At 41.7% G+C, this 91420-nt stretch carries 88 protein-coding genes; 45 read left to right on the top strand and 43 right to left on the bottom strand.

Features of this window, described 5'->3' with window-relative positions; translation table 11 throughout:
• Together H6G05_RS13625 and H6G05_RS26020 are read right to left on the bottom strand one after the other, a co-directional pair.
• Nucleotides 1-207, bottom strand: a 207-nt coding sequence (locus H6G05_RS13625; protein WP_190578217.1) for an IS1 family transposase, incomplete at its 3' end; no start/stop codon positions are given.
• Nucleotides 208-241: 34 nt separating this feature from the next.
• A complete protein-coding gene (locus H6G05_RS26020) occupies nt 242-394 on the bottom strand; it encodes an AAA family ATPase (RefSeq protein ID WP_339383070.1) in 153 nt (50 codons plus the stop codon).
• A gap of 280 nt (nt 395-674) precedes the next feature.
• Between H6G05_RS26020 and H6G05_RS13615 the strand changes: the two genes are divergently transcribed.
• Together H6G05_RS13615 and H6G05_RS13610 are read left to right on the top strand one after the other, a co-directional pair.
• Nucleotides 675-923, top strand: a complete 249-nt coding sequence (locus H6G05_RS13615) for a FitA-like ribbon-helix-helix domain-containing protein (RefSeq protein WP_190578686.1) — start codon at nt 675-677, stop codon at nt 921-923.
• A complete protein-coding gene (locus tag H6G05_RS13610) occupies nt 920-1339 on the top strand; it encodes a type II toxin-antitoxin system VapC family toxin (protein ID WP_190578685.1) in 420 nt (139 codons plus the stop codon). Before H6G05_RS13615 ends, H6G05_RS13610 begins: the two co-directional genes overlap by 4 nt.
• 517 nt (nt 1340-1856) lie before the next feature.
• Here the strand turns inward: H6G05_RS13610 and H6G05_RS13605 are convergent.
• On the bottom strand, nt 1857-3590 hold the full coding sequence (locus tag H6G05_RS13605; protein WP_190578684.1) for a zinc metalloprotease HtpX: 1734 nt from the start codon (nt 3588-3590) through the stop codon (nt 1857-1859).
• A 594-nt stretch (nt 3591-4184) separates the two neighbouring features.
• On the opposite strand from H6G05_RS13605, the gene H6G05_RS13600 reads away from it, so the two are divergent.
• A complete protein-coding gene (locus tag H6G05_RS13600) occupies nt 4185-4745 on the top strand; it encodes a hypothetical protein (protein WP_190578683.1) in 561 nt (186 codons plus the stop codon).
• A gap of 322 nt (nt 4746-5067) precedes the next feature.
• Here the strand turns inward: H6G05_RS13600 and H6G05_RS13595 are convergent, their stop codons facing one another.
• From H6G05_RS13595 to rpsT, 4 genes are all read right to left on the bottom strand, one after another.
• Nucleotides 5068-6369, bottom strand: a complete 1302-nt coding sequence (locus H6G05_RS13595) for an MFS transporter (protein ID WP_322096365.1) — start codon at nt 6367-6369, stop codon at nt 5068-5070.
• Nucleotides 6370-6525: 156 nt separating this feature from the next.
• Nucleotides 6526-8058, bottom strand: coding sequence for a DEAD/DEAH box helicase (locus H6G05_RS13590; protein WP_190578682.1), 1533 nt, complete (start codon nt 8056-8058; stop codon nt 6526-6528).
• Nucleotides 8059-8388: 330 nt separating this feature from the next.
• Nucleotides 8389-8622 carry a DUF7219 family protein gene (locus H6G05_RS13585; RefSeq protein ID WP_190578681.1) on the bottom strand — a complete coding sequence of 78 codons (234 nt, stop codon included), beginning with the start codon at nt 8620-8622 and terminating at the stop codon, nt 8389-8391.
• Between the two features lie 279 nt (nt 8623-8901).
• Nucleotides 8902-9195, bottom strand: a complete 294-nt coding sequence (gene rpsT, locus H6G05_RS13580) for a 30S ribosomal protein S20 (RefSeq protein WP_190578680.1) — start codon at nt 9193-9195, stop codon at nt 8902-8904.
• 182 nt (nt 9196-9377) lie between these two features.
• Here rpsT and H6G05_RS13575 point away from each other — a divergent pair, with 182 nt between their 5' ends.
• Nucleotides 9378-10982 carry a NupC/NupG family nucleoside CNT transporter gene (locus H6G05_RS13575; RefSeq protein ID WP_190578679.1) on the top strand — a complete coding sequence of 535 codons (1605 nt, stop codon included), beginning with the start codon at nt 9378-9380 and terminating at the stop codon, nt 10980-10982.
• A gap of 64 nt (nt 10983-11046) precedes the next feature.
• On the opposite strand, the gene H6G05_RS13570 is transcribed toward H6G05_RS13575, so the two are convergent.
• Nucleotides 11047-11346 carry a DUF6825 family protein gene (locus H6G05_RS13570; RefSeq protein WP_190578678.1) on the bottom strand — a complete coding sequence of 100 codons (300 nt, stop codon included), beginning with the start codon at nt 11344-11346 and terminating at the stop codon, nt 11047-11049.
• A 105-nt stretch (nt 11347-11451) separates the two neighbouring features.
• Entirely contained in the window at nt 11452-12405 is a 954-nt protein-coding gene (locus tag H6G05_RS13565) for an NmrA family NAD(P)-binding protein (protein ID WP_190578677.1), read from the bottom strand.
• 343 nt (nt 12406-12748) lie between these two features.
• Here H6G05_RS13565 and H6G05_RS13560 point away from each other — a divergent pair, with 343 nt between their 5' ends.
• Both H6G05_RS13560 and H6G05_RS13555 read left to right on the top strand, forming a co-directional pair.
• The gene (locus tag H6G05_RS13560; RefSeq protein ID WP_190578676.1) at nt 12749-12922 is read left to right on the top strand and encodes a hypothetical protein; all 174 of its coding nucleotides are present in this window, start codon (nt 12749-12751) and stop codon (nt 12920-12922) included.
• A gap of 94 nt (nt 12923-13016) precedes the next feature.
• On the top strand, nt 13017-13298 hold the full coding sequence (locus H6G05_RS13555) for a YciI family protein (RefSeq protein ID WP_408962476.1): 282 nt from the start codon (nt 13017-13019) through the stop codon (nt 13296-13298).
• A 26-nt stretch (nt 13299-13324) separates the two neighbouring features.
• Here the strand turns inward: H6G05_RS13555 and H6G05_RS13550 are convergent, their stop codons facing one another.
• Nucleotides 13325-14392, bottom strand: coding sequence for an AI-2E family transporter (locus tag H6G05_RS13550; RefSeq protein ID WP_190578675.1), 1068 nt, complete (start codon nt 14390-14392; stop codon nt 13325-13327).
• A 180-nt stretch (nt 14393-14572) separates the two neighbouring features.
• On the opposite strand from H6G05_RS13550, the gene H6G05_RS13545 reads away from it, so the two are divergent.
• From H6G05_RS13545 to H6G05_RS13535, 3 genes are all read left to right on the top strand, one after another.
• Nucleotides 14573-15352, top strand: a complete 780-nt coding sequence (locus tag H6G05_RS13545) for an ABC transporter permease (protein ID WP_190578674.1) — start codon at nt 14573-14575, stop codon at nt 15350-15352.
• A gap of 109 nt (nt 15353-15461) precedes the next feature.
• On the top strand, nt 15462-16406 hold the full coding sequence (gene pip / locus H6G05_RS13540) for a prolyl aminopeptidase (RefSeq protein WP_190578673.1): 945 nt from the start codon (nt 15462-15464) through the stop codon (nt 16404-16406).
• A gap of 71 nt (nt 16407-16477) precedes the next feature.
• Entirely contained in the window at nt 16478-17776 is a 1299-nt protein-coding gene (locus tag H6G05_RS13535) for a glycosyltransferase family 4 protein (RefSeq protein ID WP_190578672.1), read from the top strand.
• A gap of 197 nt (nt 17777-17973) precedes the next feature.
• On the opposite strand, the gene H6G05_RS13530 is transcribed toward H6G05_RS13535, so the two are convergent.
• The gene (locus H6G05_RS13530) at nt 17974-18339 is read right to left on the bottom strand and encodes a YraN family protein (protein ID WP_190578671.1); all 366 of its coding nucleotides are present in this window, start codon (nt 18337-18339) and stop codon (nt 17974-17976) included.
• Between the two features lie 104 nt (nt 18340-18443).
• Between H6G05_RS13530 and H6G05_RS13525 the strand changes: the two genes are divergently transcribed.
• Both H6G05_RS13525 and H6G05_RS13520 read left to right on the top strand, forming a co-directional pair.
• Complete coding sequence (locus H6G05_RS13525; RefSeq protein ID WP_190578670.1) at nt 18444-18962, top strand: pentapeptide repeat-containing protein; 519 nt, start codon at nt 18444-18446, stop codon at nt 18960-18962.
• A 203-nt stretch (nt 18963-19165) separates the two neighbouring features.
• Nucleotides 19166-22333, top strand: a complete 3168-nt coding sequence (locus tag H6G05_RS13520) for a WD40 domain-containing protein (protein WP_190578669.1) — start codon at nt 19166-19168, stop codon at nt 22331-22333.
• Nucleotides 22334-22392: 59 nt separating this feature from the next.
• Here the strand turns inward: H6G05_RS13520 and tuf are convergent, their stop codons facing one another.
• The 5 genes from tuf to tpiA form a co-directional block, all read right to left on the bottom strand.
• Nucleotides 22393-23625, bottom strand: coding sequence for an elongation factor Tu (gene tuf / locus H6G05_RS13515; RefSeq protein WP_190578668.1), 1233 nt, complete (start codon nt 23623-23625; stop codon nt 22393-22395).
• Nucleotides 23626-23731: 106 nt separating this feature from the next.
• Complete coding sequence (gene fusA / locus H6G05_RS13510; RefSeq protein WP_190578667.1) at nt 23732-25810, bottom strand: elongation factor G; 2079 nt, start codon at nt 25808-25810, stop codon at nt 23732-23734.
• Between the two features lie 79 nt (nt 25811-25889).
• Entirely contained in the window at nt 25890-26360 is a 471-nt protein-coding gene (gene rpsG / locus H6G05_RS13505; RefSeq protein WP_094536346.1) for a 30S ribosomal protein S7, read from the bottom strand.
• Nucleotides 26361-26439: 79 nt separating this feature from the next.
• Complete coding sequence (rpsL, locus tag H6G05_RS13500; protein WP_009627792.1) at nt 26440-26853, bottom strand: 30S ribosomal protein S12; 414 nt, start codon at nt 26851-26853, stop codon at nt 26440-26442.
• Between the two features lie 202 nt (nt 26854-27055).
• A complete protein-coding gene (gene tpiA, locus H6G05_RS13495) occupies nt 27056-27805 on the bottom strand; it encodes a triose-phosphate isomerase (RefSeq protein ID WP_190578666.1) in 750 nt (249 codons plus the stop codon).
• Between the two features lie 724 nt (nt 27806-28529).
• On the opposite strand from tpiA, the gene H6G05_RS13490 reads away from it, so the two are divergent.
• The 3 genes from H6G05_RS13490 to H6G05_RS13480 are packed head-to-tail and all read left to right on the top strand — an operon-like array spanning nt 28530 to nt 30280.
• Nucleotides 28530-29729, top strand: coding sequence for a GNAT family N-acetyltransferase (locus H6G05_RS13490; RefSeq protein WP_190578665.1), 1200 nt, complete (start codon nt 28530-28532; stop codon nt 29727-29729).
• Between the two features lie 34 nt (nt 29730-29763).
• Complete coding sequence (locus H6G05_RS13485; RefSeq protein WP_190578664.1) at nt 29764-30009, top strand: type II toxin-antitoxin system RelE/ParE family toxin; 246 nt, start codon at nt 29764-29766, stop codon at nt 30007-30009.
• Nucleotides 30002-30280: a helix-turn-helix domain-containing protein gene (locus tag H6G05_RS13480; protein WP_190578663.1), complete on the top strand. Its 279-nt coding sequence runs from the start codon at nt 30002-30004 to the stop codon at nt 30278-30280. Before H6G05_RS13485 ends, H6G05_RS13480 begins: the two co-directional genes overlap by 8 nt.
• Nucleotides 30281-30471: 191 nt before the next feature.
• Here the strand turns inward: H6G05_RS13480 and H6G05_RS13475 are convergent, their stop codons facing one another.
• The 4 genes from H6G05_RS13475 to ylqF form a co-directional block, all read right to left on the bottom strand.
• Nucleotides 30472-30816, bottom strand: a complete 345-nt coding sequence (locus H6G05_RS13475; RefSeq protein ID WP_190578662.1) for a XisI protein — start codon at nt 30814-30816, stop codon at nt 30472-30474.
• A gap of 80 nt (nt 30817-30896) precedes the next feature.
• The gene (locus H6G05_RS13470; RefSeq protein ID WP_190578661.1) at nt 30897-31619 is read right to left on the bottom strand and encodes a hypothetical protein; all 723 of its coding nucleotides are present in this window, start codon (nt 31617-31619) and stop codon (nt 30897-30899) included.
• Between the two features lie 204 nt (nt 31620-31823).
• Nucleotides 31824-32747, bottom strand: coding sequence for a ribonuclease HI (gene rnhA, locus H6G05_RS13465; protein WP_190578660.1), 924 nt, complete (start codon nt 32745-32747; stop codon nt 31824-31826).
• Nucleotides 32748-33277: 530 nt separating this feature from the next.
• Entirely contained in the window at nt 33278-34117 is an 840-nt protein-coding gene (gene ylqF, locus H6G05_RS13460) for a ribosome biogenesis GTPase YlqF (protein ID WP_190578659.1), read from the bottom strand.
• 88 nt (nt 34118-34205) lie between these two features.
• Between ylqF and H6G05_RS13455 the strand changes: the two genes are divergently transcribed.
• Nucleotides 34206-35042 (top strand): TPM domain-containing protein, encoded by an 837-nt coding sequence (locus tag H6G05_RS13455; RefSeq protein ID WP_199310525.1) that lies wholly within the window; start codon nt 34206-34208, stop codon nt 35040-35042.
• 63 nt (nt 35043-35105) lie between these two features.
• Here H6G05_RS13455 and H6G05_RS13450 read toward each other — a convergent pair whose 3' ends face one another.
• A complete protein-coding gene (locus H6G05_RS13450) occupies nt 35106-37964 on the bottom strand; it encodes a zinc-dependent metalloprotease (RefSeq protein ID WP_190578658.1) in 2859 nt (952 codons plus the stop codon).
• A 259-nt stretch (nt 37965-38223) separates the two neighbouring features.
• On the bottom strand, nt 38224-39024 hold the full coding sequence (locus tag H6G05_RS13445) for an E3 ubiquitin ligase family protein (RefSeq protein WP_190578657.1): 801 nt from the start codon (nt 39022-39024) through the stop codon (nt 38224-38226).
• Nucleotides 39025-39135: 111 nt separating this feature from the next.
• On the opposite strand from H6G05_RS13445, the gene H6G05_RS13440 reads away from it, so the two are divergent.
• Nucleotides 39136-40527, top strand: a complete 1392-nt coding sequence (locus H6G05_RS13440; RefSeq protein ID WP_190578656.1) for an aldehyde dehydrogenase — start codon at nt 39136-39138, stop codon at nt 40525-40527.
• 210 nt (nt 40528-40737) lie between these two features.
• Nucleotides 40738-42399 (top strand): GMC family oxidoreductase, encoded by a 1662-nt coding sequence (locus tag H6G05_RS13435; RefSeq protein ID WP_190578655.1) that lies wholly within the window; start codon nt 40738-40740, stop codon nt 42397-42399.
• A gap of 183 nt (nt 42400-42582) precedes the next feature.
• On the opposite strand, the gene H6G05_RS13430 is transcribed toward H6G05_RS13435, so the two are convergent.
• Complete coding sequence (locus H6G05_RS13430) at nt 42583-43890, bottom strand: hypothetical protein (protein WP_190578654.1); 1308 nt, start codon at nt 43888-43890, stop codon at nt 42583-42585.
• Nucleotides 43891-44676: 786 nt separating this feature from the next.
• Between H6G05_RS13430 and H6G05_RS13425 the strand changes: the two genes are divergently transcribed.
• Nucleotides 44677-44985: a DUF3082 domain-containing protein gene (locus H6G05_RS13425; RefSeq protein ID WP_190578653.1), complete on the top strand. Its 309-nt coding sequence runs from the start codon at nt 44677-44679 to the stop codon at nt 44983-44985.
• Between the two features lie 301 nt (nt 44986-45286).
• On the opposite strand, the gene H6G05_RS13420 is transcribed toward H6G05_RS13425, so the two are convergent.
• A complete protein-coding gene (locus H6G05_RS13420) occupies nt 45287-47281 on the bottom strand; it encodes an FAD-dependent oxidoreductase (protein ID WP_190578652.1) in 1995 nt (664 codons plus the stop codon).
• 349 nt (nt 47282-47630) lie between these two features.
• Here H6G05_RS13420 and H6G05_RS13415 point away from each other — a divergent pair, with 349 nt between their 5' ends.
• Nucleotides 47631-47915: a hypothetical protein gene (locus H6G05_RS13415; protein ID WP_190578651.1), complete on the top strand. Its 285-nt coding sequence runs from the start codon at nt 47631-47633 to the stop codon at nt 47913-47915.
• Here H6G05_RS13415 and H6G05_RS13410 read toward each other — a convergent pair.
• The 4 genes from H6G05_RS13410 to H6G05_RS13395 all read right to left on the bottom strand — a co-directional run bounded on the left by H6G05_RS13410 (nt 47896) and on the right by H6G05_RS13395 (nt 55657).
• On the bottom strand, nt 47896-48765 hold the full coding sequence (locus H6G05_RS13410; protein WP_190578650.1) for an aldose epimerase family protein: 870 nt from the start codon (nt 48763-48765) through the stop codon (nt 47896-47898). The genes H6G05_RS13415 and H6G05_RS13410 overlap by 20 nt on opposite strands.
• Nucleotides 48766-48948: 183 nt before the next feature.
• Nucleotides 48949-49353, bottom strand: coding sequence for a thiol-disulfide oxidoreductase DCC family protein (locus H6G05_RS13405; RefSeq protein WP_190578649.1), 405 nt, complete (start codon nt 49351-49353; stop codon nt 48949-48951).
• A gap of 90 nt (nt 49354-49443) precedes the next feature.
• Nucleotides 49444-54138: a pentapeptide repeat-containing protein gene (locus H6G05_RS13400; protein WP_190578648.1), complete on the bottom strand. Its 4695-nt coding sequence runs from the start codon at nt 54136-54138 to the stop codon at nt 49444-49446.
• Between the two features lie 343 nt (nt 54139-54481).
• Nucleotides 54482-55657, bottom strand: coding sequence for an LL-diaminopimelate aminotransferase (locus tag H6G05_RS13395; protein WP_190578690.1), 1176 nt, complete (start codon nt 55655-55657; stop codon nt 54482-54484).
• A 440-nt stretch (nt 55658-56097) separates the two neighbouring features.
• Between H6G05_RS13395 and H6G05_RS13390 the strand changes: the two genes are divergently transcribed.
• The gene (locus H6G05_RS13390; RefSeq protein ID WP_190578647.1) at nt 56098-56451 is read left to right on the top strand and encodes a HesB/IscA family protein; all 354 of its coding nucleotides are present in this window, start codon (nt 56098-56100) and stop codon (nt 56449-56451) included.
• Nucleotides 56452-56488: 37 nt separating this feature from the next.
• On the opposite strand, the gene H6G05_RS13385 is transcribed toward H6G05_RS13390, so the two are convergent.
• Entirely contained in the window at nt 56489-56884 is a 396-nt protein-coding gene (locus H6G05_RS13385) for a GFA family protein (RefSeq protein ID WP_190578646.1), read from the bottom strand.
• Between the two features lie 210 nt (nt 56885-57094).
• On the opposite strand from H6G05_RS13385, the gene H6G05_RS13380 reads away from it, so the two are divergent.
• Nucleotides 57095-59830, top strand: a complete 2736-nt coding sequence (locus H6G05_RS13380; protein WP_190578645.1) for a hybrid sensor histidine kinase/response regulator — start codon at nt 57095-57097, stop codon at nt 59828-59830.
• Nucleotides 59814-60860, top strand: coding sequence for a diguanylate cyclase domain-containing protein (locus H6G05_RS13375; protein WP_190578644.1), 1047 nt, complete (start codon nt 59814-59816; stop codon nt 60858-60860). Before H6G05_RS13380 ends, H6G05_RS13375 begins: the two co-directional genes overlap by 17 nt.
• A 100-nt stretch (nt 60861-60960) precedes the next feature.
• On the opposite strand, the gene H6G05_RS13370 is transcribed toward H6G05_RS13375, so the two are convergent.
• Nucleotides 60961-61434 (bottom strand): hypothetical protein, encoded by a 474-nt coding sequence (locus H6G05_RS13370; RefSeq protein ID WP_190578643.1) that lies wholly within the window; start codon nt 61432-61434, stop codon nt 60961-60963.
• A 347-nt stretch (nt 61435-61781) separates the two neighbouring features.
• On the opposite strand from H6G05_RS13370, the gene H6G05_RS13360 reads away from it, so the two are divergent.
• The gene (locus tag H6G05_RS13360; RefSeq protein WP_190578642.1) at nt 61782-63434 is read left to right on the top strand and encodes an ABC transporter substrate-binding protein; all 1653 of its coding nucleotides are present in this window, start codon (nt 61782-61784) and stop codon (nt 63432-63434) included.
• Between the two features lie 171 nt (nt 63435-63605).
• On the opposite strand, the gene H6G05_RS13355 is transcribed toward H6G05_RS13360, so the two are convergent.
• A complete protein-coding gene (locus tag H6G05_RS13355) occupies nt 63606-64058 on the bottom strand; it encodes a hypothetical protein (RefSeq protein ID WP_190578641.1) in 453 nt (150 codons plus the stop codon).
• Nucleotides 64055-64585, bottom strand: a complete 531-nt coding sequence (locus H6G05_RS13350; protein ID WP_190578640.1) for a hypothetical protein — start codon at nt 64583-64585, stop codon at nt 64055-64057. Before H6G05_RS13350 ends, H6G05_RS13355 begins: the two co-directional genes overlap by 4 nt.
• Before the next feature lie 420 nt (nt 64586-65005).
• On the opposite strand from H6G05_RS13350, the gene H6G05_RS13345 reads away from it, so the two are divergent.
• The 5 genes from H6G05_RS13345 (at nt 65006) to H6G05_RS13325 (ending at nt 69288) form a co-directional block, all read left to right on the top strand.
• Nucleotides 65006-65323 (top strand): hypothetical protein, encoded by a 318-nt coding sequence (locus H6G05_RS13345; protein WP_094535621.1) that lies wholly within the window; start codon nt 65006-65008, stop codon nt 65321-65323.
• Between the two features lie 75 nt (nt 65324-65398).
• Nucleotides 65399-66922: a stress-responsive protein Ycf46 gene (gene ycf46, locus H6G05_RS13340; RefSeq protein WP_190578639.1), complete on the top strand. Its 1524-nt coding sequence runs from the start codon at nt 65399-65401 to the stop codon at nt 66920-66922.
• Between the two features lie 174 nt (nt 66923-67096).
• The gene (locus H6G05_RS13335; protein WP_094535623.1) at nt 67097-67447 is read left to right on the top strand and encodes a DUF1257 domain-containing protein; all 351 of its coding nucleotides are present in this window, start codon (nt 67097-67099) and stop codon (nt 67445-67447) included.
• A 188-nt stretch (nt 67448-67635) separates the two neighbouring features.
• Nucleotides 67636-68274, top strand: a complete 639-nt coding sequence (locus tag H6G05_RS13330; protein ID WP_190578638.1) for a Uma2 family endonuclease — start codon at nt 67636-67638, stop codon at nt 68272-68274.
• Between the two features lie 336 nt (nt 68275-68610).
• Complete coding sequence (locus H6G05_RS13325; protein ID WP_190578637.1) at nt 68611-69288, top strand: hypothetical protein; 678 nt, start codon at nt 68611-68613, stop codon at nt 69286-69288.
• Between the two features lie 186 nt (nt 69289-69474).
• Here the strand turns inward: H6G05_RS13325 and H6G05_RS13320 are convergent, their stop codons facing one another.
• Nucleotides 69475-70119 carry a 4'-phosphopantetheinyl transferase family protein gene (locus H6G05_RS13320; RefSeq protein WP_190578636.1) on the bottom strand — a complete coding sequence of 215 codons (645 nt, stop codon included), beginning with the start codon at nt 70117-70119 and terminating at the stop codon, nt 69475-69477.
• A 184-nt stretch (nt 70120-70303) separates the two neighbouring features.
• Here H6G05_RS13320 and H6G05_RS13315 point away from each other — a divergent pair, with 184 nt between their 5' ends.
• Entirely contained in the window at nt 70304-70612 is a 309-nt protein-coding gene (locus H6G05_RS13315; protein ID WP_190578635.1) for a hypothetical protein, read from the top strand.
• Between the two features lie 37 nt (nt 70613-70649).
• Here the strand turns inward: H6G05_RS13315 and H6G05_RS13310 are convergent, their stop codons facing one another.
• Both H6G05_RS13310 and H6G05_RS13305 read right to left on the bottom strand, forming a co-directional pair.
• Nucleotides 70650-70925: a MoaD/ThiS family protein gene (locus tag H6G05_RS13310; protein ID WP_190578634.1), complete on the bottom strand. Its 276-nt coding sequence runs from the start codon at nt 70923-70925 to the stop codon at nt 70650-70652.
• 120 nt (nt 70926-71045) lie between these two features.
• Nucleotides 71046-71507, bottom strand: a complete 462-nt coding sequence (locus tag H6G05_RS13305; protein ID WP_190578633.1) for a hypothetical protein — start codon at nt 71505-71507, stop codon at nt 71046-71048.
• Between the two features lie 106 nt (nt 71508-71613).
• On the opposite strand from H6G05_RS13305, the gene H6G05_RS13300 reads away from it, so the two are divergent.
• Both H6G05_RS13300 and H6G05_RS13295 read left to right on the top strand, forming a co-directional pair.
• Complete coding sequence (locus H6G05_RS13300; RefSeq protein WP_009627037.1) at nt 71614-71751, top strand: photosystem II reaction center protein K; 138 nt, start codon at nt 71614-71616, stop codon at nt 71749-71751.
• A gap of 221 nt (nt 71752-71972) precedes the next feature.
• Nucleotides 71973-72212 (top strand): hypothetical protein, encoded by a 240-nt coding sequence (locus H6G05_RS13295; RefSeq protein ID WP_190578632.1) that lies wholly within the window; start codon nt 71973-71975, stop codon nt 72210-72212.
• Between the two features lie 30 nt (nt 72213-72242).
• Here the strand turns inward: H6G05_RS13295 and sppA are convergent, their stop codons facing one another.
• Complete coding sequence (gene sppA / locus H6G05_RS13290) at nt 72243-73253, bottom strand: signal peptide peptidase SppA (protein ID WP_190578631.1); 1011 nt, start codon at nt 73251-73253, stop codon at nt 72243-72245.
• Between the two features lie 119 nt (nt 73254-73372).
• Between sppA and bchM the strand changes: the two genes are divergently transcribed.
• The 5 genes from bchM to ispD all read left to right on the top strand — a co-directional run bounded on the left by bchM (nt 73373) and on the right by ispD (nt 78412).
• Nucleotides 73373-74080: a magnesium protoporphyrin IX methyltransferase gene (gene bchM, locus H6G05_RS13285; RefSeq protein ID WP_190578630.1), complete on the top strand. Its 708-nt coding sequence runs from the start codon at nt 73373-73375 to the stop codon at nt 74078-74080.
• 312 nt (nt 74081-74392) lie between these two features.
• Nucleotides 74393-75343 carry a hydroxymethylbilane synthase gene (hemC, locus tag H6G05_RS13280; protein ID WP_190578629.1) on the top strand — a complete coding sequence of 317 codons (951 nt, stop codon included), beginning with the start codon at nt 74393-74395 and terminating at the stop codon, nt 75341-75343.
• Nucleotides 75344-75758: 415 nt separating this feature from the next.
• Nucleotides 75759-77270: a threonine ammonia-lyase, biosynthetic gene (gene ilvA, locus H6G05_RS13275; protein WP_190578628.1), complete on the top strand. Its 1512-nt coding sequence runs from the start codon at nt 75759-75761 to the stop codon at nt 77268-77270.
• Between the two features lie 236 nt (nt 77271-77506).
• Nucleotides 77507-77725 carry a DUF2839 domain-containing protein gene (locus tag H6G05_RS13270; protein WP_094535634.1) on the top strand — a complete coding sequence of 73 codons (219 nt, stop codon included), beginning with the start codon at nt 77507-77509 and terminating at the stop codon, nt 77723-77725.
• A gap of 3 nt (nt 77726-77728) precedes the next feature.
• The gene (gene ispD / locus H6G05_RS13265) at nt 77729-78412 is read left to right on the top strand and encodes a 2-C-methyl-D-erythritol 4-phosphate cytidylyltransferase (RefSeq protein ID WP_190578627.1); all 684 of its coding nucleotides are present in this window, start codon (nt 77729-77731) and stop codon (nt 78410-78412) included.
• A 144-nt stretch (nt 78413-78556) separates the two neighbouring features.
• Here ispD and H6G05_RS13260 read toward each other — a convergent pair whose 3' ends face one another.
• Nucleotides 78557-78934 carry an SH3 domain-containing protein gene (locus H6G05_RS13260; RefSeq protein ID WP_190578626.1) on the bottom strand — a complete coding sequence of 126 codons (378 nt, stop codon included), beginning with the start codon at nt 78932-78934 and terminating at the stop codon, nt 78557-78559.
• Between the two features lie 140 nt (nt 78935-79074).
• A complete protein-coding gene (locus H6G05_RS13255) occupies nt 79075-79527 on the bottom strand; it encodes a peroxiredoxin (RefSeq protein ID WP_094535637.1) in 453 nt (150 codons plus the stop codon).
• A gap of 92 nt (nt 79528-79619) precedes the next feature.
• On the opposite strand from H6G05_RS13255, the gene H6G05_RS13250 reads away from it, so the two are divergent.
• Nucleotides 79620-80147, top strand: coding sequence for a hypothetical protein (locus tag H6G05_RS13250; protein WP_190578625.1), 528 nt, complete (start codon nt 79620-79622; stop codon nt 80145-80147).
• A gap of 136 nt (nt 80148-80283) precedes the next feature.
• Here H6G05_RS13250 and H6G05_RS13245 read toward each other — a convergent pair whose 3' ends face one another.
• Nucleotides 80284-80859 (bottom strand): hypothetical protein, encoded by a 576-nt coding sequence (locus H6G05_RS13245; protein WP_190578624.1) that lies wholly within the window; start codon nt 80857-80859, stop codon nt 80284-80286.
• A 38-nt stretch (nt 80860-80897) separates the two neighbouring features.
• On the opposite strand from H6G05_RS13245, the gene H6G05_RS13240 reads away from it, so the two are divergent.
• From H6G05_RS13240 to H6G05_RS13225, 4 genes are all read left to right on the top strand, one after another.
• The gene (locus H6G05_RS13240) at nt 80898-81629 is read left to right on the top strand and encodes an SDR family oxidoreductase (RefSeq protein ID WP_190578623.1); all 732 of its coding nucleotides are present in this window, start codon (nt 80898-80900) and stop codon (nt 81627-81629) included.
• Nucleotides 81630-82092: 463 nt separating this feature from the next.
• On the top strand, nt 82093-82860 hold the full coding sequence (gene folE, locus H6G05_RS13235; protein WP_190578622.1) for a GTP cyclohydrolase I: 768 nt from the start codon (nt 82093-82095) through the stop codon (nt 82858-82860).
• Nucleotides 82861-82986: 126 nt separating this feature from the next.
• Nucleotides 82987-83568 carry a thylakoid membrane photosystem I accumulation factor gene (locus H6G05_RS13230; RefSeq protein WP_190578621.1) on the top strand — a complete coding sequence of 194 codons (582 nt, stop codon included), beginning with the start codon at nt 82987-82989 and terminating at the stop codon, nt 83566-83568.
• A gap of 78 nt (nt 83569-83646) precedes the next feature.
• On the top strand, nt 83647-84063 hold the full coding sequence (locus H6G05_RS13225; protein WP_190578620.1) for a (2Fe-2S) ferredoxin domain-containing protein: 417 nt from the start codon (nt 83647-83649) through the stop codon (nt 84061-84063).
• A 54-nt stretch (nt 84064-84117) separates the two neighbouring features.
• Here H6G05_RS13225 and H6G05_RS13220 read toward each other — a convergent pair whose 3' ends face one another.
• The gene (locus H6G05_RS13220; RefSeq protein WP_190578619.1) at nt 84118-85476 is read right to left on the bottom strand and encodes a hypothetical protein; all 1359 of its coding nucleotides are present in this window, start codon (nt 85474-85476) and stop codon (nt 84118-84120) included.
• Nucleotides 85477-86604: 1128 nt separating this feature from the next.
• Here H6G05_RS13220 and H6G05_RS13215 point away from each other — a divergent pair.
• The 3 genes from H6G05_RS13215 to H6G05_RS13205 all read left to right on the top strand — a co-directional run bounded on the left by H6G05_RS13215 (nt 86605) and on the right by H6G05_RS13205 (nt 89778).
• Nucleotides 86605-87858 carry a M16 family metallopeptidase gene (locus H6G05_RS13215; RefSeq protein ID WP_190578618.1) on the top strand — a complete coding sequence of 418 codons (1254 nt, stop codon included), beginning with the start codon at nt 86605-86607 and terminating at the stop codon, nt 87856-87858.
• 165 nt (nt 87859-88023) lie between these two features.
• A complete protein-coding gene (gene psbQ / locus H6G05_RS13210) occupies nt 88024-88482 on the top strand; it encodes a photosystem II protein PsbQ (RefSeq protein WP_190578617.1) in 459 nt (152 codons plus the stop codon).
• 144 nt (nt 88483-88626) lie between these two features.
• On the top strand, nt 88627-89778 hold the full coding sequence (locus H6G05_RS13205) for an IscS subfamily cysteine desulfurase (RefSeq protein WP_190578616.1): 1152 nt from the start codon (nt 88627-88629) through the stop codon (nt 89776-89778).
• A gap of 41 nt (nt 89779-89819) precedes the next feature.
• On the opposite strand, the gene H6G05_RS13200 is transcribed toward H6G05_RS13205, so the two are convergent.
• Nucleotides 89820-89975 (bottom strand): hypothetical protein, encoded by a 156-nt coding sequence (locus H6G05_RS13200; protein WP_190578615.1) that lies wholly within the window; start codon nt 89973-89975, stop codon nt 89820-89822.
• A gap of 54 nt (nt 89976-90029) precedes the next feature.
• On the opposite strand from H6G05_RS13200, the gene H6G05_RS13195 reads away from it, so the two are divergent.
• Complete coding sequence (locus H6G05_RS13195) at nt 90030-90605, top strand: Uma2 family endonuclease (protein ID WP_190578614.1); 576 nt, start codon at nt 90030-90032, stop codon at nt 90603-90605.
• Between the two features lie 61 nt (nt 90606-90666).
• Here H6G05_RS13195 and H6G05_RS13190 read toward each other — a convergent pair whose 3' ends face one another.
• Together H6G05_RS13190 and H6G05_RS13185 are read right to left on the bottom strand one after the other, a co-directional pair.
• A complete protein-coding gene (locus tag H6G05_RS13190; protein WP_199310521.1) occupies nt 90667-90930 on the bottom strand; it encodes a DUF5615 family PIN-like protein in 264 nt (87 codons plus the stop codon).
• Nucleotides 90909-91100 carry a DUF433 domain-containing protein gene (locus H6G05_RS13185; RefSeq protein ID WP_190578687.1) on the bottom strand — a complete coding sequence of 64 codons (192 nt, stop codon included), beginning with the start codon at nt 91098-91100 and terminating at the stop codon, nt 90909-90911. Before H6G05_RS13185 ends, H6G05_RS13190 begins: the two co-directional genes overlap by 22 nt.
• Nucleotides 91101-91420: the final 320 nt, after the last annotated feature.

The following is a 91420-nucleotide window of genomic DNA, read 5'->3' as shown; positions in this document are numbered from 1 at the left end:
GTCTGTCCCTGTAAAAATATGGAACACTTTCCCACATTCCCGACACTTGTATTTGACGATTGGTGTACGTTGGCGATCGTGTGGCGCTTGTCCCACTGGTATTGCGTGTCCATTGGGACAATACAATCCTTTCGGATGTAGAATTTCTAATAACCATTCATAGCAGGCTTGCTCATCTAACAATTCCGTCAGGGGAAATTTGATCATGGCATCTCTATCGATTCATGAAAATGACTCCCTCCTATTTTGCCATTTCACCTGCTTCCCCATATGAGCGAAGATTTATCTTACCTGCATTGTTATGACCGATGATAACATTGACCCCATCATTAAAAAGAATCTCTTTGTTTTGGAAGTTTCTAAATCCTTGGATATGAATCTTAGATATATACACAGTTTTACTATCACTTAATTAATGATTTAATTATAATACTTTTGCGACAATTTAGTAATTTAAATCAGATTCTTATCTTAAAGAACATCTTATATTTGAAGTATCCTTTTACAAACGTATGTTGTCATGCAAAGCTGTGTTCAGAGTACAAAAAATTTAGTCTATCTCAGTGTTAGGCTGATCGCTCATGACATATTCTTAGAGCGATCGCCTTGCACTGCTTGCCCCACTAATCCAACCTAACTCATGCTATCATTGACATCACTAATTGATTGCAAAGATGGCTAACATTACGATTCGGAACTTAGATGATGCTCTCAAGGCTAAACTGCGAATTAGGGCAGCGCGGTTAGGGCGTTCTATGGAAGAAGAGGTACGGGTAATCCTCAAAGATGTTCTTGCACAAGAAGATACTCCAAAGAGTCTTGGTGAATCTATCCATCAGCGCTTCGCAAATTTAGGTGGACTTGATTTGCCATCAATTGAGAGAGAACCGATTCGCGATCGCCCATTATTCGAGGATGTATGATTATCCTCGATACAAATGTGCTTTCAGAATTTATGAGAGCAGTTCCTAATCATACAGTTATGGATTGGATTGCACGGCAAGTTTCATCAGAAGTCTTTGTCACCACAATTACACAGGCGGAAATGTATTACGGACTTGCTCTACTGCCTGTAGGAAAACGCCGTAGTGATATGGAGAGAGCAGTGCGGCAGATGTTTCAGCAAGATTTTTTAGAGCGGATTTTGACTTTTGATAGTGCGGCGGCTCTGGAATATGCAAAGTTAGCCTCATTGCGGCGACAAATTGGTAAACCGATCGCCCAAGCTGATGCTCAAATTGCAGCGATCGCTCTTTCTAAAAATGCTGTACTAGCAACTCGTAATATTACAGATTTTTGTGACTGTCAAATAACTCTGGTCAATCCTTGGGAATGTTAAAGATAAAAATACGCAGTTGATTGGTATAGGGGCGATCGCCATCAAGACTTATTTTTAGCGCGATCTCGACATTTCACCGCGCAGGTCTGTGGGGATAATGCGATCTTCTAAGATTTCAGTCATACGCTAATCAAATTCTCCTTGCATGGCTTGGCATTGCTTTCCCCGCGTGCGATCGGCAATTCTTACTAAGTGTCTTACTATTATAAGGCTTTGCGGGGTTGCTTTGCGTCTATACAACCTTTGAGCAAGGAGCTTAACACTTACGAATACAGCAGATGATTTAGGTCTAGCAAAACAATGTAAAGTTCGATTGTTCCATCTCATTGGCATCACAGGCAAAGTATTCTTCAACTTCATGTAAAAATTCTTGTGTTGTTTCGGGCAGATTGACCTTTGCATCTTTAGCGATCGCTTACCAGTCAAATTGAAAGCTTAAGTAAAACTTACATTGCTATACGAAGCAAAAAAGAGAGGGCGATCGCCCTCTCTTTTTTGCTTTTGTATAAGCTAAAAACTATTTAGAAAGAAATAGTAACGCGCCTACAACCAAAAAGATGATTGACCATAACAGTCCCCAAAAAGCAGGATGACTGGAAACTTTGTTGCCATTGGTAGTAGATAGAAGTTCTAAATCCATCCAAGAGGCAATACCACGACGGAACCAACCTTTTGCAGTGGTTTCCATTCCAATCAAGCCCTGTACGCGCTTCATGCCAAAGAAGAAATTCCCTAGAGGACCCCAACGTGAAGCATAGAGCAGATACATCATGCCAGTTTTGTCCTGTAACTTCAGATCAGAACCAAAAACATAACCAGCATCCCCACGCCCGATAAGAGTTCCTTCCAATTGCACAGGTTGACCACGCAGAGGACTAGCATAGGCATCAGACATGAGCGTAATCACATCATTCGCAGGAGCGTTCTTAGAACTGGGGTACATGACCGATCGCTTAAAGATCATCACAGCACCTAGTAATAGAAGTGGAATGGCAATAAATGCTTTTAAACCACCGATGCTTTTAACCAGAACCGCTCCGATCGCTAAACCAATCACAATGGCGATAAATTCTGCACCATAGAGCAGGACATCTTGATAGAAAGTGCCATAGAGACGCTTCTTATCAAGTTGCTTACCTTCGGCAACCACCCGACCCATATCAAACTCCATATCCAGCCCTAACTGCTCAGCATAGTTACTGAGAGCGCGAACTCGCTTACCTGTAAGGGGATGGGTAGAGTTTAACTCCATCCACCAGCCCCAAGGATTGAATAAATCCCAAAGGAATAGGCGACCAACTTTTTCGGGAGAAGAAGAAATTTGGTAAGCAGTACCAGTAGAAGCGGCTGCGGTTGCATCATAAATACCAAGGGCGCGAGTGCCTTGCAGCAATCGACTTGGCTCCTTTGATGTTTCAGTCTCTTGGACAATGCCATAGGCGATTTTGACTAAAGCACGGGATAGAGCATTAGGATTACCCGTTTGTTCCGCCGCAAAATGATCAGCGAAATATTCTCTAGTGCGCGATAGATATAGCAGCAAATATGTACCGACGATATAAAACCCATAGGCAATAAAAGCCGTGATCATGGCTGCATTTTCAGCACGTTCATCATTAACTTTTCTGCCGATTTCGCGGATAGTGACATACAGCAAATAGGTAATTTGCACTAATGTCGAAGCAACGGTCATCACTGCAAAATCCCAATGAACTATATGACCAAGTTCATGGGCATAAACTGTAGCAGCTTCATCATCATCAAGATATTTGAACAACCCTGCACTAACCACCAAACGGGCGCTATCTGGCAAAGCACCATAGGTAAAAGCAGTGGGGTTATTGTCGTCAATAAGACCAAGACGCGGTTGCTTTAGATTTTTGAGACTGCAAATGCGCTGAATTGCTTGGGCTGATTCAGGGCTGAGGCGTTCGATTTCTTCAATCTGCACCCAGCGTGTGTGGTAGAGCCAACCTTGGGTTAAGTCCATGATCCAAGGTGACACAAAGAAAATAATCGCATTTACCACAATTGTGACAATTACGGCAACGCCAAAACCAAGAACTGGATCGGGGCTATTGACGATAAAGATTGTGGCGGTAACTAATGAAAATACAATCCCTACCAGTAGGGCGATCGTAATACTAGAGGCAAGGGCAAGATTTCCTACGATTTTGGCTGTGGCTAGACTTGCGCCAGCTTGAGCGGCTCGCCCTGCTTTTTGGGGTAATTCGGAGTCTGGTGCGGACATAAAATCCTCTCTAAGTTATTGAGTATTAGTCCCGTATCGTGATGTTTTCGTAACGACATGCTCTAAAAACATACCCATAATTCAATATAAATATGATATAGCGATCGCCCTATAGCAGCACACAGAATGGCTACGCCATTTTATGTGCTTACAACCTTTACGGGGTTTATAGCAATGTAAGTTTTGCTTACCAAAGAGTGGCAGCGCTTCGCGCCGCCACTCATCTTTTGAGTTTTGATTTTTGTCCGAGCTATCTCTTACGTTGCTATAGTTTTTAAATCCCCAAAATATAACGATACTTTTGTGAATTAGTCTTATAGCAATGTAAGTTTTGCTTAGGACATAAAACCAAAAAGATGAGTGGCGGCGCTTCGCGCCGCCACTCATCTTTTTGGTTTTGATTTGTCCTATCTATCTCTTGCGTTGCTATAGTGCCGAATAATTAAGGGACAGCGTGAAACACTGCTCCTTAATTTAAGAGGATAAGTTTTGTGCAGTAGTCAATCAATTCATGCAGGAGTTTAAACCGAGTCTTGCCATCGTTAAAGGAGTAGACACCAAAAAACAAAACAGTATCTTTAGAGATTCAAAACTATGCAGAAAATTATTCTCAGTTGCTTTTTCAGTGCGATTTCGATCGCGATCGCTTCCACAACATCAGTCACAGCAGTCAAGGCGCAACCTATGGGTGAGTACCTCGACAGCACTACTTCTCAAGTCATCGAAAAGATTTCTGGTAATATTGTTACCTTCAAAAACAGTGCGGGCGAATCTAACAATTACTTCGTTCCTAACTGGATGATTGACAAATACGCGCTCAAAGTCGGTACTTCAGCCAGTCTCTACAATCGCAATATTGTTCAAGGAATCTATCGCGATCGCTATATTGATGTGGTCAGTCAAGGCTTACTCTCAAACATGGGTGCATTTTCAATTCATGAAACAGAAAGAAATTGCACTACGCTACAAAGTCCTGCTAGTGAGGGTTTAACTTCAGGTAAGCGCGTTTGGTATAAGACCGATAGTTGTCCCTCTGCGATTCCGATTGTAGGCTCTATGTCACTTTATCAACCGAGAGCGGTTACTTCCTCAACCGAAAGCAAAATTGATACGGCTACAACTCCTGAGCCTAGCTCTCCATCAATGTCTAACTAGAGTTATCTATATAGCTGTCGCCAAGTGTATGAGGACATAAAACCCAAGAAGAGAATGGCGGCGCGAAGCGCCGCCATTCTCTTCTTGGGTTTTGATTTTGTCCTAACACAATCGACGGTATCTATACATAAGATGTAGCGTGTTTCGCAGTATCTTAAAACCAAAAAGAATGATTGCGACGCTTTGCGTCGCAATCATTCTTTTTGGTTTTGCTGTAATTATCCCAATTCACAAAAGTGTGACAACACTTTTGTGAATCAAAAACCAAGCCCAGTAAGGTTTTTTAAATTAAGATATGGCGGAGCCATTTCTTAATTTGGTATTAAACATGAATGGCTATGGATTTGACCGCATAACGATCGCTCGTTTTACCGATCGCAAATTTAAAGGACTCAGACACCGTTTTATTAGACTGCGTAGCAAAAACAACCATTCCTATCACACACAAACCTGTCGCGATCGCAAAGATATTGGTGAGGCCCACTAACCCAATCATCTTGCCCATAATTGGACCCGCCAAGGCGATCCCCACATCAAAACCGATCCATGTCATTCCAAATACATAGCCGCGCTCCTGTGGAACCGTGCGATCGGCGAGCAAAGCTACCACCGAAGGAATCACAATGCCAGAGCCAAGCCCTTCGGCAATTCCCGACAATAAAAATGCATAGTCATGATCGGCGAAATAGATAATAGCCATCGACAAGCCATAAAAGAAGATACCAATCGAAATGAAAATGCCACGCCCCCATTCATCACTAAGTCTCGCCACAGGGAAACGAATAATAAAACCAGATAATGCTGCCGCCATGTAGAACAAGCCCGCATTCAACGCGATATGTTTTTGCTGCATCAAAATTGGCATAAAAGAACTAAGCGTTCCAAAGGCGAGTCCCACTAGCAATAAAACCGTAGAAGGAACTCTGACTCGAGGATTAAGGAATGTCTTCCAAAATCCTACTTTTGCACTAGTTGTTGAGGAAACTTGGCGATCGCCAATATTTCCTTCCGTTTCAATTTGAGTTGTCAGCAACAGCCCAGCCAATGCTAACAAAGAGGCTGAGACAAACAGAGGTTGGTATCCCCAAGCTTCATACATCAATCCTCCAATCGCAGGGCCCAAAGCCAATCCTAAAGGATTGACTAAGCTCATGTAGCCAATCACTTCACCCCGTTTCTCAATGGGCGCAAGGTCAGAAACTAAAGCACTATAGCTAGCGGCAAAAGCGGCAATGCTGATCCCATGCACTGCGCGAAAGAACATTAATAAAGGGATAGATGGTAATAATGCATAACATAAGGGAACTATAGCCGCTACAATCAACCCAATTCTCATGGTGTAGCGTCTACCTTTACGATCAGCAAGTCTCCCCAGATAGGAACGACAAACGAGCAATCCGATCGCAAAGGAACCCATAATGATCCCAATTTCGTCAAAGGACTGCGTTAAGGTGCGAATGTAGAGCGGCAAGGTAGGCAACTGGGAAGCCATGCTCGACCAGAAAAATAGACCAGCCAAAAAAATCGCAGTCAGATTTTTGCGAAGGTTCGTATCAAGATTAGAAAAAGTAGTTAAAGACTGCATGATCTGAATATGACCATTAAAATATGGAGCCCAAGTCACTTAAGAGAATTCCACTTTATGGATATCCCTATCAATGACTTGGGCTGCGATTACTTATTTAAGATTATCTCTTAATCTCTAGAGTAGAGATATCAAGCGATCGGGTGAATTAGTTCCCAATCAGAGGAGTTGAGAAGCAACTCCTCTGACTTAGTTCTAGTACTTAACTGGAGCCGAAGAACGATCGCGATCACCAGAACGGGTAGGACGACGAGAGTCATATCCACCTTCACGACCACCGCCACCTGAACGACCACCGCCGCCATCGCCACGATAACCACTTTGACCACGCTTGATTGGTCTACCACTGTTGTAACCACCGCCATCGCGATCGCGTCCACCAGAAGGACTGTGAGGTTGCTTAGCCAAAACTTGCAATGCAGCTTGTTCTGCTTTATCCGATTGCAGTTGAGTATAGGCAAGTTGTAAAGCTGCGGCAGCGATCGCTTGAGGATCATAATCCTCAACCAATTGCGATACTAAAGGTAAAAACGAAGCCAAACGCTCGCCAGACAGAGCCTCTAGAATTTGCTCAGTGAAGCGACCGATGCGACGCTCTTGAATTTGAGCAACATTAGGCAATGGCTGAGGAGGCAAAGGCATTCCCACTTGCTGTTCCAATTGACGCAACTTGTAGCGCTCTTTTCCAGAAATCAGAGTAATCGCAGTTCCCTTTTTGCCAGCGCGTCCAGTGCGTCCAATACGGTGAACATAGCGCTCAGGATCGTCAGGAATATCAAGGTTAAACACATGGGTCAAACCATCAATATCCAAACCACGCGCTGCAATGTCAGTTGCGACAACCCAACGTACTTGTTGGTTACGGAAGCGACGCAATAGATTTTCGCGCTGAGACTGAGAGAGGTTACCGTGATACTCATCAACACTGTGACCAGAAGATTGCAGAATCTCAGTCAGGCGGCTTGCCGAATCCTTAGTCCGTACAAAGATAATGGCTGAAGTTGGAGCTTCGTATTCTAGAACAGGCAGCAAAGCCTCTTCCTTAGTCAAATGATAAGGAACCAGATAAATCTGTTGATCAATACGAGTAGGTGTAGAATCTTGAGTCTCCACCTTGACAGTTACAGGAGACTTCAAGAAGTTCTTTACCAAGCGCTTTACCGCAGGAGGCATAGTTGCCGAGAAGAAAGTACTTTGTTTAGTAGAAGGAGTGGTTACCAAAATCCTTTCAACATCTTGAATGAAGCCCATGTTGAGCATTTCGTCTGCTTCATCCAAAACAAACCAAGCAAGGTGCTCTAATTTTAGCTTCCCACGTTCCATCAAATCGATGACACGACCAGGAGTACCAACGACTACATGGACACCACGTTCCAATTGAACCATTTGGCGACTGATGTCAGATCCACCATATACGGTGAGAATCTTTGCACCAGGTTTGGTATTAAAGCTACGTAGCGCTTGTCCAACTTGAATAGCCAATTCACGAGTTGGAGTTAAAATCAACGCCTGTAATGAGTCGTTGGTCAAGTCTAAGCGCTCTAAAATTGGCAGAGCAAAGGCTGCTGTTTTACCAGTACCAGTTTGAGCTTGACCAAGTACATCTGCTCCTGCGAGCAGTTGAGGAATTGCTTGTTCTTGAATAGCTGTAGGCTCTGTAAAGCCAATCGCTTCAAGCTTAGCAACTCGTGCTTCAGAAATACCGAGAGAAAGAAAAGATGAGGGCATGGATGATCCTAAGATTTGCAGCAAATTTGTTCTACGAACAGTTCGCCTATTCTGCCAATCGCACGGGATAAACAATCACTAACAAAGCCGAAGGACATCTCTGCCCTAAATTTTAAGCGGTTTAAAAAGAGCTTTTCTATGAAAACCTCAGCTTCCAAAGATTAGATTGCTTTGGATAGTCATGCAATGGGAGAAATCAGCAAAATGAAGTTAATTGTTTCTAGTATAAACCTATGTTAAAGATTGTAAACAATCTTTTAGTGGATTTATGTCTATGGTATGGGTGTAAAAGAGTTGATGATCTACTCTGATATAGCATTTCAAGATAAATTAGTCGTCGCCTAAAAGATTTTGTCTGGATGCATCTAACTTTTTCCAAAGTTCTTTGATCTGTAGATAAGCTTCATTAGGCGAAATCTTACCCCCAGTTTCTAAAGCACAAATAATCGAAATACGATTAGTAAACTCTTGCAGATTAGCATCAAAGGCTAAATTTTGCGGAGTGAACTCACCTCTAAAATTAGAGATAGGGTTCAAGAAGCTCTCTTTATCAAGGTTAGACATCTAGATTTAGCCAAAGGGTATAGGCTGGACAGGTTGAGAAGACCTCATGATCGCAGACGTAGAAAACTGTAGGGAAAAGCGATTATTCTGCAACCTGCCCGATTATTTCGGGTCGCCAACAAAACGTTATAAGACCGCAAGCCCAAAGTGACTAATCCTGAATCGTTATCCGAATTAAATTATAGCAAAGATGATTTAAGCCCCCAGTGCCATGAGCTACTTAAACACTTTTAGTTGCTAATGCTCGGAAAACGCTAATTTATCATTGGTTAATTACTATTAGTTTGTAGCAGTAACTTTTTTGAGGGCGACAGCGAGCTTTGATTTGCGACGCGCACCTGTGTTGCCGTGGAGAACTCCACGCTTGACAGCGCGATCAATCTTGCTATAAGCCAAAGACTGTTTAGCATTAACTGCTTCTAGGGCTTCAGGCGTTGGATTTGCCTTATAGGCATCAACTGCTTCTAAATAGCTTTTCATTAAAGTCTTGACGGCTGACTTATATGATTTATTATGCAGACGGTTACGCTCAGCGATCTGAATGCGCTTCTTGGCGGACTTGATGTTTGCCACAGTTTATTCCTTTAGCGAAATGACATGGTTTAAAGCATTTATCATCGTAACATTTTGATTAGATTTTGCAACTATAAAACCAATTTACTTTTTAATTGATTTTTGAATTTGCTTTGGGATTGCTGTTCTGGATTTGGACTTTCTTGGATCTCTATGTTGACTAATCTCACCCTCAAACGCCCATGACCTACCTGAATTTTGTTTCTTTCTTTGGCATTTTTGGCTTGTGCTTTATAGCTTGGATCTTTTCGGAAGATCGTCGAGTCATTCCTTGGCGCGTCATTATCTGGGGAATTGGCTTGCAGTTAGTACTTGGCTATTTAGTTTTTCAGCAGCCCCAAACTAGAGAAGGGTTACGGTGGTTTAGCGGTCTGCTAGATGGCATCTTTGCATCGGCGGATACTGGCGCAAGATTTGTATTTGGACGTTTGCTTGTCCCACCTACAGGACAAGAGCCTTATGCATTATTGCCACTAAGCCCCAATGGTACTTGTCCCCCTGGGCAGGTTTTATTAGATGATCTGACCAGTGTGGCAAACTCGGCTGCAAATTATTGCACAACGAACCGTTTGGCTTATGTATTTGCTTTTCGAGCCTTGCCTGCGGTAGTTTTCTTCTCAGGCTTCATGGCGCTACTGGAAAATTTGGGGATCATTCAAAAGGTCGTGGAGGTTTTTGCTAAGCTCTTTTTCTGGACAATGCGTTTGAGCGGTGCTGAGGCTCTGAGTGGAGCCGCCAATATTTTTGTAGGTATTGAGGCAGCGATCGTGGTCAAGCCTTATTTGCCTAAGATGACTCGCAGTGAATTATGTGCAATCTTGGCTTGTTGCTTTGGGACAGCGGCTTCTTCGACCTTGGCGATTTATGTGAGCTTTTTACGACCAGTTTTTCCAAATATTCTTGGACACTTAGTTTCAGCTTCGATTATTGCGATTCCCGCTTGTTTTGTGTTGTCAAAAATCCTTGTGCCTGAAACAGGTGAACCGCTAACAATGGGTGGTATCCCCAAGGAGGATAAATCCTCAAAATCTGATGAAGAGGGTGAACTAGAAAATGCCGGTGGCGAAGCAATGAAGCGGATGAGTCCCATGGATGCCACAATTATTGGCGCTTTGGATGGCTTGAAGATGGCTGCTTCGATCGCTGCAATTTTGATTTTAATTGTGGGTTTAGTGGATCTGGTTAATCAAATTTTTGCTTGGCTAGCAACTATTAACGATATTTTTAAAGTGGTTAATCTCCCTAATATTCAAGGAGCATTATTTTATCCTTTGACTTTGCTGACAGGAGTATCATTAGAGGATTCTTGGCCAGCTTCAGTGATCATTGGTCGGCGACTACTAGAAACAGCGATCCCACCTTATCAAGCTTTGGCTCAGGCTGCTCAAGCTGGTACGATCAGCGATCGCACCGTGATTATTGTTAGCTATGCATTATCAGGCTTTGCCCATTTAGCCTCTGTAGGAATTTTCGTGGGTGGCACAATTGCTTTGATTCCATCGCGTCGCCGTGATATTTCTGATCTGGGTTGGAAGGCTTTATTTGTGGGTACTTTAGCGACCTTGATGATTTCTTGTATTGCGGGTGTGTTTGACGATGGCAGTCCTAGCATTTTAGGCGAGAAGAAAAAAGCTGAGCCAGCACAAGTTCAGCCTCAAACGACAGCTTCACCAAGTGCTACTCCTAAAGCGTCACCTAGTCCTTTACCAAGTGTGTCGCCTAATAGTACAAGTCCTGTGCCTAGCGTTTCACCGAAAGCATCACCTACTTTGCCGACAACACGTTAAAAAATAAAAGCCTTGCAATGCAAGGCTTTTATCATAAAAAAAGGAGCGCAACGCGCTCCTTTTTTTATTGATTCCGATATTGCTGCAATTCAGATTTTAGTTGAGCAATTTCGGCGCGGAGGTTATCAATAGTTTCTTGCAACTCATCAGGATCGATATCACTATCATCAGTGGTAACAGTTCCCTTTTGTTGTTCGGCTTTTTCCAAGACGGTTTCGACGAAAATACGAATCTGTTCCCGTTGTTCGGCATCAAATTTGCCTAAGGCACTAAGAGCCTCAGTTACCGTTTCTTCAATGCGATCAATTACAGCCTCAGCCGTTGCTCTACCAATAAAGAAAGCGTCTAATGGTGATTTGCTCATGTTTTTTAATTATTGGGTTTAATTATTTTGAAGCTGTTTGGTTTGATGTCTACATCATGATAACAAACCTGAAAAGCATAGACCGCACATCAAGGGCTATGTGCTTTAGAAAGGTGCTTTAATTTTTGGTTCTTTGTAATCTAGCTCCTTCAACTTCTTAAGAATACGGCTAAAGTAGTCCTGCATATAGGCTTCAAGAGTAGTGATATCGTCTTCTTCCAAGCCAAATATTTTGTAAGTTTCCTTCATGTCAGCATCAAGAGGAATGCCACTAGCAAGAACTTCGGCGTAGGTCATGCGCTCCGCAAAACTCCAACCCCATTCAAAGCCCAGAGCCACCTTACGCGCAAAGCGTAATAACCCAAGGGGCATGTTGGCGGTTCTGCGGGTGCGTCCTGACATTCTTTCGCAAAGTTTGATAATTTCGCTGGGTTGCCATGCTTTTGGTCCTGCGATCGCAAAGGATTGACGCTCAGTTTCTTTAACAGTCAAGGCGCGAATAGCAAACTTGGCGATGTCTTGAGTGTTCATATAAGCGATCGGCGAAGACTCGCCGCCAATCCAAATTGTTTGATTTTCAAGGATGGGGATCGCATATTCACCAATTAGGTTTTGGAAAAATCCGCAGGGCTTGAGGATGGTGTAGTTAAGATCGGTAGATTCTAAAAATTTTTCGGTGCAGTATTTAATGTCCATGAGGGGGACGTTAGGGTATTTCTCAGCGTTGAGAATTGAGAAAAATACGAACCGCTCAACCTTAGCGCGTTCAGCAGCTTGAATCAGTGAGACTTTGCCGAGCCAATCGACATCTCTAATTCTGAGAGATCCAGTTGCCCGAGTTGTGGCTGCGTCAATAACTTCGGTGACCCCTTCTAATGCATCATCCAGACTTTGAGGATTATTCAGATTGCCTGCTACTAAGTCTGCACCCCATTCTCTGAGGAAGTTTGCTTTTTTGGGATAACGAACAAAACATTTGACTTTCAGCCCCCGATCTAGTGCGTGACGGGTGATTTGACGACCTAATGTACCTGTCGCACCAACGATCAGTAAGCTCATAAAATTTTTTTATTAAATTGACTTTGTAAACATATATAAATCTAACAGATATTTGGTGACAACTTTTGGTAGGCGATATCAGCGATCGCGATATCTATCTATAGACAGTAAAACCAAAAAATAAAATGGCGTAGCCATTTTATTTTTATAAAACCCATAAAGATAAAGGCGGTGTAAAGCGCCGCCCTTATCTTTATGGGTTTTACTATTTGATTTGTAACTGAATATTACAAAAATACTGGCTAGCAAGAAGAATTATTGAGAACCATCAATGGGTTTGAGTGGCTGTTGTAGGCTAGCAATCATTAAGCATAAAAAATTTTTAATAGTCGGTATTTTTAAAATGTATAACAAATCCACTAAAGATCCAGTAGTTGCCGCAGTTACAGCAGGTTTAGGAGCAGGTGCAGTTGCTTGTTTTAGTGTTAGTCAAGGACAAAATGTTCTTGTAGCAATAGGTGTGACTGCTTTTGCTACTACAGTTGCATTAATTGTTGATCGCTTGTTTTTTAACTAAAATCAATACTCATCAATAGAATAATAGAGGCGTGCTTTGCACGCCTCTATTATTTTGAAGTAGTGAATTTATATCTATAGGAATAGCTAGGAAATTGAGTACTGAACTTAAAAAATTTGTGATGTGGGGCAGCTATTGCGATAACGTTCTCGAAAAACGTACGCCCTTTCGTCAAGCCCATCTTGATAATCTTAAGGCTTTACATGAGGTCGGGACATTGCTAACAGTTGGTCCTACCCAAGATGTGACCAAAGTATTTGCGGTATATGTTGCGACTGATGTAGCAGCAGTAAGAAATTTAGTGGAGTCAGATCCCTATTGGCAAAATGGCATTTGGACAGATTATGAAATCCATGAGTGGATTCAGGTTTACTAAAGAATAAAAGGGCGCTTTGCGCCCTTTTATTCTTTAGTCTCAGAATTTTCATCACTGGTACTTGCCACAAAATGATTGAACAGAATTCTGCTAGTACCTGCGATCGGTGGAGCGACGATCGCACCAACTACGCCAAATAGTTCGGCTCCCACAATAATCGAAAGCAAAAGCTCAAAGGGATCGAGATTCAAATAGGGAGCAACTAGCCAAGGCTGAAGGATAAAGGCTTCAATTTGTTGAAGAGCAAAGCAAATAAATAGAGCGATCGCACCTCTATTAAAATCCACACCCCACGCAGCAATAAAAATTGCCACTAGCGCCACTAGCCCACCGATATAAGGAATTAAATTAGCGATCGCCACTAATAACCCTAAGGCTCCTGCATAGGGAATTCCAAAAATAGAGAGCGTTAAATATGTGCAGAAACCAAGCAAGCTAGATGTGCCAACTCTTCCCACCACATAGGCTCCCAGACATCTAGTAATTGGTGGGATAAGAATCTCAACCTGTTGGCGAATTTCCTTAGAAAAAGGACGCAAGCACCTTCGCACAAGACTATCGGAATTGATCACCATATAAGCAGCAATCAACATACTTAAAATACCTACCCCGATCGCGTTCACTACTTGTAAGGTAAACACAAAAGTCTGACCAACAATGTCTTTGCCAAAATTTTGGGCTTGATCGATCAATGGCTGCGTTTGGAAAATGCGCCTGAGTTCATCTTGGCTAAAATTTAATAGTCCGCCTTTAGGCAATTGAATTTGCTCTAATAAGTTTGGCAACTTAATAAAAAATTGTCCCAGTTCCAAAATAATCTGCGGTGCTGGAGCGATCGCTAAAACGATCACTATTAATAAGAACAAATAGAGTGTTACCACAGCCCACACTCTATTTAAGCCAAATTTCCAGCGATTAAACTTAAAGTGAAAACGGGATATCTGCTCAACGATTGGTGTAATTGCTCCTGCTAAAAACACACTAGTTAGCAATAATTGCAAAGTTTGTTGTAATCGGAAGGCAAGATAAATCGCAACAGCAATGAAGACAATGCGCTTTAGATATTTACTAAAAAAATTTTTGCCATTTAACACAGTTGGTTCTAAGCTTCTGAGAAGTATTCTTTAGTCTGCTGAAGCAGACTTGAGCTTTTAGCCAAGAACTTGAGTTCTTGGTTGGTTGACGTGACTGACCGTTATCGTAAGAAAGCATCGCTTCTGTCCGCCTCTACTTATAATTACCATAGCAAGCCACTCAATCACTAAAAATTTCACATGAACTATGGGTATGAAGCGATCGCGATCGGGCGACGTATTTTATTAGAACTGTTTCGCACATATCGTACTTTACTCTTGTGGGTGATCTTTCCCATTTCCATGCTGTTACTAAACGGGTTTGTCTTAGCAGAAGGTTCAAAAATCACGACAGCTGAATCTTTTAAACTAGCGGCTCCTGCGACTTTAATCGGCTCAGCATTGTTTTTTAGTTGTCTGGGCGGCACGATGTCTACGATTGTCTCCGAAAGGGAAAGTCTAACGATTAAGCGTCTATTAATTTCGCCGATTAATGGGATTTCTTACTTTCTCGGCATTTTCTTCGCCTATGCAGCGATCGGGATTGGACAGACTCTAATCATCTATACAGTGGCAGCGTTCTGGGATGTCCGTTTTAGTGGCTCGATCGCGTTGGGGATTTTCGTGATTTTGGCAAGTATTGGCTCCTACGTGGGAATGGGGTTTGTCCTAGCCACAAAATTTGCTCGTAAAGTCGAAGATGTCAACTCTTTGGTTGCAGGAGTGGGCGTGCCGCTATTGATTTTAGGTGGAGCCTTTTTTCCGACTACCTTTTTATCAAAAGATTTACTCTTGATTACCCAATTTAATCCTGTCTATCATATGAGTGAAGCCTTTACCGCCCTCTCCACTGATAGTAAAACACTCACCAGTCCAGATATGGTGCTACATATTCGATTTTTGATTGGTTTTTTTGTCGTAGCGATCGCCTCAGGTTGGTTCGCCTACAAACGGATGTTACAAACTGAAAGTCACCTATAAGTCAAAAAAAGAAAGAGTGCTTTGCACTCTTTCTTTTTTTGAGCTTTAAGTTGCTATATTAGTCACTTCGATAATTTAATCAAGCCATAAATTCTTTAAAAAGCACTTTATGCGTGAACTATATCCCGCGATCGAGCCATATAGACAGGGAAAGCTCAAGGTTTCCAATTTACATACTATTTATTTTGAAGAATCAGGAAATCCTCAAGGTAAACCAGTAGTAATTTTGCATGGTGGTCCTGGAGGAGGGAGTCAACCACTTTATCGCCAATATTTTAATCCAGACTTATGGAGAATTGTCCAATTTGACCAACGTGGTTGCGGCAATAGTACTCCCCATGCCGAACTTATCGAAAACAGCACATGGCATTTAGTCGAAGATATTGAAACTTTGCGTAAATATCTCAACATTGATCATTGGGTTGTATCTGGGGGAAGTTGGGGCAGTACCCTCGCCCTTGCCTATAGTGAAACCCATCCTGAATATTGCCAAGCCTTGATTTTAAGGGGCATTTTTATGGTGAGGCGCAAAGAATTAGAGTGGTTTTATCAAGAGGGGGCAGGTTATTTTTTCCCTGAAGCTTGGGAACAATACCTTGAGCTAATTCCCACCGATGAACGTCACGATATGATTGCTGCTTACTATCGCCGCCTCACTAGTGATGATTGTCAGGTGCGATCGCAAGCAGCCCGTGCTTGGTCAGTTTGGGAAGCCAGTACTAGCAAGCTCATCCCAGATCTAGAGCTAATAGCTCGCTTTGGCACAGAGGACTTCGCCGAAGCCTTTGCGCGACTAGAATGCCACTATTTTATGAACAAAGGCTTTTTCCTGTCAGAAATGCAACTTCTAGAAAATATTGATCGCATTCGCCATATTCCCACAACCATTGTCCAAGGTCGTTATGATGTGGTCTGTCCCATGTTTACAGCTTGGGAGTTACATCAAACTTTTCCTGAAGCTGAGTTTATTGTTGTGCCCGATGCAGGACATTCCATGACTGAGGTTGGCATTCGTAGCGCTTTAATTGAAGCGGGCGATCGCCTTGTCCCATAAAAGCGCTCCCATAACCTGATACGTAGCTAGTTGTAGCAGGTACAGACTAAGAACAACTAACGAGTAACATAATGGCGGAAAAGAAGCACGTAAAAACTAGCATTAGTATCATTACTCAATTTTATCCACCAGACTATGCAGCAACTGGTCAGTTTGTATATGACTTAGCGGGGGGATTAGCTGAAGAAGGATTTGAGGTAAGCGTGTTTACTGGGATGCCTGGATATGCTTTCAACCAAACGGATGTCAAACATGAAGAGATTGATAATGGGGTGTTTGTACGACGCACTGGCTCTATCCACCTCATGTCTAAGCGAATTCGCAACAAAATTTTTGGCAGTGTCTTATTCTTAGCCCGATGCGTAATTAAATTTCTGAGTAAAGACATTCGTGGCTCCCATCTTGTATTAACTTCTGCACCACCATTTTTGGGACTAATTGGATGGTTTTACAATAAAGTTTCTGGTCATACCTATAGCTGCATTATTTATGACATTTATCCTGAAGTAGCCATCCGCTTAAAAGTAGTTGCTGATAATCATTGGGTTATTAAATTTTGGGAATTTATCAATCACAAGGTTTGGAATCGATCAGAGTCATTGATCGTTCTCAGTGAACCAATGAAGCAACTCTTGATTAAAAAACATCAACATCTCGAAGACAAGATTCATGTTATTCATAGTTGGGCTGACCCTAAATTTATTACTCCACTTGCCAAATCAGAAAATTGGTTTGCCAAACACCATGGATTAACTGATTGTTTTGTTGTGCTTTATTCAGGTAATCTAGGGCGTTGCCATGATAGTAAAACCATCCTCAAATGTGCCCAGTTACTCACCAGTCGGACTGACATAAAGTTTGTATTTATTGGCAATGGTGTAGGTTCACATATTATTAAACAGGCGATCGCTGCGGGACAATTGCCCAACGCCCTGCAATTGCCTTATCAAGATCGCGAGGTTTTACCATACTCATTAACGGCTTGTGATCTCTCGTTAGTAAGTATTTTGCCTAATGTCGGTGATACGATCGCCCCATCAAAAATGTATGGCATGTTAGCGGCTGGAAAACCTGTGGCAGCAATCTGTCCTACGGATAATTATTTGCGAGAAATTGTGGATGAGGGCAATTGTGGAGCTTGTTTTGAGAATGGCGATGCTCAAGGATTAGCTGATTATATTTGTTGGCTTGTGTCAAATCCTCAGTTTCAAGACAACCTAGGCAAGAATGCCCGAAAATTATTAGAACGCCACTACACAATTGATCAAGCTATTCCCAAATACATCGACGCTCTGAGGCTAAGAGATCAATTTCCTAAACCAATTGAACAAAATCAATTGAGTTTTTATAAAACTGAAAAAGCTGTATAGCGATCTATAGCTGTCGCCATTCTTATTAGGACATAAAACCCAAATAGTGTGAGGCGGCGCTTCGCGCCGCCTCACACTATTTGGGTTTTGATTTGTCCTGATACAGGAGGCTATAGCTATAGGTGCTGAAACGCCCATTTCATGCTGACTAAAAAGACTCAAATACGTCAATCACTCTTTAACTGTCCAGTGCCTATTTATGCGACAAAGGCTTGTTCAATATAAGACTGCAAGCAAAAATCTTCTGAGGCTGTACGGCGGACTAAAGCCACATCAAACCGACAGGAAAGTGTTGCTAAATGGGGATATTTGCCTAAAAATATAGATGCGGCTCTAATAAGTTTGGCTTGCTTTTTAGGGGTAATCGCCAGACTGCCATCACTATCCCAATTGCGATCGCTACGGGTTTTAACTTCAATAAATAGCAACCATTGGCGATCACAAGCAATCAAATCCAACTCTCCCCAACGACATCGCCACTGAGTTTCTAAAATTTCCCACCCGTTCGATTGTAAGAGATGGGCTACTAGCATCTCTCCGCGATCGCCTACTTTTTTTACCATAAGGATTATGCGATTTAATAAACTAATCTATTTTTTTATGTCGCGGCTTTGCCGCGCCACAAAAAATAGGTTCCTTATCTTAAGACTCAGTTATCATAAAGATTATGAAAATCACAGTTTTTACGTTACGCAATTTTACTTTTAAAGCGATCTTTAAAGTCATAAATATACTGCTGCTGAGCCTAACTCTAACTTTGACTAGCACTCAGCTTGCTGTAGCAGATGTATATGTGAAAGCTTTTCTCGAAGGAGCCGACTTTTCGGAGCGATCGCTGCAAGGCTATCAGTTTAACGAGTCCGATCTACGCAATACATCATTTGTGAATGCTGACGCACAAGGAGTCAGTTTTTTTGCAGCCAATATGAAAGAGTCAAATCTGACAGGAGCAAATCTCAGCTATAGCACGCTTGATAATGCACGTCTTGACAAGGCAAACTTAACCAATGCCATCATTCAAGGCTCATTTGCTTACGGAACTTCTTTTAATAACGTAATCATTGATGGTGCAGACTTTACGGATGTGGATCTACGTCCGCCAATTCGTCAAAAACTCTGTCTATCAGCAAAGGGGCAAAACCCAGTTACAGGAAGAATGACCCGTGAAACTCTTGAGTGCGACTAAATCCCACTGTATCGGCTTTAAGCCCTAACTTTGGAGGCAATTGCCATATTTGTATTAAGTTACCCTATTTTAGGGAGTATGATTCTCTGTGTGCATAGCACAGAATTTTTGGGAACTATTTTTAACAAATAGTTTGACTGATACAAATACCTGATATCTGTGCTAACAATACTTGTCCTGAGGATCGCTCTGCCTATTAGTGTATGCAGTTAAATGAAACTTCCAACGACCTATCAAGTGGCAGATTACTACAAAGAAGCTTATTGCCACAAAGCTTGCCTGCTTACCCGGGGCTAGAGATTGCTGCGGAAGTATGGACAGCAGTAGATCTTGGTGGCGATTATTATCAGTTTTTAGAGCAATCAGGCACATTAGCTGTAGCGATCGCCGACTCTTCAGGCAAATCAGTCGCTGGGGCAATTCATGCTGCTTTATTTAAAGGACAATTGGATGCCTATGGTCAGCAGGGGAGGCTCCAAAACCCTTCTTCCATGTTGAATTCTTTGAACCAATTACTTTGCAAAAGCGGCACTGATGATGCGATCGCCTTTTGTTATGGTGCGCTTGATCTAGTTAACTATGAGCTGCATCTGGGTAATGCTGGCATTCCCGGACCTTTAATTTATCGGGCTGCAACTAATACCTGTGAAGAGGTTGTCAACCCTGCGATCGCCTTGGGGCGCTTTGATAGTGCAGCCTATAAAGCCACTTCGCGATCGCTGCATGAAGGGGATATTGCTATCTTTTTTAGTGATGGACTATTTGAAGCCACTAGTCCATCGGGAGAAGAATTTGGCAGATCTAACGGGGCTGATATTTCCCCACTACGCAAAACCGTAATTGAACTAGCTGAATATTCAGCTACAGATATTTTACAAGGCTTAAAGATTGCCCTTGATCAATTTTCAGAACTAGACGTTCCTGACGACGATGTTTCGATCGTGGTGATTAAACTTAAAAACAAGGTTAAATTTTCTGAACTGCGTAACTGTCCATATCTGGAGGCTTTACAAGCTTGGCAACGATCTGAAGAAACCGATGAATCTTGCTTATTGCGGGGAACCCGTCTCGCTGAATCCCTAGCTTGGGCTGATGGTCAACCAGAATTACCGAGAATCGATCTTAACTTTTTAGAGGCTTCACAAAGAGTTAACGAGCGGGAACAAATGATAGCAGCACGTGCAGCTGATGCTGATCGTCTCGAAAAACTGAGCCAAGAACTCGAAAAAAGCCTAGAGTCCGAACGTCGTCAGCGTGTAATTGCTGAGATGGGCGAAATCAACGAAAAAATAGTTGCTTACACCATTTCTTCAGAAGCACTATTTCTTTCTAATAATCATATTGAAGCGATGATTGCGGGCGTAATTGGTGGTGTACAGCTCAAACGCCTTACAACTCAAGTTGACGAAAGCACTCTTGAGAATCTACGTGCCAATACCCAAATCCGAGCGATTACGGCTCTAGAACAAGTCGTCTATGGTACTCATGAATTCAATCGTCTTGAAGGACATGGATTTTGGGTTAATAAGGTTTGCTATTCTCGCGATGGTCAATTTATTGCTTCTGCTAGTAGCGATCGCACCATCAAAATTTGGGACGCATCAGGAGTTTTACTCCAAACCTTAAGCAGTCATACAAATTGGGTAACTAGCGTTGCTTTTAGCCCCAACGGCAACCTATTGGTGTCAGGTAGCCGCGACAATATGGTCAAGATCTGGAAACGTGATGAATCTACAGGTAAATTTGCCGCTCAACCCATCGCTACCCTCAGAGGTCATGAAGGTCCTGTTTTAGACGTATGTTTCAGTCATGACGGTGAGATGATTGCCTCAGCAAGCGAAGATACAACCGTTAAACTTTGGAAAAATGATGGCACTGTAATTCGTACTTTGCGTGGCGGTCATGATCGTTGGGTTACCTGTGTAGCTTTTCATCCCAATAGTAAGTCTCTAGTTTCAGGTAGTGCCGATCGCAATCTGATCATCTGGAATACTCTGGGCGTACCCATCAGACATTTACGAGGACATGACAGTTTTGTAGAAAGTGTTGCCTATGCACCTAATGGTTTAGCAATTGTTTCTGGAATCCGCGATCGCACCGTTAAAATGTGGGGATCAGATGGAATATTACTGAAAACTTTTTATGGACATTCTGACAAAGTATGGAGCGTCGCCTTTAGTCATGACAATCACACGGTAGCTTCAAGCGGATTTGACCGCACAATTCGCGTTTGGGACATAGAACAGGGTTTGCAATATACGTTTCAAGGGCATGGCGACGTTGTCCATAGTATTGCCTTTAGTCCCGATGGCAAAACTCTTGCCTCGGCCAGTCGAGATACCACTGTCAAACTCTGGGCAATCCGTGGTACTCCTTTAAGAACTTTGATGGGACATACAGATGAAGTGTTCTCGGTTGCAGTCAGTCCTAACTCTAAATTTTTGGCATCTACATGTAAGGATAAAACAGTTAATCTCTGGAATGCCAATGGTACTCTTGAGGCGGTCTTAGAAGGTCATAACGATAAGGTTAACTGCGTCACCTTCAGTCCCGATAGTTCTACCATATTGACCGCCGCCGCCGATGCTAGTATCAAAATCTGGAGAACTGATGGAACCTTAGTTGATACCATTAGCGCCCATCGTGCGGAAATTTATAAGGTTGTTTATCGTTGTGACGGTCAAGTTTTTGCTTCTTGTAGTGCAGATGGTACTGTCCGAGTTTGGAGTGCTGATGGAAAATGGCTACAAACGCTCACAGGACACACTGCGGAAGTTTACAGTATCGATTTTGCTCCCGACGGCAGTATGCTTGCCTCCGCAAGTAAAGACAAACTGATTAATCTCTGGAGTTGGGATGGCACTCTGTTAGGAACTTTAGACGGACATAGCGCTGAAGTTTATACAGTTTGCTTCAACCCCAACGGCAAGATGATTGCCAGTGGCAGTATGGATCAAAGTGTAAAACTTTGGAGTATTGAAGGGCAATTAATCAAAACCTTAAATGGTCACAGTGCAGAAGTCACTAGTGTCTGTTTTAGTCCCGATGGCAAGTCGATTGTTTCAGCTAGTGAAGACTCTACTATTCAATTTTGGAGTGGTGATGGTACGCTTTTACGCACCTTTAATGGACATCAAGGACCAGTGCGAAGTGTCTGCTTTAGTCCCAATGGCAAAATTCTGGTGTCATCGGGTGAAGATCGGAAGATCATCATGTGGAATCTCGACCTCGAAAATCTCCTAATGCGGGGATGCCAATGGTTACAGGAATATTTAAGAACGAATATTAATGTTTCCGAAGAGGATAAGCGTACCTGCTTAGGTGGCTGTGGCTGGCTCTACAAATACCTCAAATCCACTCCTCCTTCCTGATTTTAAACAATAAAAAAGCCTCGCTTAGCGAGGCTTTTTTATTGTTTAAAATCTAAGAACTATTTCAAGATCTTAGTTACAACACCTGAACCAACTGTACGACCGCCTTCACGAATAGCGAAGCGCATTTCGTTTTCGATCGCAATAGGGTTGATCAACTCAACTGTCATCTTGATGCGATCACCAGGCATTACCATTTCTGCCTCAGTACCATCATCAGCAGTGAAGCTCGCAATAGTACCAGTTACATCAGTAGTACGTACATAGAACTGAGGGCGGTAGCCAGGGAAGAAAGGAGTCTTACGACCGCCTTCTTTCTCAGTCAAAATATAGACTTGACCTTCAAATTGAGTGTGAGGATTGATTGACTTAGGCTTAGCCAAAACCATACCACGCTCAATGTCAGCCTTCTGAATACCACGCAACAATAGACCTGCGTTGTCACCAGCTAGACCTTCATCTAGGCTCTTCTTGAACATTTCAATACCAGTAACGGTAGTAGTACGGGTATCGGTAATACCAACAAGTTCCACGATATCGCCAACCTTAACAGTACCACGCTCAATCCGACCAGTTGCCACCGTACCACGACCAGTGATCGAGAATACGTCTTCAACAGCCATCAAGAAAGGCTTGTCAACTGCACGCTCAGGAGTAGGAATGTAGGAATCAACAGAATCCATCAAAGTCCAAATTTTATCAACCCAAGGATTGGTTCCACGAGCAGTTTTAGGATCTTTGGTCATTTGCTCAACAGCTTTCAGCGCGGAACCACGAGTGATGGGAATATTGTCGCCGTCAAAATCGTAGGAAGAAAGCAATTCACGAACTTCAAGTTCAACTAGTTCAACTAGTTCTTCTTCGCCTTCCATTTGGTCTTCTTTGTTCAAGAAAACAACGAGGTTAGGTACACCAACCTGACGAGCAAGCAAGATGTGTTCACGGGTTTGTGGCTCAGGACCGTCAGCAGCAGATACTAGCAAGATAGCTCCGTCCATTTGAGCTGCACCAGTGATCATGTTCTTAACATAGTCAGCATGTCCTGGACAGTCAACGTGAGCATAGTGACGCTCTACAGTTTGATACTCAACGTGAGCAGTATTGATGGTGATACCACGAGCTTTTTCTTCAGGAGCAGCATCGATTTGGTCATATGCTTTAGCTGTTGCTTGACCTGCGGCGGCAAGAGACATGGTAATTGCAGCAGTTAAAGTGGTCTTACCGTGGTCAACGTGACCAATAGTACCGATATTGACGTGGGGTTTAGTTCTCTCGAATTTAGCGCGTGCCATTTTTTCGTAATTATCCTTAACTTTAGTGATTGTTACTCTAGTTTATAGAGCATTTTGGGTAATTGCTACTCTAGTTTATAGAGTATTTGTCGAGTATTTTGAAGGACTACTCTTTGCCCTTGCTTTTAGCGATGATGGCTTCAGCCACATTTTTCGGTACTTCTTCATAATGGCTAAATTCCATCGAGAAGCTCGCCCTACCTTGAGTTGAAGAGCGCAGGTCAGTAGAATAACCAAACATCTCCGACAAGGGAACCCTTGCCTCAACTCTCTTGCCAGATGGAGTATCGTCCATACCCGCAATATTGCCACGACGACGACTTAGGTCACCGATGACATCACCCATGTAGTCTTCAGGAGTTTCCACTTCAACCTTCATCATCGGTTCAAGTAAAACAGGCTGAGCCTTCATTACAGCTTCTTTGATTGCCATCGAACCAGCAATTTTAAAAGCCATTTCTGAAGAGTCCACATCATGGAACGATCCATGTACGAGGGTAGCTCTCAGGTCAATTACAGGATAACCAGCCAGAATTCCTGATTCACAGGCTTCCTTCATACCTTGTTCTGAAGGCTTGATAAATTCCTTAGGAATCACACCACCCACAATTTTCGATACAAATTCAAATCCTGTACCTGGTTCGGTAGGTTCCAAATTGATCACAACATGACCATATTGTCCCTTACCACCACTCTGACGGGCAAATTTACCTTCAATATCGGTAACGGTTCTGCGAATAGTTTCGCGATAAGCAACTTGAGGCGCACCAACGTTCGCTTCAACATTAAACTCACGCTTCATCCGATCAACGAGAATTTCAAGGTGAAGCTCACCCATACCAGAGATAATTGTTTGATTAGTCTCTGGATCGGTCATCACGCGGAAGGTAGGATCTTCTTCAGACAGAGATTGCAAAGCCTTGGATAATTTTTCCATATCCTGTTTCGTTTTTGGCTCAACAGCTACGGAAATAACAGGCTCAGGAATAAACAGAGTCTCTAATACAATCGGTGAGGTGTCATCACAAAGGGTGTCGCCAGTGAAGGTATCTTTGAGTCCCAATACTGCACCGAGATCACCAGCTCTGAGTTCATCAACTTCTTGGCGATCGTCAGCTTTCAATACAATCAGGCGAGAAATACGTTCCTTCTTGTTTTTGCTAGAGTTCAGAGCGTAGGAACCTTTTTTCAAGATGCCAGAATAAACTCGCACAAAGGTGAGACGACCATAGGGATCAGCCATGATCTTGAACGCCAATGCCGACATTGGTGCATCATCTTTTGCTTCACGAGTAGCCTCCTCACCGTTAGGTAGCAAACCTGAAACTGGTTTAACATCACTGGGCGCAGGAAGGTAATCGATAACGGCATCTAGTAAAAGCTGTACGCCTTTATTCTTGAAAGCCGAACCACAAGTCATTGGGACAATCTTGCCGCTAAGAGTCCCTTTACGCAAGCCCGATCTAACTTCATCTTCAGTGAGTTCCTCACCTTCAAGATATTTTTCCATCAGATCATCGTCAGAATCGGCAACTGATTCAAGGAGCTTACCGTGCCAATCGTTAGCTAGTTCAACTAAGTCAGCAGGAATATCTATTTCTTCGATATCTTTGCCGATTTCATCTTTATAGATGTAGGCTTTCATTTTGACGAGATCGATAATTCCTACTAGCTCTGCTTCACTACCAATAGGCAGTTGGATGGGAACAGCATTAGAACCAAAACGCGCACGAATTTGTTCTCGTACTCGCAAAAAATTCGCCCCCATGCGATCCATTTTGTTGACGAATACGAGGCGAGGTACTTTATAGCGGTCTGCTTGTCTCCATACAGTTTCGGATTGAGGCTGTACGCCACCGACGGCACAGAAAACTGCAACTACGCCATCAAGTACACGCATGGAGCGTTCCACTTCAATGGTGAAGTCCACGTGTCCAGGAGTGTCGATGATGTTAATGCGGTGATCTTTCCAATTGGTGCTGATAGCGGCGGCAGTAATGGTGATACCGCGTTCGCGTTCTTGAGCCATCCAATCAGTTACGGCGGTTCCATCATGGACTTCACCTATTTTGTGAACAACGCCAGAATAAAACAGAATTCGCTCTGTAGTTGTGGTTTTACCAGCGTCAATATGCGCCGCAATACCTATATTGCGTACCTTATCTAAGGCAATAGAGCGTTCCACAATAGTTTCCTCGTGTTTGTCAGGAATTGAGAATTTATATTAAGAATAGTATAGCGAGGCAAGCTAAGGTCTAACAACGTTAGTAACGGTAGTGAGCAAATGCTTTGTTTGCTTCTGCCATCTTGTGGGTTTCTTCACGCTTACGGATGGTTTGACCAGTTTCATTGGCGGCATCCATCAACTCATTAGCTAGTTTAGTTACCATGCTACGTCCAGCACGACCACGAGAATATTGGACTAACCAGCGGAGGGCAAGGGCAACACCACGATCAGTGCGAACTTCCATAGGCACTTGATAAGTAGCACCACCAACACGACGAGCTTTTACTTCGACTAATGGGGTAGCGTTACGAATTGCACGGTCAAACACCTCTAATGGTGGGTTTCCTGTGCGTTCGCCAATTGTGTCAAGAGCTTTGTAAACAATGTGAGAGGCTACAGAATGCTTACCACGTGACATTACACGTCGGATAAGCATACTAATAAGACGGCTGTTGTAAACCGAATCTGGAGGAGTTATGCGCTTTGAAGCTTTCGTTCTACGGGACATTGCGGTACTAAATTCACCTTATAAAATGAATTGCTAATTTTACTAAATGGCTACTAAGTAACCTTTTTATAGATGATTCTTACTTTTTCTTCTTGCCTGTGCTTGCTGCTGGGGCTTGACCTGGCTTAGGTCGCTTAGCACCATATTTAGAGCGTCCTTGCTTACGATCCTTAACACCTGAAGTATCGAGAGTGCCACGGATAATGTGATAACGCACACCTGGAAGATCTTTTACACGACCGCCTCTAATCATCACAACGGAGTGTTCTTGGAGGTTATGTCCAATCCCAGGGATGTATGCGGTGACTTCAAATCCAGAAGTCAAGCGTACCCGTGCCACTTTTCTAAGTGCAGAGTTGGGCTTTTTGGGTGTTGTAGTGTAGACGCGCGTACATACTCCCCTGCGTTGAGGACAACTTTTTAGGGCAGGAGATTTTGTTTTGGTGTTTATAGTTTGTCGCTCAGTGCGGATGAGCTGTTGGATCGTGGGCATAAGTGATGATTTGGTATATCTGCGGCTGTGTATTCTAATCAACAGCACATAATTATAACAAAGTAGATCTCACAAAGTCAATTGTCATAGCAATTGTCATAGCTTGATGAGCTTTGTTATGGTTATGTCGGCTGTGGCGATCGCTGTCTTTATTAAAAAATCATTAGGGACAGCATGTAAACAGAAAGTAATCTAAGCAAACCTAGCGATAATTTACAATTCGGGCGAAGCCTGCTGGGTCAAGACTTGCTCCACCAACTAGCACACCATCAATTTCAGGTTGCGCCATGATTTCATCAATATTATCAGCTTTGACAGAACCACCGTACTGAATTGTGATGTCAGGGTTCGCAAGCTTACCACGAATTAGTCCAATTACACGATTGGCTTCGCTAGAAGCGCAGGTGTCACCAGTACCGATCGCCCAAATTGGTTCATAAGCAATGATCAAATTATTTTGATCAACATCTACAAGGTCGGCAGCTAGTTGCGAAAAAATCCAAGACTCGGTTTCGTTTGCGTCGCGTTGTTGCTTGCTTTCACCAACACAGAGAATGGGAGTTAATCCGTGAGCCTGTGCAGCTTTTAGTCGCTTGTTCACAGTTTCATCGGTTTCACCAAAAAACTGACGACGCTCACTATGTCCGATGATCACATATTTGATGCCAAGCTCGACTAGCATCGGTGCAGAAATTTCACCAGTAAATGCGCCATTTTCTGCCCAATGGACATTTTGAGCGCCAATACTCAGGTTTACTTGACCGATCGCTGGCACGATGGTTTGTAGAATCGCCAGATTTGTATATGGAACGCAAATAAGGATTTGCTGATCAGCGATCGCCGCTTGGGGAGCGGTGGCTTTGAGATGGGCAGGAAATTCCGAGAAAAATGTTTTGGCTTCAGACTGGTTTTTATACATTTTCCAGTTGCCAGCGATAACGATTTTACGCAATGCTCGTTTACCCCTGAGTTAGGATTGTGAAAATAATGAATTGTTATTTATTTTACCGAAAAAGGGATCATTAAAAGCAAAGGTAGGTGCGAAGAGATCACCTTTGCTTTTATCTCCAAAAACTGAATGAGTCTAGCAGAAGGCTGCTAGACTCATGTCTTTAAATAATTCAATTAAGGTTTCTACTAGAGGTTTACTGGAACGTGTGGGTATTGATTAACTGTACGCCGTAGCCTTTATCTTTTCAACTACATAAGTTTGTCTCATTTCGTTTTCATGCTAGGTCAAAACCTAAGTAAACATTAAATAGAAATTTAAGAGACCCCAATAACAATACAGGCTATCGAAGTTATCAAAACTACACCGATCTTTAGAATAAGCACTGCCCCGTAAAGATCGAAAGAATCGTGGGGAGCAACAAAGCGTCAATCCGATTTTGACTTTTAACTCTTTCTGTTAGCTCCTCCTTAACATTGAAGATTTACTTTCAACATTTAAACTAGGTTTGCGTTTGGATTGAGTTGCTCTGTCTCTTGTGCCATGTATATACATTAACGTAGGTGGTGTTACACGACACCATTTGTTTACATAAATTCACAAGTTTCTTGATTTTTAAAATCAAAAAGTCAAGAAGATTACTGAGTCATCGTTCTGACTTTGGGGTTTACATTTGTTAAGCTATGTATACTAAGCAACTTACTTAAATACAGCCAAGACTTTCACTATGCTGCAACAAGCTTCCCGTTATACGACGACTTGGGTGGATACGGTTAATAAGGTCAAGGCTGAGGCATGGAATATTCTCGCAAAACCTTTGGCGACTCCTTTTTTTGAATGGGAGTGGCTCTCGAATCTAGAGACTTCAGGTTGTGCGATCGCGCAGCAGGGGTGGCTACCTAGTCATTTATTAGTATGGCAGGGTGATGTATTAGTGGCGGCTGCGCCTTTGTATTTGAAGGGGCATAGTCAAGGTGAGTTTGTATTTGACCATCAATGGGCCGATTTGTCCTATCGGTTGGGGATTGAGTATTATCCAAAATTATTGGGGATGGCTCCGTTTACGCCTGCGGTGGGTTATCGCTTTTTAGTGCATCCTGAGTTGAGCGATAATCCCAACGAATTATCAAAAATCTATGACTTAATGCTTGCGGAGATTGATCGCCTTTGTGACAAACATCAAATGTCGGGCTGCAACTTTTTATATGTTGATCCGAGTTGGAAGCATGAGCTAGAGTCGCGAGGTTTCACAACTTGGATGCACCATAGTTACGTTTGGGAAAATCAAGAGTTTACAGATTTTGATGATTACCTCAAAAATTTCAATGCGAATCAGCGCCGCAATATTAAGCGAGAGCGCAAGTCGGTCGAAAGCTCAGGGATTACGATGCGGGTTTATACGGGTGAAGAGATTCCGCACTATTTTTACGGCTATATGTATGAGCTATATAACGATCATTGCAATAAGTTCTGGGGTGGCAGCAAGTATTTGAACCGCAAGTTTTTTGAAAATCTCGCCCATAGTTTTCGCGATCGCCTTGTGTTTGTGGCAGGTGAGATCGAAGATTATCCCAAACCTGTCGGAATGTCTTTTTGTATTCGTAAGGATGATCAGTTATTTGGGCGCTATTGGGGATGTGTGCAGGAAATTGATTGTTTGCACTTTAATGCTTGTTATTACAAGCCGATTGAATGGGCGATCGCACAGGGAATTAAACGCTTTGATCCAGGGGCAGGTGGTCAGCATAAAAAACGACGCGGATTTCCTGCGACACCAAATTACAGTTTGCATCGCTTTTATCGCGATCGGCTCAAGCAAATTCTTGTACCTTATATCAATGAGGTGAATACTTACGAAGCAAAGCAAATTCAAGCAATTAACAACGAACTTCCCTTTGATTTTGCACCTCCCGATCTTCATGTTTAAATTGCCCACAGCAACCTTGAAAAGATAATCGTTATTGCGAAGACCCGCAGCAGATTATTTACGCAATGGAATCTATGAACTGCGGGCTAAGCATATTCACATTCAGTATCGCATTTTGTACTTTTTTGATGGTCAAAATATTGCAATTCTCGCTCATGCAATTACCAAAGATACAGATCGAGTTCCCATTGTAGATATTGAGAGAGCGATTGAACGTAAGTGTCAGTTTGAGGAGAATCCAAATGTTCATACTTATCAAGAGGATTTAGATAATGGCTAAGACTAGTGATGCCCTCAAAATTATTGATAATTTGACTGGCAACGATCCTGTACTTGAGGATTTAGTGAGGGAAGCTTCGCTTAATGCTGTGGTGGCTCAACTTATCTATGAGGCAAGAACTGCAAGAGGATTGAATCAAAAGGAACTTGCCGATCGCATTGGTACGAAGCAATCAGCGATCGCTAGACTTGAGGATGCTGATTATGATGGGCATTCGCTGTCAATTCAGTACGATAGTGATAAAACATTGCCATTCACTGACCAGCTATAACATCTAAAGCTGGTCAGTGAATGGCTACCTGAGTTGGACGTTGAACATTTAGAAAAATGTTTGTTAATAGATTCGCAGCTGGATGTGATGACGGCTTTTGCGGGAAAATATGCTTAAACCAAACACACGATATTGATTGAGATTTGCCAGAGTTTAGCTAAGTTTTTGCAAATCTGTCTTTAAGCGTGTATTTAGGCGATCGCATATCCTGTATATTGCCTTAGATAAGCAGGTTGTAAGCCAATCACAATATCTTCTTTGGGTACTCCTTGAGCAACTAAAGCCTCAGCAATATCTATTTCTGTATTGTTCGATTGAATCCAGATTTTCCCTGCTCTAATGTCAAGATGCATCGAGCAGCCATAGATACGTTTGTCTTGATTCCAACCAATTGCTAGTACTTGATATCGATCCTGTTCGTTATCAAAGAGGGTTTGCATTTCAAATTCGCCGTGTGAGGGTTTATAAGAGGCATGTTGATTGAGAATTTGTTTGATGATCGTGCGATAAGTCTGGATTTTTTCTGGATTTTCCATTTGACAATCACCTCCTTGTTTATGTCATAAACTAAAATATTAAGCTGACATTTCATTCAGAACTGCTATAGACATTTACTTCAATTATTCATTTTACTGATACTCCAACCATTATTAGACTTTTGGATATTAAAGTTTGGAATTTCTTCAATTATCTCAATCAGTTTTTTGTTAGGAGATACGTTTTTCACTACACTTCTTATCGGCTTTTGATAATACTTCAAAAAACTTTTACTTAATTCGGAAGAACTAATAGTACTATAACCAGTCTCTTCTAAAGTGTTGTCAATAATCTCTACTAAAGCTACTTGTAGATCATCAATTGATTCTATACATATCGGAATCTCTAATTTTTTCTTGTGCTGTGTACTTTTGAGCTTGGATTTGCCCGATTGCAAATATCCTGTTTCAACTGCACCTTCAGATTTCAAAAAATTTATTAAACGCCCATCAGCTTTCCAAGGTTTCTTGATTGTGAATTTTGTTAAAGATGCCTTCTTATCCGAATTTGGAACAACAATCTGCAACATAGCAACATAAAAATCATCATATGATTGTGTAGGATATATTGAGAAACTTTTGCTTTGAATTAAGAATTTTTTTAATTCATTCTCATATCCTAAATTCTTAATTATATCATTTAATTCAATCCCATGTTTCTTAGCGAATAATAAATATAATTCATTTTTGCTTACCCATGGAGAACCTGTCTCTAAATACTCAAAAAGTAAAATTTTTTCTATATATTCTATTAATCGATTAGAAGAAAAATGTGAAAAATAGCCTGAATTTAATTCACTCATAAAACAAATTAGGATCTAAAAAAAGATAAAAAAGTCTCATAATAGTAACCGTCCAAGGGGGGTACGAATTTGGTGCGTTTCAGGCTCATCAAATGACCTAAATCAAGACAAATCAGCGTTAAAGCACCTCAAAAATTGCTGGAATGACCATTTCTCGTTACCCCCTTGGACACTTACTCATAATATAATTCCCAAAATCGTTTTTTAGGCATATTTGGCGGTGTAGCTGCGGGCGATCGCATCGCAACGTTCGTTGTCAGGATCGCCAGAATGTCCCTCTACCCAATGCCATCGGATATTTGATGTATTGAGGGGATCGAGTTGTTGCCAAAATTCTTGATTTTTGACGGGCTTATTATCCTTGGTTTTCCAGCCATTCTTCTTCCAACCCTTAATCCATTTAGTAATCCCGTCAAGTACATATTTACTATCGGTATAAAGATCGACAGGAGTGGATTGTTTGTGAGTAGCGAGAAATTCTAAAGCAGCGATCGCACCTTGCAATTCCATTTGATTATTGGTGGTTTCGCGCAGCCCACCACCAAGCTCTTTGGTACTACCATCAGAGAAGTGAACAACTACACCCCAACCGCCAGGTCCTGGATTTTTAGAGCAAGCACCATCCGTATGGATACTAATAATTTTTGATGTTCCTGAATCTCCAGCTTGAGGTTTTGGGCTTGTAGGTTTAGCTTCAGGGATAGATTCAGTTTTAGGAATTGTTTCTAGTTTTGTGTGAGTGGTTTTTGCGGCATTTGTAACTGGAGCGTGAGAACGCGATCGCACAATTTCTACAGCGACTGAGCCTAGGAAATTGGGTATTGGAGGATGCTTGATTACCTTCACCTCCACCTGTGCGATTTTGGGATCTTCCAAAAGACTATCAGCGATCGCGCCAACTAATCTCTCGATCAGTTTAAATTTCTGTGTCTGTATTAAAGTTTCGATCTTGCGAATACAGGAAATATAGTTAACCGTATCTTCAATTTCATCGCTATGGGTAGATTGCTCAAAATCGACCCATAGTGTTGCATCAACCTCAAACCATTGCCCTAATACATTCTCTTCAGGGAGATATCCTACATATCCATAGGCTTTTACGCCTTTTAAATAAATTTTGCTTGTCATCTGGTTGAGTAATGCTAATTAAAAATGAGCCAAGAACTCAAGTTCTTAGCTAAAAGCTAAAGTCCACTGAAGTGGACTACAGAATACTATTACAGCGTTTTGCGTTTAAAACCAAACCGAGATATTTTTTGCAAGCATTGCGAAGCAATACTTGCAAAAAATATCTTGTAGTTAGTTTGATCGATAATTTCTGTAAGTTAAGGATCGCAAATTAAATAACGTTAGGACTTACGCAAAACGACTTATAGCTGTCGCCATTCTTGTTAGGACATAAAACCCAAATAGTGTGATGCGGCGCTTCGCGCCGCATCACACTATTTGGGTTTTGACTTGTCCTGATACAGGTAGCTATAGCTATAAAACCTGTGTAGCAAAGTAAGGGCAATTCATGAATTGCCCTTACTTTGCCCTCTTTTGCGTGAGTCCTAAACGTATTAGAGTGGTGGCGGGTAAGCCGACACCTTAACTATGAATGTAAGGGCTTGAGCTTTTAGCCCACACTTGAGCGCATGTCTACTTCACGATAAATGTTAGTGAGGTGGCATTTCTAGAGCGATCGCCCCTAATTTCCCTTTGCGAAAATCATATAAAATTAGCCTTGCAACTTTATCTAAATCACCTTGAAACTTATTTAAGGCTGCAACCTCGTGGATATACTCGATTCCTGAAGTTACCGTTGCTGGATCAATGATGTAACGGCTGCTCAGCTTTGCATTTAACTGGATCAGCAGATCCACTGCTTCTGCCGCCACTAATACGTTGTCGTAAGCTGCCTGACCAATATCATCGCAAATGGCAAGCTTCATCGCTGCATCTTGATCGTGCAGCAATGGTGGAATTACTCCAGGAGTATCCAGCAACTCGATCTCATCAGAAATCCTGATCCAACGTAACTGGCGGGTAACCCCCGGTTTATTGGCACTAGCAACCACTTTTTTCTTGAGTAACCGATTAATTAGCGCCGATTTGCCGACATTAGGGAAACCAACTACTACAGCCCGCACAGGACGCGGTAGCATTCCCCGTCCTTTTCTACGTTCGTTGACCTTTTCACCTGCGACTTGAGCCGCCTTGAGTAGATCCACCATACCTTTGCCAGCCTGTGCATCGGTAAAATATGCCATGCGTTCCTGCTCGGTAAACCAGCGCATCCATTGCGTTTTCACCGTCGAGGAAATGGCATCAATACGATTGCATACTAAAATATGCGACTTTCCCTCCACCCATTTTTCAATTTTGGGATGCTTACTAGACATCAAAATGCGCGAATCACGCACCTCAATGACCACGTCCACCAATTTTAGTTGTTCTAACAACTGCTTTTCAGCTTTGGCGATATGACCTGGATACCACTGAATTGGGCTTGCCATAGGAAAAAAATACAGAGAGAAAGTATCTTTAACTATATACTGCTGCTAAGATATTAAGAAATATTAAGATTAACTTTTAACAAAAATCATGATTAAGTCCAATCTACAAAACTTTGCTCGGAGATTCGCTCAGAGATTCGGCGCGATCGCGATCGCCATATTCCTCCCCTTGGCGATCGCCTTTACCCATATTCCTGCGGCTCAAGCCTTTGATGCCCCAGAGCTATTGCCTGAAAAGTATACAAACGTTATTGATTTGGGACGTTTTTTGACTGATACAGAAGAATTAGCCCTAGATCAAAAGTTAACCAAATTTGAAGAGCAAACAGGTTGGAAATTGCGTGTTCTTACTCAAGTTGATCGCACCCCAGGACGCGCAGTTAAGGAGTTTTGGGGACTAGATGATAATAGTGTGATGTTAGTAGCGGATGCCCGTGGACGCAACTTACTCAATTTTAGTGTTGGTGATGCCATCTATCCATTGCTATCTCGCAGCTTCTGGATTGAGTTGCAATCGCGATATGGCAACCAATTCTATGTACGTGAGCAGGGTTATGATCAATCAATTTTGTCGGCTATTGATGCGATCGCTACCTGTCTCGATCAAGATGGTTGCGCTGTTGTTCCTGGGATTCCTCAAGAGCAGTGGATTTTGACTTTGATTACTTCCATTGTCGGTGGTGTCGTATTTGGATTTGCGGGACATCCTCGCAAAGATGGTGAAATCTTTGCTTGGAAGTGGGCTTTAATCTTTACTCCACTTTGGGGCATGTTGTTTATCTCTTTTGGTCTAGGCCCAGTACTGACGCGCACGAGCGAATGGGTTCCCATTGTTCGCAATGTAGCGGGGTTTGTCGGTGGCGCAGTAATTGCCTATTTGATTCCTTCACCAAAACGAGTGACTCCATCAACCGAAGCAAGATAAATAAAAAGCGGCGCGATGCGCCGCTTTTTATTTGCAATCAAGATCTGCTCAAAGCGCTGAGAGCTATTGAGCTTGTAACTTGGAGTCGATCGCTTTGGCAATGCGATCATTAGCTTCTTCGAGGTGGGCTTTCGTATAGGTATCGAGCTTATCACCACGATCGCGCAACACACTCGCAAGGCGATCGCGCAGTTGGCGGAGTTGATACCACGCAAGGGTACGAGCATCTTCAGGTGGATTGCTGGTTTGGATACCAACTAGGAAATCAAGGAAATTATCGATTTTGTCTATGGAGAGACGATTGCGGAGAGCCAGATTGACTAATAGATTCATATGTTGGCGTTGAAGCGAACGCCGCAGGCTCGAAACTTGTGTTAAGTCATTAGTTGGTTGCATTACCTCTGTCCAAATACCTTGCATTAGAGTATCAAACAGTTCTGGTAATGTCAGAGCTTCACCAGCAGAGGTTTTCAGTTCTGTATCACGTAGCCTTTGCAAGCGTTCTGAAGATAATAAATCGCTTAGAACAAAGGTTTGCAAAGAGAGAATGCTATCGTGAATTGGATAGTCTAGAGAAGAATACTGCGGTGAAGCTCCCCAATGATACCAACGGGATGGAGCCAGCTTATTTAACAGATTAGGCGAAAAGTTGAGCGCGTCGGCTGAAAAGAGATTTTTTTGAATTGAGGCGATCGCTTCCCGTTGCTTAGATAGAGGAACTGGCTCAAAGGGTAATCGCCCGATCGCATCACCAGAACGATAACGGTTAAAGGATTGCCCACCAACATAGGAAACTAGGGCAAACAGATTAGATGCGTAATGTCCAAAGACCTGATTGAAGGCTACTTTAGTATCATTAAAGCTTTCTCCTTTTCCGGGATAGCGCTTTTCGATGCGGTTCCACATGACGCGAGCATTGTCAAACTGCCATTGAGCATAGGTCACGGAATCATTGCTCAAATCATGGGCTTGGGTCATAGGATCAAGTCCCGCAAATGCATCCTCATCGGGGGCATAGGCTAGTTCTGGCTGAGGAGCAAGCTTAGCGATTTTTTCTAGTTCTTTTAACTCACCAGCAGGAATAATCGCATCGATTGGAGTATATCCATAGGCGATCGCCCATTCGTCATAGGCTCCAATTTTACTGGTGAAGAAATCACCTTGCTTCGTTCCTTGGGGCGCAAGGTTCACACCGTTGTAGTCCATTACAGAAGCAACTAAACCACGTTTGCGAGTGATTTCAGTATTATTCAGTTCCGCAGGTGAGAGCATCGCACTACCATGAAAATTATGGCGCAGACCCAAGGTATGTCCGACTTCGTGGGCTGTGACTTCTCGCACAAATTGATTGATATAGTCTTTCATGCGATCGCTACTGGGCAATACATTCTCAAACAGAGATAGAGACATTGCGCCCACCTTAAACTGTTCCACCGCTTCTATGCCATAGCACAAATCACTAGCACTAGACATAAACAAGTTGTCATTGAACTTAGGGGAAATCGGTTGTTTTTGGAGCAAGGCGATCGCCTGTTTGTCGTAGCGCATTCGCCGTGCATCCATTCCATAGCTGCATAGATGCGGATTACCAGTCAAACGTGACAGAAAAGCTAAGTTTTGCCAACTATTTTGCTGAGTAATACTGCCAAAATCTTGCTTGATGGCTCGAACCAAATTACTGTCAATGATAATATCAGCATCGAGAATCTCACCTGTTAAGGGATTCGTGCGAGATGGACCCATCGCAAAGAAACCATCAACTGAGTTGAACCAACGAATCGTGTTATAGCGAACATCAGCTGGATTCCAATCGGCGCGATCGGGCATTTGTTTGACAACGATCGCATCTTTAAACCCGATCTTCTCAAAGGCCCTATTCCACATTAATGCACCTTCACGCACAGCAGCCCGATATTCTAAAGGAACCGTATTCTCTATCCAAAAGGTAATCGGCTGTTTTGGTGGAGAAATTAGACCACGAGGATTTTGCTTTTCTAAATGCCAACGGTTGATATAACGGACAAATGGAGTTTTTGCCGAGCTTTTGGAGATGTCTTGATAGGCTGTCACAAAATAGCCAACTCGTTCATCAGCAAGACGAGGACGATAGCCATTTTGAGTTGGTAGTTGAGATAGGCTATAACGGACTTTGAGCGTAAAACCATTGCCATCAGGCAAGGTATCTAGATTGGAATTACTAAATACTGAATTTGGTACTATTGATCCCATAAATCCAAATACTGACTCCAGTTCAATATTTTTTGGGAAGGCTTCCGCTTTGCTGATATAGGATTTACTGGGATCGGCTGTGAAGGAAGTACCAAGTTGTGCAGCCAAAGTTTTACTCAAGCTGGGTAAAATATCACTCAAGATTAATGGATCTAAATCAACTAAAAAAGATTTATTTTGAGGATGAATACTAAGAATTGGCAGTGAGATCAAAATCGAGTCACTAAATGATTGACTAAGCGATCGCTCTTGGGGGTCACCTAGCTGAGCGCGAAAGTTAGTATTCGGAATCACAAATTGCAAATTGTTATTTAAGCGGCGCAGGGTGAACATCAAGTCACGCAAAGGAATACCACGATAGAGACCGCGCTCACCTAGCCCAGATTCAAGGGTCATCACCGCCAAAAAGTTGCGATTAAGTTGTGCAGGTTTAATTTCGGCAAAGATTTTACCTGTCTCTTTATGGCGATAAAGCGTAAATAGCCCCGCTAATTTTTGATGCTCTTTGATTACTTGGTCAAATGGTTGTAGCTCAGGTTTTTCTTGCCCTTGAAGCGTTGTAGGTAGAGGAGGAATATTATTAACAAAAGGAACTTGTGCGTAAATGGGAGAAAATCTCTCGATAAATGGATGAGAAATTAGAACAAGAAAAAAACTAAGGCAAATTGCTATCCAAAATCGAATTCTCTTCATTTCCGCACCTATGACATGAGTTTTGTTAAAACAGACTACCCACTTTAGTTGTACTTGCAGCAATTAGTCTAAATATCTTTAGATTTTTAGGATTTACACTATAGCAACGTAAGTTTTGCTTAGGACATAAAGCCAAAAAGATGAGGGGCGGCGCGAAGCGCCGCCCCTCATCTTTTTGGTTTTAATTTGTCCTATCTATCACCTAATTAAGAAAGGCGACGCGAAACGCCGCCTTTCTTAATTAGGTGAATTGTAATGTTCACTTTTTCAAAATTAATCCTAAAACCAATAGAATCGCCCCGATCGCAAAACAAACAACCATGCCGTAGAAAAACCATTTAGCAGCATTTGCCGTAGACTTAGCTAGTTCCTCTTCACTCTTGAGGGAAATAATAAACTTTTTGTCAGATTGAATCGGTTTACGCAGTATAACTTGACCACCATCATCAGCCGCCGTACCAATCACCAACACCTCGCGATCGCAGGGTAAGATTGATTCTGTATAGCGATAGCCGAGTGTGCGTCTACCTCCTCCCATACCACCTCCAACAGCTAAACTAAAGCCGCCAAAAGATATAGATGAGCTATTAAAATTTTCTTGGCGAAACTCATTTAATATTTGGACTGTCTCAATATTGCCACCATCAGGATTTACCACCAATTCCCCAGAGCGATCTTGCAATGTAAAGGGAATTGACTGACTATTACTCGATATCGTCTCAGAACTGCGACGGGTTTCGGTGCGGGTTTTGCCTTCGCTGTCTCTGGTTGTTTGTTGCTCCTCATATTCCCTGACTACGCGCATCGTGTAATGCACACAGGGCAATTGCTTTAGCTCCGAAATTAAAGGGCGATCGCTACGAATAATACCGCGCACCTTTACATATTCTCGCAGATTCCCACTCCCAATCTCACCTGCAATCTCACTAGCAATCCTTTGTAACTCCCCAACCGTTGAGGCTGTTGCTAATTTAATACTTTGTAATTTTGTACTGTAATTTTTTTGGACAAAAAATAGAATGATACCGATTACGATCAGAATGCCGCCAAAAATTGCCATAGTCTTTGCAGTATATATGCGCTTTTGCTATGGCTTAAAATTAACATAGGTTAACCTTGAGCTAGAACTCAATTTTATAAATTACGAATTACAAATCACGAATTACAAATTATGGTCACTATACCTGCCAGTAGTCTTGATATTCAAGTTGCGATCGCCAAGCAACGTACTTTCTTTGCCACAGGTAAAACCAAAGATTATAGTTTTCGAGTCGCTCAGCTAAATAAGCTTGCACAACTGATCAAAGAACATGAACAGCTAATTCTTGATGCTGTTTATGCCGATCTACGTAAGCCTGCGATTGAGGCGTTTGGCAGTGAAGTTTTAGTAACTCTCTCAGAAATTAAATTTGTACTCAAACATCTCAAAACTTGGATGAAACCCAAGAAAGTTGGGACTCCCATAAATTTATTTCCAAGTTCTAGTTATATCTATACCGAGCCTCTAGGCGTAGTATTGATCGTTGCGCCGTGGAACTATCCCTTTGCTCTTACCATCCAACCCCTGATTGGAGCGATCGCCGCAGGAAATTGCGCCATTCTCAAGCCTTCTGAACATACGCCGCATACTTCCCAAGCGATCTCTAAGATCATTAACGATAACTTCGATCCTAACTTTATAATCGCCATCGAAGGCGGTATCGAAACCAATCAAGCCCTACTTGCCGAAAGATTTGACCATATCTTCTTTACAGGTGGAACTGCGATCGGCAAAATTGTGATGGAAGCCGCAGCAAAGCATCTCACCCCTGTCACCCTAGAACTTGGCGGCAAAAGCCCTTGTATTATCGATGAAACCTGTGATTTAGAAATTACTGCGAAGCGGATTGTCTGGGGTAAGTTCTATAATGCTGGACAGACCTGTGTTGCTCCTGACTATCTATTGGTTCAGAAAAACATTAAGCCTCTACTAATAGAGAAGTTAGTCACTCATGTCAAAGCCTTCTTCGGAGAGAACGCCCAAACGAGTCCTGACTTAGCCCGTATCGTCAACGATCGCCAATTTGATCGTCTCGTAGGTTTGCTAGATGAAGGCAAAGTACTAATCGGGGGTAACAGTGATAAAAGCGATCGCTTTATTGCGCCGACTCTAATTGATGCAGTGTCTCCTAACTCCAAAATCATGGCTGAGGAAATTTTTGGTCCAATCTTGCCAATTTTGGAATATGACCAACTTTCAGAAGCGATCGCTTTTGTTAATGCTCAAGCTAAACCTCTAGCCTTGTATTTTTTCTCTAGCAACAAACAGAATCAAGAGCGCATTATCCAAGAGACATCCTACGGTGGCGGTTGTTTCAACGACATCATTATGCACTTAGGCAATCCAGAGCTTCCCTTCGGCGGTGTTGGTCATAGCGGTATGGGTAGCTATCACGGTAAGGCAAGTTTTGATACTTTTTCTCATCGTAAAAGTGTACTCAAAAATTCTTTCCGCTTTGATCTCAAATGGCGCTATCCACCTTACAAAATGACTCTTGAAAGCCTGAAAAAATTCATTAACTAGTTTATCAAAAGTCACAATTTATGAGGCTTTTGATAAAGCAGATTTCGTCTAGATAATCAATCTTTCATCGTAAGGGCAATTCATGAATTGCCCTTACTTGGATTACTCCGTTCAATAATTTGAAATTGTGAGGGCATTTTCAGGCAAGATATTAAATTGCTGTAGTTGCCAAGCGAATATCGAAAAGCTTAAGGTTTGTCAAGAAATAAGATGAGTACCCCTCCCTCTTCAGAAATTTATGATGCGATCGTGGTTGGCTCTGGAGCCAACGGCGGTGTAGCTGCGAAGGAATTGAGCGAACGCGGACTCAAAGTCCTTGTCTTAGAAGCAGGTCGTACTCCCGATGCAAAGGCAGATCTAGGGCATCAGGTTAGGGACATGGCAAAGCGATTTTATAACCTCGCGATTTCTAAAAGACAGTCTTACCAATCAATGCACCCTGGTTACTGGAAAGCAAACCCTGACTTATTCATCGATGAAAAGGATAATCCCTACACCACACCAGAAGATCAGCCCTTTTATTGGATACGTGGGCGACAGGTGGGTGGCAAAAGCTTAACTTGGGGAGGCATCACCCTCCGCCTATCGGACTATGAATTTAAAGCAGCCAGTCGCGATGGTTATGAGCAAGACTGGCCGATCGCCTATGCCGATCTCGCACCTTACTACAGCAAATTAGAGCAGTTTTTTCAGGTGCGTGGCAGTCAAGAAGGACTAGCCCAACTGCCTGATGGTGAATACCAACCCACACTACCCCTTACTCCAGCTGAACTGCATTTAAAGCAAGTTGTAGAAACTAATTGGTCTGACCGTTGCCTGATCCCTTCACGGGGCTTCGGTCTGCACCGTCCCACCCCAGAGCAACCTTGGCCGATGTATTCCAGCCTTGGCTCTTCGCTCAAAGCTGCGATCGCTACAGGTAACGTAACTTTGCGATCGGATGCAGTAGTTAGTCATGTGATTTTTGATCCAGATACGCGCAAGGCTCGTGGTGTGGCATATCGAGATCGCCACAGCAAAACCACCCATGAAGTATTTGCCCGTACTGTCGTTCTCTGCGCTTCCACTATCGAGTCAGTGCGAATTCTCCTACATTCCACAGAGCAATATCAACAGGCAGGATTAACCAACCCATCGGGAATGCTAGGACGTTATCTAATGGATCATGTATCTACTTCCACATTCTTTTTCTTACCCAATATTAAACAGCCTAAAACCTTTGATTTATCAGGATGTGATAGCTTTTTCATTCCCTGCTTTACTAATTTAGAATCACAACAAGAGAAGTTTTTGCGCGGCTATGGTATTTGGGGAGGAGTGCAGCGCTTTGATTTACCAAGCATTGTCCGTAAAGTCGGATCTGGTTCCATTGGCTTTCTGATTGCCCATGGAGAAGTTCTACCTCGCTATAATAATCAAATTCAATTAAATAATGATGTCGTTGATGCATGGGGAATTCCTGTACCCCATATCGAATGTGCTTGGTCAGAGAACGAACATCTGATGTTAGACCATATGCACCGACAGATTGACGAAATCATCAAACTTGCAGGTGGAAAGAATATGAAGTTGACGGATATGTTCCATGTTCCTATCTTTGCAGATTTTGTTAGCCAAATGGAAGAAATAATGGCATTTTCAGCTCCCCCTGGTTACTACATCCATGAAGTCGGCGGCGCAAGAATGGGAACATCACCAACAAACTCTGTAGTCAATGCCCATAATCAAGTATGGGAATCTCCTAATCTTTTTGTCACCGATGGAGCTTGTTGGGCTTCATCAGGTTGGCAAAGCCCTACTTTAACCGAGATGGCAATTACGGCTAGGGCAAGTGAGTTTATTGCAGAAGAAATGCGTAAGGGAGTTTTTTAAAACTATAGCAATGCAAGAGATAGCTAGGACAAATCAAAACCCAAAAGATGAGTGGCGGCGCGAAGCGCCGCCACTCATCTTTTGGGTTTTATGTCCTAAGCAAAACTTACATTGCTATATAAATGCAAGAGATGTTGTACCGCAAAGCGGTGCAACATCTCTTGTCGGGGAACTCATTCAAAATTAACGAGCCTGAGAAAAAATTCGGTATTCTCTAGTATCAAAGCTAGACATATGTGAATCTGATTTATTATTACCTTCTGGTAAATTTGGCAATTCATTGGGAGTCATTCGTACAAGGTTATAGCGAGTTTCACCAGCATAAATTGCAAGAGCGATATTCAACATATCGATAAATGAAATAACTGATTTACATTTAGACTCACTATATTGACTGTAGTATTTAATTATAGAAGCTACCCTTATTTCAAGAAATGGGCGAATAGATTCATTTAATAATAGAAGCTTCACAAGTAGCATCACTAAATTAATCGGGTTTGTATGGTGCAGTAAGATATTAAATAGCTCTGTTGGCTGATCGCGATCGCTAATTGTAATCTCACTAATAATATACTTAGCAGTTTTAAAAATTAAGAGTTTACTAACAGGAGCGTCATGGTAATTTGAGTTCAAATCCCTTAAGCCATGATACAGTTTAGTTTGTACTGACTCAGATATTTCAGCATCAGCCATAGAAAAATCAATATATTTAAGCAAACCAAATTTAAATTCTTGGTATGATAAATTCTGGATATTCTCAAGGAAATTAATAGCTAACTGTTGACAATTAAGTACACTTTTTTTAGTAAGCATAAGTGTAACTAGATTAATCACATTGTTGGTTAGGCTTGTAGGGTTTGTGGAGTGATTTTGTGTGGATGATTGTGTACCTATACGCGCAGTGTACATAGCGAGATCAAACTTAAACTTATCTTTCATCTTTTGAGCTAATAAGTTAGCAGCCTGTCTCTGCTCTTGAGAACTAGATGGGTTTGTATATTGATAAGCAAGTAAATAAGAGGCAAAACGGTTACCCCAATTTTGATCATGATTGACCTGATCTTCTAAATGCAGTGTAAACAGTTTCAAGGATTGAAAATCTTCACTCTTGATAAATATCTGCAACCAAATTCGGAGAGTTCTTAATTTAATAGATTTTGGTTTCTTATGGATGGAAGGATGATTAAAAGTATCAATCAATGATTGAATACAATCTCTCTTATTACTAACTGTCCAATTATTAATCAGAATATAACAACAACGTTTTAGCGTATAAAAAAATTCTTTTTCATTATATGCAGTCAGAATTTGATCGAGAGCATAAGTAATTTCAGGATTATTGTCGTCACTAAAATTTATGAATAAATTCCTAAAATCTACTAGTACGAGATCTGGCGATTTACAGCGCACGACATCTAAAAAGAATTCATAAATTCTTTTCTGTGCTTGTTCAATTCCTTGAGAGTAAATGCGATCTGCTGTCCAGAACATAATAATTTCGTTCTTTAAAATATGAACTCAACAATACCTAATATCAATTCACACAAGTGTTGTCACGCTTTTGTGAATTAAAACCCAGACCCCTTACCAAGTGAATAAATGGCATAGCCATCTATTCACTTGATATAAAGCTTAATATTTTCTGCTAAGAAAGCTTAGCGGAATAACTGTATAGATATTATTCACTTTTTTAACTATTTAAAAGTGTTTTCTAGGATAATTTTGTTATCAAAAAGATATATGGAAGTTATGAAAACGTTATATGGATCACATGACTGCATTCAAGAGCCATAATGCTTGAAATTCAAAGCCCAATAGTCAGCACAAAGTGCTGACTATTGGGCTTTGACAATTTATACCAAAACACAAAATGGCTACGCCATTTCGTGTTTTTGAAATCCTTACTGGGCTTGGTTTTCAAGTCACAAAAGCATATGGTTTAGCTCTGAGCGTAAAGCGCTGTAAGAGCTAGTTTTATGTCGCTTTGCACAACCCCAGTTCTTGAGGGGTAAGGGAATAGCTAAATTTTGTTGTCGCACCGCACAAACATTTGTGCAATGATAAAAGTACACAGAAAAAAGCCCACTGTTTCCAGTGGGACTAGCATTTTTGTGTTGAGTGCGGATATCTTAAATCATTTTGTGGTCAAAGATATTAAGTTTTTTGCCTGCTTAAGTGATTTTTTTGTGATTATAAGTCACAAAATACAAAATACAAGTAACAGCAAGCCTTGCTGTTACTTGTCACCCTCTAGTTAAAGATTTTGCTAGCCCTGACATGCCTGAAGAAGTTAATCTCCCATCTCCACAAGAATCTCCCGCCTCTCCTTTCAAAAATCTCACAGGAGCAGCGATCGCCGCTACTCTTGCCACTGGGCTTTACTCATTTACAAATATGGTGGCTCACAAGCTAGCTTCAGCACCTTTGCAAACTACAAATACTCTGGCTAATCGCATTGCCACACTGGTTCGTACATTATTGTTAGCGATCGGCACGGGTGCAACGATGATTTTTGCGGTAATTGCTGTGGGTTTGGTATTGCTCACGATTAAACAGGTATTTATGGCGATCGCCATTAAAAAGTAAAAGTAAAAAAATATTGCAAGTCGCGCTATCTATAGCTATAGCAACCTGTATCAGGACAAATCAAAACCCAAAAGAAGAGTGGCGGCGCGAAGCACCGCCTCACACTATTTGGGGTTTATGTCCTAACAAGAATGGCGACAGCTATAGCAATGTCCGAGCTATCTCTGACAAAAATCAAAACCCAAAAGAAGAGTGGCGGCGCGAAGCGCCGCCACTCTTCTTTTGGGTTTTATGTCCTAAGCAAAACTTACATTGCTATATAAATATAAAAGGGACATTCCTTTGAATGTCCCTTTTATATTTACCATTCCAAAACCAGTCCTTGCGATCGCAAAAGCGTCTGTAAATCGCCAATCCTACCGCGATCAAGAATAGCCTGTGGAGTTAATGATGGATCATCCTGCAACACAATCCATGCAGCAGTAGCTCCTGCGGCAGATCCAGCCGACCATTCACCCACATGGATGCGAGTTGCACCATTAACAATATGACTAACTGCGATCGCCTTACCACCCATCAGCAAATTATCAATACGCTGAGGAATTAAACTCTCAAACGGCATAATAATTGGACGGACTTTATCCTCATTCGCAGGAGCAGAACTGGGAGCTTTCGATGGTTCCCAATTGCGATAACGACAGCCGTGCATATCGATCGCATAGTGGGTCAACCCAATCGAAGTAGGATTAAAATCACGCCCACCTTCCATATCATTACGGATATCTTGCTCACGCATCATAAACTCGGACTGACCATAGGCTGATCTTCCCAAAATTCGTCGACCTTCACGGATATATGGATACATGCTTAATCCCGATTCTGTGGGCATCGGGCTATCAACCCCAGACATTAACCGTAGAGGAAATTCTGCGGATACATACTTTTCCATGATCCATTCTGCAAACAGCAGAGCATGGTTTTCTCCATCCTTGAGGGCTGTCGTATTCAATCCCCCCAACCAGTTTTGCTGTTGTCCAGAATCTCGGATTTGTTTGTCAGTCAAGATTAGAGGTGGATTCATTACCCCCCAATCATTACCACGGTTCCAGTTAATCACCGTCATATCGCCTTTAGCAGGAACTGCCTTGAAGGGATCATCACGCTTCATACTGACAATACGGCGATAGTTGAATACGCTATTGCCTTCAAACATGGGAAATCTACCCAAGTCATAGTCGCTGCGATGTTCTTCACGGGAATAACCTGGTTGAACTTTGCGAAGTTCTTTAAGCGATCGCCCTTCATCATCAGCAATTTTCAGAACAAAAGGAAAAGTAAAAGCTTGCGTGCATTCAGGATTGTCCGCTACTGCATGAACTTCTCCTGTTGTAGCAAAACCTTCAGAACCTAAACGATGCGGAAGATTTGCCCAAGCGATCAATTCAGCAGTATCTGTAGAATCAATTACAATCATCTGCTTACCTACAGGAGGCTGCAAACGGATGGGCTTCTTAACAAAGGTTTCGTCAGAGTTCCAATTAAACCAGCTTGTGATTTCGCGAGATAAGCGCCCTTGAGAAAGATAGTTAGGATCGCGAGGAATCCTCTGCACAGCATGGATAGAGGTAATGCGATCGCCTTTTTCATTAAAACTTGCACCCTTAAAGGCAATCTGAGTACTCCATCGGCTTTTAGGAGCTGAGCGCTGCGACTCTCGCAAAAATTCTTCGGACGCAAGTTCTCCTGAATAGGGGGTAAAGCAAAGATTGCCCACCCAACAGCTATTGGTGTCCGCCACCACTGCCCCTGGTTTCAAGTAAGAATATTTCTCTGGCAGAGCAGGCTGACTGGCAATAATATTTTTAAAATGCGTCCAACTAACGGGAAATTTTTGTTGATAACGCATTAATAGCGATTCATCAATGGCGCTAACACCCTGTGAACTAACCTGCCCACCCAGCATCGGTGTAAGCTCGATTAGGCATGTTGTAGCCCCAGTTTTCATCGAATGATAAGCCGCCGCAACACCTCCTAATGAACCGCCCACAACAGCTACTTCGCATTCCCATACTTCAGCATCCTCTGGTGCTGGCGGATTCAGTAATGGATAGCCATTGCGATCAAATAGTGGAATTGGATTATTCGCATTTTGGGCGATCGGTTCGATAGACTTTGGCTTATTAAAAATCTGCCAAGACCTTGCTGTTGCACCGCTAAGTACCACACCCATAAACAATAATCCTAAGATATATCGCAATTTAGGGCGAAAAGACGGATTCGGCTTTGGATCTTCAACATCTTCAACGCGATCGCTAATGTTTTCTGATTTTTCTTGTTGATCTTCTTGATCGCTCATAACTTGCTATTACTAACTAAAGATTTGCCTGTTTGGAAGACAAGCAAGTTTACTCACATCACACAATCTTAAGATTAACTTATAGTGTCAACGATTTGTCATACTTTAGTGTAAGTGAATTGGCTGAGTAAAAAAGTTCGCCATTTAATGAGATTTCATCAGTTTTTCTCTAGGGAAACCATAGTCTAACTAACGATTTCGAGACATTCTCTATCAGTAGTTATAGCAATGTAAGAGATAACTCGGACAAAAATCAAAACCCAAAAGATGAGTGGCGGCGCTTTGCGCCGCCACTCATCTTTTGGGTTTGATGTCCTAAGCAAAACTTACATTGCTATAGAAAATATTTTTGTCAAGTCTATTAGTATACAAACTAGCAATTCTCATTATAAAAATCCTTTTTTTTGAAAGCCTGCCGTTGGCGGGCTTTCAAAAAAAGGATTTGGATGTTTCCATTGCCAAAGGCGATGGAAACATCCAAATCCTTTTCAAAATGAGAATTACTGCTTGGAACTGCTGTTATAGCAATCCTAAATGGTTTGTGGAAGCGCACCCCTTCGGGGTGCGCTTCCACAAACCCCAAAAATCTACAAATGATTTAGGACTGCTGTTATTTAAAAAAAGCTTGCAGTAATACTTACTGTGGCAGTACAGCTAGCATTAGGTTCTAGTACAGTTAAATACTCCTTAGTATTCAAAGAATTGCGAGTTGCACTCCAAGGCTCTAGACAATAGAAATCTTTGCCCTTAACTGTCCAAAACACCAGATAGGTATAAAAATCATCGTAATCGATCGCAATTTTAAGTTTGCGATCGTTGTCAGTTACTGAAGTTGAACGACTGGAAAGATTCCCAAATACGGAGTCAATCTCATCTTGATCGAAGTTGAACTTACCATCAAAAGCAAAACTCTCCTTAGTCCGATTATCCTCGTAGCGTCCAGAAGGGATATTGATTTCAATCTGATTTTTGTCGCCGCAGAGAAAATAGGGATGGAAACCTGAAGAGAATGGCATCGGTGTAGAAGAGAGATTTTTGTATTCTTGGCGAATCTCTAAAGTATTGCCGCGCAACGTATAGGTAAAAGCTAAATGGAAATCAAATGGATAGACAGCCTTAGTTTGTTCATTGCTACCTAGCTCAACGGTCACACTTGCTCCACCATCATTACTTTGTGATGTAGCTGTCCAAGGTAACTCACGAGCAAAACCATGCTGTTTGATTTTGTAATCAGTTCCATCGACATTGTAAGTATCACTAGGCAAGTTGCCACAGAGTGGAAATAAAATAGGATTGCCACCTCTAACGCTCAAATCAGGATGGGTAAAGCGTTCAGCATCAATGTAGAAAACTTCTTGGTTGTTGATCCGCCAACTTGTGACAATGCCACCGCGCTCTGGCACAACTTCTATTTGAGAATTTGCGCTCTCATCAGACAAGATATAGGTATGATATTGCTTTTGCTGAGAAGAAACTGTATACACAAATTTAGCCTTGTAACATTGCAAAAATGATTATATAGCAATGTAAGAGTTAGCTCGGACAAAAATCAAAACCCAAAAGATGAGTGGCGGCGCTTCGCGCCGCCACTCATCTTTTGGGTTTTATGTCCTAAGCAAAACTTACATTCCTATATAGCAAAGTAGATGGAGAGCTTAGTATTATCGCTACTTTCTCGCGGCACAACCAAATGGATAAGCAGTCTGATAGGTGCGATCGCGTTTCCCAAATAATTGATAGCGATGGTCTCGAACCTGAATATAGGTTGAGTCTCCAAGGGACTTAATCGGTGCGATCGCCCGATATGCCGATATTAAAGCTTTGCCCATAGGCAGTAGTCGCGTAATTTCTTCAGCAGCCTCACTACCTTGCCATCTTTGAGTAGGAACTTGGCGATCGATCAAGATCATCCCCATTTCACAATCTTCAGGTGTGACATTAAAGACTTCTAATGTCTGTGCATCTTGCATAGGGATATAGCAAAACTGATGACCGCGATCGAACTTCTCTAGCAGGCTGACAAAGCTAGCACAAAGATTACAATTACCGTCATAAATCACAACATAGTTCATAGGAGTTAGGGTTCCACAATTTAAAAGAGAACCGATTTTTTACGGCGAAACTGTGCCACAAAAAATCAGTTCTCTATTGTTTTTTAAGGCTTATTGAAATTTACAAGGACCTTTCGCTCCATTAGGACAAATTGTTTCCTCATCTGTTTTTGGCAGCTTGTTCCTGTCAAAAGTAACACGAGTAAGGTTCATCCCATTGAGCTTGGCTCCACTCCAATTAGCCCCGTTAATTTGACTACCTGTTAAATTCGCACCACTCAGGTCAGTATTGGTCATATCAGTAAAGTTCAGCTTCACATTGGTTAAATTAGCGCGTTTAAGACTCGTAAAGCTCAAATTTAAGCCTGACAGATCTTGGTTAGCTAAGTTACGTCCCTCACGAGGCTGATTGACAATTTGCCATGCTAGTAAAGTTGTTGCACTAAATTTTGTTGCCTTCTCTGTTCCTTGAGCACCTATTTTAGAATCTTTTAAGTTAGCACCTTCCATTCTAGCTCCAACAAAATTAGAGCGTGTCAGGTCAGCTCCCGCGAAATCAACGAGATTCATTTGAGCCTTGTTAAATTCTGCCCAGATAACACTAGATTGAATTAATCTCGCTCGACTCAAATTAGCATTAGTAAAGTTCACTCCATCGAGGTTTGCATCCTGAAAATTCGCGCCCACAAGACTCGCATCTTGCATTTTTGCACCCGTAAGGATGGACTTGCTAAAGTCAACGTTATCCAGTTTGGCTCCTCTGAAATCGGCATTTGTAAAATCTTTACCACTAGCATCCTTAAATAGCCCCCACCGTAACCCTAAGTCGAACACAGGTCTATTGAGCAGACTATAAATTAGGAAAGCTCCACCGATCGCACCTAATCCGATCACAGGAATTTTGAGATAGTTTTGCCATAGTGCCTCCAAGCTGACAGTAGGTATCGTTAATTTGGTCTTAGAGGTGTTTGGCGATGGTGGTGCTACTGGCTGTTCATAGCCACCATAAGCATCGTAGTTATCTTCAGTAAACCGATTAAAATCAATTTGATCAGGTGTAGCGCCCATACGAGCTTGTGTCGAATCACCAAAACTAGCCATTGGCTTACGGCGATCGCGTGGAATTTCTCTAGTCTCACTTGCGCCCGTCACATCAGATCGAAAAGAGCCTGCTGGATTAGTTCTAACTCTGGAAGGTAGTTGTGTACTTTGAGGACTGATCGTAGTGATACTGTCGGATAAATCCTCGCTATCTAGTAAACCTGACCAATCTGTATTGTCATCATGAATTTCCAACCCAAGATCGTTAAAATCAGGTAATCCAGTTTCTTTGCGTTTAGGAATACCAGAAGAGTTGCGGTCTTTCCGTTCTCTATTTTGTGGGACTTTGCCAACCGATGTTCCTGCACTTGGAGGCGTTGTTATATCACTATAAGAAGAGCCTGTTAATGCTCTTCCTCCAGAAAGCACAGTATCAGCATCTAGTAATTCTGACCAACCTTCATCAATCGAGGTGATCGGTTTACGCTGTCTATGTTGATCTGATTGAGAGTGAAATCGATCAAAATCATCTTCATTGCTTCGACCCATTCTATTCTGGGGCTGTGGCTGAGAGCTAGCATTAGGACGTGGTGGGACTGGAGCCGTACTACCCTGAGTGGGATTGCGCTTTGGTGGCAATGGGGGGAGAAAAGGTGGTGGAGGTGGGTTACTGACAGAGGGAGAAGTTGGTTCTTGCTTGGTCAGAGGAGGAAGACTTGGAGGTAGTGGAGCGATCGGTGGTGTTGGTGGTGTCAGCCCCGTCGATATTTGTGCAGATACAAACCTATCGCCATCAAGTGGGTCAAGACTATCTAGATCAAAATCATCTAAAAAGTCATGATCGCTTGTACTTACGGCAAACTTTGATGATGGTAAGTTTGAATTTGGAGATACCATAGGGGCTGACTCTTTTACTGAAACGAAATCATTAAAATCCTCTGATTCTGATACAAAGCCATTGAGTAAATCATGGGCTAAAGCTTCTTCTTGAAAATTTACTTCTCCATAGTTATCATTGAGTAAATCATTTACCAAAGCTTCTTCAAATGGGTCACTTGCTCCAACTAAGTTATCTTCCAACTTATTTACTGAACTGTTAGTAGACTGATTAAGACTAAAACCCTTAGAAAGTGAACCTTCTTCTACAGACAAGTCAGATGCAGGACGGCTTGGCGTAAGTGTTGTAGCAATACTGCCAAGATTAAAGTCAGAGACAGGAAGCTCCGATAAACTATCTTCATCAAAAGAGGCTAGATCGAAGTTATCATCCAGCATACTTTCTAAATTATCATCGGCATTGTTATTATCTGGAACAAGTGATTGAGAAGTAGATGTATTCCAATTAGATTTTTCTGAATTATCAGTGACTGGTGGAACTATATCTATACTATTCTCAAAATCATTGTCAAAGCTATCAACATAATCAGCAAAACTATCATCTAAACCTGAGTTAGCAAACTCCTCTCCTGCAAGACTATCAGTATAACTAGCAAAATCAGAATCAGTAATTTGTTCTACCATAGATTCACTAAGGCTATCCAATTCTGATGATGAAGAGATATAGTTTTCAGAATCCTCAAATTCATTGCTTGTTAGACTTGCTGAGTAGATGTCATCGTGGGATAGCTCATCAAATTCATTGAAATTATTTTCGTTGAAATTATTAAACTGTTGCTGATCGGGAATTTGTTCAGGAGTCTCTAGATTTTCTGAGATGTCATTCAAATCATCATATGTTTGTATAATCTCAGAATTAATAGTCTCAGGGTCATCAAGATTGCTACTAAAATCAAATTCTTCATTGAGAGGCATCTCTGGAAATTCACTATCACCTGCACCGAGCAAGTCATCGTTAAAAATTTCCGAAGGTTGATCTACAGAAGACAAATAATCTTCTGTTTCAACTAGCTCCTCATTCCATGCATCATTACCGCGACTAATTTCAGCTTCTAGACTTGCACTCCAATCAGTGTCATTATCAACACCAATGTCAGCTTCTAAATTCTCATCCCAGTCAGTGCCATTGCCAACACCAATTTCAGCCTCTAAATTCTCATCCCAATTCGCTTCATCACGCAAGCCTGCATCGATGATATTGATTTCATCTTCCAACGAGGCTTCCCAATTTACATCAGTACTAATGCTAATAGCATCTACATTTTCAGAATCAGGTTCTATATCCCAATTCTCATTATTATTTCCATCTTCAGTTTCATTATTGGACTGCTCAAAATTCTGGGTAAAAGGTGTTGCAGATTGAAAGGCTAACTCGGGAGCAAAGGACGATGGATCAACACCTTCTATACTAGAATCTAGATTAGTTGTTTCAAAGCTAACATGATTTTCTAATTCAGAAGACTCTAGATTAGGTAACTCAAAATCAACATATTCTTCTGTTGCAGGTAGGTCTACCTGTGAGCCACTTGCCCAGTCATCAGATATGCCAAAGGCATTCTCGATAGATGTAGTAGATGCTATCAAATCGCTATCTATGCCAGAAGGACTATCCCATACAGCATCATCGATCGCATTTTCGCTAGCCTCACCCCAATCATTGGTGAATGCATTCTCAACTGATTCTTCAAGATTGGAAGACTCAAGATTTACCGAATTGCTCGACCAAATCTCATCTTCAGCCATGTTTGGATTAAATGGTTCTTGAGGATGAGATATTGCAAAATCATCATCTAAAAATTCATCATCTAATGAGGTGTCAACTGTGAGATTAACATCTGCTTCCAAATTGACAGCTTCAAATTCATCAAAAGATAGATCCTGATCTTGTGGATTTTGTAATGCGTTCTGAATTTCAAAATCATCGACAATCTGATCAATTTGTATTTCTTCAGATTGTATTTCTTCAGACGAATCTAAATCACTACCTAATAAGCTATCTAGGTTGTCTAAGTCATCTGAATAATTAATCTCAGCAAATTGTTCAGAAACTAGATCTAAACTTTTAAATTCCTCCTCAGTATTTCCAAAGATATCTGGAATTTGAGCTGATATTTCCGGAGATTCACTGGCAATATCTAGACTAAGTTCGCTAGATGGTTGATTAAAATTGTTTTCTAATATCCCTGAAATACTATCCCAATCATTATCACTGTTACTTAAATCAAAACTTGAGTCATCATTGTTATCTAGCAGTTCGGCTAGTCCTTGTATTTTACTTTCGGTATTATCTATCTCGCTTTGTAACTCATCAATACTTAGTGAATTTGAAGTGTCAAAGCCTAAGGAGTCTAGATCGGTAAAATCAGAATTATCTAAGAAATCCAATTCGCCTAAGCCTAGATCTTCATCTAGACTGAAATTATCTGGTATTGGTTGAAGAGTTGTCTGAGATTGACCAATATCTTGATATGAAGGAGTAGATTTTGCATTGTCTGATTCATCTATCCTTGTCTTGAGGTCAGACACAATCAGCCAATCAATATCCCCAACTTCGCTGTTGTTAGCAGTATTACTGCCCTGACTATTTGATGTATTTCTTGAAGATGTAGGACGCTCAATTGGTTCATCTAAACCAATTGAGCGTAACCATTCTAAATCTTCAAGATCATTGTCAGTAGCTTGGTTACTAGATACTTGAGAAGGTGAACTTGCTATAGATTTATTTGATCCTGATTTGATGTCTGAAGATCCGCCAATTCGCGTACTAATATCAGATATAATCATCCAATCGACATCAGCAGCATCAGCTTTCTTATCTGGTTGGTTAGCGCCTTGATCTTTTTGGGGAATATTTTTATTGGAAGCCATGAATCAATCCTCAGCATTATGTTCGGGCTTGCACCGCTAGGCGCTTTCTAAAAATTAGATCGCAATTTAGTTAGATAAATTTAACGTTATTTCAAACCATAGCTTATCAATAACGTTAATGTGATTTTAACAAATAACGATTTTCATCAGCAAATCTTAAATCAATAGCAATAAGCGTTTTATTCTAGACTCTTGTAAGCTCCAATTATTTCATTGCATACAAAGTTTAAGCTAATCTTAACAAACAAAGTCTACAAAAGTAGGATTGATACTTCACTTTATGTAGACAGTTCTCATTGCAAAAAACAAATTAAGGTTCTTCACATCGTTGATGCGAAGAACCTTAATTTGTTTTTTGCAGAAAAGTCCCAATTTTTGTAGCTGCTTCTCGTAAAACTTCGGGTGGATGTACCAGCGCAAACCTGACATAGCCTTCGCCATGTTTGCCAAATCCTGAGCCAGGGGCTAATGCGACTCCAGTAGATTTAATTAAGTTTAGACAAAATCCAACTGAATTATGGGCGTATCGGTCAGGTAGTTTTGCCCAGAGATACATCGTAGCGTTGGGATTAGGGATTTCCCAGCCGATCGCTTTAAGAGATTCGAGCATCACATCTCGCCGCTCTTGAAATGTATCGACTACATGTTCAATGGGTGCGCGATCGCTATTAAGAGCTTTGATTGCACCACGCATGATGCCCTGATATTGATTGAAATCGACGACGGCTTTAATTTGGCGCAACGCTTTAATCAGTTCACGATTGCCAACTGCAAACCCAACTCGAAAACCACCCATGTTGTAGGACTTGGACATAGTAAAAAATTCGATGCTGACATTCAGAGCGCGATCGGCTTGCAGCATCGAAGGTGGAGTCGATCCGTCAAATACTAAATCGACATAGGGAAAATCGTGAACTAAAGCAAGATTATGTTTTTGACAAAAGCTGACAGCAGACTGGAAAAACTCTAAAGTTGCGGTGGCCGCAGTGGGATTGTGGGGATAGCTCAACACCATCAGTTTTGACTGTGCCAACACTGTCTCAGGAATATCCGCAAAGACTGGTAAAAAGTCATTTTCAGCTAATAGGGGCATACCATAAACTTGACCACCAGCTAAATGAATACCGCCATAGTGCGATGGATAACCAGGGTCTTGTAAGAGCGCAAAATCATTGGGATTAAGTAAAGCAAGTGGTAAATGGGCTGTTCCCTCCTGTGACCCAATAAGAGGTAATACTTCTGTCTCAGGATCAACCGTTACTCCAAATTTTTTTTGCATCCATACTGCTACTGTTTGGCGGAAGTCCAGAGTGCTACCAAATAGTGAATAGCCGTGAGTAGTGGGATCAGTTAATGCGGCGGCGATCGCTTCTAGAATAAATGCATCAGTTGGCAAATCAGATGAACCAAGCGATAGGTCAATTATTGCCATTCCAGATGCTTTGACCTGACTTTTGGCAATGTCCATATCGGCAAACACATTAGACTGTAGCGGCTGAAGGCGATCGGCAAATTGCATAAAACTTAGCAAATATTGGTAAATAGGTATAGACAGCACCTAGCACTGCCTATCCTATTTTTACCTGAACTAGCGTTATTTGTAAGAAGAAAACAAGTTGTGAGGTTACGCCCCAGAGGGGCGTAACCTCACAACTCATTCATGGTTGCGATAACATAGAGTAAGTTGTTGAATTATTGAAAAAAATCATGGTTTGCTGTAAAACAAAATCCAACCTTGCGAAGGCTGTAAAACTACACCGCAATTTTCATTTCAAAACTGGGCTACTTCTAGATCAAGGGGTTCGCCTATTGGGTGTACATAAATGCTTCCTTACCAAACCATTTTATAAAGCCGCCAAAGTAGCTGGTTACACCAATGTATCTCTAGCTAGTATTGCGCTTGTGTTACTAGAAGACTAATATTGCTCTTAGCAAGATTCATAAACAGGAAAATTTCACATGATTACATTGACCGACGCAGCGATCGCTCGCGTAAGAAATCTGCAAACCCAACGAGCCACTTCTGCACCTTTGCGTTTAGGCATTAAACAAGGTGGCTGTTCTGGTTTGTCCTATTTGATGGACTTTGTTGACCAACTCGAAGCTGATGACAATCAATACGAATATAACGGCGTAAAAATTGTGATCAACAACAGTAACTTGCCTCAGTTGCAGGGTTTAGAACTCGACTATACCGAAGATTTATTAGGTGGTGGTTTCCGTTTCCGCAATCCTAATGCTAGTAAATCTTGTAGTTGCGGAACTTCTTTTGCTACCCCCAAAGAACTGGGCGCACCCGTAGCTTGTAGCTAATAAAAAAGAAGCCTCGCATTGCGAGGCTTCTTTTTTATTAGGTGATTTGCTGAATATTATCTTCCCAATGTTTGCCATCAAAAGGCACAACCGTAAATCGCATCATTGCGTCATCATCTAGACAGCGCACATTTACATCGTAATCATGAGGATGCGATCGCGGACGGTAAAAGGGATGAATCCCACAGGTTTTGCAGAAAAAATGCTTGGCAATTCCTGTATTAAAAGTGTAAGTGGTGAGATTTTCTTCACCTTGTAAGATCTCAAAATCTTCAGGAGGAATGATCAAATGCAAAATCCCCTTCTTTTCACACATTGAGCAATTGCAGGCGATCGCTTCATATTTTCTCACATGCACTCGAAAGCGTACTGCTCCACAGTGGCAGCCACCAGATATATTGGTAGTTAAGTCTGGATTAGGTAATAGAGACATATAGTTTGATTAGTTTGATGTGCTTATTTGCATAGATGAGCAGGTATAGCTGTCGCCATTCTTGTTAGGACATAAAACCCAAATAGTGTGAGGCGGCGCGAAGCGCCGCCTCACACTATTTGGGTTTTGATTTGTCCTCATACAGGTGGCTATAGCTATACATTCAAGATTTTTAGTCTAGAATTAATCTATTGAACAATTCAACAATTTATGGTTGTCGATCGCCCTATTAAACGCGCAAAGCATCCCTTCATTTCGATGAAACTGTTCTTAGTTGTCCCCTTTGCAATCTTGTTAAGTGCGGCAATAGGAACAGTTAGCTATCTGTCTTTTCGCAACGGGCAAATGGCTGTAAACAAAATTTCAGGACAACTTCAGCAAGAAATAAGTTCTAGGGTTAAGGAGCAGGTTCAAAACTATCTAGAAGTTCCACGTTTAGTGACCCAAACTAATACAGATGTTATTCAGTTAGGGATGATTGACTTAAATAATCTTGATAGTGCAAAGGGCTATCTATGGAGATTAGCAAGTCGTTTTAAAACTATTAGTGCTATTGCGCTGACTAATGCCAAGGGGGAATATCTTCAGATTAGACGAACAGACAAACCACGAGCTGAAAACTCTCCAGTAAGTGAACCAAATAATCCAGATGCTAATGATTTAGATTTAGCTTTTGATAAACAAGATTTTCGGGAGAATCCACAGTTTAAAGAGGCTCTCAAAAACAGCAAAAATAATCAGTCGGTATGGAGTGATTTAAATATTAACCCTGATAATACTGGATTACAACTTAGCTTCAATATTCCTAAATATGATAATGAAAAAAATTTTATAGGGCTATTAATTTACCAGATTGGCTTGGAGCCAATTCGTCAATTTCTGCAAACACTACAGATTGGTAAGTCTGGTGTAGTGTTTATCATCGAGCCTTCAGGTAAGCTAGTGGCAACTTCAATCGCGAACCAATCAACTGTTAATAAAATAAGCTATGCAGCTAATGGGAAGGAAGATGTAAGGCAACTTATGGCAATAGATAGCACCAATCCTATAATTGCTCAAAGTATGCAATCAATGCAATCTAAAATTAGTAACTTATCAACTATTCAGCAACCAACCCAACTCGATTTTCAAATAAATGGCGAACGATACTTTCTTGCAGTATCTCCAATCAAAGATGAATATGGACTTAACTGGTTAGTAGCAGTAACAATACCTGAATCTGATTTTATGGAACAGATTCATATAAATACACGCGATACAATTCTCATTTCTATATTTGCTTTGATTTTAGCGCTTACCCTCAGTTTTTGTATTGCTCAACTCATTTCTCGATTTGTTCAAGATCTCAATAATTCAGCTAAAGCGATCGCTAATGGCGAAATGGATCAATTTGTCGAGGTAAATGGATGTGCTGAGTTAGAAACTCTGGCAAGTTCGTTTAATCAAATGGCTGTTCAATTACAAACTTCCTTTGAAACCTTAGAAAAGCGAGTACAAGAACGTACCTCTGAATTAGCGGTTGCTAAGGACAAAGCCGAAGTCGCTAATAAAGCTAAAAGTATGTTTATTGCGAATATGAGCCATGAACTAAGATCACCGCTTAATGCCATTATTGGATTCTCGCAAGTGATGCTTCGTTCTAAAAATTTATCCCATGAACAATATGAAAATGCAGCTATTATCCAACGGAGTGGTGAATATTTATTGAACTTGATTAATAATGTTCTAGATTGTTCCAAAATTGAAGCAGGCAAAACTACTATCAACCCAAAAGATATTGACATCTATCAATTGCTTGATGAGTTGGAAGATATGCTTCAAGTACAAGCAGTGAAAGCTGGATTAGAATTGATTGTAGATAGGGGGAAGAACTTACCTCAGTACATTCATACTGACGGGGTGAAGCTACGTCAGGTTTTACTAAATCTGTTGGGGAATGCAATTAAGTTTACACAAGAAGGTGAAGTAGTTTTGCAGATTGATTCTGAAGAAAACTTTGCAGACCAAACCTATACTTTAAATTTTCAAATTAGCGATACGGGGGTTGGAATCGCATCTCAGGAATTAGAAAAACTATTTGAAGCTTTTAGCCAAACTGAATCAGGTCGGGAATCTCAAGAAGGTACTGGATTAGGCTTATCGATTAGTCGCCAATTTGTTCAGTTAATGGGAGGGGATATCAGCGTTACTAGTGAACTAGGTAAGGGAACTACTTTTAACTTCTCAATTCAGGTACAACTGGGTAAAGAGATCCTTACAACATCTTTTGATAACCGTCAGGTAATAGCGCTTGCTCCCAACCAACCATCTTATAAGATCTTAGCAGTAGATGATAAACCGATTAATCGTCAGTTATTAGTTAGGTTGCTTTCTCCGTTAGGTTTTGATGTGAAAGAAGCAAGTAATGGTAAGGAAGCGATCGCTATTTGGCAAGAGTGGCAACCACATTTAATTTGGATGGATATGCGAATGCCCGTAATGGATGGTTATGAGGCAACTAAATATATTAAATCCACTCCCCAAGGTAGTGCTACCGTAGTCATAGCCCTAACTGCCAGTGTCCTAGACCAAGAAAAAGCAGTCATTTTGGCAGTGGGTTGTGACGATTTTGTGCGAAAACCTTTTAAAGAGCAAACGATTTTTGCAGCACTAAACCAATATTTAGGTGTGCAATATATTTACGAAGATTCTGCTGATCACCAAACAAGTGAACTCAGTGATTCTAAGATTAACTTAGATTTGTCTGTCATGCCTGATGAATGGCGTTCAAAAATATGTGAAGTGGCTCTAGAGGGAGATAGCAACCTTGTTAATCAATTAATTAAGGAAATTCCTAATCAAGAATCAGATATCGTGAAATTACTAGAAAAATTTGCTGGTCAGTTTCAATTTGAAGAATTGGCAGAGTTTATTATAGGAAATTCACGCTATGTCCCAACTACTTAGTGAGTATTCTGTGAACCTAAATTTTCCACCAGAAACTAAAGGTAATATTTTATTAATAGACGATCTACCTGAAAACCTCAAGTTATTGACCGAATTACTCTCTGAGCTTAATTACACAGTTCGTAGCGCTATTAATGGCGCTAGAGCCTTAAAAAGTGCAAAGGCAAAGCTTCCTGATATTATCCTGCTCGATATTCACATGCCAGAAATGGACGGGTATCAAGTTTGTCAAGCCTTTAAATTAGATCCTGAGCTTTATGATATTCCCATTTTGTTTATTAGTGCCTTAGATGATACCTTTGATAAGTTAAAAGCCTTTCAAGTTGGAGGAGTAGACTATATTACTAAGCCATTTCAAATGGAAGAAGTTGTGGCTCGGATAGAAACTCACCTAACGATTCAAAGACAAAAGAAGAGATTGCAGGATGAAATCGCTAAACGGAAGCAAACCGAGTTAATTTTACAGGAGGCAAACCGCAAGTTAGAGTTGCTGGCAAATTTAGACGGATTAACCCAAATTGCCAACCGCCGCCGTTTTGACAATTATTTAGCTTTGGAATGGCAGCGTCATCAGCGAGAACAGCATTCTCTCACTCTGGTTTTCATTGATATCGACTATTTCAAACGTTACAATGATACTTACGGACATCAAGGTGGGGATGATTGTTTAATGAGGGTTGCTCAAGCGATCGCTAAAGTTCCACAACGTCCTACAGATTTAGTAGCCCGATACGGAGGAGAGGAGTTTGCGGTGATTTTGAGCAATACGAATCTAGAGGGTGGAATGAAAGTCGCCACGGCAATCCAAACCCAAGTTTTAAATCTTAAAGTCCCTCATCAAAGCTCTGATGTGAGTGAGTATGTGACCCTGAGTATTGGTGTAGCAAGCCTAGTTCCCACATTAGAGCTAAGTTTGGAAACGCTCATTGCTAATGCTGATGAAGCATTGTATACAGCTAAAAGTCAGGGTCGGAATCGGGCGATCTACCTTAGTAAGTTTGATGGCACGTTGATTTTACCTGAGTTGTAGTCATCCCATGCTTTCCACAGTAATCTTGCTCTCTTTTCGCCCGTCTCTTCATAGGCTTGGATTTCGGTTCTCAATAACTTTTTCATCAATGGACGTTTAGCTAATACCAATTCACGAAAGTGTGACAACACTTTTGTGAATTGAAAACCAAACCCAGTAAGGGTTTTAAAAACACAAAATGGCGTAGCCATTTTGTGTTTTGGTATAAATCCAATAATTCCTGTAGTTCCATTTCTGAAAAATTAGATTCTAATCTTGCCACATACCGAGATTCAACATACTTCCATCCAGCTACTCGTGCCAAAGTTTTTTGCAACCAAGCACTAAACTTAGTTCTTGAAGCATTTCCAATGTCAACACTATTCCAAAAATAGAGGTCGTACTGTTTACCAATACCCAATTCAACTAGAACTTCTTTAGCTAGTTGCTTTTTTGATTTTAGGGGGACAGTAATCGGTGTAGGGGAATCTTGACTAGTTTCGGCATTAGCGATCGCTGTATATGGAGATAAACTTATACAACTAAATAATAGAAAGCTAGAAAATCTAAGAAGTTTTAACTTGATATTTTTCATTGCACTTAAGTTATTTGTTGTTTATATCAATAAAGTTTAGCTTACTAGACCTTTGTCAGCTAATCAGGGATAGGTGCTGAAAAGCCCATTTCACAATGACAAAAAAGACGCAAATACGTCGATTACGCTTTAACTGTCCAGTGACTGGGTGTTGTGAGTCTAATTCCTACATTAGAGCAAAGTACAGAAATTATGATTTCCTACGCGGACAAAGCTCTTTATACAGCTAAATATCAGGGGCGTAATCGGGCGATCGCTTACAACGTTACATAAACCCGACATTGTGAGAAGATTTAGCAGTAAGGAATCCAGTTATGTTTTCGGCTAATAAATCCATAAATAGATCAATGAGATATTTGCTGCGGCGCTTTTTTGCTTGGTTTGCGATCGCCCTAATCACACTAACCACACTATTTGCCTGCACCAATGGCAAAATTACTAATAACGTTAATAGACTGGGGATTAGCGATCGCACCGATGAGCGTATCGTTTTAGGCACAACCAGCAAAATTCGCACTCTCGATCCTGCCGATGCCAACGAATTTTTTATAAGTAATATCTTTTACAATACGCTGGAACGTCTTTACACCTACAAAGAAGGCTCCAACGAAGTAATTCCACAACTAGCGGCAGATATGCCCAAGGTTAGCGAAGATGGCTTAACTTATACCGTACCCGTAAGAACAGGAATCAAATTTCACGATCGCACCAATTTCAACGCTTATACGATGAAATTTGCCTTGGAACGCTTCATAAATTCCAAAGGTGCGCCAGCATATATCTTGGGTGATGTTATTGAAGCTATTGCCGCACCGAGCGAGACTGAACTAATTTTTAAGCTCAAGCAACCTTTACAATTTTTCCCTAAGTTCTTAGCTTTTACAGGTGCAGCGGCGATTTCACCACAGGTTTACAAACATATTAAAGATGAAAAGACAGGCAAGCTCCTATTTCTACCTGATAAATTAGTAGGAACTGGCCCCTATCAAGTTACCCAGTTTGTCGAAGGTAGCTATTTACGCCTAGATACATTTCCAGACTATTGGGGTAAAAAGCCTGCCAATAAAGGAGTTGACATTCAGTTTTTCTCCTCTAATTCCAACTTACTCAATGCCTTCAAAACGGGTGCAGTGGATATTGCATTTCAGACCCTGACACCAACTCAGGTCAAGAATGTAGAAACTAATGCAAAACAAAATGGCTGGACGATCGCCTCAGGTCAAGGTGCAACCATTTTGTATATGGTGCTAAACACTTATCAAGCTCCACTAAATGACGTACGTGTACGTCAAGCTTTATCTGCGGCAATTGATCGACCTCTCCTAGAATCACGTATATTTTTCAATCAACGTGCGCCACTGTATAGCTTAATTCCTAGTGCTTTTAAAGAATCCAAGCCTGTATTTGAACAGAAATATGGTGATGGTAACGGTAAGCTAGCGCGACAATTGCTGGAATCAGCAGGATATTCTGACGATAAACCTGCCCAAATTACAATTTGGTATTCCCCAAAATATGGCGGTAATGGCGACTTAATCGCTAGCACTATGCGTGCATCAATTCAAAAAAACGTCGGCAAAATTTTGCAGATTAAAACTGAGCGTGTAGAAAATACCGTTGGTTATGCTTTTTTGGATAAAGGTGTATATCCTGCTTATTTACTCGATTGGGTTCCTGATATTCTCGACCCCGACAACTACATCAAGCCATTTTTAGAATGTGAAGAAGCAGAAGGCGATCGCTGTATAAAAGGAAGTACTCAATTTCAAGGCTCGTTTTATAACAACCCTGAGATGAATGAATTAATTGCCAAACAGCGTAAAGAGCGCGATGAGGTTAAGCGATCGCAAATACTTCAAAAAATCCAAGAAATCCTAGCTCAGGATGTACCCTTTATCCCACTCTGGCAAAATAAAGAATATGCTTTTGCTCAAAGAGGTTTACAGGGAGTCAAAATCGAACCGAACCAACAACTTCCTTACTGGAATATTTCCAAATAACAAGCCAAATAACAAAAAGGAGCGCAATGCGCTCCTTTTTGTTTCCTTATATAGCAAAGCAAGTTTTGCTTAGGACATAAAACCCAAAAGATGGGTGGCGGCGCTTCGCGCCGCCACCCATCTTTTGGGTTTTGATTTGTCCCAGCTATCTCTTACGTTGCTATAGTTGCTTTATTGGCTAGTCTCACTAATCGTTAGACGATAAGATGTCCGATCGCCATCGGGCGTACTAACCCAGATTTCATAATTTCCCGCCACCCAAGCACCTGATAGTTCAGGACTTCCACCACTACGACAATAAATCCCATCTGGTCCTTTGACAAGTAGTGATAAATTACGGCTACCTGACACTTGCAATGCCAAAAAACCAAAGTTTTTCTGTACCGTCAAAGTATGGTTTGGTGTTTGCTGTGTCAATCCTTGGCATTGTCCACTAGCTCTACTAGTAGCAATAGATGCTAAGGGAATATCTCCGCCTGCGCTACCAGTATAGACTTGAGGATCAGGGGTAAATTTAGGGGAGATTGGCTTCAGTACCTCTTGGCTCAATGTTGGCGATACCGCCAGAAACATTGGTACTAGAGCAAATCCCAGTAAAGCAATTGGGAGTTTCAAGAATTTCATTTTTGACTTATTTCACTCAAAGATAGCGTATAACTAAAAGATTGATTTATATTTTTAGAACCAACCCAAACTTGGTAAGTACCTTTTGGCCAAGATTGATAAGTACCATTAGCCAAACGGCGAGAGGACTGTGGATTGCGCCCGCCTGACTCATCGTCAGCACAGATCACAATGCCGTTTGGTCCTTTAATTAGCATAGTTGGATCATCATTGATGTTAGTGGTATAAACCAAAAGATCTAGCACTTGAAATGTTTCAGTCAAAGTAATTGTATGATTTGGTTCAGCGTTAGCAAATCCACGACAATTATCAGCAATTCCTGCAATACTCGCAATACTGACATTACCGCCCCCATCTCCAGTTAAACGTTTTGGATCAGGTCGGAAATTTCGCTCCAAGGAAGTAACATTTTGGGAAGTAACATTTTGGGCAAAACTTGGAAATGCGATCACCAAAGCTGCAATAGTTGTAAAAGTTCCCCAACCTAGCTTAAGTATATTGGAATACCCAATTTTAGAAACGTTCATACCTGACTCCATGTAGGATGCATTATTTTAGATGCATTATTTGGGATTCATTTTCATTTTGTTTAAACATTATGACCAGACTGATGCTGATTTTGTTCCTGTAGCAATCAAAGGTTCGATTGCGACATTAAAGCCAAAATACAAGTAGCGGCGCTACTTGTATTTTGGCTTTTGATTTGTTTTATCTAACTTTTGCATTGCTATAAAAACAAGTTTATAGCGATTTACGACTTTCCTAAGCAATTAAAGACGCAAGCTTCGGGAAGATATCCCCTTAAACACAGCTAAATTAGCCCAAAAAAGATGTACTGCGTAAAGAAATATTAAGATATTACTGTCATGACGGCATAGAGTCTTGACAGTAATGGATTCTCCCTGTAACTTAGTCACATACCCGGGTATTCACTGTTCTTAACCACTATGCAAGACAAGCAAAAGGTAACTTTTTATCTCCCCGAACGACTACATCAACAGCTAAAGATTCGTTCTGCTATTGATGGTGATTCGATGTCAGACTTAGCCGAAAAAGCAATTAGCTTTTACCTAGCCCATGCTGATATTGTCGAATCTTCTGGTATTGGGCATACCCATCAAACCTACAACTGTCCGAGCTGTTCTCAAACTGTTGTTATTCGTGATGGTGAACTGCTGGCGATCGGGGGCAATCGTATTCAAGCTTTACCAGTTACTGTTGGCAAAGCTGACAGCCCTGATGAAGAGCTAGTTTCAATTAGCTAAATTAATTATCTGCACTTTCTAGACTTTTTTCTGTAGACAAGGTGAGGACAGAGGCTTAAACCTCAGTATTACTATATGCAAGAGCAACTTAGCATTTTAATTCAAGCCCAATATCCCTTGATCTACCTCAATACACCAGAGGAAGAAAGAGCAGAAAGGGCGATTTCAAGCATCTCTGAACTGAAGCCAGTACGTCGCATGTTCACATGGACTGTGACCCACGGCATAGTTGAGTACGGGCAAACCACAGGCGCAGCGCAACACAATACCGAATCTGCGGAAGCAGCTTTGAAATGGATTACTCGTGCCGATCAGAAAGATCCTGCTATCTATATTTTTAAAGATATACATCCCTTCTTAGATCATCCTGTAACCGTTCGTTGTCTGCGTGATGCGATCGCCAATTTTAAAGGCACTCAGAAGACAATTATTCTGATGTCGCCGATTCAAGTAATCCCTGTTGAATTAGAGAAGGAAATCGTTGTACTTGATTTTCCTCTGCCAGACATGAAAGCGATCGAAGAAGTACTCGATCAGCAACTTGGACAAGTTCGCACCAGAAAGGTGTCATCTGAGACTCGCGAAAAGTTAGTCAGAGCTACCTTGGGTTTAACTCAAGATGAAGCTGAAAAGGTCTATCGCAAAGCCCAAGTCACCAATGGCAAGCTGACCGAAGAAGAAGTCGATATTGTACTTTCAGAAAAGCAACAATTAATTCGACGCAATGGCATCCTAGAATATATCGAGGATGAAGAAGATTTAGATGCTGTTGGGGGACTCGAAGAACTAAAGCATTGGTTGCAACAGCGATCAAATGCCTTTAGTCAGAGAGCTAGAAATTATGGATTACCTCAACCAAAAGGAATGCTGATTCTTGGTGTTCCTGGTTGCGGAAAATCCTTAATCGCCAAGACAACTGCTAGGTTGTGGTCGCTACCATTAATTCGCCTTGATATGGGGCGTGTTTATGATGGCTCAACTGTTGGCAAGTCAGAGGCAAACTTACGTAATGCTCTCAAAGTTGCTGAATCAATCTCACCAATGATCCTATTCATTGATGAGCTTGACAAAGCATTCGCTGGGGGAGCAGGCTCGGCAGATTCTGATGGTGGTACATCATCACGGATATTCGGTACATTCTTAACATGGATGCAGGAGAAAAAATCACCTGTATTCGTGATGGCTACAGCCAATCGTATCGAAAAGTTACCAGGGGAATTTCTCCGCAAGGGACGTTTTGACGAGCTTTTCTTCGTTGATTTACCTAACGGCGAAGAACGCAGAGATATTTTCAAAATTCATCTGTGCAAGCGTCGTCCAGATGTTGAAAAATTAGACAGGTTCGATTTTGAGCAACTATCGAAAGTAAGCGATGGTTTTTCGGGGGCGGAAATCGAACAGGCAGTAATTGCTGCCATGTATGAGGCTTTTGCCCAAGATCGGGAGTTCACACAGCTAGATATCATTTCGGCTGTGAAATCCACGACTCCCTTATCACGCACGATGACTGAGCAGGTTGCTGCTTTGCGTGACTGGGCAAGAATGCGGGCTAGACCCGCCGCTACTTCAGTCGCTGAATATCAGCGTATGGAGTTTTGAAAAGCTTATCCTGCTGTTTCGTAGTCAGCAGGTTTAAGGCTAGATTCTAAAGAATGTCTTATCAAAAGACAATCGATCTAGCAGCTAACATAGGAGTAAGAACCACCAACACTCTTATGTCTCCCGTTCGAGTTAACAGTCAAGTTCACATTTATTTACAGGAGCAAAACTATTATGTCTCATTTCAGCACACTTCGCACAAAAATTACTGATGCCGAAGTCCTCAAGTCGTCTTTGCGCGATCTGGGTATCAGTGTTAAGACTGAAGCTGATGTTCGTGGCTATAACAGCCAACGCATCCGTGCCGACATTGTGGCAACTCTTGAAGGTGATTATGATTTGGGTTGGTCACGTAATGCTGACGGCTCATTTGATCTAATTGCTGATCTTTGGGGTGTCGCCAAAAAGCACAATCAGACTGAGTTGATCAATTCGATCAACCAGAAGTATGCTGTAAACAAGGCTCTAACTGAAGTTAAGCGTCCTGGACTGAGCAATGCTAATGTAAAACTCGTTTTGCAGTAAGGTGTCCAATCTTGCGAGTTAATTATGCAAATTAACAGGCTAGTCATATCTTTGACTAGCCTGTTTTTTCTTACCAAAAGAAAAGGAGCGCGTAGCGCTCCTTTTTTCTATTAAGTCATACCAAAACACAAAAAGGTATAGCCATTTTGTGTTTTGGTATGATTTTTATACACCACGAGGGCTAGACAATGATTGCGGCAATAAAACCTCAACAAAAATGGCAGCAAGCAACTTGGGATGATTATGTAATGCTGCGCGATGACGATAACGGCGATCGCTATAAATTATTTTTTTATAAGGAACACTTGTGGATAAAAATGGGCGCAGAAGGAATTAATCACTCACAGTTTAGTGCATTGTTTGAAATGATATTTGCAATTTGGGCAATGCAAAATCCTCATTGCCGTATTGCTTCGTTTCGCGGATGCCAGATTGAGAAACAAGGATTTCGAGCAGCAGCACCAGATATAGTTTTATATGTTGGGGAAAACATTCCAACTTGGAAAGCTGGACAATCACGTTTCATTAATTTAGAGCAGTGGCGATCGCCTGATCTCGTAGGGGAGATTGCGGATACGACTTTAGCGATCGATTTGGACGAAAAAAAGCGGCTTTATGCAGATCTAGGTATTGCTGAATATTGGGTGATTGATGTCCGCGCTTATCGACTATTTGCGTTCCAATTAGATGAAAGTGGAGTTTATAAACAATGTGAATTTTCTCAAGTCTTACCAAATTTAGTGGTCTCATTATTAGAAAAAACTTTGGAACAGCTAACTACCAAAACTAATACTGAAGCTGCAATCTGGTTTTCACAGCAAATATAGCAATCCTAGATGGGTTGTGAGAGTGCGTCCCGAAGGGGCGCACTCTCACAACCATCCAAATCTTACAACTCATTTAGGATCGCTATATAAAGCCCTAAACTTGAGGTAATCGCAACAGCAATTCTCATTATGAAAACGATTTTGTTGTTTCCAGCGCCGAAGGCGCTGGAAACAACAAAATCGTTTTTTTGAAAGCCCGCCAACGGCGGGCTTTCAAAAAAACGATTTTTATATATAGAATTGCTGTAATCGCAAGTCTAGTAACTCAAGTTTAGGGTTTTAATGTAGAATGATGATACATAATGATGATACATAATTTTTTCCAAAGTCGCCCTCATGGAAATTGCGATCGCCCTATTGCAGCATTACAGTTTTGATCTTGGTGGTTATACCATTAGAGACTTGACTCGTGCATGGGGAAATTTTAAATCTGAATGGGTGCGCCAAGCTGTCATCGAATCACTGTTTCAAGGAAGATATAAAGCGGTTTCAGTGGATCAAATTTTGCATCTATGGGAACGCAAAGGTGAACCAAATTGTCGCTACAACCGAGAATTTGAGCGTTTGGTCTGTGGTGATGTGGCTGTGATTTATGAAGATCGGATTTTTTATACGCCTCCACATACTTCCAATCGAGAAACGGCGATCGCTGAAATCCCTCCATTTACAGCTACCGAAAAATCGAATTCACCACTTCCATTTCCTCGACGCTCAATGATGGGAATTGCAAAAACTGCTAAAGTTGCTCCTCAAAGTGCCGATCCTAAACCTCAAAAATATCCTAGTCGGCTTACCACACCTTCGGGAATGACAGCCCCCGCAAAAGTTTATCCTCCAACTTCAGAAGCTGAGTATTCTGAAGTTTATCGCTCCGCTTATGAAAATATGACTTTACTTGCTGAGTCTTCAATGTTTGTCGATAAGTTGCGATCAATGTGTAGCGATCGCCTAGTTTTGCCAGTTCCTGAGATTGTTTCTGAAATTGATAAAGTAGAAGTTGCGATTGAGAATTGACTTCTCTTCTAGCAAGTTTTATGTCTATAGCCACCTGTCTCAGGACAAATCAAAACCCAAATAGTATGAGGAGGCGCGAAGCGCCTCCTCATACTATATAAGAATGGCGACAGCTATATTTAGACTCATTCTCAATGAACTCAATGAATGGTTGATGCATTGCTTTGCACTGCATCAACAAAATATTTAAGCAAAACACAAAGCCGCAGAATAATTTAAATCTATTTGGAATTCTGAGGCAATTAGTTTTAGATTCCAATTCTGAATTCGCAAAGTTTCACCCATAGGACACTCTAGCAGTGGAGTCACATCCACTTGATCAAGAATATTGGCAATACCTTCCCCTGTTGCTTTACCATAGGCTTCTTTGAGAGTCCATGCGCGATAAAAAGCTAAGTACTTATCGCGCTCGCATAAGTAGCTAATAACTTTCTGCTCTGAAGGTAAGAAATAACGCTTGGCAATACTATCAACATCACATTGGGAATTAATAAATTCTAAATCTATGCCTACCTCACGATCTTGACATATTACATAGATTGCTAAATCTTGGGAATGCGATAGATTAAAATGAAGCCCGTTGAAATTTTGAATGTAAGGTTTGCCGCGATCGCTATAACCAAACTGAATTGCACTTGCTTCACAGCCTAGCCTTGGCGCTAGAATTTCTCGTAAATTCCCTCTTGCGGCGATAAAATTGCGCTTGAGATATTCTCGTTTGAAACGATCCGCACGCGATCGCTCATCCTCTGAAAGGATCTGCCAGAGGCGATCGCATTCAGTTGGCGAGATATCTAGCCTAGCTTGATAAAGTTGTAAGTCTTGAGACATGATGACCAATTGACAATGGCGCGATCGTGCCAAAATCTAATAATAGCAAAGCAAAAAATGGCTACGCCATTTTTTGCTTTGCTAAAAAAAACTTACTGGGTTTGGTTTTCAAATCACAAAAGTGTGGTCATACTTTTGTGATTTGATATAAACTTTTTGAACTTGAGATGGGATTAGAAAATCTATGAATTTGCCCCTAGTGATCGGCGCATTAATAGTCTCTTTACTGCTGTTGTGGTGGTTGCTGAGCGTCATCAAAGCTAGCTTCAAAACTGCATTTTTGGTAGTTGCCGTGATTTTTACAATCCAAGTATTGACTGGTGTTGGTCCCCAGCAAATTTTTGCCCAAGTAGGTCAATGGATGGGTGACTCCATGGGCGGCTTAGGAAAATGGCTCCAGAATTGGGGGGACAAGGGCAAAGTTGATCCAGATCCTAAAAGACAATCAGTAATTTGGGTGATGGATATAGCGATCGCCTTTATTAACCCATGAAATAAAAGGGGATGCTTTGCATCCCCTTTTATGGTGATTAGCCTCCTGCGATCGCAGGAATGATACTTACTTCATCACCATCATTGAGGGCTGTATTAGCCCCATCAAGAAAGCGAATATCTTCGCTGTTGACATAAAAATTAACAAAACGACGGAGATTACCCTTTTCATCACAAATGCGGGCTTTGATCCCTGGGCAACTAGTTTCCAGTGAGTCAATAATTGCTTGAACAGAATCACCAGTACACTCGACAGTGGCTTGATTATTGGTCAATTGTTGCAATGGAGTGGGAATTAAAACTTTAACAGCCATATTTTTGGATCAATATCAATTCAGAGAACTTTGGACTTAGATTTTACCCAATCATATAGAGGCGGCGCAAAGCGCCGCCTCTATATGATTGGGTTTATATATATTTTAACTTGAGTGCGATTAACGTCTAACTTTGCCAGCAAATCCAGAAGCTTTAAATTGCTTAAGTTCAAGAGGTTCAGGCTGTTCGGCGGGAATTGCTACCATAATTTCAAAATCACTTTTGCCAGCAGGAATTTCCTCAACTGCACCTAGTCGCGCTCTCTCAGGCATAGCATCATTACCATTCGCATCGTAGATCCGCCCAAAAATGTCGGCATTGTACACAACTTTGCCTGATGGGTTGTCTGTATTTCCCTTGATCATGTAGCACTTTGCCGACATGATGCCGCCACCTAGCACCATATTTTTACCTGCATCACCTGTGCATGGCTCGTAAGTAATATTAGTCAGTTTTATCTGCACACTTGCCCAAGCGTCGGCGCTAAAGGCAAAGGTACAAATACAAAGTAAGAGAGACAAAACGGCAACATCAAAACCCTGTAGGAATTTTTTGATGTTTTTAGTCTTTGCGATCGCCATAAATAAACCTATTTTATAAACCTTTGGATAAAAAATTTTCAGACAAAAGAATGGCTTCTTTGACGTGGTAAAATTCATCTTAGCTCTTGAAGGAGGTCTATTTTTAATGCCACTTAGTCTATTGATTGCAACGTTACCTGAAGCGTATAGAATTTTCGATCCACTGGTAAACGTTCTTCCCGTTATTCCTGTATTTTTCTTGCTACTCGCTTTTGTGTGGCAAGCAGCAGTTGGTTTCAAATAGGTTTCACTTTTAAGTCTTGACTTAATCAAAAAAAACTTATAAAAAACTTTTAAGTACATCCTCCTGTACGTTTGTACTGTCTCAATTTATAAAACAAAAACGATATAAGCAATCGGGGTAGCGGCAACGTTACCCCGATTGCTTATATCATCTGTCTTGAAAAGGCAGGCACTTATAGCGATTTGCGCTGTAAGCACTAAAAATATTATTTTTCATGAACTATGGAAACCCTTGGTCGTTGGACGAACAAATTTTTGATGTTCAATTTGTTCTTAGTATTTTTCTTTTTTGCGTGGTTGTTGGTTGCCCTCGGAGGTGAAACCCTAAAAATAAATCTTGGCTTGGAACTATGGAGGCAACTATGGGAGCCATTGATTCAACCCGTGTTAGGTATCGTCATGGCTGGTGCGATCGCTAGCGGGCTCATCTCCAAAGTCAAGCAAAAATTAGCGAAACCCTAGTCATTAAAAAAAGGCGCTTTGTGCCTCTTTTTAATGAAACCAGCTTGGCATTAATAAAATTGGTGGATCAAAATTGCTTGTTTGCATATTGCGACTAGTTTGTTTCGACGTTAGCTGATCAGCGATCGCCCCAGATATCCTGTCAGTGCCAGCAAGATCAAAAAATGGTAAAGCAATGCTGACATTAGCTTGACTGAGTAATTGATCTAAGAGTCTCTCAAAGGAAGCAGGGGTTTTACGAATTGGTAATTCTATTGATTCAGGTAAATTGAATTTTTTTCTAGATAAAGTACGCAAATCAGCGATCGCCACATCTAATGTGCCTATAGCATCAACCAGTTTATTATCTTTAGCTTGTTGTCCTGTATAAAGTCGACCATCTGCTAGCTTACGAACTACCTCTAAGTCTAGTTTGCGACCTTTTGAAACGTCGGTGATAAATTCTTGATAAGTACTTTGCAGTAGATCTTGCAGGAGTTGACGCTCAGGATCACCAAGCTCACGAAATGGCGAGAAAATATCTTTGTAGGGACCTGTTTTAATCGTTTGTGGCTGTATACCTACCCGATCTAATAATTCCTTAGCATTAAAACCGCTTAGAATCACGCCGATACTGCCTGTTAATGTACCAGCATTCGCATAAATTTTAGTTGCTGAACTTGCAGCATAGTAGCCGCCACTGGTTGCTTGATCGAGCATACTTACGACCACGGGCTTTGTTTCACCTAAGTCCTTAACGGCTTGGTAGAGTTCTTTGCTTGCACCTACCGTTCCCCCAGGGCTGTTAATCGATAGCAATACGCCTTTGACAGATTCATCTTCAATTAATTCACGGAGGCGATCGCGTACTGCCATCGCCCCTGACGAAGAAGCCCTTGCCCCTGTAATCGCCCCATCTAGTGAAACTAGTTCAAGGCGATCGCGATCAAGTACTTTCTTTAAACTCAACTCTTCATCCATTTGGCGACGCTGGATGCCAAAAGTTGCCGATACGAAACAAATTGCGACTAAGACGAGAGCAATGATGCGATTAAGTTGCATAGGAAATTTTTGTGGCGGCTGCTTTAGTTTAGTATAAAACCCAAAGAGGAACAGACGAGCAATATGTTGCCTCGCCTTTCTGGGTTAAAATCGTTATTCCGTAAACTTTCTTCGCCATCATGTCTAATAAAGCTCTCACCAATAACTCCACTAAAGCCGCGCCCAAAGATAAAGAAATAGTTCGTGATTATTTTAATTCCACCGGTTTTGATCGTTGGCGGCGGATTTATGGTGAAGGTGATGTCAACCGAGTACAACGCGATATCCGTACAGGACATCAACAGACCGTAGATTATGTCTTAGACTGGTTTAAAAATGACAAAAATGCATCGGGTCAAACAGTCTGTGATGCAGGTTGTGGCACAGGCAGTTTGAGCATCCCTCTTGCAGCAATGGGTGCAAAAGTATATGCCAGCGATATTTCCGAGAAAATGGTGGGTGAAGGCAAAAGCCGTGCTAATGATCCTGAAAACCCTATTTTTGAAGTCAAGGATTTAGCTGCATTGTCTGGACAATATGACACTGTGATCTGTCTGGATGTCTTGATTCATTATCCTGATCTTGATTCCGAGGTGATGATTGCCCATCTTGCCTCTCTTGCTAAATCCCGCCTGATTCTCAGCTTTGCCCCTAAAAATCCTTACTATGTGCTTATGAAAAAAGTAGGCGACATGGTTCCTGGTCCTAGTAAGGCAACTCGCGCCTATCTACACAAAGAGTCTGATGTGCGTCGCGTTCTTCAGAGTCTAGGATTTACAATTAAGCGCAAAGAATTTACGGCTACTTCGTTCTATTTCTCGCGGTTGCTGGAAGCTGTTCGCAATTAAGCTAAATTTATCGCCCTAGGGCGATAAATTTAGCTTAATTGTGCTTGATGTCTAACCCAAACCAAAAGATTTATTGAAAGTGTTGCGAAACAAGGCTTTCAACAAATCTCTTGTGGTTCGTCGGATTGAGAATTGCTGTAGGTAAGAATTCTTTACATTTTGTAAGTAGGCGATCGCATAGAAATAGCAGCAAAACCTGTTTGAATAGAAAATGGTGCTTTTATTTCGATTTTTATAATTTCTTTTTGTCTTAAAAATCTCACCTTACAAATTCCATCTTAATTAATCTTTTTACTATCCACCCTCTGTCCTATGGTTGCATCCTCAACAGTTCGCATTAGTTCTCGCAAAAGTCAGCTAGCACTGGTACAAACGCATTGGGTACAAGCGGAACTAAGCAAAGCACATCCCGATCGCCAGTTTGATGTCGTCACCATGAGTACACAGGGCGATAAAATCCTTGACGTAGCGTTAGCCAAAATTGGTGATAAGGGCTTATTTACTAAAGAATTAGAAGTCTCAATGCTGACTAAGGAGTCAGACCTTGCAGTCCATAGTCTTAAAGATTTACCAACTCATTTACCAGAGGGACTAATTCTTGGTGCAGTAACTGAACGTGAAGATCCTGCCGATGCCTTAGTTGTTCATGAAAAGTTGAAGGATAAAACCCTCGCAACTCTGCCATCAGGCACTGTAGTTGGTACATCTTCACTGCGCCGCTTAGCTCAGTTACGCCATTACTATCCTCACCTCACCTTTAAGGATGTACGTGGTAACCTGAATACGCGCTTGCAAAAGCTTGATTCTGGTGAGTACGATGCACTAATTCTTGCAGCCGCAGGTTTGCGTCGTTTGGGAATGGGTGATCGCGTACATGAGGTAATCGATGGAGAAATTTCACTTCACGCGGTTGGACAGGGTGCGTTAGGAATTGAGTGCCGTGCTGAAGACCCCGATATCTTGGCTTTGTTTACGCCAATCATCCACTATCCCACCACACAACGCTGCCTCGCTGAGCGTGCTTTCTTACGTGAGCTTGAAGGTGGTTGCCAAGTTCCTATTGGTGTAAATACTTCCATTACTGCTGATAAGTTGACTCTTAAAGGAATTGTCGCTAGTCTTGATGGAAAGACTCTAGTTAGGGGTGAAGTAACAGGCGATCTGACTAATCCTGAAGCGATCGGAGCAGAACTTGCTGACGACTTAAAATCTAAGGGCGCTCAAGACATTCTCAATAAGATCTTTGCTGAAGTGCGTGTTTAGGAACGCACAGTAAGGAAGCAAATTTTTGTGGTGCGGCTCTGCCGCACCACAAAAATTTGCTTGTCTATTTAAATCGCAAAACTCTTTAAATTCATGCTTAATACCAAAACCCAAATAGTGTGAGGCGGCGCTTCGCGCCGCCTCACACTATTTGGGTTTTGACTTGTCCTGATACAGGTGACTATAGCTATACCTTGCAATGCGGCTTTCAAAAAACCGATTTTGGTGTTTCTAGCGCCGAAGGCGCTAGAAACACCAAAATCGGTTTCATAATGAGAATTGATGCTTTTTTGTGGAAGTCATATTAAAAATGCGAAAAAGAGAGTAAAATTGTAGATTCTTAAACAAAGTTTTATAGGTTGTAGTACTCACAGCACAGCAACCTATAAAAATCAATAATTGAGTTGATAGCGTTGTGCAGTCTGACTATTTAGAACGAATTCTCAAAGCTCGCGTGTATGATGTCGCGCAAGAATCTCCCTTAGAATTGGCTCCCAATCTATCGGTAAGATTAAATAATCGACTGTTACTTAAAAGAGAAGATATGCAATCAGTTTTCTCCTTTAAGTTACGTGGTGCTTATAACAAAATGGCGCAATTGCCCCATGATTTGCTCATGAAAGGTGTAATCGCTGCGTCAGCAGGCAATCATGCTCAGGGTGTGGCTCTTAGCGCTCGTGAGTTAGGTACAAAAGCGATTATTGTCATGCCTGTGACTACACCACAGGTGAAAGTAAACGCGGTAAAAATGCGCGGTGGTGAAGTGGTCTTGTATGGCGATACCTATGACGATGCCTATGCCTATGCCCGTCAATTGGAAGCGGAAAAGAATTTAACTTTTATTCATCCCTTTGATGATCCTGATGTAATTGCGGGACAGGGAACGATTGGTATGGAGATTTTGCGCCAATATCAGAAGCCAATCCATGCAATTTTTGTGGCGATCGGTGGTGGTGGATTGATTTCGGGTGTGGCTGCCTATGTGAAGCGGCTACGACCTGAGATTAAAATTATTGGTGTGGAACCTGTGGACTCTGATGCGATGTCACGATCGCTACAGGCTGGGCATCGAGTGCGCCTCGATCAAGTTGGTTTGTTTGCTGATGGGGTGGCAGTGCGCGAAGTTGGTAAAGAGACATTTCGGCTTTGTCAGCAATATGTCGATGAAATTTTGTTAGTTGATACCGATAATACCTGTGCAGCGATCAAGGATGTTTTTGAAGATACACGCTCGATTTTAGAACCTGCTGGAGCCTTGGCGATCGCAGGGGCAAAGGCTTATGTTGAACGTGAGGGCATCGCAGGACAAACCCTAGTAGCGATCGCCTGTGGTGCGAATATGAACTTTGATCGCTTGCGGTTTGTTGCCGAACGTGCCGAATTAGGTGAAAATCGTGAAGCTATTTTTGCGGTAACTATTCCTGAACAGTCAGGGAGTTTGCGGAAATTTTGTGAACTGCTGGGCAAACGGAACTTAACTGAATTTAGCTATCGGATTGCTGATCAAGAAATTGCTCATATTTTTATTGGTGTGCAGATTGTTAATCGTGCTGATGCCGCAAATCTAGCAACCACTTTTGCTGAGAATGGATTTACTGCGATCGAGATTACGGATGATGAACTCACGAAACTGCATCTACGCCATATGGTCGGCGGGCGATCGCCTCTTGCAAATAATGAGCTACTCTATCGCTTTGAGTTTCCTGAGCGTCCAGGAGCTTTGATGAAGTTCGTCGGCTCCATGAGTCCTAACTGGAATATTAGCCTATTCCATTATCGAAACAATGGTGCAGATTATGGAAGGATTGTTGTGGGCGTGCAAGTACCACCATCAGAAATGGAAGAGTGGCAAGCATTTCTCGATACTCTCGGTTATCGCTACTGGGATGAAAGCCAAAATCCAGTCTATAAGTTGTTCTTAGGTTGAGTTTTGTTTGTTAAGTAGCTCACCATAATTAAACCCTAAAACCAGAAGCTGTCCCGCCCGCTATGCGGGCGGGACAGCTTTCTAGGTTTTTAGTTTACTTATGCCTAGCTACTTTCAGTTAAAATAAAGAATCATCTTTTTTGTTGCTTGGCAAAGCTAATCAACAAAAAAGATGATTCTTTATCACAGCAATTATTGATCCTTTAGAGCAATTGTTAGTTTAGGAGCATATATTTATGGGCGAGTCAAAACGCCGTAAGCAGGTCTTAGGTGATGACTATGGTAAGACTGAGCCGATCGCATCTTGGATACCTTTCTTAACCAAAGACAAGGCAAATAAATTTGTCGAAGTTTCTACCCAAGCGGCTTGGTATGGCATTGGTGCAACCGCCTTAATCTGGGTGACAATTCGGTTTATTGGTCCCGCCTTTGGTTGGTGGCATCTTGCCGATTAATCTATGACCTGTCATCTACTAATTCCTGCGGCGGGTAGCGGCAAACGCATGGGAGCCGATTGCAACAAGCTGCTATTACCTTTACTCGGCAAGCCAATTTTGCAATGGACTCTAGAAGCAGCGATCGCTTCTGAGGCGATCGCTTGGATTGGCGTAATGGGACAACCCCATGACTATCCAGAGTTTCAAAAGATTTTTAATGAGATCAGTCAACTGAAGCCAATTCGACTGATTCAAGGTGGAGCAACTCGTCAAGCTTCGGTATTCAATGGTTTAAAAGCTTTGCCGATAGATTGCGATCACGTCTTAATCCATGATGGTGCGAGATGCTTGGTGACACCTGAACTATTTGATCGTTGCGATGTGGCTTTGCAAAAGATGCAAGGTTTTATTGCGGCTGTGCCAGTCAAAGATACGATTAAAGTCGTCGATGGCTTAACCATTGTTGATACCCCCAATCGCGATCATCTTTGGGCGGCACAAACGCCCCAAGGTTTCCAACTAGACGTAATCAAAAATGCTCATCTCACTGCCTTGGAACTAGGGTGGGAAGTTACTGATGATGCGGCTTTATTAGAAAAAGTTGGCTTAGCAGTACAGATCGTTATGGGTGAAGAAACTAATCTCAAAGTGACTACACCTCAAGATTTAGCGATCGCTGAATTCATTTTAAACCAGCGGAATTGATATAGTTGTCGCCATTCTTGTTAGTAAAATAGTGTAAGGCGGCGCTTCGCGCCGCCTTACACTATTTGGGGTTTATTTTGTACTGATACGGGTGGCTATAGCTACAAAAAAGAAGAGAGAACTTTTTAAGTTCTCTCTTCTTTGTTATGGATAAGGACATCTTAACTTTAAGAAATCTTCTCTCATCCAACCCTTATAAGGACTTGCTCGAAATCTGGTCGTTAAATACCAAGTCTTCCCTTCGCTATCTTTGCGACTAAGCGGAGCTATGACTCCACTCTTGTCTTGATCATCATTAGCCACAATCACAAGGTTACCCACCGATACCGTGCCGATCACATTAAAAATAGTCCCTGCGCCTGATCGGATATTTACTTGTGAGCCAATATCTTGACCAATAACATCAGCAACGCAGCTTTTGGCTGTGACGGATTGAGCGCTTACCGTAGCGGTAAATTGGGTTGAGAATACAGCTAGAGTGGCGATCGGGGCCAGGAATAGAGCGCAAATTATAGGTTTCATAGATGACATCCCAAACTGAGTCTTTAAGATTAAGATGAGGGCTTAGGGATTCACCATAAAACAAAGAACTGATTTTTGATGGCGCGGCTTCGCTGTGCCATCAAAAATCAGTTCTTCATTTAAGCCACTCATTTTAAATTCTAAGATTTGAGACTTCTCAATACGACCAAGAGTTCCGAATCTTCACGCTTAAAAACGGGCAGAAATTCAATATGCTTATAACGGATGATGCCATGAATATCGATGATGCAATAGGCGCGTTTACTGCCAAACAAACTGGAAACCCCGTACTTTTTACAAACCTCTTGGTTGCGATCGCTTAGCAAGGGGAACTGTAAACCTAACTTTTTAGAAAACTCAATATGTTTCTCAATTGGATCGGTGCTAATGCCAAGGATTTCTGCTCCAGCTTCCCGAAATTTTGTCCAATCATCTGCGAAACATTGCATCTCACTGGTGCAAAGAGGAGAAAAATCTCCTGGATAAAAGGCTAGTACAACATTGGTCTTACCTTCGTAGCGGCTGAGGGTAATATCACCGCGATCGCTAGGTAAAGTAAAATCTGGAGCTTTTTGACCGACTTCGACAGACATAGAGTTTCCTGTATTACCTTTTGATTTGGGGTTTAGACTGGAGCATAGTATTTGGTTCACAGCCACTCATCATCTTATCAAGAATAACTACCATGGAAAGCCCTGACATTAATTCTCCTAGTCACGCCATAACTGTTCAGCTATCTAGTGAACTCTATGCAAGCTTGGTCGAAAAAACTAAAATTACTGGTAAAACGGAGGCAGAGTTAGTAATTCAGGGTTTACATTATATTTTGGGTAACAGGTTAGGATCAACTTTTGTTCAACAGGAAGAACTTGAACGCTTTTCAGCCTTAGAAGCTACCCTAGAGCAAAAACTCAAGCAATATGTAGAACATTTAATTAAAGATCGAGTTTCGTCATCTGAGTTGGTTGAGACTTCATCCCAAAGCAGTCTTAGCCAAGATTTAGACAACAAGAGAAATATGCCTATCCCCACAATTCGACCATTACAAGTTGGCGATCGCGTGTTGATTTTGGAACCAGATAGCCCTTACTACATGGCAAAGCTGCTGGTGATCAGGACTAGCTTAATTCGAGCAACGGTGGACACGGAAACAGGTGAGAAAACATTTTTAAAACGAGATTTGCGATTTGTAGAAGCTGCCAATGAAGAGTGATACCAATTCACAAAAGTGTCGTCACACTTTTGTGAATTAAAAAACAAACCCAACAAATCATCCAAAAGCACAAAATGGCGTAGCCATTTTGTGCTTTTGGATGATTTGTATGATGGGTAGCGCTTCGCGCCGTTTATCATTTTTTGTTTTTGGGTAAAATCTTTGGCGATCGCAAGACTTTAATAATAGCTAATCCTGTAATAGCGCCATAGATTAATCCTTGCAAGGCACTAGCTAAGATTGTTGACCTCGACATATAGCCGAGATACAGCCCAAAAATACTCAAAGACAAAGCGATCGGACTGGCAAATAACCACAGTCCTGCGGCGCGAAATGATTTGAGTAACTGCCATTGGCAAATACTGACAATCATGCCAATGATCGCAAAATCAATCATCAAAATTGAGAGCGATGGAAAGCTTTGCCCCTGCGATCGCCATGATAGAGCAGGCACAAAAAAGACAATCATTAGCCCAATCGTCCAGCCACCAAGAGTTAACGGTAACCACCATTCCTTTTTTGGGGTAAAGCGATCTCGCAACACTACAGACTGAGCGATAGAAATCCCTACCCCATGCAGTATTTCATTGATAAAAATACGCGATCGCAGATCGTAAGGATCTTGCCAAACGAGGATAGGTAACATCGCATTGCCAATAATATTTGCAATCAGCCATAGCCACCAAAAGCTCCGTCCTACTTTTTTTGACATAGACTTTTGACATAGACTAAAGGAAAACAAGTTAAACCATGACAGATACAGTATCAGCTAAATTAACAGGTAAGAAAGCGATCGTTACTGGAGCAAGTAGTGGTATCGGCAAAGAAGTGGCATTGCGACTATTACAAGCTGGCGCACAGGTCAGTCTAGTTAGCCGCCATCCCGATCACATCCTTAGCATACCCGCAGGTAGTCATGCTAAAGGCTATGCCATAGACCTCGGTGATATTTCTCAAGTTGCCACAAAGATGCAAGCGATCGTTACGGAGATGGGCGGCGTAGATATTTTGATTAATAATGCAGGTATGGCGTATATCGGCGAATTAATTGATATGCCTCTGACCGAATGGCAGAAGTTGTTTGACCTGAATCTCACCAGTGTATTTCAATGCTTACAGACTGTATTGCCAACTATGCGATCGCAAAAGAGCGGCACGATTATTAACGTGGCTTCGATCGCAGGTAAGCAAGGTTTTCCCAATTGGGGCGCATATTGTGCAAGTAAATTTGCACTATTGGGTTTGACTCAGGCGATCGCCGCCGAGGAACAACCCCACGGCATCAAAGTTATGTCCATTTGTCCTGGTTCTGTCGATACGCCTCTATGGGATACTCTCGGCGATAAAGTGCCACCTAGTTTTAATCGTGCCGCTATGCTGCGACCTGCTACGGTAGCTGACTCGATCATGACTTTAATCAATCTGCCTGCCGATGCAATGATCAATGACCTTGTGCTAATGCCAAATGCAGGAACCTTTTAAATTCCAGCAAAAGGCTTTGGTTTGATATTTATAGCTGTCGCCATTCTTGTTAGGACAAAAGCAAAACCCAAGAAGAGAATGGCGGCGCTTCGCGCCGCCATTCTCTTCTTGGGTTTTATGTCCTTATACACTTGGCGACAGCTATATATCTTATGGATGGAATTAACTGAACCTTAACCCAGAAGCGCCTAAGCCACGAAGGAATAGTTTAGAATTATGTAGGCATATTAAATAACGATTGAAAAAGTTCAATCTATTGAGAGAAGCAATAACTCCCACTGATCTGCGAATATGGGAGAATATATTAAATTTTATAGTTTGAATCGCTAGTTAAACACCTTTTTATGCTGGTAGTTTCGATCTGACTCAAACACAAAATTTTGATGTTTATCTACTGTTTTCTCCGCATTTTTTAGCCTCTTCCTTCTTAAGTTAATTCACTAGACATCTAGTAAGTATCACCATGACGATCAGTATCTCTCGCCCTGTCAGTCCCACTTCTGAAAATGATTCAAAAGCCGCCAAAGTCCTTGAATCTCTACCTACCCGAAAAGCAATTTCACAAATTATTCGCGATCGTGTGATCGCGGCTGGCGATCCTTTTTTAGCCAATGACTCGATCTCTCATCACATCAGCGATATCGAACGAGAAGAACTCAAAAAAGAAATCGAAGGAAAGCTGCAAGGTGTTTTTGACTCATTGATTATTGATACTGCCAATGATCACAACACCAAAGAAACGGCTCGGCGGGTTGCCAAGATGTATGTGGATGAGGTTTTCAAAGGGCGTTATCATCCCATGCCCAAAGTTACAGATTTCCCCAATGCCAAAGAACTTGATGAGATCTATACCCTTGGTCCAATTACCGTGCGTTCAGCATGTTCTCACCACTTTGTGCCGATTGTAGGGCAAGCATGGATTGGTATCGTCCCTAGCGATCGCGTTATTGGCATCTCCAAATTTAACCGCATCGTAGATTGGGTGATGAGTCGTCCGCATATCCAAGAAGAAGCAGCGATCATGGTTGCCGATACGATTGAAAATCTGATTAAGCCTAAAGGTTTAGCATTTGTGATCAAGGCTCAGCATATGTGCATGACTTGGCGTGGAGTCAAAGAACCCGAAACCAAAATGGTTAACTCCATCGTGCGTGGTTCTTTCCGAAGTGACCCATCGATGAAAAAAGAATTCTTCGATCTGATTCGGGCGCATGGCTTTGGCGATTCGTAAGATATTTTGCACTTGAGAAAAACCCAGAGATTAGGATCAGTACTTTGTACCGTCCCTAACCTCTGGGTTTTAATTTGTGATGGCTAGCACTTATAGTGTTCTGTAGAAGAATTTATATTGAAGATAATGAAAAATTGGCTGAAGCGATCTTTTGACTTTATGTTATGTGTAGCGATCGCAAGTTGTATAAGCCTAAGTATATTTCTGGGAACAGTATTGGGTGATGCTCAGCCTGTGCAAGCAAAACTTACCGATGATACTTACGACGGCAATATCTTTGCCCTCTATGGAGGCAATGGCTCCATTGTGCCACCTCGGATTAGCTTAGCTCAATCCCTTGAGATAGGTCGTGCTGCCATGTTAGTTTTTTATGTCGATGACAGTGCAGACTGCAAACGCTTTTCGCCAATTCTCAACCTAGCCCAAGGCTTTTATGGCAAAACGATTAGTCTGATTGCCGTTCCTGTCGATAGTTTGGACTTACAACACAATAACTACACCCCAGCCGATGAAGCTTACTATTACAAAGGTACAGTCCCCCAAACGGTGCTGATCTCTGGAGATGGCAAAGTTGCTTACGATCGCGAAGGTTTATTTGGCTTTGAAGAACTCGACTCGGCAATTCGAGGGCTACTAGGTTTACCCGATGCGCCTCCAGAATTAAAATTCCGCAAAACCGATAAAGTCATCAACGAATTGAATCCTTAAATTGTAAAACCTCACTACTCACCCCTCTCTTTCCAAAGGAGAGGGGAAAAGAATCTAATATTTGCCCTTTTTCTTTATATGGCAGCAAATCCAGAAATTATTACCCCAGATATGGCGATCAATGACGATCTTGTAGATCTTGATTTGATTCGTCAACAGCTAGCCAATCGCGCTCAACAATTATCAATTCCTCAGATCGAGAAGCATTTATTTTTATGCGCTGACCAGACTAAACCGCTCTGCTGTCAAAAAGAAGTTGGTTTGCAAGCATGGGACTATCTCAAACGACGGATTAAAGAACTTGATCTCGAAGTCAAAGTATTTCGCACTAAAACTAATTGTTTGCGAGTATGCGATCGCGGACCAATTTTATTAGTCTATCCAGATGGTGTTTGGTATCACTCTGCTACTGCTGAGGTATTAGAGAGAGTACTGCAAGAACATATCATTGCTGGCAAAATCGTCTCAGACTATGCGTTTATTGAACCTGCTTAAAACCAAAAAAAGTAGCGGCGCTTCGCGCCGCTACTTTTTTTGGTTTTAAGACTTTTATTGAGAAAGAGCAGATTTGCGGGAGTCAAATAGCTCTAAAACTGCGCTCTTGATCATGGACATTACATAAGGATCACAGCTTGCAAGCAAATCCTCGGAAGTTAAGTTGCCCTTAAAAAATTCCTTAGACAGATTTAACATACGTTGCATTTCTGGAAAGCCAATTGATTTCACCATAAAAGTTGCCACAGGTGAATTTTTCACATCGTAGCTAGAATCAACCTTTCGTCCCTTATCTAAAAGTTCCAAAACTTCAATTTCGATAGGATTTGAAGGTTGGTGAGGCGTGGTAATTGGTGGTAATAATTGCCCTAATCCCATTACTGTTTTGCCTGGGACTGGTAATTCCCCCATCATTGTGGAAAGCGAAATATCATGCCCAATCCGAAATGATAGTGCTTCTAAAATCGCGATCGAAGTTAGTTTTGTTCCTAAATACAATCTTGACACTTCTAGATTGTACTGAGTTTGGGCAAGTAACTTGTAATAGGTTTTATCATCAGGTTCATTGCGATAGCGACGAAAAACGATTTCAGGTGAAAGGAAGTTCATAAATCCTTCCATTTTTTGAATAGAAACTCGATAGCCATGCACACTATAGGAGTTGACGTTTTTTAGATCATGGTTGGTCTCTGGAATCAAGTTCCAAGTGTTATCGAGAAAACGCGATGGCTTAGGACTAGCAAAGTTTTCTACATCGCGATTGGATAGACGGACAGCCCTCTTGACAATTTCCGCAATTTCTTGATCACCCCACCCAAATTTAAATGCTTCATTAGCATTAACTAAGCGCCCGAATAGTAGATCAGAACAAGTCAAACCTGACTCTAATTTGGGACGAAACGGAATTGTGGCTTCAATGCAAGCAGCTATTTCCGTCAATTTAGAGAGAGGCAGCATATTTTCTAGAGCTTTGATCGCGATGAGCGCACTTAGAAACTCATTTTGCCCAGACATTGGCAGCAGAGGCTGTCCCTGCTTAAACCCAAATAGCATTGTTACCATTTTAAAAATGGTGTCTTCTTGAAGCTCAGGAGGATCAAGAATGACCAATTGTTCACGATCTTGTTTGATATAGGGTGAAATGTAACGACTAATATTGACGCTGATACCTTGATCAACTTGGACATAAACTAGATCGTGAAATAAAGCTGATATTACCTCGATCGCATCCCCCCCTTCGCCAACCTCAAAAATATGATTTGGCGTGTGAAACGATCGCCAAGGGCCAGTCATGGTCTGAATGATCAAATTGGAGATTTTGGTTAATTCTGATTGGTCAGCTTGACCATCTAGGTCAGCGATCGCTTGCGTTAAGCAATCTAGACATTTTTGTTTATCCTTTGCAGTACTCATCCAATCCTCTCCGCATTTAACTTCATTCGTATTTACAGCGTTTTTCCGAGCATCTCAACCACAAAATGCTGTTGATTATCTAGACAATTAGTGACAATTCCCTAATTATTGGCTACTAAATTTGTTGATATTTTTTTAAGCGCTGGGCGCTGTAGGCTCTGTATGGCATGAAACTTAAACCGACTTATCTTAATATTGATGACCGATTGGATTTGTGTAATTTTGCTTGGATCTTTTAATTAATGCAAAAGATGAACAGCACTAGGCATATCCCACTCCTAACATATTAATACGACGCTTTGAAGATGACAGAAAATCTAACATAATCTGTTGATATCTGATGATATCTGAGCATAAGTCGTTGATCAAACCCTAAAACCTATGATGCTCGCGCAGCATGAGCTACAGGTTTTACCCACTTAATTTATACCAAAACATAAAATGGTGTAACCGTTTTGTGTTTTTAAAAATCCTTATAGCGTTTATCAGTCTAGTGAAGTACGGGTTTGTTTCCCCGCCGAAGGCGGGGAAACAAGCCTTTGTGCCTCGCTTGCTTGAAAAGCGCTATAAGTAACTAGCCCAACTAACTATAAAACCCCAAAATATTTACCATTTGCTGTGCGGGCGGTGCAGATTCTGGTTCTATTTTTTATTTATGCCTAGCTACTTAATGGGTTTGATTTTTAATTCACAAAAGTAGACTCTCACTTTTGTGAATAGGTATTACTTATGATTCATTAAGTTTGGGGTTATGTATATCGTTAGTTTGGCTGGCAATTGCCAGAAAAATCTAGTGATTACTCTTCTCAGTCCCAGTTTTTAGATTTTGAGATATTCTTAAGCTAAGGATTATGGTTATCGTCTCTTATCCGAGCTACAAGAGATTTTTTGAAAGTGCTGCTTTGCAACACTTTCAAAAAATCTCTTGATTTGGGTTTGAGTGCAAAGCGCGTTAATACCAATTCACAAAAGTGTGACAACACCTTTGTAAATTGAAAACCAAACCCAGCAAGGGTTTTAAAAGTACAAAATGGCATAGCCATTTTGTACTTTGGTATAAAAGTATCGCGAGTGACTATGCCTAATGTTTGTTTTTTGTAAGTTGGGGAAAAAAAATTGTCACTAACAATGTCACAACGAATCAGCGATCGCTTGGTGCTATCCAATGGCATTGTGGTCTTAGTAACCGAAAACCCCACGGCTGATATTATTGCGGCGCGTTGCTTTTTTGCAGGTGGTGAGCGTGTCCAAACCATAGATAAAGCAGGACTGACCCATCTAGCCGCATCAATTATGACCCGTGGCACTGAGAAATATTCCTCGTTAGAGATTGCCGAACAGGTGGAGTCAATTGGCGCGTCACTGGGTACAGAATGCTCAAGTGATTATTTCTTGCTGTCCTTAAAAACAATTTCGTCGGATTTCCAAGACATGTTGTTGCTGGGATCAGAGATTTTGCGATCGCCTAGTTATCCCGATCATGAGCTTGATCTGGAGAGGAGACTTACGATTCAATCGATCCGATCACAGCAGGAGCGACCATTTACGATCGCTTACGATCATTTGCAGCATTTAATGTATGGGGATCATCCATATGGATTTTCTAGTCTTGGCACAGAGGCAACCGTTAGCCAACTTACTCGTAATGATTTAGTTGATTTTCATCAAACTTATTTGCGCCCCGATCAGATGGTGGTCAGCATCGCAGGTAAGATTTCATCTGAGCAAGCCCTCTCTCTTGTGGGTGAAGCCTTTGGTGATTGGAAAAAGCCTACTCAACCAAACGTTATTTCTACGCCTACACCCAATTTCCAGCCGCAACTCGTTACCCATGAGCAGGATACACAACAGGCGATCGTGATGATTGGTTATCCTGCGCCATCGGTCAGTTCGCCTGATTATGCAGCGCTGAAGATCATTTCCACCTATTTGGGCAATGGTTTATCGAGTCGTCTGTTTGTGGAATTGCGTGAAAAGCGAGGACTTGCTTACGAAGTGTCAGCTTTTTATCCTACCCGTTTAGAGACCTCGCAATTTGTTGCCTATATGGGAACAGCTTCGCACAATACAGGGACGGCTCTAGAAGGGTTGCGCTATGAGTGTGAACGACTTGCGAAGGTAGCGATTACCGAAGATGAGTTGGCAATTTGTCAGAGTAAATTGCTAGGACAATATGCTCTCGGTAAGCAAACCAATGGTCAAATTGCTCAAGTGTATGGCTGGTATGAGGTCATGGGCTTAGGGCTAGAGTTTGATCGCAAATTTGTTGAGGAGATCGAAGGAGTAACGATCGCTGATGTCCAAAGCGCGGCGCAAAAATATTTTGTAACACCTGCTATTTCCATAGTTGGCTCGGCGGATGCTTTGAAACAGGTAAACTAGTTTTCAGTCAGCGCATCGCGCTGACTGAAAACTAGTTTACCTGTCGCCAGTCTCGTTAGGACACAAACCCAGAAGACGAGTTGCGGCGCAACTCGCTTCTTGGGTTTTGATTTGTCCTAATACAAATAGCGACAGCTATAATTTATATAAGGAGTACTTTTTTCTGTGTTGAATCTCAAAAATTATTGGACAGGTTTTCAAAAAGTGGCGATCGCTTTTTGTGTGATGCTAGCGCTAGTGGGTACGCTCTTGGCTCCCGTGTTAACTCAGCCAGCGATCGCTCAAACAGGATCTCAAGCTGCGGCACTCGCTGCTTCTGCTGAAAAGTTACAGCTGCTTAGCGATCGCTTTGATCGACTCGAAAAATTTGTATATTCTCAAAAGTGGAACGATATAATTACATACATTCACGGGCCCTTTGGTGAAATTCGTCGAGAGCTAAGATTAATCGCTAGTCAGTTGAGCAAAACTGAAAAAGAAACTGCTAACAGTTTGGCTAATAATCTATTTAAAAACTTTGTGATCCTTGATAATGCTGCTAAAGATAGAGATGCGATCGCAGCCGAGACTGCCTTTAAAAATGCTCTCCAAGATTTTGAAAGTATCGTTAATTTAGTAGGCTAATTAAAAAGGGATGCAAAGCATCCCTTTTTAATTAGCTAGGCATAAGTAAGCTAAAAACCTAGAAAGCTGTCCCGCCCGCGTAGCGGGCGGGACAGCTTCTGGTTTTAGGGTTTAATTATGGTGAGCTACTTAATTGTGGGTTTTATGCAAAGACCAATTTATCTCGATTGTCAAGCCACAACCCCAGTTGATGAGAGGGTGCTGGAGGCGATGTTGCCATATTTTCGGGAATCCTTTGGAAATCCTGCGAGTATTGGACATCTGTATGGTTGGGAAGCTGAAGCGGCGGTCAAATTAGCACGGGAAGCGATCGCTAATGCAATCAGTGCCACACCCGAAGAAATAATCTTTACCAGTGGTGCAACCGAAGCGAATAATCTGGCTCTTAAGGGAGTGGCTGAAGCTTATCACTCAAAAGGTCGGCATATCGTCACCGTCCAAACCGAACATAGCGCGGTGCTTGATCCCTGTACTTATTTGCAATCCCTTGGTTTTGAGATTACCTATTTACCTGTCAAAGCTGATGGCTTAATTGATTTAACGGAACTTGAAACTGCGATTCGTCCCGATACAATTTTAGTCTCGGTGATGGCGGCGAATAATGAAATTGGTGTGCTGCAACCGATCGCGGAAATTGGCAAAATCTGTCGCGATCGCCAAGTTTTATTTCACAGCGATGCGGCTCAAGCGATCGGTAAAATCCCCCTTGATGTGAATGTGATGCAGATTGATTTGATGTCGCTCACGGCTCACAAGATCTATGGAGCAAAGGGAATCGGTGCTTTATATGTGCGTCGTCGTCCTAGAGTGAGTCTTGCGCCGCAGTTACATGGTGGCGGACATGAACGGGGAATACGCTCTGGTACGCTCTACACGCCGCAAATTGTCGGTTTTGCGAAGGCTCTAGAAATTGCGATCGCTTCTCAAGATTCTGAGCAGCAACAAGCTTTGACTCTACGCGAACATCTGTGGCAAAGATTGAGTGAAATAGAAGGAATAATTCTCAATGGGTCTCGCACCCAAAGACTTGCAGGAAATCTCAATGTCAGTTTTACAGGAATTAATGGAGCTGCCTTAATGCTTGCCTTACAACCGATTGTTGCTGTTTCGTCAGGTTCTGCTTGTAGTTCTGCAAAAACTGCTCCTTCTCATGTTCTTACTGCTTTAGGTCATTCTAAGGAATTAGCCTATGCTTCCATTCGGTTTGGCATTGGGAGATTTAATACTTTTGATGAGATCGAAACTGTTGCTGATCATGTAATTGCTTCAGTGCGATCGCTACGAAAAGAGCTATAAACTTCCCAAAATCAAATCGCTATAGCGATTTGATTTTGGGATTATTTAATGTCGATGATGTGTCGGTAAATTTCTGTAAGGGGAACTTCTAGATTGAGACTGGGCAATGTAATCTTCTGTTCTAAGCGATCGCTTATTTGCAACTGCCAGATATCCCCATTCTCAGACTTAGAATACTGCTCAATCCTAAACGCCATGACTCAGAGCTTGTGATAAAATCGTAATGTAAGCTCAAAACCTTACTTAGAACTATGGATTCTTTAACGATCAGCTTAGAATCTGTCATCGATCTTACCGATGAACAGTTTTTTCAATTCTGTCGCAAAAACAGCGACCTCAGAATTGAACGCAATGCTCAAGGAGATATCACAATTATGGCTCCAGAAGGTGGTGGTACAGGAATGCGTAGTGCGAGCATTACTACCGATTTGTCAATTTGGAATCGTAAAACTAAGTTAGGCTTTACTTTTGGATCGTCAACGGGTTTTAAACTTCCCAATGGCAGCGATCGCTCTCCTGATGCTTCTTGGATATTGAAAGAGCGTTGGGAAGCGCTAACGACCGAGCAACAGTCTAAGTTTGCGCCTATTTGTCCAGATTTTGTAGTTGAATTGATGTCGCCTAGCGATAATCTGAAGGTCACGCAAGCCAAGATGCAGGAATATCAAGATAATGGTGCAAGGCTTGGTTGGCTGATTAATCGCAAAGATCGTGAAGTGGAAGTTTATCGGATTGGGAAACCTAAAGAGGTTATGCAAAATCCAAAGGATCTCGCTGGGGAAGATGTTTTGCCTGAGTTTGTTTTGAGTCTTGCGGAAATTTGGTAATGTGATACATTGAATGCGTGATCGCCCTAAGCAGCATGACTCAAAAGCTAAAGGGGAAAATTTAGTATAGGGTTAGCAGTCCTAAAGATTCGGTGTTGGTTAGATCTTGAATATCAAGATAGTGATTTCTTAAGATATTCTCAATTTCATTGGTTGAGCAGTTACCCCGTCGAATCCAAATTATTTTGGGTGGAAAGCCAAATAAAATCAGCAATTCATTGTAGTCGCCATCTTTGGTGACAATTGTAAAATCGTTTGTCTTCGCATATTGCCAGACTTGTCTATCTTCTACTTGGTCTAATCCTAGGCTGCATAAGCAAGACAAGCAAAAATATCTTCTTGAGTAAGGTATGGGAAGTCTCCAAGGACTTCTTGGTAGGTCATACCAGAGGCGAGATAGGACAGAACGTCATAAACGGTGATTCGCAATCCTCTGATGCAAGGTTTGCCACTGCGTTTTCCTGCTTCGATGGTGATGCGATCGCGATAGTTCATATTTTTTAGATTGCTTTTTATTGCTCGTTTTTTCATCATACCAATTTATTTTATCGGTTTATAATGCTGACACTGCGATCGCCCTAAGCACTATGACTCAAGAACCATAGTTCAAAAATTAGATTCGCTCATATGGGGAAGCAGGTGAAATGGCAAAATAGGAGGGAGTCATTTTCATGAATCGATAGAGATGCCATGATCAAATTTCCCCTGACGGAATGGCGTTGTTGCATAAAAAGGGTAAGGAAGGTTAAATTAGGTATTGATTAGGAGAGCAAAACCAGCAAATGACACAGAAATATGAGATCCGCAATTGGTCA

It is taken from the genome of Phormidium tenue FACHB-1050, from assembly GCF_014696925.1.
In the GTDB taxonomy this organism is placed as follows: Bacteria; Cyanobacteriota; Cyanobacteriia; order Pseudanabaenales; family Pseudanabaenaceae; genus Pseudanabaena.
This window is presented reverse-complemented; position numbering and strand designations above follow the sequence as displayed.

Coding starts and splice junctions, on each gene's coding strand:
- H6G05_RS13330 (WP_190578638.1), top strand. CDS start 67,636: ATGATTGCGGCAATAAAACCTCAACAAAAATGGCAGCAAGCAACTTGG.
- H6G05_RS13385 (WP_190578646.1), bottom strand. CDS start 56,884: ATGTCTCTATTACCTAATCCAGACTTAACTACCAATATATCTGGTGGC.
- H6G05_RS13370 (WP_190578643.1), bottom strand. CDS start 61,434: ATGAAAAATATCAAGTTAAAACTTCTTAGATTTTCTAGCTTTCTATTA.
- H6G05_RS13405 (WP_190578649.1), bottom strand. CDS start 49,353: ATGAACTATGTTGTGATTTATGACGGTAATTGTAATCTTTGTGCTAGC.
- H6G05_RS13570 (WP_190578678.1), bottom strand. CDS start 11,346: ATGAGCAAATCACCATTAGACGCTTTCTTTATTGGTAGAGCAACGGCT.
- H6G05_RS13245 (WP_190578624.1), bottom strand. CDS start 80,859: ATGTCAAAAAAAGTAGGACGGAGCTTTTGGTGGCTATGGCTGATTGCA.
- H6G05_RS13440 (WP_190578656.1), top strand. CDS start 39,136: ATGGTCACTATACCTGCCAGTAGTCTTGATATTCAAGTTGCGATCGCC.
- H6G05_RS13255 (WP_094535637.1), bottom strand. CDS start 79,527: ATGTCTGTCGAAGTCGGTCAAAAAGCTCCAGATTTTACTTTACCTAGC.
- H6G05_RS13575 (WP_190578679.1), top strand. CDS start 9,378: ATGACCTACCTGAATTTTGTTTCTTTCTTTGGCATTTTTGGCTTGTGC.
- rpsL (WP_009627792.1), bottom strand. CDS start 26,853: ATGCCCACGATCCAACAGCTCATCCGCACTGAGCGACAAACTATAAAC.
- rpsG (WP_094536346.1), bottom strand. CDS start 26,360: ATGTCCCGTAGAACGAAAGCTTCAAAGCGCATAACTCCTCCAGATTCG.
- H6G05_RS13310 (WP_190578634.1), bottom strand. CDS start 70,925: ATGGCTGTTAAAGTTTTAATTCCCACTCCATTGCAACAATTGACCAAT.
- H6G05_RS13435 (WP_190578655.1), top strand. CDS start 40,738: ATGAGTACCCCTCCCTCTTCAGAAATTTATGATGCGATCGTGGTTGGC.
- H6G05_RS13455 (WP_199310525.1), top strand. CDS start 34,206: ATGATTAAGTCCAATCTACAAAACTTTGCTCGGAGATTCGCTCAGAGA.
- H6G05_RS13295 (WP_190578632.1), top strand. CDS start 71,973: ATGGAAACCCTTGGTCGTTGGACGAACAAATTTTTGATGTTCAATTTG.
- H6G05_RS13545 (WP_190578674.1), top strand. CDS start 14,573: ATGAACTATGGGTATGAAGCGATCGCGATCGGGCGACGTATTTTATTA.
- H6G05_RS13375 (WP_190578644.1), top strand. CDS start 59,814: ATGTCCCAACTACTTAGTGAGTATTCTGTGAACCTAAATTTTCCACCA.
- H6G05_RS13610 (WP_190578685.1), top strand. CDS start 920: ATGATTATCCTCGATACAAATGTGCTTTCAGAATTTATGAGAGCAGTT.
- folE (WP_190578622.1), top strand. CDS start 82,093: ATGACGATCAGTATCTCTCGCCCTGTCAGTCCCACTTCTGAAAATGAT.
- H6G05_RS13475 (WP_190578662.1), bottom strand. CDS start 30,816: ATGGAAAATCCAGAAAAAATCCAGACTTATCGCACGATCATCAAACAA.
- H6G05_RS13355 (WP_190578641.1), bottom strand. CDS start 64,058: ATGAAATTCTTGAAACTCCCAATTGCTTTACTGGGATTTGCTCTAGTA.
- H6G05_RS13335 (WP_094535623.1), top strand. CDS start 67,097: ATGTCTCATTTCAGCACACTTCGCACAAAAATTACTGATGCCGAAGTC.
- H6G05_RS13490 (WP_190578665.1), top strand. CDS start 28,530: ATGCTGCAACAAGCTTCCCGTTATACGACGACTTGGGTGGATACGGTT.
- ispD (WP_190578627.1), top strand. CDS start 77,729: ATGACCTGTCATCTACTAATTCCTGCGGCGGGTAGCGGCAAACGCATG.
- H6G05_RS13420 (WP_190578652.1), bottom strand. CDS start 47,281: ATGAGCGATCAAGAAGATCAACAAGAAAAATCAGAAAACATTAGCGAT.
- ylqF (WP_190578659.1), bottom strand. CDS start 34,117: ATGGCAAGCCCAATTCAGTGGTATCCAGGTCATATCGCCAAAGCTGAA.
- H6G05_RS13480 (WP_190578663.1), top strand. CDS start 30,002: ATGGCTAAGACTAGTGATGCCCTCAAAATTATTGATAATTTGACTGGC.
- H6G05_RS13225 (WP_190578620.1), top strand. CDS start 83,647: ATGGCAGCAAATCCAGAAATTATTACCCCAGATATGGCGATCAATGAC.
- H6G05_RS13230 (WP_190578621.1), top strand. CDS start 82,987: ATGAAAAATTGGCTGAAGCGATCTTTTGACTTTATGTTATGTGTAGCG.
- H6G05_RS13600 (WP_190578683.1), top strand. CDS start 4,185: ATGCAGAAAATTATTCTCAGTTGCTTTTTCAGTGCGATTTCGATCGCG.
- H6G05_RS13615 (WP_190578686.1), top strand. CDS start 675: ATGGCTAACATTACGATTCGGAACTTAGATGATGCTCTCAAGGCTAAA.
- H6G05_RS13590 (WP_190578682.1), bottom strand. CDS start 8,058: ATGCCCTCATCTTTTCTTTCTCTCGGTATTTCTGAAGCACGAGTTGCT.
- H6G05_RS13450 (WP_190578658.1), bottom strand. CDS start 37,964: ATGAAGAGAATTCGATTTTGGATAGCAATTTGCCTTAGTTTTTTTCTT.
- H6G05_RS13345 (WP_094535621.1), top strand. CDS start 65,006: ATGCAAGACAAGCAAAAGGTAACTTTTTATCTCCCCGAACGACTACAT.
- H6G05_RS13585 (WP_190578681.1), bottom strand. CDS start 8,622: ATGTCTAACCTTGATAAAGAGAGCTTCTTGAACCCTATCTCTAATTTT.
- H6G05_RS13195 (WP_190578614.1), top strand. CDS start 90,030: ATGGATTCTTTAACGATCAGCTTAGAATCTGTCATCGATCTTACCGAT.
- H6G05_RS13240 (WP_190578623.1), top strand. CDS start 80,898: ATGACAGATACAGTATCAGCTAAATTAACAGGTAAGAAAGCGATCGTT.
- H6G05_RS13535 (WP_190578672.1), top strand. CDS start 16,478: ATGGCGGAAAAGAAGCACGTAAAAACTAGCATTAGTATCATTACTCAA.
- H6G05_RS13200 (WP_190578615.1), bottom strand. CDS start 89,975: ATGGCGTTTAGGATTGAGCAGTATTCTAAGTCTGAGAATGGGGATATC.
- H6G05_RS13390 (WP_190578647.1), top strand. CDS start 56,098: ATGATTACATTGACCGACGCAGCGATCGCTCGCGTAAGAAATCTGCAA.
- H6G05_RS13220 (WP_190578619.1), bottom strand. CDS start 85,476: ATGAGTACTGCAAAGGATAAACAAAAATGTCTAGATTGCTTAACGCAA.
- H6G05_RS13205 (WP_190578616.1), top strand. CDS start 88,627: ATGCAAAGACCAATTTATCTCGATTGTCAAGCCACAACCCCAGTTGAT.
- H6G05_RS13350 (WP_190578640.1), bottom strand. CDS start 64,585: ATGAACGTTTCTAAAATTGGGTATTCCAATATACTTAAGCTAGGTTGG.
- H6G05_RS13300 (WP_009627037.1), top strand. CDS start 71,614: ATGCCACTTAGTCTATTGATTGCAACGTTACCTGAAGCGTATAGAATT.
- H6G05_RS13400 (WP_190578648.1), bottom strand. CDS start 54,138: ATGGCTTCCAATAAAAATATTCCCCAAAAAGATCAAGGCGCTAACCAA.
- H6G05_RS13260 (WP_190578626.1), bottom strand. CDS start 78,934: ATGAAACCTATAATTTGCGCTCTATTCCTGGCCCCGATCGCCACTCTA.
- H6G05_RS13215 (WP_190578618.1), top strand. CDS start 86,605: ATGTCACAACGAATCAGCGATCGCTTGGTGCTATCCAATGGCATTGTG.
- sppA (WP_190578631.1), bottom strand. CDS start 73,253: ATGCAACTTAATCGCATCATTGCTCTCGTCTTAGTCGCAATTTGTTTC.
- H6G05_RS13525 (WP_190578670.1), top strand. CDS start 18,444: ATGAAAATCACAGTTTTTACGTTACGCAATTTTACTTTTAAAGCGATC.
- ycf46 (WP_190578639.1), top strand. CDS start 65,399: ATGCAAGAGCAACTTAGCATTTTAATTCAAGCCCAATATCCCTTGATC.
- H6G05_RS13560 (WP_190578676.1), top strand. CDS start 12,749: ATGTATAACAAATCCACTAAAGATCCAGTAGTTGCCGCAGTTACAGCA.
- rnhA (WP_190578660.1), bottom strand. CDS start 32,747: ATGACAAGCAAAATTTATTTAAAAGGCGTAAAAGCCTATGGATATGTA.
- H6G05_RS13185 (WP_190578687.1), bottom strand. CDS start 91,100: ATGAACTATCGCGATCGCATCACCATCGAAGCAGGAAAACGCAGTGGC.
- H6G05_RS13380 (WP_190578645.1), top strand. CDS start 57,095: ATGGTTGTCGATCGCCCTATTAAACGCGCAAAGCATCCCTTCATTTCG.
- H6G05_RS13520 (WP_190578669.1), top strand. CDS start 19,166: ATGCAGTTAAATGAAACTTCCAACGACCTATCAAGTGGCAGATTACTA.
- H6G05_RS13325 (WP_190578637.1), top strand. CDS start 68,611: ATGGAAATTGCGATCGCCCTATTGCAGCATTACAGTTTTGATCTTGGT.
- H6G05_RS13530 (WP_190578671.1), bottom strand. CDS start 18,339: ATGGTAAAAAAAGTAGGCGATCGCGGAGAGATGCTAGTAGCCCATCTC.
- H6G05_RS13565 (WP_190578677.1), bottom strand. CDS start 12,405: ATGAGCTTACTGATCGTTGGTGCGACAGGTACATTAGGTCGTCAAATC.
- H6G05_RS13360 (WP_190578642.1), top strand. CDS start 61,782: ATGAGATATTTGCTGCGGCGCTTTTTTGCTTGGTTTGCGATCGCCCTA.
- bchM (WP_190578630.1), top strand. CDS start 73,373: ATGTCTAATAAAGCTCTCACCAATAACTCCACTAAAGCCGCGCCCAAA.
- H6G05_RS13305 (WP_190578633.1), bottom strand. CDS start 71,507: ATGGCGATCGCAAAGACTAAAAACATCAAAAAATTCCTACAGGGTTTT.
- H6G05_RS13605 (WP_190578684.1), bottom strand. CDS start 3,590: ATGTCCGCACCAGACTCCGAATTACCCCAAAAAGCAGGGCGAGCCGCT.
- hemC (WP_190578629.1), top strand. CDS start 74,393: ATGGTTGCATCCTCAACAGTTCGCATTAGTTCTCGCAAAAGTCAGCTA.
- H6G05_RS13430 (WP_190578654.1), bottom strand. CDS start 43,890: ATGTTCTGGACAGCAGATCGCATTTACTCTCAAGGAATTGAACAAGCA.
- H6G05_RS13315 (WP_190578635.1), top strand. CDS start 70,304: ATGAATTTGCCCCTAGTGATCGGCGCATTAATAGTCTCTTTACTGCTG.
- H6G05_RS13445 (WP_190578657.1), bottom strand. CDS start 39,024: ATGGCAATTTTTGGCGGCATTCTGATCGTAATCGGTATCATTCTATTT.
- H6G05_RS13250 (WP_190578625.1), top strand. CDS start 79,620: ATGGAAAGCCCTGACATTAATTCTCCTAGTCACGCCATAACTGTTCAG.
- H6G05_RS13270 (WP_094535634.1), top strand. CDS start 77,507: ATGGGCGAGTCAAAACGCCGTAAGCAGGTCTTAGGTGATGACTATGGT.
- H6G05_RS13470 (WP_190578661.1), bottom strand. CDS start 31,619: ATGAGTGAATTAAATTCAGGCTATTTTTCACATTTTTCTTCTAATCGA.
- H6G05_RS13320 (WP_190578636.1), bottom strand. CDS start 70,119: ATGTCTCAAGACTTACAACTTTATCAAGCTAGGCTAGATATCTCGCCA.
- H6G05_RS13425 (WP_190578653.1), top strand. CDS start 44,677: ATGCCTGAAGAAGTTAATCTCCCATCTCCACAAGAATCTCCCGCCTCT.
- H6G05_RS13395 (WP_190578690.1), bottom strand. CDS start 55,657: ATGCAATTTGCCGATCGCCTTCAGCCGCTACAGTCTAATGTGTTTGCC.
- tuf (WP_190578668.1), bottom strand. CDS start 23,625: ATGGCACGCGCTAAATTCGAGAGAACTAAACCCCACGTCAATATCGGT.
- pip (WP_190578673.1), top strand. CDS start 15,462: ATGCGTGAACTATATCCCGCGATCGAGCCATATAGACAGGGAAAGCTC.